Origin of the sequence: Rhodococcus shunpengi (assembly GCF_048381395.1) — a bacterium.
Classification (GTDB): domain Bacteria; phylum Actinomycetota; class Actinomycetes; order Mycobacteriales; family Mycobacteriaceae; genus Rhodococcus.
Map to the genome: position 1 here is coordinate 113,419 of NZ_JBLWIU010000011.1, position 97,967 is coordinate 211,385.

Annotated in this window: 86 protein-coding genes, 1 pseudogene and 1 riboswitch; of the genes and pseudogenes, 43 read left to right on the top strand and 44 right to left on the bottom strand. The window is 68.7% G+C overall.

The window, feature by feature from the left end; genetic code table 11:
* Positions 1-15 precede the first annotated feature (15 nt).
* The 4 genes from ACNJ7K_RS04835 to aceA form a co-directional block, all read right to left on the bottom strand.
* Entirely contained in the window at positions 16-1,074 is a 1,059-nt protein-coding gene (locus ACNJ7K_RS04835) for an NAD(P)-dependent alcohol dehydrogenase (protein ID WP_487041291.1), read from the bottom strand.
* Between the two features lie 79 nt (positions 1,075-1,153).
* Complete coding sequence (gene metE / locus ACNJ7K_RS04840) at positions 1,154-3,454, bottom strand: 5-methyltetrahydropteroyltriglutamate--homocysteine S-methyltransferase (protein ID WP_268654333.1); 2,301 nt, start codon at positions 3,452-3,454, stop codon at positions 1,154-1,156.
* Between the two features lie 105 nt (positions 3,455-3,559).
* The gene (locus ACNJ7K_RS04845) at positions 3,560-4,456 is read right to left on the bottom strand and encodes a 3-hydroxybutyryl-CoA dehydrogenase (protein WP_120280111.1); all 897 of its coding nucleotides are present in this window, start codon (positions 4,454-4,456) and stop codon (positions 3,560-3,562) included.
* A 168-nt stretch (positions 4,457-4,624) separates the two neighbouring features.
* A complete protein-coding gene (gene aceA / locus ACNJ7K_RS04850; protein WP_006553580.1) occupies positions 4,625-5,914 on the bottom strand; it encodes an isocitrate lyase in 1,290 nt (429 codons plus the stop codon).
* A gap of 532 nt (positions 5,915-6,446) precedes the next feature.
* On the opposite strand from aceA, the gene ACNJ7K_RS04855 reads away from it, so the two are divergent.
* From ACNJ7K_RS04855 to ACNJ7K_RS04865, 3 genes are read left to right on the top strand one after another with little or no spacing between them, the layout of a single operon-like run.
* Positions 6,447-7,592: a globin domain-containing protein gene (locus ACNJ7K_RS04855; RefSeq protein WP_455409377.1), complete on the top strand. Its 1,146-nt coding sequence runs from the start codon at positions 6,447-6,449 to the stop codon at positions 7,590-7,592.
* Between the two features lie 53 nt (positions 7,593-7,645).
* Positions 7,646-9,058 (top strand): acetate metabolism transcriptional regulator RamB, encoded by a 1,413-nt coding sequence (gene ramB, locus ACNJ7K_RS04860; RefSeq protein ID WP_120280112.1) that lies wholly within the window; start codon positions 7,646-7,648, stop codon positions 9,056-9,058.
* Between the two features lie 19 nt (positions 9,059-9,077).
* Positions 9,078-9,479 (top strand): PPOX class F420-dependent oxidoreductase, encoded by a 402-nt coding sequence (locus ACNJ7K_RS04865; protein ID WP_120280113.1) that lies wholly within the window; start codon positions 9,078-9,080, stop codon positions 9,477-9,479.
* A 68-nt stretch (positions 9,480-9,547) separates the two neighbouring features.
* Here the strand turns inward: ACNJ7K_RS04865 and ACNJ7K_RS04870 are convergent, their stop codons facing one another.
* Positions 9,548-10,441 carry a type IV toxin-antitoxin system AbiEi family antitoxin domain-containing protein gene (locus ACNJ7K_RS04870; protein WP_261379468.1) on the bottom strand — a complete coding sequence of 298 codons (894 nt, stop codon included), beginning with the start codon at positions 10,439-10,441 and terminating at the stop codon, positions 9,548-9,550.
* 333 nt (positions 10,442-10,774) lie between these two features.
* Here ACNJ7K_RS04870 and urtA point away from each other — a divergent pair, with 333 nt between their 5' ends.
* The 9 genes from urtA (at position 10,775) to atzF (ending at position 22,335) form a co-directional block, all read left to right on the top strand.
* Complete coding sequence (gene urtA, locus ACNJ7K_RS04875) at positions 10,775-12,049, top strand: urea ABC transporter substrate-binding protein (protein ID WP_455409378.1); 1,275 nt, start codon at positions 10,775-10,777, stop codon at positions 12,047-12,049.
* A gap of 26 nt (positions 12,050-12,075) precedes the next feature.
* Complete coding sequence (urtB, locus tag ACNJ7K_RS04880) at positions 12,076-12,960, top strand: urea ABC transporter permease subunit UrtB (RefSeq protein WP_016693074.1); 885 nt, start codon at positions 12,076-12,078, stop codon at positions 12,958-12,960.
* Positions 12,960-14,096, top strand: a complete 1,137-nt coding sequence (urtC, locus tag ACNJ7K_RS04885) for an urea ABC transporter permease subunit UrtC (RefSeq protein ID WP_159417708.1) — start codon at positions 12,960-12,962, stop codon at positions 14,094-14,096. Before urtB ends, urtC begins: the two co-directional genes overlap by 1 nt.
* Positions 14,093-14,875, top strand: a complete 783-nt coding sequence (urtD, locus tag ACNJ7K_RS04890; RefSeq protein ID WP_159417707.1) for an urea ABC transporter ATP-binding protein UrtD — start codon at positions 14,093-14,095, stop codon at positions 14,873-14,875. Before urtC ends, urtD begins: the two co-directional genes overlap by 4 nt.
* Positions 14,875-15,567 carry an urea ABC transporter ATP-binding subunit UrtE gene (urtE, locus tag ACNJ7K_RS04895; protein ID WP_487041312.1) on the top strand — a complete coding sequence of 231 codons (693 nt, stop codon included), beginning with the start codon at positions 14,875-14,877 and terminating at the stop codon, positions 15,565-15,567. Before urtD ends, urtE begins: the two co-directional genes overlap by 1 nt.
* Positions 15,567-16,253 carry a GntR family transcriptional regulator gene (locus ACNJ7K_RS04900; RefSeq protein WP_268654337.1) on the top strand — a complete coding sequence of 229 codons (687 nt, stop codon included), beginning with the start codon at positions 15,567-15,569 and terminating at the stop codon, positions 16,251-16,253. Before urtE ends, ACNJ7K_RS04900 begins: the two co-directional genes overlap by 1 nt.
* Positions 16,254-16,307: 54 nt before the next feature.
* Positions 16,308-16,838, top strand: a complete 531-nt coding sequence (locus ACNJ7K_RS04905; protein ID WP_120283599.1) for a carboxymuconolactone decarboxylase family protein — start codon at positions 16,308-16,310, stop codon at positions 16,836-16,838.
* A 101-nt stretch (positions 16,839-16,939) separates the two neighbouring features.
* On the top strand, positions 16,940-20,581 hold the full coding sequence (gene uca, locus ACNJ7K_RS04910) for an urea carboxylase (RefSeq protein WP_487041292.1): 3,642 nt from the start codon (positions 16,940-16,942) through the stop codon (positions 20,579-20,581).
* Positions 20,581-22,335, top strand: coding sequence for an allophanate hydrolase (gene atzF, locus ACNJ7K_RS04915; RefSeq protein WP_487041293.1), 1,755 nt, complete (start codon positions 20,581-20,583; stop codon positions 22,333-22,335). Before uca ends, atzF begins: the two co-directional genes overlap by 1 nt.
* Before the next feature lie 19 nt (positions 22,336-22,354).
* On the opposite strand, the gene ACNJ7K_RS04920 is transcribed toward atzF, so the two are convergent.
* From ACNJ7K_RS04920 to ACNJ7K_RS04935, 4 genes are all read right to left on the bottom strand, one after another.
* On the bottom strand, positions 22,355-23,791 hold the full coding sequence (locus ACNJ7K_RS04920) for a fatty acid desaturase family protein (RefSeq protein WP_487041294.1): 1,437 nt from the start codon (positions 23,789-23,791) through the stop codon (positions 22,355-22,357).
* 28 nt (positions 23,792-23,819) lie between these two features.
* Positions 23,820-24,917 carry a ferredoxin reductase gene (locus ACNJ7K_RS04925; RefSeq protein WP_159417703.1) on the bottom strand — a complete coding sequence of 366 codons (1,098 nt, stop codon included), beginning with the start codon at positions 24,915-24,917 and terminating at the stop codon, positions 23,820-23,822.
* Positions 24,918-24,985: 68 nt separating this feature from the next.
* Positions 24,986-25,318, bottom strand: coding sequence for a cupin domain-containing protein (locus tag ACNJ7K_RS04930; RefSeq protein ID WP_487041295.1), 333 nt, complete (start codon positions 25,316-25,318; stop codon positions 24,986-24,988).
* Complete coding sequence (locus tag ACNJ7K_RS04935) at positions 25,318-26,130, bottom strand: class I SAM-dependent methyltransferase (protein ID WP_183070551.1); 813 nt, start codon at positions 26,128-26,130, stop codon at positions 25,318-25,320. Before ACNJ7K_RS04935 ends, ACNJ7K_RS04930 begins: the two co-directional genes overlap by 1 nt.
* A gap of 180 nt (positions 26,131-26,310) precedes the next feature.
* Here ACNJ7K_RS04935 and ACNJ7K_RS04940 point away from each other — a divergent pair, with 180 nt between their 5' ends.
* Complete coding sequence (locus ACNJ7K_RS04940; RefSeq protein WP_487041296.1) at positions 26,311-26,988, top strand: helix-turn-helix transcriptional regulator; 678 nt, start codon at positions 26,311-26,313, stop codon at positions 26,986-26,988.
* Positions 26,989-27,062: 74 nt separating this feature from the next.
* Here ACNJ7K_RS04940 and lpdA read toward each other — a convergent pair whose 3' ends face one another.
* The 5 genes from lpdA to ACNJ7K_RS04965 form a co-directional block, all read right to left on the bottom strand.
* Positions 27,063-28,466, bottom strand: coding sequence for a dihydrolipoyl dehydrogenase (gene lpdA / locus ACNJ7K_RS04945; protein WP_059384716.1), 1,404 nt, complete (start codon positions 28,464-28,466; stop codon positions 27,063-27,065).
* Positions 28,467-28,574: 108 nt separating this feature from the next.
* Positions 28,575-29,213, bottom strand: a complete 639-nt coding sequence (locus tag ACNJ7K_RS04950) for a response regulator (protein ID WP_192378512.1) — start codon at positions 29,211-29,213, stop codon at positions 28,575-28,577.
* Complete coding sequence (locus tag ACNJ7K_RS04955) at positions 29,210-30,445, bottom strand: sensor histidine kinase (RefSeq protein ID WP_258258904.1); 1,236 nt, start codon at positions 30,443-30,445, stop codon at positions 29,210-29,212. Before ACNJ7K_RS04955 ends, ACNJ7K_RS04950 begins: the two co-directional genes overlap by 4 nt.
* 26 nt (positions 30,446-30,471) lie before the next feature.
* Positions 30,472-31,272 (bottom strand): ABC transporter permease, encoded by an 801-nt coding sequence (locus tag ACNJ7K_RS04960; protein ID WP_363886693.1) that lies wholly within the window; start codon positions 31,270-31,272, stop codon positions 30,472-30,474.
* Positions 31,269-32,177, bottom strand: coding sequence for an ABC transporter ATP-binding protein (locus ACNJ7K_RS04965; protein WP_174246997.1), 909 nt, complete (start codon positions 32,175-32,177; stop codon positions 31,269-31,271). The genes ACNJ7K_RS04960 and ACNJ7K_RS04965 overlap by 4 nt, the downstream gene beginning before the upstream one ends.
* A gap of 181 nt (positions 32,178-32,358) precedes the next feature.
* On the opposite strand from ACNJ7K_RS04965, the gene ACNJ7K_RS04970 reads away from it, so the two are divergent.
* The gene (locus tag ACNJ7K_RS04970) at positions 32,359-32,649 is read left to right on the top strand and encodes a hypothetical protein (protein WP_455409385.1); all 291 of its coding nucleotides are present in this window, start codon (positions 32,359-32,361) and stop codon (positions 32,647-32,649) included.
* Positions 32,650-32,686: 37 nt separating this feature from the next.
* Here ACNJ7K_RS04970 and ACNJ7K_RS04975 read toward each other — a convergent pair whose 3' ends face one another.
* Together ACNJ7K_RS04975 and ACNJ7K_RS04980 are read right to left on the bottom strand one after the other, a co-directional pair.
* Positions 32,687-33,532, bottom strand: coding sequence for an SDR family oxidoreductase (locus ACNJ7K_RS04975; RefSeq protein ID WP_487041297.1), 846 nt, complete (start codon positions 33,530-33,532; stop codon positions 32,687-32,689).
* Positions 33,533-33,562: 30 nt separating this feature from the next.
* Positions 33,563-34,897, bottom strand: a complete 1,335-nt coding sequence (locus tag ACNJ7K_RS04980) for a condensation/DUF1298 domains-containing protein (RefSeq protein WP_487041298.1) — start codon at positions 34,895-34,897, stop codon at positions 33,563-33,565.
* On the opposite strand from ACNJ7K_RS04980, the gene ACNJ7K_RS04985 reads away from it, so the two are divergent.
* Positions 34,896-36,914: a prolyl oligopeptidase family serine peptidase gene (locus tag ACNJ7K_RS04985; protein ID WP_455409387.1), complete on the top strand. Its 2,019-nt coding sequence runs from the start codon at positions 34,896-34,898 to the stop codon at positions 36,912-36,914. The genes ACNJ7K_RS04980 and ACNJ7K_RS04985 overlap by 2 nt on opposite strands.
* Positions 36,915-36,966: 52 nt before the next feature.
* On the opposite strand, the gene ACNJ7K_RS04990 is transcribed toward ACNJ7K_RS04985, so the two are convergent.
* Complete coding sequence (locus ACNJ7K_RS04990; protein WP_120280132.1) at positions 36,967-37,971, bottom strand: LacI family DNA-binding transcriptional regulator; 1,005 nt, start codon at positions 37,969-37,971, stop codon at positions 36,967-36,969.
* 100 nt (positions 37,972-38,071) lie between these two features.
* On the opposite strand from ACNJ7K_RS04990, the gene ACNJ7K_RS04995 reads away from it, so the two are divergent.
* The 4 genes from ACNJ7K_RS04995 to ACNJ7K_RS05010 are packed head-to-tail and all read left to right on the top strand — an operon-like array spanning position 38,072 to position 42,589.
* On the top strand, positions 38,072-39,430 hold the full coding sequence (locus tag ACNJ7K_RS04995; protein WP_159417694.1) for an MFS transporter: 1,359 nt from the start codon (positions 38,072-38,074) through the stop codon (positions 39,428-39,430).
* Complete coding sequence (aroQ, locus tag ACNJ7K_RS05000) at positions 39,427-39,897, top strand: type II 3-dehydroquinate dehydratase (RefSeq protein WP_159417693.1); 471 nt, start codon at positions 39,427-39,429, stop codon at positions 39,895-39,897. Before ACNJ7K_RS04995 ends, aroQ begins: the two co-directional genes overlap by 4 nt.
* Positions 39,894-40,760 (top strand): shikimate dehydrogenase, encoded by an 867-nt coding sequence (locus ACNJ7K_RS05005; protein WP_019291127.1) that lies wholly within the window; start codon positions 39,894-39,896, stop codon positions 40,758-40,760. The genes aroQ and ACNJ7K_RS05005 overlap by 4 nt, the downstream gene beginning before the upstream one ends.
* Entirely contained in the window at positions 40,760-42,589 is a 1,830-nt protein-coding gene (locus ACNJ7K_RS05010; protein WP_487041299.1) for a bifunctional sugar phosphate isomerase/epimerase/4-hydroxyphenylpyruvate dioxygenase family protein, read from the top strand. Before ACNJ7K_RS05005 ends, ACNJ7K_RS05010 begins: the two co-directional genes overlap by 1 nt.
* Here ACNJ7K_RS05010 and ACNJ7K_RS05015 read toward each other — a convergent pair.
* Entirely contained in the window at positions 42,575-43,432 is an 858-nt protein-coding gene (locus ACNJ7K_RS05015; protein WP_487041300.1) for an alpha/beta hydrolase family protein, read from the bottom strand. The genes ACNJ7K_RS05010 and ACNJ7K_RS05015 overlap by 15 nt on opposite strands.
* A gap of 168 nt (positions 43,433-43,600) precedes the next feature.
* On the opposite strand from ACNJ7K_RS05015, the gene ACNJ7K_RS05020 reads away from it, so the two are divergent.
* The gene (locus ACNJ7K_RS05020; protein ID WP_120280138.1) at positions 43,601-43,942 is read left to right on the top strand and encodes a hypothetical protein; all 342 of its coding nucleotides are present in this window, start codon (positions 43,601-43,603) and stop codon (positions 43,940-43,942) included.
* A gap of 13 nt (positions 43,943-43,955) precedes the next feature.
* Here ACNJ7K_RS05020 and ACNJ7K_RS05025 read toward each other — a convergent pair whose 3' ends face one another.
* Positions 43,956-44,804: an NADPH-dependent oxidoreductase gene (locus ACNJ7K_RS05025; RefSeq protein WP_268654359.1), complete on the bottom strand. Its 849-nt coding sequence runs from the start codon at positions 44,802-44,804 to the stop codon at positions 43,956-43,958.
* A gap of 197 nt (positions 44,805-45,001) precedes the next feature.
* Between ACNJ7K_RS05025 and ACNJ7K_RS05030 the strand changes: the two genes are divergently transcribed.
* Complete coding sequence (locus ACNJ7K_RS05030) at positions 45,002-45,205, top strand: PspC domain-containing protein (RefSeq protein WP_006553621.1); 204 nt, start codon at positions 45,002-45,004, stop codon at positions 45,203-45,205.
* A gap of 617 nt (positions 45,206-45,822) precedes the next feature.
* Here ACNJ7K_RS05030 and ACNJ7K_RS05035 read toward each other — a convergent pair.
* The 5 genes from ACNJ7K_RS05035 to htpG all read right to left on the bottom strand — a co-directional run bounded on the left by ACNJ7K_RS05035 (position 45,823) and on the right by htpG (position 52,450).
* Positions 45,823-46,842, bottom strand: coding sequence for an alpha/beta hydrolase (locus tag ACNJ7K_RS05035; RefSeq protein ID WP_487041301.1), 1,020 nt, complete (start codon positions 46,840-46,842; stop codon positions 45,823-45,825).
* A 289-nt stretch (positions 46,843-47,131) separates the two neighbouring features.
* Positions 47,132-48,757, bottom strand: a complete 1,626-nt coding sequence (gene groL, locus ACNJ7K_RS05040; protein ID WP_016932760.1) for a chaperonin GroEL — start codon at positions 48,755-48,757, stop codon at positions 47,132-47,134.
* 280 nt (positions 48,758-49,037) lie between these two features.
* Positions 49,038-49,562, bottom strand: a complete 525-nt coding sequence (locus ACNJ7K_RS05045; protein ID WP_016691625.1) for a DUF6764 family protein — start codon at positions 49,560-49,562, stop codon at positions 49,038-49,040.
* Positions 49,563-49,703: 141 nt separating this feature from the next.
* Entirely contained in the window at positions 49,704-50,480 is a 777-nt protein-coding gene (locus ACNJ7K_RS05050) for an HAD-IIA family hydrolase (RefSeq protein WP_487041302.1), read from the bottom strand.
* Positions 50,481-50,524: 44 nt separating this feature from the next.
* Positions 50,525-52,450 (bottom strand): molecular chaperone HtpG, encoded by a 1,926-nt coding sequence (gene htpG / locus ACNJ7K_RS05055; protein ID WP_120280141.1) that lies wholly within the window; start codon positions 52,448-52,450, stop codon positions 50,525-50,527.
* A gap of 123 nt (positions 52,451-52,573) precedes the next feature.
* Here htpG and ACNJ7K_RS05060 point away from each other — a divergent pair, with 123 nt between their 5' ends.
* The gene (locus ACNJ7K_RS05060) at positions 52,574-53,824 is read left to right on the top strand and encodes an NAD(P)/FAD-dependent oxidoreductase (protein ID WP_159417688.1); all 1,251 of its coding nucleotides are present in this window, start codon (positions 52,574-52,576) and stop codon (positions 53,822-53,824) included.
* On the opposite strand, the gene ACNJ7K_RS05065 is transcribed toward ACNJ7K_RS05060, so the two are convergent.
* Positions 53,799-54,347: a PadR family transcriptional regulator gene (locus tag ACNJ7K_RS05065; protein ID WP_487041303.1), complete on the bottom strand. Its 549-nt coding sequence runs from the start codon at positions 54,345-54,347 to the stop codon at positions 53,799-53,801. The two genes, ACNJ7K_RS05060 and ACNJ7K_RS05065, sit on opposite strands and share 26 nt — an antisense overlap.
* 108 nt (positions 54,348-54,455) lie before the next feature.
* On the opposite strand from ACNJ7K_RS05065, the gene ACNJ7K_RS05070 reads away from it, so the two are divergent.
* A complete protein-coding gene (locus ACNJ7K_RS05070) occupies positions 54,456-55,049 on the top strand; it encodes a DUF1707 SHOCT-like domain-containing protein (protein WP_487041304.1) in 594 nt (197 codons plus the stop codon).
* On the opposite strand, the gene ACNJ7K_RS05075 is transcribed toward ACNJ7K_RS05070, so the two are convergent.
* Both ACNJ7K_RS05075 and ACNJ7K_RS05080 read right to left on the bottom strand, forming a co-directional pair.
* Positions 54,991-55,791 carry an SDR family oxidoreductase gene (locus ACNJ7K_RS05075; RefSeq protein ID WP_487041305.1) on the bottom strand — a complete coding sequence of 267 codons (801 nt, stop codon included), beginning with the start codon at positions 55,789-55,791 and terminating at the stop codon, positions 54,991-54,993. The two genes, ACNJ7K_RS05070 and ACNJ7K_RS05075, sit on opposite strands and share 59 nt — an antisense overlap.
* A 37-nt stretch (positions 55,792-55,828) precedes the next feature.
* Entirely contained in the window at positions 55,829-56,332 is a 504-nt protein-coding gene (locus ACNJ7K_RS05080) for a pyridoxamine 5'-phosphate oxidase family protein (RefSeq protein ID WP_159417685.1), read from the bottom strand.
* A 172-nt stretch (positions 56,333-56,504) separates the two neighbouring features.
* Between ACNJ7K_RS05080 and ACNJ7K_RS05085 the strand changes: the two genes are divergently transcribed.
* The 12 genes and pseudogenes from ACNJ7K_RS05085 to mnhG all read left to right on the top strand — a co-directional run bounded on the left by ACNJ7K_RS05085 (position 56,505) and on the right by mnhG (position 72,274).
* The gene (locus ACNJ7K_RS05085) at positions 56,505-59,999 is read left to right on the top strand and encodes a TM0106 family RecB-like putative nuclease (RefSeq protein WP_487041306.1); all 3,495 of its coding nucleotides are present in this window, start codon (positions 56,505-56,507) and stop codon (positions 59,997-59,999) included.
* 109 nt (positions 60,000-60,108) lie between these two features.
* Positions 60,109-60,573 carry an SRPBCC family protein gene (locus tag ACNJ7K_RS05090; protein ID WP_085469694.1) on the top strand — a complete coding sequence of 155 codons (465 nt, stop codon included), beginning with the start codon at positions 60,109-60,111 and terminating at the stop codon, positions 60,571-60,573.
* 116 nt (positions 60,574-60,689) lie between these two features.
* Complete coding sequence (locus ACNJ7K_RS05095) at positions 60,690-61,412, top strand: phosphatidylserine decarboxylase (RefSeq protein ID WP_024101805.1); 723 nt, start codon at positions 60,690-60,692, stop codon at positions 61,410-61,412.
* Complete coding sequence (locus ACNJ7K_RS05100) at positions 61,409-62,326, top strand: CDP-alcohol phosphatidyltransferase family protein (protein ID WP_060650589.1); 918 nt, start codon at positions 61,409-61,411, stop codon at positions 62,324-62,326. The genes ACNJ7K_RS05095 and ACNJ7K_RS05100 overlap by 4 nt, the downstream gene beginning before the upstream one ends.
* 46 nt (positions 62,327-62,372) lie before the next feature.
* On the top strand, positions 62,373-64,589 hold the full coding sequence (locus ACNJ7K_RS05105; protein ID WP_455409398.1) for an AAA family ATPase: 2,217 nt from the start codon (positions 62,373-62,375) through the stop codon (positions 64,587-64,589).
* A gap of 1 nt (position 64,590) precedes the next feature.
* On the top strand, positions 64,591-65,784 hold the full coding sequence (locus tag ACNJ7K_RS05110) for a hypothetical protein (RefSeq protein WP_159417682.1): 1,194 nt from the start codon (positions 64,591-64,593) through the stop codon (positions 65,782-65,784).
* A 201-nt stretch (positions 65,785-65,985) separates the two neighbouring features.
* On the top strand, positions 65,986-68,823 hold the full coding sequence (locus ACNJ7K_RS05115; protein ID WP_159417681.1) for a Na+/H+ antiporter subunit A: 2,838 nt from the start codon (positions 65,986-65,988) through the stop codon (positions 68,821-68,823).
* Positions 68,820-69,362 (top strand): annotated as a pseudogene (locus ACNJ7K_RS05120) (Na(+)/H(+) antiporter subunit C); the annotation flags it as partial. The gene ACNJ7K_RS05115 and the pseudogene ACNJ7K_RS05120, both read left to right, overlap by 4 nt.
* Positions 69,363-69,553: 191 nt before the next feature.
* Entirely contained in the window at positions 69,554-71,143 is a 1,590-nt protein-coding gene (locus ACNJ7K_RS05125; RefSeq protein ID WP_120280151.1) for a Na+/H+ antiporter subunit D, read from the top strand.
* Positions 71,143-71,691 (top strand): Na+/H+ antiporter subunit E, encoded by a 549-nt coding sequence (locus tag ACNJ7K_RS05130; RefSeq protein WP_120280152.1) that lies wholly within the window; start codon positions 71,143-71,145, stop codon positions 71,689-71,691. The genes ACNJ7K_RS05125 and ACNJ7K_RS05130 overlap by 1 nt, the downstream gene beginning before the upstream one ends.
* Entirely contained in the window at positions 71,688-71,948 is a 261-nt protein-coding gene (locus tag ACNJ7K_RS05135) for a monovalent cation/H+ antiporter complex subunit F (protein WP_060650582.1), read from the top strand. Before ACNJ7K_RS05130 ends, ACNJ7K_RS05135 begins: the two co-directional genes overlap by 4 nt.
* Entirely contained in the window at positions 71,945-72,274 is a 330-nt protein-coding gene (gene mnhG / locus ACNJ7K_RS05140; protein WP_120280153.1) for a monovalent cation/H(+) antiporter subunit G, read from the top strand. Before ACNJ7K_RS05135 ends, mnhG begins: the two co-directional genes overlap by 4 nt.
* 40 nt (positions 72,275-72,314) lie before the next feature.
* On the opposite strand, the gene ACNJ7K_RS05145 is transcribed toward mnhG, so the two are convergent.
* The 4 genes from ACNJ7K_RS05145 to napA form a co-directional block, all read right to left on the bottom strand.
* Positions 72,315-73,436, bottom strand: a complete 1,122-nt coding sequence (locus ACNJ7K_RS05145) for a glutamate--cysteine ligase (RefSeq protein ID WP_120280154.1) — start codon at positions 73,434-73,436, stop codon at positions 72,315-72,317.
* Between the two features lie 101 nt (positions 73,437-73,537).
* Entirely contained in the window at positions 73,538-74,179 is a 642-nt protein-coding gene (locus ACNJ7K_RS05150; protein ID WP_120280155.1) for a superoxide dismutase family protein, read from the bottom strand.
* 91 nt (positions 74,180-74,270) lie between these two features.
* On the bottom strand, positions 74,271-74,915 hold the full coding sequence (locus ACNJ7K_RS05155; protein WP_120280156.1) for a LytR C-terminal domain-containing protein: 645 nt from the start codon (positions 74,913-74,915) through the stop codon (positions 74,271-74,273).
* 77 nt (positions 74,916-74,992) lie between these two features.
* Positions 74,993-75,343 carry a nucleoid-associated protein NapA gene (napA, locus tag ACNJ7K_RS05160; RefSeq protein WP_016691601.1) on the bottom strand — a complete coding sequence of 117 codons (351 nt, stop codon included), beginning with the start codon at positions 75,341-75,343 and terminating at the stop codon, positions 74,993-74,995.
* A gap of 132 nt (positions 75,344-75,475) precedes the next feature.
* Between napA and ACNJ7K_RS05165 the strand changes: the two genes are divergently transcribed.
* Genes ACNJ7K_RS05165 through ACNJ7K_RS05175 form a run of 3 tightly spaced genes read left to right on the top strand, consistent with a single transcriptional unit; the run spans position 75,476 to position 77,885 of the window.
* Entirely contained in the window at positions 75,476-76,075 is a 600-nt protein-coding gene (locus tag ACNJ7K_RS05165) for a peptide deformylase (protein WP_120280157.1), read from the top strand.
* Positions 76,076-76,097: 22 nt separating this feature from the next.
* A complete protein-coding gene (locus ACNJ7K_RS05170; RefSeq protein ID WP_159417678.1) occupies positions 76,098-77,063 on the top strand; it encodes an N-acetylglutamate synthase, CG3035 family in 966 nt (321 codons plus the stop codon).
* Between the two features lie 18 nt (positions 77,064-77,081).
* Entirely contained in the window at positions 77,082-77,885 is an 804-nt protein-coding gene (locus tag ACNJ7K_RS05175) for an exodeoxyribonuclease III (protein ID WP_120280159.1), read from the top strand.
* 53 nt (positions 77,886-77,938) lie between these two features.
* On the opposite strand, the gene ACNJ7K_RS05180 is transcribed toward ACNJ7K_RS05175, so the two are convergent.
* On the bottom strand, positions 77,939-78,367 hold the full coding sequence (locus tag ACNJ7K_RS05180) for a GNAT family N-acetyltransferase (RefSeq protein ID WP_120280160.1): 429 nt from the start codon (positions 78,365-78,367) through the stop codon (positions 77,939-77,941).
* 158 nt (positions 78,368-78,525) lie between these two features.
* On the opposite strand from ACNJ7K_RS05180, the gene thiD reads away from it, so the two are divergent.
* Positions 78,526-79,371 (top strand): bifunctional hydroxymethylpyrimidine kinase/phosphomethylpyrimidine kinase, encoded by an 846-nt coding sequence (thiD, locus tag ACNJ7K_RS05185; RefSeq protein ID WP_120280161.1) that lies wholly within the window; start codon positions 78,526-78,528, stop codon positions 79,369-79,371.
* Between the two features lie 12 nt (positions 79,372-79,383).
* Here thiD and ACNJ7K_RS05190 read toward each other — a convergent pair whose 3' ends face one another.
* The 7 genes from ACNJ7K_RS05190 to thiO all read right to left on the bottom strand — a co-directional run bounded on the left by ACNJ7K_RS05190 (position 79,384) and on the right by thiO (position 85,411).
* Positions 79,384-80,856 (bottom strand): M20/M25/M40 family metallo-hydrolase, encoded by a 1,473-nt coding sequence (locus ACNJ7K_RS05190; protein WP_487041307.1) that lies wholly within the window; start codon positions 80,854-80,856, stop codon positions 79,384-79,386.
* A 92-nt stretch (positions 80,857-80,948) separates the two neighbouring features.
* Positions 80,949-81,728, bottom strand: coding sequence for an ABC transporter permease (locus ACNJ7K_RS05195; RefSeq protein WP_120280162.1), 780 nt, complete (start codon positions 81,726-81,728; stop codon positions 80,949-80,951).
* Positions 81,728-82,657, bottom strand: a complete 930-nt coding sequence (locus tag ACNJ7K_RS05200; RefSeq protein ID WP_159417677.1) for an ABC transporter ATP-binding protein — start codon at positions 82,655-82,657, stop codon at positions 81,728-81,730. Before ACNJ7K_RS05200 ends, ACNJ7K_RS05195 begins: the two co-directional genes overlap by 1 nt.
* A 68-nt stretch (positions 82,658-82,725) precedes the next feature.
* Positions 82,726-83,268 carry a hypothetical protein gene (locus tag ACNJ7K_RS05205; RefSeq protein WP_225623609.1) on the bottom strand — a complete coding sequence of 181 codons (543 nt, stop codon included), beginning with the start codon at positions 83,266-83,268 and terminating at the stop codon, positions 82,726-82,728.
* Between the two features lie 91 nt (positions 83,269-83,359).
* Entirely contained in the window at positions 83,360-84,145 is a 786-nt protein-coding gene (gene thiG / locus ACNJ7K_RS05210; RefSeq protein ID WP_159417676.1) for a thiazole synthase, read from the bottom strand.
* Positions 84,138-84,350 carry a sulfur carrier protein ThiS gene (gene thiS, locus ACNJ7K_RS05215; protein WP_006553656.1) on the bottom strand — a complete coding sequence of 71 codons (213 nt, stop codon included), beginning with the start codon at positions 84,348-84,350 and terminating at the stop codon, positions 84,138-84,140. The genes thiG and thiS overlap by 8 nt, the downstream gene beginning before the upstream one ends.
* On the bottom strand, positions 84,347-85,411 hold the full coding sequence (gene thiO, locus ACNJ7K_RS05220) for a glycine oxidase ThiO (RefSeq protein WP_174246996.1): 1,065 nt from the start codon (positions 85,409-85,411) through the stop codon (positions 84,347-84,349). Before thiO ends, thiS begins: the two co-directional genes overlap by 4 nt.
* A riboswitch (TPP riboswitch) is annotated at positions 85,408-85,520 on the bottom strand. Its footprint overlaps the gene before it by 4 nt.
* A gap of 28 nt (positions 85,521-85,548) precedes the next feature.
* Between thiO and thiE the strand changes: the two genes are divergently transcribed.
* Complete coding sequence (thiE, locus tag ACNJ7K_RS05225; RefSeq protein WP_159417675.1) at positions 85,549-86,238, top strand: thiamine phosphate synthase; 690 nt, start codon at positions 85,549-85,551, stop codon at positions 86,236-86,238.
* 65 nt (positions 86,239-86,303) lie between these two features.
* On the opposite strand, the gene ACNJ7K_RS05230 is transcribed toward thiE, so the two are convergent.
* Positions 86,304-87,158 (bottom strand): NUDIX hydrolase, encoded by an 855-nt coding sequence (locus ACNJ7K_RS05230; protein WP_159417674.1) that lies wholly within the window; start codon positions 87,156-87,158, stop codon positions 86,304-86,306.
* A 137-nt stretch (positions 87,159-87,295) separates the two neighbouring features.
* Here ACNJ7K_RS05230 and ACNJ7K_RS05235 point away from each other — a divergent pair, with 137 nt between their 5' ends.
* Genes ACNJ7K_RS05235 through ACNJ7K_RS05245 form a run of 3 tightly spaced genes read left to right on the top strand, consistent with a single transcriptional unit; the run spans position 87,296 to position 92,018 of the window.
* Positions 87,296-88,648, top strand: a complete 1,353-nt coding sequence (locus ACNJ7K_RS05235) for a hypothetical protein (RefSeq protein WP_120280165.1) — start codon at positions 87,296-87,298, stop codon at positions 88,646-88,648.
* Positions 88,645-89,607 carry a glutamate ABC transporter substrate-binding protein gene (locus tag ACNJ7K_RS05240; RefSeq protein WP_159417673.1) on the top strand — a complete coding sequence of 321 codons (963 nt, stop codon included), beginning with the start codon at positions 88,645-88,647 and terminating at the stop codon, positions 89,605-89,607. Before ACNJ7K_RS05235 ends, ACNJ7K_RS05240 begins: the two co-directional genes overlap by 4 nt.
* A 5-nt stretch (positions 89,608-89,612) precedes the next feature.
* Complete coding sequence (locus tag ACNJ7K_RS05245; RefSeq protein ID WP_487041308.1) at positions 89,613-92,018, top strand: serine/threonine-protein kinase; 2,406 nt, start codon at positions 89,613-89,615, stop codon at positions 92,016-92,018.
* Between the two features lie 7 nt (positions 92,019-92,025).
* Here the strand turns inward: ACNJ7K_RS05245 and ACNJ7K_RS05250 are convergent, their stop codons facing one another.
* The 4 genes from ACNJ7K_RS05250 to fgd form a co-directional block, all read right to left on the bottom strand.
* A complete protein-coding gene (locus ACNJ7K_RS05250) occupies positions 92,026-93,240 on the bottom strand; it encodes an acetate/propionate family kinase (RefSeq protein ID WP_487041309.1) in 1,215 nt (404 codons plus the stop codon).
* The gene (gene pta, locus ACNJ7K_RS05255; protein WP_159417671.1) at positions 93,237-95,321 is read right to left on the bottom strand and encodes a phosphate acetyltransferase; all 2,085 of its coding nucleotides are present in this window, start codon (positions 95,319-95,321) and stop codon (positions 93,237-93,239) included. The genes ACNJ7K_RS05250 and pta overlap by 4 nt, the downstream gene beginning before the upstream one ends.
* A 96-nt stretch (positions 95,322-95,417) precedes the next feature.
* Positions 95,418-96,791, bottom strand: a complete 1,374-nt coding sequence (locus ACNJ7K_RS05260; protein ID WP_455409406.1) for an MFS transporter — start codon at positions 96,789-96,791, stop codon at positions 95,418-95,420.
* 258 nt (positions 96,792-97,049) lie between these two features.
* The coding region (gene fgd, locus ACNJ7K_RS05265; RefSeq protein WP_487041310.1) for a glucose-6-phosphate dehydrogenase (coenzyme-F420) at positions 97,050-97,967 on the bottom strand (918 nt) is incomplete at its 5' end.

The window sequence follows — 97,967 nt, forward strand, 5'->3', positions numbered from 1 at the left end:
GGGACGTCGACACGCTCAGAACGTCGAGGCGTCGATCACGAACCGGTAGCGCACGTCACTGGCGACCACACGGTCGTATGCCTCATTGATACGGTCCGCGGAGATCAGCTCGATCTCCGCTCCGATGCCGTGCTCTGCGCAGAAGTCGAGCATCTCCTGCGTGTGGGGGATGCCGCCGACATTCGATCCGGCCATCGCACGATCGTTCATCGCGAGCGAGAACGCCCGCACCGACAGCGGCTTCTCGGGCAGGCCGAGGCCGACGAGGGTGCCGTGCAGCCGCAGCAACGACAGGTAGCGGTCGAGGTCGAGGTTGACCGAGACGGTGTTGAGGATCAGGTCGAACTTCCCGCGCAGCTCCTTGAACGTCGACTCGTCCTCGGTCGATCGGTAGTCGACCGCCCCGAAACGCAGGCCGTCGTCCCGCTTCGACAGCGAGTGGCCCAGCACGGTCACCTCCGCGCCCATCGCTGCAGCGATCTTCACACCGACGTGCCCGAGACCGCCCATGCCGATGATCGCGACCTTGCTGCCCGGTCCCGCATTCCACCGCTTCAGCGGCGAGTACAGGGTGATTCCCGCGCACAGCAGAGGTGCCGCGGCGGCCGGGTCGAGTCCGTCGGGAATCCTCAGGACGAAGTGTTCTGTGACGACGATGTGCGTGGAGTAGCCGCCCTGGGTGACGGTGCCGTCGCGGTCGACGGAGTTGTAGGTCCCCGTCACCCGATTGGTGCAGTGCTGTTCGAATCCTGTTCGGCAGGAATCACATTCGCCACAGGAGTTCACGAAGCAGCCCACGCCGACCCGGTCTCCGACGGCGTGTTCCGTGACATCGGAACCGACGGCGGCGACGGTGCCGACGATCTCGTGACCCGGCACGATCGGGTACTTGGTCCCGCCCCATTCGTTCCGGGCGGTGTGGATGTCGGAATGGCAGATGCCGGCGAACTCGATGGCGATGAGTACGTCGAGCGGACCGAGCGCACGTCGTTCGACGGTGGTCTTCGACAGGGGCGCGTCGGGCGCGGTGGCGGCGTAGGCGGCGACGGTGGTCGTACCGGTGGTGGACGTCATTCCTCCACAACTACTCCGCCTCACGACGACGTGCACCCGCGGGGGACTCCCGCGGGGGCACGTCGTCGATACGGTTCGGCTATCCGGCCTGATCGGACTGCTGGGCCGCCCGGCGGCGCAAGCGCCGCGCCGCAGCGACGAGATTGCGCAGCGACGGCTCGAGCTGCCAGTGGTGACGGGTCTTGAGACCGCCGTCCGGATTGGCCCACAACCGGTCGAGTTCCACCGATTCCGCCGCTTCGGTGAGCAACTCGTCGAGCTCGTCGATGTCCGGGATCCGGGCCGACCGCGACTCGTAGACACCGGGGCCGACACCGTGGGACAGCGCGCGGTCCTTGATCGCTTCGAGCACCCAGCGGATCGAGCGCGTCGCCACGATCGCCGTGACGTCGGCGTCGAGCCGCTCGATCGCGTCGACCACCGAGGCCTGACCCGAATAGGTCAGGTGCGTGTGGATCTGCGTCTCCGGCTTCGCACCACCGGTGGCGAGACGGAAGGCGTCGACGGCCCAGTCGAGGTATTCGGCACGCCCGTCCTGGCGCAGCGGCAGCAGTTCGCGGATGGCCGGTTCGTCGACCTGGATGATCGCGATGCCCGCCCGCTCGAGATCGGCGATCTCGTCGCGGATGGCCAGTGCGAGCTGGTCGGCCGTCTCGTGGAGCGGCTGATCCTGACGCACGTAGGAACGCGCCAGCATCGTCACCGGACCGGTGAGCATGCCCTTGACCGGCTTGTCGGTCAGCGACTGTGCGAACGAGATCCACTCGACCGTCATCGGCTTCGGACGCACGATGTCGCCGTAGAGGATCGGCGGTCGCGTGCAACGTGAACCGTAGGCCTGCACCCAGCCGAAGTGCGTGGTGGCGAAGCCCTCCATCAGCTCGGCGAAGTACTGCACCATGTCGTTGCGTTCGTGTTCACCGTGGACGAGGACGTCGAGACCGATGTCCTCCTGCAGACGGATGGTGGACTCGATCTCCTCCTGGATCCGCTTGACGTACTCGTCGTACGACATCCGGCCACGACCGAGTTCTGCTCGTGCCCTGCGGATCTCCGCGGTCTGCGGGAACGACCCCAGCGTCGCCGTCGGCACCGGCGGCAGATCCAGGCGCTTCTGCTGCGCGACGCGGCGCTCCTCGTACGGCGCGCGCACCCGATGAGCGGGAGTGACCGCGTTCAGACGTGCACGGACGGTGTGCTTCTGCTTGAAGTGCACCGACACGGGCGGCTTGCGCCACCGCTCCTCGGCTCCGGTGGTGAGCGCCTTGGCGAGGGAGACCACCTCCCCCACCTTCTGCTTCGCGAACGCGAGACGATCGGCGACGTCGCCGGGGATGTCGTACTCGACGAGCACGTCGTAGGGCACGTGCAACAGCGAGGACGAGGTCGACACGACGAGATCCGGTGCGACCGCGGCGATGGACTTCAGGTACTCGAGCGTGCGGTGGCGGTCGACCTTCCACACATTGCGGCCGTCGACGACACCGGCGTAGATGCGCTTGCGCTTCAGTCCGGGCACGGCGGCCAGTTCGTCCGCGCTGATGCGGCCGTCGACCAGGTCCAGGCCGATCGCCTCGATCTTCGTCGTGGCCAGGATCGGCAGCGCCTCACCGAGATGCCCGTACGGGCCGGTCACGAGCAGACGCGGCCGCAGCGGAGCGTGGGAGAGCACGTCGTAGGCACGCGCGAGGGCTGCGAGCTCCTCCTCGCTGCGGTCCTCGGTGAAGGACGGCTCGTCGAGCTGCACACAGGTCGCGCCGGCGCGGGCGAGCTGCTCGAAGAGCTTCTCGTACTCGGGGAGCAGCGCGTCGAGCAGGTCGAGGGTGCGGAAACCCTCCTTCGTCGACGTCGGCGCGACCTTCGACAGCAGCAGCAGCGAGACCGGGCCGAGCACCACCGGACGCAGCTCGACGCCCTCGGCCTTCGCACGCTCGAACTCGTCGAGCACGGCCGCCGAGTTCAACTCGAAGACGGTGTTCTCGTCGAGTTCGGGCTGGCGGTAGTGGTAGTTGCTGCCGAACCAGCGCACCAGCTCGAGCGGCGGGAAGTCCTCGCGTCCACGGCACAGCGTGAAATACAGATCGAGCGGGTCGAGCTCGTCGACCAGCGGACGGAACCGGTCGGGCAGCGCTCCGAACAACAGGGCGTTGTCCAGGACGTGATCGTAGTAGGAGAACGTGTTGCCGGGTACCTGGGTCAGACCCGTGGCTGCGAGCTCGCGCCAGGTGTTCTCCTGGAGCTCGCGAGCGACCGCGACGAGTTCGTCGCGCGTGCCCTCACCGTGCCAGTAGGCCTCGAGGGCGAACTTGAGCTCGCGGCGGGGTCCGATGCGCGGGTACCCGAGGATGCTCGATCCGTATCCGTCGGCGAGAGTTGCCATGTCGGCGTCGACCTTTCCCTCATGCACACCGCGCCCGTGCACCGGTGACCAGTGCTTGGAACACTGTCGCCGGGCACGGGCGCCGTGTGCGGTGGTGCTACCTGGCTAGCCGGCCTTCTTGACCGTGCGGCCGTTGTCGGCGTACTCGTAGAAGCCGGCGCCCGACTTCTTGCCGACGAGTCCCGCCTCGACCATGCGCTGCAGCAGCGGCGGGGCCGAGTACAGGGGCTCCTTGAACTCCTCGTACATGGAGTCGGCGATCGACTTGACGGTGTCCAGACCGACGAGGTCGGTCAGGGCGAGCGGACCCATCGGGTGGGCGCAGCCCAGGACCATCGTCTTGTCGATGTCCTCCTTGGTGGCGAAGCCGGACTCGACCATCCGGATCGCCGAGAGCAGGTACGGCACCAGCAGTGCGTTGGCAATGAAACCTGCGCGATCGGAGGACCGCACGACCTGCTTGCCCAGTACGTCGGCGGCGAAGGCCTCGGCGCGCTCGGAGACGGTGGGGCTGGTCTTCAGAGTGGTGACGAGCTCGACGAGCGGGAGCACCGGCACGGGGTTGAAGAAGTGCATGCCGATGACACGTTCGGGGGCACCGGTCGCGATACCGAGCTTCATGATCGGGATCGACGAGGTGTTCGAGGCGAGCACCGCGTTGGGATCGGTGACGATCTTGTCGAGCTCGGCGAAGATCTCGCTCTTGAGCTTCTCGTCCTCGACGACGGCCTCCACGACGAGCTGCCGATCGGCGAAGTCACCGAGATCGGAGGTGAAGCGCAGACGCCATGCGGCCTGCTCACGCTCACGCTCGGTGATCTTTCCGCTGCTCACACCCCGGTCCAGCGACCGGAGGATGCGGGCGCGTCCGGCGGCCGCGAGTTCGCGGGTCTGCTCGAACACCAGTACGTCGACATGAGCGCGTGCGCACACCTCGGCGATACCTGCGCCCATGATGCCGGCGCCGATCACGCCGACGCGCTGAATCTTTTCGCTGGTCACGTCAGCTCCTTCTCGTTGTGGGGGTCGTGGCCGAGGCCGGAAGTACAGGTGCGGACCCATCGGGTACGCGCGTTTCGAACTGCTCCGGATACGCACGCACCCCGCGGCAGGACATGGGGACCTGTGGATCCCGCCGCGGGGTGGTGGACCTCGGGGTGGCGCTTGTTCCTAGTGGAACTGGCCTTCCTCGGTGGAGCCCTTCAGGGCAGCCGTGGAGGTGTTGGGATCGACGGTGGTGGCGATGGTGTCGAAGTAGCCGGCACCGACCTCACGCTGGTGCTTGATAGCGGTGAAGCCGCGCTCCTTGGCCGCCTTGAACTCGCGCTCCTGCAGGTCGACGAAGGCCGTCATGCCCTCGCGGGCGTAGCCGTGGGCCAGGTCGAACATGCCGTAGTTGAGCGAGTGGAAGCCGGCGAGGGTGATGAACTGGAACTTGAAGCCCATCGCGCCGAGCTCCTTCTGGAACTTCGCGATGGTCGCGTCGTCCAGGTGAGCCTTCCAGTTGAAGGACGGCGAGCAGTTGTAGGCCAGCAGCTGGTCCGGGAACTCGCTGCGGACGCCCTCGGCGAACTTCTTGGCGACCTCGAGGTCCGGAACACCGGTCTCCATCCAGATGAGGTCGGAGTACGGAGCGTAGGCCTTCGCACGGGCGATGCAGGGCTCGATGCCGTTCTTGACGTGGTAGAAGCCCTCGGCGGTGCGCTCACCGGTGATGAACGGGCGGTCGCGCTCGTCGACATCGGAGGTGATGAGGGTCGCGGCCTCGGCGTCGGTGCGGGCGATGACCACGGTCGGAACGTCCGCGACGTCGGCCGCGAGGCGAGCCGAGGTCAGGGTGCGGATGTGCTGCTGCGTGGGGATGAGCACCTTGCCACCGAGGTGGCCGCACTTCTTCTCCGACGCGAGCTGGTCCTCCCAGTGCGAACCGGCGACGCCGGCCGCGATCATGGCCTTCTGCAGCTCGTAGACGTTGAGGGCACCACCGAAGCCGGCCTCACCGTCGGCGACGATCGGAGCGAGCCAGTTGTCGACGGAGGTGTCGCCCTCGACCTTGGCGATCTCGTCGGCGCGCAGCAGCGCGTTGTTGATGCGGCGGACGACCTGCGGAACCGAGTTCGCCGGGTACAGCGACTGGTCCGGGTAGGTGTGGCCGGACAGGTTGGCGTCGCCTGCGACCTGCCAACCGGAGAGGTAGATGGCCTTCAGGCCGGCGCGGACCTGCTGGACCGCCTGGTTACCGGTGAGGGCGCCCAGCGAGTTGATGTAGTCCTCGTTGTTGACGAGGTCCCACAGGATCTCGGAACCGCGGCGGGCGAGGGTGGCCTCCTCGACGACATTGCCCTGCAGCTTGGCGACCTGCTCGGCGGTGTAGTTGCGGGTGATCCCCTTCCAGCGCGGATTGGTGTCCCAATCCTTCTGGATCTCTTCTGCAGTCCTCGGGGTGCCGGTGGTCGACATCAAATCTCCACTCTCTAGATCTGCCCCGCTCGGGATGAAGCAGTACGCGTGTACGACTTCACATCCTTTGCGTGCCGTTCGGATGTACAAGAACGACAATGACACAGACCAAAAAGCCCGTCTACCTGTTGCTAATGCCAATCTCGGCTATTTTCGTTGCAGGCATTGCGAAGATTGCTAATCGATGGTCGGTCCAACTACCCGAATCGGACACAGGTTTATTACCCGCGAGTAGCAACTACCTCGGCTTTTGCCGCTACCACCCGGCCCCCGCGCCGAAACACCCCACCCCGCCGAATCACCCAGTGCGGGACGGATCGGACACCTGCCTGTGACTGCCTTCACAGGAGCCGACCGCCCGCTGTGATCCCCATTGACCTCTCGAATCCCACCCGTAACATGTCTCGGGCCGGATCGGGGCCGGCGCGTCGTAGTGCCTTCGTGTGTCGGGCCCCGCCGAACAGCCCCCCGAACACGAGGAGTCGACATTCTCTCGAGTACGTCGCGGTCGATCGTCGAAGCGACCCTGCCGGTGGTCGGCGCCGAGATCGGCACGATCTCACGTGTCTTCTACAACCGGCTCTTCCGGGCCGTCCCGTCACTGCGGGACACCTTCAACCGCACCAACCAGGCGAACGGAACCCAGCAACGGGCACTCGCCGACTCGGTCGCCGCCTTCGCATCACTGCTGGTCACCCATGCACCAACCGACATCGACCCCATCATGGAGCGGATCGCCGCCAAGCACGCGTCCCTCGGTGTGCAGGCAGCGCACTACGGGATCGTGCGGACGCACCTGTTCGCCGCGATCGCCGAGGTGCTCGGTGACGCCGTCACACCGCAGGTCGCCGTGGCCTGGCACGAGGTGTACACGCTGATGGCGAACTCGCTCGTCGAGCAGGAGACGGAGCTGTACCGGCGGGCCGGTGTGGCGCCCGGCGACATCTGGCGTCGTGTGGTCGTCACCGAGCACGAGTACGACGGCGCGCACGCGGCCACCCTCCACCTCCGTTCCGTCGACGGTGAACCGCTGCCGGCCTTCCTTCCCGGCCAGTACATCTCGGTGCGGGTCGCGCTGTCCGACGGCTCCGAGCAGATCCGCCAGTACACCGTGTTCCCCGGCAGGGTGAGCGGCGAGTGGGCCGTCACCGTCAAGCGCGTGCCGGACGGACTCGTCTCCCCCGTGCTCTGCGACGGCCTGCGCGTCGACGATCACCTCCTCGTGTCGCCGCCCTTCGGCAGCGTCGTGGTCGATCGGGGCAGCGAACCGCTGCTGCTCGTCTCGGCGGGCGTGGGCGTGACGATGACCGTCGCGGCGCTGCGCGACATGCAGTCCCGAGGCGACGGCCGGAGCGTCGACGTCGTCCACATCGACCGCACCCCTTACGAGCAACCGCACCGGACCGAGATCGGCATCCTGGTCGACTCGTTGCCGGACGCCCGGCTGCACGTGCGCTACACCGAGTACGACGAGATCCGCAGCGACGGGCGAACTCCCCTGTCCGGGCTGACGATTCCGGGCGACGCCCGCACCTACGTGTGCGGTCCGATCCCGTTCATGCGTGCGATCCGCTCCGATCTCGTCGCGTCGGGCCTGTCCCCGGGGTCGATCCACTTCGAAGCGTTCGCGCCGGGCTCGTGGTTCGGTCTCGAGGCTCCACCGGTGCCCGTCGATTAACACGCTGCGAACGCCACCTTGCGAAGGCTGCGAGGCAGTTCTACCCTGGGCGAATGGCCAAGACCTATGTAGGCGCCCGGTTGCGGCAGCTACGCACCGAGCGAGGACTCAGCCAGGCTGCGCTCGCCAAGACCCTCGAGATCTCGGCAAGTTATCTCAACCAGATCGAGCACGACGTCCGGCCCCTGACCGTGCCCGTCCTGCTGCGCATCAGCGAGGTCTTCGGGGTGGACGCCACCTTCTTCTCCTCGCAGGACGACACCCGTCTGATCGCGGAGATGCGGGAGGTCGCGCTCGACCAGGAGATGGGCATCGAGGCCGACGCGCAGGAGATCGCCGAGATGGTTGCAGCCCATCCCACTCTGGCGCGCGCAATGGTCAATCTCCACCGGCGCTTCCGCAACACCACCGCGCAGCTCGCCGTCGCGACCGAGGAGAGGTACAGCGACGGCAGCGGCAGCGGGGCGATCACCATGCCGCACGAAGAGGTGCGCGACTACTTCTACCAGCGGCAGAACTACCTGCACGATCTCGACACCGCGGCAGAGGAACTGGCCGATCGCATCCGGTTCCACCGCGGCGACGTCGGCGGCGAGATCGCCCGCCGCATGGCGACGGTCCACGACGTGCAGATCGTCAAGCGCATCGATCTGGGCGAGAACATCCTGCACCGCTACGACCCCGAGACCCGTGTCCTCGAAGTCGCGCCGCAGCTGTCCGGTGGGCAGCAGGTCTTCAAGCTGGCCATCGAACTCGCGTACCTGGAGTGCGGGGAGCTCATCGACCGCCTCGTTGCGGAGGGTTCGTTCACGAGCGACGCCTCGCGGGCGTTGGCCCGGCTCGGGCTCGCCAACTACTGGGCGGCCGCACTGATCCTGCCGTACACACAGTTCCACGAGATCGCCGAGGACTTCCGCTACGACGTCGAGCGTCTGTCGGCCTTCTACGGCGTCAGCTACGAGACGATCGCGCACCGTTTGTCGACTCTGCAACGTCCGAAGCTGCGGGGCGTCCCGTTCTCGTTCGTGCGCGTCGACCGCGCGGGGAACATGTCGAAGCGACAGTCCGCCACCGGTTTCCACTTCTCCACCAGTGGCGGCACGTGCCCGCTGTGGAACGTCTACGAGACCTTCGCCTATCCCGGCAAGATCATGACGCAGATCGCACAGATGCCCGACGGTCGTCGCTATCTGTGGGTCGCGCGCACGGTCGAGCGTCGCGCCGCACGCTACGGTCAGCCGTCGAAGACCTTCGCGATCGGTCTCGGCTGCGAACTGCGGCACGCGCATCGCCTCGTCTACGCCGACGGTCTCGACCTCGACGAGTCCAACCCCGGCACGCCGATCGGCTCGGGTTGCCGCGTGTGCGAGCGCATGAACTGCCCGCAGCGTGCCTTCCCGCCCCTGGGCAAGGAGATCGACATCAACGAGCACCGCTCGTCGGTCTCGCCGTATCTGGTGCGTTGAGCGTCGGTAGGCTCGTCGCATGGCACGCACCCCCGACGCGATAGGCGCGAAGGCACTCGAGTTCCTGTCCGAGTACCACCTCGCGACGCTCACGACCCTTCGCAAGGACGGCTCGCCGCACGTCGTCGCCGTCGGGTTCACGTGGGACGGCGAGGCCGGCCTCGCCCGCGTCATCACCTTCGAGGGCTCCCAGAAGACCCTCAACGTCGAACGCGGGGGTTACGCCGTCGTCAGCCAGGTCGACGGCGGTCGCTGGCTCACCCTCGAGGGCCCGGCCCGCGTGACCCGCGAGCCGGCCGACGTCCGCGAGGGCGAGCGTCGCTACGCCGCCCGCTACCGCGAACCCCGCCCCAACCCCCGCCGCGTCGTCATCGAGATCGCAGTCGAGCGCGTGATGGGCTCGGTCCTCGACCCCGCCTGACGCATCAGCTACAGGTTTTGCCATCAGCTACCGCGATTCGCTGTAGCGGATGGCCGAGAAGGTAGCGGTTACCGCCGCGCACGGGCGACGGCACGGTCGAAGCGAGCGCGGACGACGTCGAACCGGAACAGTTCGGGCCACGTCCACCTGACCACTTCGAAGCCGAGGTCGCGCAAGGCGTCCTCCCGTCGCTTCTCGTTCCGCAGGGCCTCGACACCTCCCTCGTCGTACTTGCCCATCCCGTCGAACTCACCGACGACTCCTTCGTCCTCCCAGAGGAAGTCGACCCGGGCGACGAACTGCCCGTCGGGTGTTCGTATCTCCTTCTGGAGCGTCGGTGCGGGCATGCCGGCCTGATGCATCCGGATGCGACTCAACGACTCCCCCGGACTCTCGCTGCGACCGTCGAGAAATGCAGCCACGCGTCGCGCGGCAGCGATACCTCGACGCGGCCCGGACTCGTCGAGACAGCACAGCAGCGCGGAGCCGAACTCCGCATCGAGAGCCGCAGCGCAATCACCGGCGATCACTGCTTCGTCGAAGTCGAGTGTGCAGGCGAGGTCCACGACGGTCCGGGCGAGCGAGGTGCACGGTATGCCCGCGACCTCCGACAGATCGTGAGGACGAAGAGGGGCGACGTGCAGGTGACGGTTCGCGTCCCTCCGACCGCCACCCGATCTGTCGCGAGTGACGTGGACCCGCGTGAGATCGGGCTTCCACAGGGCGAGCCCGTACAGGACTGCGGCAGACTCGTGGCTGACCACTGTGCCGGGCGCGAGCACTGCCCCGACGGATCGCACGCGCACGCGATAGCGATCGAGTTCGTCGAGGGAGTCGTCGCTGTGGAGGTAGATGCCGGGTTCGAGTCGCTCGAGTTCGCCGGCGCGTACTGCACGACGGATTTCGGAGTCGGTCATCCCGGAGGCGAGAGCGGTGGTCCGCAGGAAAGGCGTCGGTCGCATGCGGACCACCGTGCCCGATCGTCGTGACGCAGATCCGGTGCGAACACCGGTATTCGCGTCGCCTGTGGATGATCCCGGCCCCTGTGGACAAACAGTTCGCTACACCTTCAGCTATCCGCTACCGCAAATTGCCGTAGCGGATGGCGAAGTCCGTAGCTGCTGCTTGTGCGCACTTTGTAACACCCGCGAAATCTGTGTCACGAGACCGTGACCGGAAGATATTCCCGCGCAACAACTCCCTTCTACTGTGTGGCCTCACGGATACAGCGCTGTATACGCCTCCCGGATACACCGGGGTCCTCTCCGGCCACACCTTCGAAGGAAGGGCTCTACATGTCTGTTGTCAGGTCCAGGCTCGCCACCCGCGCCATCGCGGCCCCCGCAGCACTCGTCGCAGTCGGACTCGTGCTGTCCGCCTGCGGAAGCCGCGCGGGTGACGAGGGCAGCACGACCGCCTCCGGTGCTGCGTCGTGCGTCGACACCTCGGGCGACACCATCAAGGTCGGCTCGCTCAACTCCCTGTCGGGCACGATGGCCATCTCCGAGGTCACCGTCCGCGACTCGATCGCGCTGGCCGTCGAGGAGATCAACGCCGACGGCGGTGTGCTCGGCAAACAGATCGAGATCGTCTCCGAGGACGGCGCATCCGAGCCGACGGTGTTCGCGGAGAAGGCCGAGAAGCTCATCGGATCCGACTGCGTCGCAGCGGTGTTCGGCGGCTGGACGTCGTCGAGCCGCAAGGCGATGCTGCCGGTCTTCGAGGACCGCAACGCGCTGCTGTACTACCCCGTCCAGTACGAGGGCCTCGAGTCGTCGTCGAACATCTTCTACACCGGCGCGACCACCAACCAGCAGATCGTGCCCGCCCTGGACTACCTGAAGGAACAGGGCGTGAAGTCGCTCTACCTCGTCGGTAGCGACTACGTCTTCCCGCAGACCGCCAACCGCATCATCAGGGCGTACGCGGAGGCCAACGGCATCGAGATCAAGGGCGAGGACTACACCCCGCTCGGCTCCACCGACTTCTCCACCATCGTCAACAAGGTGCGCACCGCCGACGCCGACGCGGTGTTCAACACCCTCAACGGCGACTCCAACGTCGCATTCTTCCGCGAGTACACCAACGCCGGCCTCAACGCGAAGGATATGCCGGTCGTGTCGGTGTCCATCGCCGAGGAGGAAGTGGGTGGCATCGGTGCACAGAACATCGAGGGCCAGCTCACCGCGTGGAACTACTACCAGACCGTCGACTCCCCCGAGAACACCTCCTTCGTCGAGGCGTACAAGGCGAAGTACGGCGCGAACAAGCCGACCTCCGATCCCATGGAAGCCGCCTACACCTCGGTCTACCTGTGGAAGAACACCGTCGAGAAGGCCGAGTCCTTCGAGGTCGACGACGTCATCGAAGCCGCCGACGGCGTGACCTTCGACGCCCCCGAGGGCACCGTGACCATCGACGGCGACAACCACCACATCACCAAGACCGCCCGCATCGGTGAGATCCGTGGCGACGGCCTGATCTACACCGTCTGGGAGTCCGACGGCGCCATCGAGCCCGACCCGTACCTCGAGTCCTACGACTGGGCGTCGGGCCTGTCCGGTAACTGAGCGCGGAAGCCGAAGAGGGAGACGACATGGATGTCCTTGTAGGACAGCTCTTCACAGGATTGAGTATCGGATCGATCCTGTTGCTGGCAGCGCTGGGGCTGTCGCTGACGTTCGGCCAGATGGGCGTGATCAACATGGCCCACGGCGAATTCATCATGGCCGGCAGCTACACGGCGTTCGTCGTACAGCAGGTGATCTCGTCGGCCGGGGTGTCCCTGTTCGTCTCCCTCCTCGTCGGTTTCCTGGTGGGCGGCGTGATGGGCGTGATCCTCGAGGTCACCCTCATCCGCCGCATGTACCACCGCCCGCTCGACACCCTGCTGGTCACCTTCGGTGTGGGCCTGCTGCTCCAGCAGGCCGCCCGCGACATCTTCGGCGCTCCCGCCGTCAACGTCGTCGCACCGTCCTGGCTCTCCGGCGGCGTGGAGATCTTCGGGGCCGTCGTCCCGAAGACCCGCCTGTTCATCCTCGCCCTCGCCGTGGTCTGCGTGGTCGCCCTGATCGCGTCGATGAAGTACACGCCGATGGGACGACGGATCCGCGCCGTCGTGCAGAACCGCGATCTCGCCGAGACGGTGGGCATCTCGTCGCGCCGCACCGACATCACGACCTTCTTCCTCGGCTCCGGTCTCGCCGGCCTCGCCGGTGTGGCCCTGACACTCATCGGCTCGACCAGCCCGACGATCGGCCAGTCCTACCTCATCGACGCCTTCCTCGTGGTCGTCATCGGCGGTCTCGGCCGCATCGAAGGCGCGGTGCTCGCGGCCGTCGCACTGGGCCTGCTCAATTCGTTCATCGAGTACTCCACGACCGCGTCGATCGCGAAGGTCATCGTGTTCGTGCTCATCGTGATCTTCCTGCAGGTCCGTCCGCAGGGCCTGTTCGCCGTCAAGACGAGGAGCCTGGTCTGATGTCGTCGACATTCCCGGTCCGCAACTTCACGAAACCCGGACCCGTACGCACAGCAAGCGGATTCGCGATCGCCGCGATCGTCCTGTTCGGTCTCGCCCCCGCCGTCCTCTCCGATTTCCGTCTCGGCCTGCTCGGCAAGTTCCTGTGCTTCGCGATCGTCGCCGTCGGCATCGGCCTGGCCTGGGGTCGCGGTGGCATGCTCACCCTCGGCCAGGGTGTCTTCTTCGGCCTCGGCGCCTACATCATGGCGATGCACCTGAAGATCTCCGACGCCGAACTCCGCGGCGACACGGTCCCCGACTTCATGCAGATCGCGGGCATCCGCGAACTACCCGCCTATTGGGTGCCGTTCGCCTCCCCCGCCGTCACGCTGCTGGCGATCCTGATCGTGCCGGCCCTGATCGCCGCCCTGCTCGGCTTCGGTGTGTTCGCCCGCCGCGTCAAGGGCGCCTACTTCGCCATCCTCTCCCAGGCACTGGCCGCGGCCTTCGCGATCCTCCTCGTCGGCCAGCAGTCCACCGGAGGGTCCAACGGTCTCAACCGTTTCCGCACCTTCTTCGGCTACGACCTGTCCGATCCGGTCAACAAGCGGATGCTGTTCTTCATCGTCGCCGCGATCCTGCTGCTCGTCGTCGCCGCGACCCGCCAGCTCATGCAGTCCCGCTACGGCGAACTGCTCGTCGCGGTCCGCGACCAGGAGGAGCGGGTCCGCTTCCTGGGCTACGACCCCGCCCTGATCAAGGTGGCCGCCTACACCGTCGCCGCCTTCTTCGCCGGCATCGCCGGTGCGATGTTCGTGCCCATCGTCGGCATCATCTCCCCCGCCGACGTCGGCATCGTCCCGTCCATCGCGTTCCTCATCGGTGTCGCCATCGGCGGACGCACCACGCTGCTCGGCCCGGTCCTCGGCGCGGTGGGCGTGGCGTGGGCACAGACCACCCTGTCGGAGAACTTCCCCTCTGCCTGGACCTACGCGCAGGGCCTGCTGTTCATCGTCGTCGTCGGCTTCTTCCCCGCCGGCCTCGCCGGGGTGATCACCCTGCTCCGCCGGCGCCGCCGCGCCACCCCGGCGGAACCCACACCGCCGGCCGAACCCGAGCCCGCCGACCTTCCCGAGATGGAGCCCGTGCGATGAGCAAACCCGTCTACGGCGGCAACGCCGGAATGAGCAGCGACTACCTCGAGATCCGCGACCTGCGTGTCACCTTCGACGGCTTCACCGCCGTCGACGGCGTCGACCTCACCCTCCTCCAGGGCGACCTGCGGTTCCTCATCGGCCCCAACGGCGCCGGCAAGACGACCCTCGTCGACGCCGTCACCGGCCTGGTCCCGGCAACCGGCTCGATCACCAAGTCGGGCGTCGAACTGCTCGGCAAGAAGACCCACAAGATCGCGCGCCTCGGCGTGGGCCGTACCTTCCAGACCGCCTCGGTCTTCGAGGAGCTGTCGGTCCTGCAGAACCTCGACATCGCCGCCGGGGCGGGCCGCTCCCCGTGGCAGTTGTTGCGTCGCCGCAGGGACGTGCTGCCCGAGATCGAGGAAGCGCTCGAGACGATCGGCCTGACCACCCACCGCGACACCCCCGCGGGCATCCTCGCCCACGGGCAGAAGCAGTGGCTCGAGATCGGCATGCTGCTCGTGCAGAACGCCGACGTGCTGCTCCTCGACGAACCCGTCGCCGGCATGAGCCACGACGAACGCGAGGAGACCGGGCAGCTGCTGCGCCGCATCGGTGCGCAGCGCACGGTGGTCGTCGTGGAGCACGACATGGACTTCATGCGCGCCTTCGCCACCTCTGTCACCGTCCTCGCCCGCGGCAAGGTCATCGCCGACGGCACCGTCGACCAGGTCCAGAACGACCCGCAGGTCCAGGAGGTCTACCTCGGGACCGCCACCGCTCCCCAGGAGGCATGATGCTCGAACTCGTCGACGTCCGCGCCGGTTACGGTCGCACCGAGATCCTGCACGGCATCTCCCTCACCGTCCCGACCGGGAAGACCGTCGCGGTCATGGGCCACAACGGTGCCGGCAAGACCACGCTACTGCGCGCCGCCGTCGGCCTGCTGCCCGCCACGAAGGGGAAGATCCTCTTCGACGGTGAGGACATCACGTCGCTGCGACCGTCCGCGCGGGTCACCCGCGGTCTGGCCTACGTCCCCCAGGGGCAGCAGTCCTTCGGGCAGCTCACCTGCCGTGAGAACCTGCAGGTCGTCGCCGACACGCGGCGCAACGGCCGACAGTTGGTCGCCGACATGCTCGATCTGTTCCCCGCCCTCGTCCCGCTGCTGGACCGGCGGGCCGGCCTGCTCTCCGGTGGTCAGCGCCAGCAGCTCGCCATCGCCCGCGCCCTGATCACCGAGCCGCGCATGCTCATCCTCGACGAGCCCACCGAGGGCATCCAGCCGTCGGTGGTCGCCGAGATCGAGAACACCATCGTCGAACTCGGCCGCAGCGGCGACCTCGGGGTGCTGCTCGTCGAACAGCACATCGGTTTCGCCCTCGACAACGCCCTGCACTACTACGTCCTCGAATCCGGGCGCATCACCTCGACGGGTGACGGTGGTGTCGACGCCGCCTCCACCGTCCGTGCGGCGATGGCGATCTGATGGCCGCCGACACACGGCGCGAGAGGGTCTACAAGGCCCTGCGCGATCGTCTGATGTCCGGGACCCCCTCCCCCGACGAACGACTCAGTGAAGAACGCCTCGCCGAGCAGTACGGGGTGTCGCGCACACCGGTGCGCGAAGCCCTCGCCCGATTGGTCTCCGACGGACTCGTCGAACGCCGCGACCAGGGGCTGTACCCCTACCGTCCGCGCTTCGACGACCTCGCCGACCTGTACGAGCTGCGGACCACGCTGGAGCTGCGCGGGATCCGCCGCGCGCTCGACGGCGAGTCGGTGCGGCACGATGCCGACGTCCTCGGTCCCGAACTCGACCGCTGGTACGAGATCCGCGAGGAGCCGCCCGAGCCCGACGCCGGGTTCGTCACGCTCGACGAGCGCTTCCACATGACGCTGCTCGCCGCTTCCGGCAACCGTGCGCTGTGCGACGCGCTGGCCTCGGTGAACGCGAAGGTACGCCCGGTGCGGATGTTCGACTATCTGACCCCCGACCGCATCGTCGCGACCGTCGACGAGCACATCGAGGTCGCCGAGCTGGTCCTCGCCGACAAGCTCGACGACGCCCACGACCTGCTGCTCGCTCACATCGACACTTCGCGATCGGTGGTCGTGCGCCGGGCCGAGGAGGCACGCGCCTTCGCCCGGATGGCCCGCGCCGTCCGAGACTGACACTTCCGGTCGTGTCACGTGACCGGACGGGTCCGGTGCGGCACACTGGCGCTCATGACACCCCGCATCCCGCCCGGACGTTTCAAGGAACTCGGCCCGATCAACTGGGTGACATGGAAGGCCCTGTCCGCCGCCGGCGGCACCTCTGATGCCCACCTGTTCAGCACCCTCGGCCGCACCGGACGACTGTTCCGCGGGTGGTTGCACTACGCCGGCATGCTCATGCCGTTCGGCCGACTCGGCCGGTTCGAATCGGAGATGGTCATCCTGCGCGTCGCGCATCTGCGCGAGTGCGGTTACGAATTCGACCACCACACCCGCCTGGGTCGTCGTGCCGGCATCACCGACGAGGTGCGCGAGCGTATCGTCGCCGGACCTGATGCTCCCGGCTGGCAGGCGAGGCATCGCGCACTTCTCCTCGCCGTCGACGAACTCATGGCGACGAAGAATCTGTCCGACGAGACGTGGGCGTCGCTCACGCAGTTCTACGACGACCGCAGGCTCATCGAGTTCTGCCTGCTGGTCACGCAGTACGACGCTCTCGCCACGACCATCGGGGTGCTGCGGATCGAACGCGACTTCTGATCCGTCCGCACCGGCCGGCATCCGGCCGGCGGCGCGATCCCTAACAAGGCTGTTACACAACGTCACAGCGGCGTCATTGCTGGTCCATAGCGTATACAGCCATGTCCACAAAGACGTATACAGAAGCGTCGGTCCCCTCGACCTTCGCCTTCGACACCCTGCTGGTCGCCAACCGCGGTGAGATCGCGTGCCGCATCATGCGGTCCGCGCACAAGCTGGGTCTGAAGACTGTTGCGGTCTACTCGGACGCCGACGCAGCGGCCGCACATGTCGAACTCGCCGACCTCGCGGTCCGGCTCGGCCCGGCTCCCGCAGCCGAGTCCTACCTGCGGGCCGATCTCGTCGTCGAGGCGGCCCTGGCCACCGGTGCGGGAGCGATCCATCCCGGTTACGGATTCCTCTCGGAGAACGCCGAATTCGCCGCTGCCTGCGAAGGTGCGGGAATCGCCTTCGTCGGGCCGACCCCCGACCAGTTGCGCGTCTTCGGCGACAAGCACACCGCCCGTGAGGCCGCCCGCGCGGTGGGCGCGCCCCTCGTCCCCGGTAGCGGCCTGCTCGATTCGCTCGACGACGCGCTCGCCGCGGCCGAGGACATCGGCTATCCCGTGATGCTCAAGGCCGTCGGCGGGGGCGGCGGTATCGGGATGCAGGCCTGCCACAGCGCCGACGACCTGCGTGGGGCGTACGAACGCGTCATCCGGCTCGCCACGGCGAACTTCTCGTCCTCCGGTGTCTTCCTCGAACGGTTCGTCCCCCGCGCCCGGCACGTGGAGGTGCAGGTCTTCGGCGACGGGCACGGCCGGACGATCAGCCTCGGCACCCGCGACTGCTCGTTGCAGCGCCGGAACCAGAAGGTCGTCGAGGAAGCGCCCGCGCCGAACCTCCCCGACCACATCGTCGAGCAGATGCTCTCGTGCTCACGCGCTCTCGCGTCGTCGGTGCGGTACCGATCGGCGGGCACGGTCGAATTCGTCTACGACGTCGACCGCGGCGAGGTGTCCTTCCTCGAGATGAACACCCGACTGCAGGTCGAGCATCCGGTCACCGAGGAGGTCACGGGCGTCGACCTCGTCGAGTGGATGCTGCGTCTCGCGCGCGGCGACGACAGCATGCTCGACGGCGTGCCCGATTCCGGACCCGAGATCACCGCGCACGCCGTGGAAGCCCGTGTGTACGCGGAGGATCCGGGACGCGACCACCGGCCGAGCGCGGGTCTGCTCACCCACGTCGAGTTCCCCGCCCACACCCGTGTCGAGACGTGGGTGGACACGGGCACCGAGGTCGGCACCTTCTATGACCCGATGCTCGCGAAGGTGATCGTGCGCGGCGAGTCGCGGCGCACGGCGTTCGCCGGGTTGGCGGAGGCACTCGACGACACCCGGATCCACGGCGTGCAGACGAACCTGTCACAGTTGCGCAGGATCTGCTCCGAGGCAACGGTTCTCGACGCGGAGCATGTCACCACGACGCTGGCGGACATCCACCCTGCCGGACGTCGCATCGACGTGCTGCGCGCCGGCACGATGACGACCGTCCAGGACTTCCCGGGGCGGATCGGACTGTGGGAGGTCGGGATTCCGCCGTCCGGCCCGATGGACGATCTCTCCTTCCGCGCCGCGAACGTCGCCGTCGGCAACCCCGCGGGCGCACCCGGTCTCGAATGCACCCTGCTCGGCCCGCGCCTCGAGTTCTCCGATCCGACGATCGTGTGTGTCACGGGCGCCCCCGCCGAGGTCACCGTCGACGGTGTGCCGGTGCCGATGTGGGAGCCCGTCGAGGTCCCGGCCGGCTCCGTTCTCGAGGTCGCCGCCCCCGTCGACGCCGGTCTGCGCACCTATGTCGCGGTCCGCGGCGGACTCGACGTGCCGCTCTATCACGGCAGCGCATCGACGTTCACGCTCGGCGGCTTCGGTGGGCCGACCGGCAGGGCGCTCGCGACCGGCGACGTGCTCGGTCTCGCGTCCGGCGAGACACTCACCGATCCGGCGGCGGTCCCCACCGGGATCCGCCCCGCCTTCGGACACACCTGGCATCTCGCGGTGACCGAGGGCCCGCAGCCGGCCCCGGCCTACTTCACCGCCGACGACCTGCAGCAGTTCTACGACGCGACGTGGACGGTGCAGACGCACGCCAACCGCACCGGCATCCGGCTCGACGGCCCGAAGCCCACCTGGTCGCGCACCGACGGTGGCGACGCCGGTCTGCACCCGTCGAACCTGCACGACAATCCGTACAGCGTCGGCGCGCTCAACGTCTCCGGCGACACCCCGATCCTGCTCGGCCCGGACGGTCCGAGTCTCGGTGGTTTCGCGTGCCCGCTCACCGTGGTCTCCGGCCACCGCTGGAAGCTCGGCCAGATCCGCCCCGGCGACTCGCTGCGGTTCGTGCCGGTCACCGACGAGGGGGCCGTCGAACTGCGCAACAGTGCAGCCCGCGGCGCCGACCTCCCGCCGGTCGCCCGGCAGAGCGCACCCGATGGTGGGCGCCTCGGTCGCATCGAGCCGTTCCTGGACCATCCCGAGGTCGTGTACCTGCGCGGCGGCGACGACAACATCCTCGTCGAATACGGCGAGATGGTGCTCGATCTCGGTCTGCGTATGCGGGTGCACGCACTGTCGGAGGCGCTGGCCGCCACGCGTCTGCCCGGCATCGTCGACGTCACACCCGGGGTGCGTTCGCTGCACATCCACTTCGATCCCGACGTGCTGCCGCAGTACCGCCTGCTCGGGGTGTTGCAGGATCTCGAGACGGAACTGCCCGCGACGCGCGATCTGGTGGTGCCGAGCCGCACCGTCCGCTTGCCGCTGTCGTTCGACGACCCGTCCATCGCCGAGGCCATCTCGCGCTACCGCAGCGGGGTGCGCGACGAGGCGCCCTGGCTCCCGTCGAACACCGAGTTCATCCGGCGCATCAACGGTCTCGACTCGGTCGAGCAGGTCCGCGACACCGTCTTCGACGCCGAATATCTGGTCCTCGGTCTCGGCGACGTCTATCTCGGTGCGCCCCTGGCCGTTCCGCTCGATCCGCGGCACCGGCTGGTCACGACGAAGTACAACCCGGCCCGCACGTGGACGCCGTCCGATGCGGTGGGCATCGGCGGCAAGTACCTGTGCGTCTACGGCATGGAATCGCCCGGTGGATACCAGATGGTCGGACGGACGATCCCCATCTGGTCGGGCTACCGGCAGACGGGGCCGTTCGAGGAGGACAAGCCGTGGTTGTTCCGGTTCTTCGACCGCATCGTCTGGGAGGCGGTGACGCCCGAGCAGTTGCTCGAGCACCGGGCCGCGGCGAAGGCGGGCCGGTTCGACGCCGACATCTCCGACGGCACCTTCGCTCTCGCCGACCACCTGCGTTTCCTCGAGGACAACGCCGACTCCATCGACGCCTTCCATGCCGCGCAGTCCCGCGCGTTCGACGCGGAGAAGCAGGCCTGGCTCGAGGCCGGAGAGTTCGACCGCGTCGACAGCGAACCGATCGAGATGTCCACCGTCGGTGACCCCCTCGACGGGATGCCGCCCGGCGCCGTCGTCGTCGAGGCGCCGATGGTCGGCAACGTGTGGCGCGTGGAGGTCGCCGAGGGCGACACCGTCGCCGCCGGGGACACCGCGGTGATCCTCGAGGCGATGAAGCTCGAGATGCCCGTGCCGTCGGAGACCACCGGCACGGTCCTGAAAGTTCTCGTGAGCCCGGGCACGAAGGTTGCACCCGGGACCCCCCTTCTCGTGATCGGAGCAGTCTGATGAGCATCGGCAGTACCCTCGACAACCCGGGTGTCGGATTCACGGCGCCCGCCCCCTCGGTGAGGGTGTCCGCCACCGATCGCGTTCGTGCCGCACTGGGCCGCATCGACGAGGTGGACCGACCCGAGGTGTGGATCACGCTGCGCAGCGCCGACGATCTCCTCGCCGACGCCGCCGCCGTGGACGCGCGGGTCGCCGCCGGTGAGTCGCTTCCTCTCGCCGGTCTGGTCGTGGCGGTCAAGGACAACGTGGACGTCGCAGGAATCCCCACCACCGCGGCATGTCCCGAGTTCGCGTACGTCCCGGAGGAAACCGCTTCGGGTGTCGAGCGTCTGGTCGCCGCCGGCGCCGTCGTGCTGGGCAAGACCAATCTCGACCAGTTCGCCACCGGCCTCGTCGGCACCCGCAGCCCCTACGGGGCGGTGCGGTGCGCGTGGAATCCCGAGAAGGTCTCGGGCGGTTCGAGTTCCGGTTCGGCAGCCGCGGTGGCGCTCGGCATCGCCGACATCGGACTGGGCACCGACACGGCCGGTTCGGGACGCGTCCCCGCCGCGCTACACGGAATCGTCGGCATCAAGGCCACTCTCGGCGTGATCCCGGCGCACGGTGTGGTCCCGGCCTGCGTCGACTACGACTGCCTCACGGTCTTCGCCACGTCGCTGGACCTGGCGGCGACCGCCGTCCGAATCATGGCCGGACCCGAACCCCGCGACCCGCGCAGCCGGACCTGGCCCGCGGATGTGCGACTCGCCGCGCCGAACACCCTGCGCGTCGCGGTGCCGCGCGCCGAGGACCTCGAGGCGCTGTGCGAGGAATACCGCGACGCCTTCACCCGCACGGTGGCCGCGGCACGCGAGTCCGGCATCGAGATCGCGGCAGTGGATGTCTCACCGCTGCTCGACGCGGCCCTGCTCCTGTATGACGGTGCCGTCGTGGCCCAGCGTTACACGGCTGTCGGCGAGTTCCTGTCGACGGCACCGGCGGGCGCAGATCCCACCGTCGCCGCGATCGTCGCCGGGGCGAAGAAGCCCGCCGCCTACGAACTCGTCGAGGACCTCGACACCCTCACCCACGTGAAGGCGTTCGCGAGTGAACTGTTCGCCGGGTTCGACGGGTTGCTGCTCCCGACGACGACGGAACATCCGACGATCGCCGCGGTGCAGGCCGATCCGATCGCCATCAATCGTCGGATGGGCACCTACACGAACTTCTGCAACCTGCTGGACATGGCGGCGGTGGCCGTTCCGGGCGCGCCCACGGCGGCCGGCGAGCCGTTCGGGGTCATGGTCGTGGTCCCGGCCTTCGGCGACCAGGTAGCCGTGGACGTCGCGGCCGTGCTGAACGGTGTGGATGCGCCGCGCGTCGTCGAGTCCGGCGTCGAACTCGCGGTCTTCGGAGCACACCTGAGCGGTCAGCCGCTGCACTTCCAGCTCGAGGAACTCGGGGCTCGTTTCGTCGAGGAGGTGTACACCTCCGACGCGTACCGCCTCGCCGCGTTGAACACGACGCCGCCGAAGCCGGGACTGGTGCGTCACGCACCGGGCGAAGGCGCCGCGATCGTCGGTGAACTGTTCCGGTTGTCGGAGGCCGGTCTGGGCCGGTTCCTCGCTGCGCTGCCCGCCCCGATGACGTTGACGAGTGTCGAACTGGCGGACGGACGGTGGGTCGTCGGCTTCGGGTGCACGCAGGACGCAGCCGCCGACGCGGTGGACATCACCGAGTTCGGCGGCTGGAAGGCCTACCGGGCGTCCTGACTCCGAGGCTCCGGAGTGATCAGCGGGGTGGCGGATCGACCTTCACGCCGCCGCCCTCGTGTTCCGGTCCGGCGTCGGGGTGGTCCGCCGGCAGGCGGTCGCGGAACCGTGCGGCCTCACTGGGGACGGGACCGCCGGTGGGGTCCTGCGAACGACGATACGGTCCGGGCTTCGGACGGGGCTTGCCGCCCGGGAACGCGAGCCGGGCGATGGTGCGGTGCACCATGAACCATTGCTTGCGCAGTCTGCCCGAGTTGTAGGGCAGTTCGTAGCGCTCGCAGATGTCCTTGACCTTCGGCGCGACCTCCGCGTAACGGGTGCTCGGCATGTCGGGGAACAGGTGGTGCTCCACCTGGTATCCGAGATTGCCGCTGAGGATGTGGAACAGCGGGGTGCCTTCGATGTTCGCGGCGCCGACGAGCTGCCGCACGTACCATCCTCCGCGCGACTCGTTCTCGACCTCCTTCTTCGAGAAGGTGTAGGTCTGGTCGGGGAAGTGCCCGCAGAAGATGATCGCGTGCGCCCACACGTTGCGGATGATATTGGCCGTGATGTCGGCGAGAACCGTCGCGAGGAAGGTCCTCTCGACGCCGGGCAGATACCGGTCGGCGAGATGGGCTGCGGTCCGGAACTTTCCGGACCGGCCCTTGCCCATCGGCCCCTTGCTCATCGATCGCAGTCGTCGACCCAGACGCGAGGTCTTCGGCTGGGGCAACCGGCCCTGCAGCGCGACCTGCGCGAGACCGAACAGCGCGGCGCTCACCAGCGGCCAGCCGACGTAGTCCTTGACGAACTGCGCGCGGGCCTTGCCGAAGATGCCCTTCAGCTCCTCGATCACCTGACCGGTCGACTTCTCACCGGCCCACAACGCCTCGAGATCGAGGTCGTGCAGCGCCACACCCCATTCGAAGAGCACGGTGAGCAGCGCGTTGTAGAGAGGTTGCGCCAGATAGACGGGGTGCCACTTCTGGTGCGGGTCGATCCGCATGATCTCGTAGCCGAGGTCCTTGTCGAGACCGCGGATGTTCGTGAACGTGTGGTGGATGTAGTTGTGCGAGTGCTTCCACGCCTCCGCGGTGGAGGCGGTGTCCCAGTCCCACACCGACGAGTGGATGTCCGGATCGTTCATCCAGTCCCACTGGCCGTGCATGACGTTGTGGCCGATCTCCATGTTCTCGAGGATCTTCGCCACTCCGAGACAGGCCGTCCCGGCCACCCATGCAGGCTTGTACGACGACGCGAAGAGCAATACCCGCCCCGCGACGACCAGCTGACGCTGCGCGGCGATGACGTTCTTGATGTACTGCCGGTCCTTGTCGCCGAGACTCGAGTACACCTCGTCGTGGATGGCGTCGAATTCCTTGGCGATCTGCTCGAGATCGTCGTCGCTCAGATGCGCGAGCGGGCTCTGTGGTTCCCGCGTCCCGGTATCGGTCCTGTCGATGCTTCTCGTCACGACGCCCCCTGCTTCGAAGCCGGTTGCTTCACAGTTCTATTTCGATGTCGCCCTCCGCGGTGTGGATGCAGGTACGCACCGCAGCCCCGGTGGGCTCGCTCACCTCGTCGGTCCGCAGGTCCCGGAGTTGCCCGGATTTCAGCGTTCCGACACACGTGTGGCAGATGCCGATACGGCAGCCGTACGGCAACTTCAGGCCGGCGTTCTCGCCTGCGACCAGGATGGGTGTTCCCCCGTCGCACTCCACCTCTTTCTCGCTGTCGAGGAAGTGGATGGTGCCGCCCTCGCCGCTCCCGGCATTCCCACCGATGATCGGCTGGAAACGTTCGAGGTGGAATCTTTCGGGATCACCGTGTTCGTCCCAGTGTTCTTCGAGGGCGTCGAGCAGGTCGCGCGGACCCGAGCAGAAGGCGTCGCGTTCGCGCCAGTCGGGGCACAGATCGTCCAGGTCGGCGGGGGTGATGCGGCCGCGGTCGCCGCTGAGCCACAGCTCGAGACGCAGTCCGGGATGCCGATCGTCGAGGTCGCGCAGGGTCGAGCCGAAGATCACCTCGTCCTCGGTGTGGGCGGAATGCACGACGACGACGTCGTCGATGCGGTCGCGGTGGTCGAGGCTGCGCAGCATGCTCATGATCGGCGTGATCCCGCTGCCCGCGCTGATGAACAGCATTTTCGCGGGCAGCGGGTCGGGCAGGGTGAACACGCCCTCGACCTCACCGAGGCGGACGATGTCGCCGGGCTCGAGTTTGCGGACCAGGTACGGCGAGACCACGCCGTTCTCGACGAGTTTGGGTGTGACGCTGATGAGCCCGTCGACCGGATCGGGATCGGAGGTGAGCGAGTACGCCCGCCAGTGGTAGACCCCGTCGATGATCACCCCGAGCCGCACGTACTGGCCCGGCTCGTGTCCGCGCCACTCGTAGGCCGGACGGATGAGCACCGATGCGGCGTCGCCACCCTCGGGGACGACCCGCTCCACACGGCCGCGCAGTTCGCGGGTCGTCCAGAGCGGGTTGATCATCTCGAGATAGTCGTCGGGCCGCAGAGGTGTGAACAGGTGCCGCACCGTGCGCAGCAACCATCTCCGAACCGGGTGCACGTGTGGGCGAGCGCCGCGTTCCGCCATGGCGCAACACTACGCGGGCGCGCACACCTCACGTGCACATTCGTCGCCGATGTGGGATCGGTGACAGCTCAGCGCAGGATCGTCAGCTGCACCACGGAATCGGCGTTCGCGACGAGACGGTGCACGATGCCGGCATCGACGTGGACGGCGGTACCCGGCACGAGCGACACGGTCTCGTCGGCGGTGCTGAACGAGATGTCCCCGGTGACGGCCTGCACGAGGATCGGAGCGCCGGCCTTGTGGTCGTCCATCGTCTGCCCGGAGAGGAAGGACAGACGTACCACGGTGGCACCGGTGACCGCCGCGAGCTTCTCGATGCGCGGCCCGCTCCCCTCACCCGCGTTGAGCTCCGCGAGCCCCTCGATACGGGTGAGCTTGCCCTCGACCTGCTGTGTACTCATCACGCTTCCTTCTTCGTGGCGACGATTTCGATCGCGACCAGATGCTTCTTGTACTTCGTGAACGTCGACCGCATCCGGAGCACCCGGCTGCGGGCGTCGGAGTCGCGAAGGACGTTGCGGACGAACTTCAACGTGCCGGGCAGGCCCTCGTCGGCGAGGATGCGCTTGGGTTCGAGCAGCGCCATGGGGGCGAAACCGATCTTCTCGACCTCGAATCCGTTCTTCTCGAACAGGCTCCGCCATTCCGCCACGGTGAGCGGGCGGGCGTTGACCTTGATCGAGCGCGCGAGTGACTTGCGGATCTCGGTCTCGACCTCGTCGTCGACCTCGTCGGGTTCGATCGCGAGTTCGTGGATGGCGTACCGGCCGCCTGCCCGGAGCACCCGGCGGGCCTCCTGCACGATCTCCACCTTGTGTCTGTCGGTCTGCATGGTGAGCATCGCCTCGCCGACCACGACGTCGGCGACCTCGTCGTCGAGTCCGGTCTTCGACGCCTCGCCGCTGACCACCCTGCCGCCACCGGCGATGGCCTTGCGCGTCAGTTCGGCTGCCGTCTCGTCGGATTCGACGCCGATGTAGCTGCCGGGCGAGTACGCGAGGATCTCCTGCGCCGTCCGGCCGAGGCCGGGCGCGAACTCGACGACGTCCGCGCCGTGCAATCGCGCGTCGGCGAGCACGCGTGCCGTCAGTTCCTTGCCGCCGGGCCGCAGCACACGCTTGCCCAGGCGGGCGAGCAGCCAGTGTCCCGGCAGGTGGGCGGTGTCCCTATCCGAAAGGGGCAGAGCGTCTTCCGACGCATGCTTGTCCGCCATGTTCTGCACTCCTTCTCGCGAGGGCAAGGGTGGCCACGGTTCCGAGGCTCTTCCGTGACGGCCGTAACGTGGACGGTGAGTCGGTCGTCGCCTCCATGGCGCCGACTATAGAGGATTTTCCTCCTTTTAATAAGGTGACCCTCACCTGAGAGTCACCGCGGGCGCGACGGGAGAGCGGACTTGGCACGGCAGGTGAAGCAACGCGAGCGGATTCTCGGACTGTTGCGGGAGTCCTCGGGCCCGGTCGACGCCCATCACCTCGCCGCCACGCTCGACCTGCACGTCACGACCGTCCGCTTCCATCTCGCAGGCCTCGAGGAAGAAGGTCTCGTCCGCACCCGGCAACTTCCGGCCGAGCGGGTCGGGCGCCCGCGCCTCGGCTACGTCGCGGTGAAGGAACCGTCCTACACCGATCTCGTCGCGCTGCTCGCCGCGCGGATCGGGGGCACCCCGAGCGAGCGCGAGGACAAGGCGTTCGAGGTGGGCTCGGACTGGGCGGGCATGCTCGCCTTGGCACCCGCACCGACCGTCGACGCCGGCACGCTCGTCATCGGCGCTCTGCAGCAGTTGGGTTTCGAGACGCAGAGCGCGACGAACGCCTTCGGCACCCACAGCCTCACGCTGTGCACGTGCCCGCTCGCGGAGATCGCCCGCACGAATCCCGAAGTGGTGCGCGGCATCCAGCGCGGATTGATCCAGCGCGTCCTCGACGACCACGCCGACCTGCTGCGCAGCCGCTACGCCGTCGACGTCCGGCCCGACCCGCAGGACGGTAACTGTCTCGTGCAGCTGGTGCTGCGCCCGGAGAAGGGCGGAACGACGTCAGCCCGCGACGACGGTCGGGTCGTCACGGGCTGAGCCGGTACATCCGAGCGGGGATCCGCCCACACGGAAGAAGGGTGAACGCGGGGCCTCGGGTCGGCCCCGCATCCTCAGAAGTTGATCATGTGTCCTGCGAGACCGTGGATGGCCTCCTGCAGCGCCTCGCTGAGAGTGGGGTGCGTGTGGACGTTGCGCGCGAGCTCGTTGACCGTGAGGTCCCACTTCTGGGCCAGGGTCAGCTCGGGCAGCAGCTCCGAGACGTCGGGGCCGATGAGGTGGCCGCCGATGAGCTCGCCGTGGGTCTTGTCGGCGATGAGCTTGACGAAGCCGTTGGGATCGCCCAGACCGTGCGCCTTGCCGTTGGCGGTGAACGGGAAGGTCGCGACCTTCACGTCGTAGCCCTCGGCCTTCGCCTGCTCCTCGGTGAGGCCGAAGGAGGCGACCTGCGGCTGGCAGAAGGTCGCGCGCGGCATCATGCGGTAGTCGCCGAGTTCGAGGGTCTCGGCACCGCCGATGGTCTCGGCCGCGACCACGGCCTGCGCCTCCGCGACGTGCGCGAGCTGCAGCTTCGCGGTGACATCGCCGATGGCGTAGATGCCCTTGACGTTGGTGCGCATGCGCTCGTCGATCGCGATGGCACCGCGGTCGGTGAGCTCGACGCCGGTGTTCTCGAGGCCGTAGCCCTCGACGCGCGGCGCGAAGCCGACCGACTGCAGCACCTTGTCGACCGTGACGGTCTCGACGTTGCCGGACTTGTTGTCCTTGATCTCGACGGTCACCTTCGAGCCGTCGTCCGAGATCTTCTGCACAGCGGCACCGGTCTTGATGGTGATGCCGAGCTTCTTGTACGCCTTGGCGATCTCCTTGGAGACGTCGGCGTCCTCGTTGGGCAGTGCGCGGTCGAGGAACTCGACGATGGTGACGTCGACCCCGTAGTTCTTCAGGACGTAGCCGAACTCCATGCCGATGGCACCGGCACCGACGATGACGATGGATTCGGGAAGATCGCGGGTGAGGATCTGCTCCTCGTAGGTGACGACGTTGTCGCTGAGCTCGGTGCCCGGCAGCAGCTTGGTGACGGAACCGGTGGCGATGATGACGTTGTCGAAGGTCACCTGTTCGGTGCCGCCCTTGGTGAGGGCCACCTCGATGGTCTTGGCGTCGACGAACGAGCCCTTACCGTCGTATTCGGTGATCTTGTTCTTCTTCATGAGGAAGTGCACGCCCTTGGTGCGCCCGTCCGCGACCTTGCGGCTGCGGTCGTAGGCGGCACCGAAGTCGAAGGACACGTCTCCCGAGATGCCGAAGGTCTTGGCCTCTTTGTTGAAGAGATGTGCCAGCTCGGCGTTGCGGAGAAGCGCCTTCGAGGGGATGCAGCCGACGTTCAGGCAGACACCACCCCAGTACTTCTGCTCGATGATGGCGGTGCTCAGTCCCAGCTGTGCCGCGCGGATAGCAGCGACGTACCCACCGGGACCGGCTCCGAGGACAACGACGTCATAGTGTGAGGTCACGGATATACAGGGTAGTCCCGCCCGATTCCGGTGTCTGCCGATGGTCCGGTTACCGGCCGGTAGCTACCGGATCCGGTAATCGGCCGTGTATCGGCGCACGGCGTTCGGCTAACCCAGGATCCCCCGGTCGTAGGCGGCTGCGACCGCCGCTGCCCTGTCCTTCACCTCGAGCTTCGCGAAGACGTGGGCCAGGTGGGTCTTCACGGTCGCCTCGCTGACGAACAGTTCCTGGGCGATGGCCCGGTTCGAGGTGCCCTTCGCGACGAGCGCCAGCACCTCACGCTCCCGGGCGCTGAGCGTCTGCGGGACGGTGGGTGTCCGCATGCGGTTCATCAACCGCGACGCGACCACCGGCGACAACACCGCCCGCCCCTCCGCCGCGGCCCGCACCCCGGCGAACAGGTCGTCGCGCAGAGCGTCCTTGAGCAGGTAGCCGGTCGCGCCGGCCTCGATCGCGGGAACGGTGTCGGCATCCGTGTCGTAGGTCGTCAGCACCAGGACGTGGCTGCGCGCACCTCGTGTGACGAGCTCGGTGATCGCCTGCACTCCCCCGCCTCCCGGCATCCGCAGGTCCATGAGCACCACATCGGGATCGAGTTCGAGCGTGAGCGCCACGGCCTCCGGACCGGAGGCGGCCTCCCCGACCACGTCGAATTCCGGGGAGGCCGAGAACATCCCGCGCAGGCCGTCCCGCACGACGGGGTGATCGTCGACGATCAGCACGGTGATCTCGCCCCCTCCCCTCACGACACCCTCCCCGCCCTGATCAGCGGCACCCGCACCGAGACTGCGGTCCCCACTCCCGGTTCGGACTCGACGTCCACGACACCGGCGATCCGGTCGGCACGGGATTGCATGCCCCGCAACCCGAATCCGTCGCCCGCGTTCACGGTCGGGTCGAATCCGCACCCGTCGTCCCGGATGTCCACACTCACCTCGTCGTCCATGTACGACACCGTGACACCCGCGCGGCACGCCGAGGAATGCTTCGCGACGTTCGCGAGCGCCTCCTGGGTGATCCGGAACAACGTCACCCCGATGTCGTCGTGCAGCGGTTCCGAGGAACCCGTGACCGTGAGATCGGCTCGGATTCCGTGTTCGGTGGACCATTTCGCCACCTCGTGGGCGAGCGCGTCGTCGAGCGTGCGGTGTTCGAGTACCTCGGGAGCGAGATTGCGCACCGAACGACGGGCGTCGCCGAGGCTGCGTCGGGCGAGGTCCGTCGCCCTCTCGACGTGGCGCCGCGCCGCCTCCGGGTCGGTGGTGTCCTGCGCGGCCTGCAGCTGCGTGACGATCCCGGCCAGGCCTTGGGCGAGGGTGTCGTGGATCTCCGCGGCGAGTCGGCGACGCTCGTCGTCGATCCCCGCTTCCCGAGCGTGGACCAGCAGCTGCGCGTGCAGAGCCTCGTTCTCGGACAGCGCGTTCTCGAGTTGCACGTTGGTGCGTTCGAGTTCGGCGATCGCAGCCAGCCGTTCGAGACTGCGTTGCTCGTCGCGTTCGGCGAGCCTCATCATCAGCATGGAGATCGACGCGTTGAGCACGACGAGGAGCCCGAACGCGATCCACATGGTCGTGTCCTCCGGCGGCAGACCGCCCGCCTGCGAACCCGCCACCGTCACGGCGGTGACGAGCAGCCCGAACCGGATCCAACGGTCCGGCAGCATCGCGTGGGCATCGAAGTAACCGGAGGCCGCGTAGATCGCAAAGAACGGGTTGAGCCAGCTCAGGACGAACGCCAGGGCGGACCGGAGGAGGTAGTAGACCGCGTCGCCCTCCGGCATCGACCGACGGCGACGGCCCCGCCACAGTTCCAGACCCACCGCCACCGCGGTGAGCACCGCTGCCGTGTACCGCTCGGCGGGACTCATCAACAACGTCGCGGTGCCGACGGACAGGACGGTGCCGGTGGCGAGCATCCCCACCGGCGCCCATCTGTAGGTCCGTTGCCACGGATCGTCGGTGGTCGTCGAATCCGTCATGGCTTCCAGGATGACGGTCGACGCGGTCACTGCCAACGGAACCACCGGATCGCCACGCCGGTCAGGACGACGGTCCAGCACACCACGACCGCGAGCCCACCGAGATTCGGCCAGTCGCCCGCGGCGGTCTCGTCGAGCAGTTGCGCTGCGGCACCGAAGGGTGTCAGCTCCACGATCCTCCGCAGCAGCTCGGGCATCGCCTGCACCGGAAGCCACACGCCCGCACTGAACATCAGCGGGAAGAACACGATCGTGCCCAGCGTCTGGGCGATCCGCACCGACGGTGCCACCGCAGCCAGTGTCGCTCCCGCGCTCAGTGCCGCAGCGAGAGTGACGAGTACCGCGAATGCGTATCCCCAGGGCTGGGCGGGGAAGGCGACTCCGAAGGCCGCCCGACCGACGATCAGCGCGAGGACCACCGACGCCAGGACCGCGATCGCGTGCACCACGATCTGTGCGGTCAGCAGGTGCGACGGATTCGCCGGGGTCACGGCGAGCCTGCGGAGGATGCCCCGTTCGCGATACGACGACAACACCGCAGGCATCGTCTGGACACCGGCCACGATCATCGCCACAAGGATCGCCACGGGGACGTACAGATCGATCACCCGCAGACCACCGAGCTCCGGATCCGGTTCCCGGAAACCGGGAATCATCCCGAGGATCACGAGCAACAGCGTGGGGAAGACGAGGATCCAGAAGAGCGCCCCGGGTTCCCGTGTGAACAGTCGTGCCTCGGTACGCAGAACGGCGGTCGAGGCGGACAGCGCCGGGGCGCTCGTCGTCGATGTCTCGACGAGCCGGGTGCGGACGGTCGGGTCGGTCATGACGTGCTCCTGCTGTCGGTGAGATCGAGGTAGGCATCGTCGAGGGTCGCTTCGGCGATGCGGAGGCGTTCGGCCGTGACGCCGAGGCGTCCCAACAGGGCGAGTACCGCGTGGATCGACTCCTCGCTGCCTTCGACGGCCACCCGTTCCCGGGTGGTGTGCACGGAGACGACGCCGGGCAGGGCCTCGAGGAGTGCCTGGTCGAGCGGACCGGACGGGTGGAACGAGACGACGATCGCTGCGGACGATTGCCCGATCAGCTGGGCCGGGGTCCCCAGCGCACGGATGCGCCCGGAATCGAAGACCGCGACACGGTCGCAGAGGCGCTGCGCCTCTTCCATGAAATGGGTGACGAGCAGGACGGTGACGCCGGAATCGCGCACTTCCTCGATCAGTTCCCAGGTATCACGGCGTCCACGCGGGTCGAGTCCGGTGGTGAGCTCGTCGAGGACGACGACGCGCGGTGAACCGATGAGTGCCAGTGCGATGAACAACCGCTGTTTCTGGCCCCCGGACAGTTTCGTGAACCGGGTGTCGAGCATGCGGCCCAGGCCGAGGCGTTCGGCAAGCGCATCACCGTCCGCGGGCCGGGCGTAGAAGGCCGCGTACAGCCGGAGCGCCTCGCGCACGGTCAGTTTCGGTTGCAGCTCGCTCTGCTGCAGCTGCGTGCCGAGCAGTTCGGTGACGGCCCGGTGGTCGCGGACCGGGTCGAGGCCGGCGACGCGGACGGTGCCCTCGTCGGGTTTTCGAAGACCCGAGATGTGTTCGACGGAGGTCGTCTTCCCGGCCCCGTTCGGGCCGAGGATCCCGAATATCTCACCTTCGTGGACTTCGAAGCTCACGCCGTCCACGACGGCGCGACCTCCGTAGGACTTGTGCAGATTGTTCACTTCGACGATCGGCATGCATCGAGCGTCGCGCGGAGTACCGGTCGCGCACATCCTCCGACCGTCGCTATCGGATGTCCCCCGATCGGATGATGGCGAGGGTCGTCCGGGTCGGGCATGATGTCGCCGTGCGTGTTTCCCGTCGAGGCCTACCCGCGCGGCGCGAGGCCGCTCGGGTGTTCGACACGGGAGAACACACATGGAATACAACGCGATGATCGAACTCGACGCCGACCTCGATCGCCTGACCGACGACGAGACCGTCGACCTCATCGAACCGATCGTCCCGCACCACGGGGCGGTGGGCCGCAGCGACAACGGCCGTGCCCAGCTCACGATCACCGTCGACGCCGTCGACGCGATCCATGCCCTGCGGTTCGTGCGCGACCTGATGCAGAACTCGTACCCGTCCTACCGCGTGAACGCAGTGGATGTATTGCCCACCAGCGCGTTCGACGCGATCTACGGATTCGGCGACTACTTCGCCTGATACGGGAGCCCGGTGAGGGTCCGCACTGCGCGGACCCTCACTTGCGGCGCCCGAACCTGCGCATACCGAGCAGGTAACGCGGGATCGACCGGAACGGGACCCGCACCGGCCAGTCGTCGGGACGGAAGTACGCCTCGGTCCCGCCGTCGACCACCACGACGCTGCCCGTCATGAAGTCCGCTGCCGGCGACAGCATGAATTCGACCCACTGCGCGATCTCCTCGGGCTTCCCGAAGCCCCCGAGCGGAACGGGGAAGCTCTCCACTGCCTTCTTGAGCGGGCTCTCGAGTTGCGCGTCGAGCAGCGGGGTGGAGATCGCTCCGGGCGCGAGGATGTTGAGGCGGATGCCGGTACCCGCCCACTGGGGGGTGACCGCGGCGCGTCGCGCCCATCGCGTCACGGCGATCTTCGACGCCGCGTAGGTGAACGGCGGACCCGCCTGCGGGATGCGCGTGGTGCGCGCGACGCCCTTGTCCATGTCGCCGGCGAGGAAGGCCTTCACCGCCGAGTTCGGCACGCCGGGAGTCGTGGTCGTCGAATTGGACCCGAACACCACCACCTTGCTGTTCGCGGAGGCGGCCAGAGCCGCTCGCCAGCCGACGAGCAGGTCGATCACGCCGCGCACGTTGACCTGCGCGATGATCTTCTCCTTGCCGGGGGTGGGGCCCAGGCCCGCGGCGAGCACGGCACCGTCGAGACGGCTGCCTGCCAGCTCGAGCGTGGCCCGGACAGCGTGGGAACGGCCCTCCGGGGTGGACAGGTCCGCCGTGACCTCGGTGTCCTTCAGGTCGATGCCGATCACCGTGTGCCCGGCGGCCCGCAACCGCTCCGCGCTCGCCCGGCCCATTCCCGACGCGGCACCCGTCACCGCATATACCGCCATGTGCCCCTCCATCGTTGGATTCGGGGCACGTTACAGCGAGGCGACCGCCTCGTGCAGCAGGGCGACGTACCGAGCGAGACCTGCCGCGTCGAGGACGTCCGGGGAGGTCGTCACCGACAGGGTCACGGTGTCGCCGATCCCGTGCACGCCGTGGGTGAGTGCCTGCACGGGCGACAGGCCGGGGAAGCCGGAGGTGAACCGCACCCGTCCACCGCCGAGTTCGAGGTCTGCCGGCCCGCGGTCGACGCTCGACACGACGGTGTTGCCCGTGACGGTGGGTGGGACGGCGGACAGGTCGAGGCGGTCGGTACCGAATCGCAGCAGCGGCGCCGGGACGTGGTCGTCGGTGCGGGCCCGGATCGCCATGGCGGGGTGCCGCGCGCGGATCCGCTGCAACGCCAGGTCGGCGGCGATCGCCGCGGCACGTTCGTGCGGGTCGCGGATCGCGCAGTGCAGGTCGACGCCGACATTGCGGTAGCTGTTGCGGGCCGTGCCCGGCGCCACCGCGACCGGCACCTCTGCGGACAGTTCGTCGACGCCGAGGAACTGCGACAGGGCGGCGCCGATCGCGGTGAGCGCGCCGACGGTGACCGTGCCGACGCGGCGCAGATCGACGGCGTCGAACACGAGTGTGCGCACCGTTCGGCGCGGTCCGGGCGCGGTGTTCACGGCGACCAGCGGCCTCCCCGGTGTGGGCTGCGGAATCGACGGGTCGGCGAGCCGACGCTGCGCCTCCACCGCCCGTCGTCCGTCGGCGATCACCCGCGGGATCGAGAAGGACAGCCGCAGGACGGCACGCGCGAGCATCCCGACGGGCGACGGGGCACGCGGCGGTGTCGTGAGTCTCGCGGTGCCCGCCAGCAGGTCGCGGGCGAGCGCCGAGGTGCGCACCCCGTCGGCGAAGGCGTGCGACATCTGCAGGACGACGACGAGGGCGGGACCGTCCCCACGCGGAGCGCCCGTGACCTGCGGGAAGACGTGTAGTCGCCACGGCGAGACGGTGACGTCGACGCGGGTCGCGACGAGACCGGACAGCGCGTCGAGCATCTGTTCGTAGCTGCCGGATTCGTGGACGACGAACCGGTCTTCTGCAGGGGTGCGCGCTGCCCAGTAGGGATAGTCGAGACCCGCGGGTACCTCGACCATCCGTACCTGCAGCTCCCCCATCACCGCGGCCCGCGACCACAGCTCGTCGAGCACGTCGGCGAGCGGAGTCGCGGGGGCGTCGAAACAGTAGAGGGCGAACAGGTCGCCCGGGATACGGTCGCCGAGCCATTCCCGGCGCGCGTCCGACGGATGCATCTGCACGAGGTCACAGTCTGCCTGCCGCCCGAGGCACGTGCGGGGCGGGTATGAATGGATCATGAGCGACGACACGACCGATCCGTACCTGTGGCTCGAGGACGTCACCGGCGAGGAACAACTCGACTGGGTGCGTGCCCGGAACGACCGAACGGTCGAGGAGTACACCCGCACCGAGAGCTTCACCGACCTCGAGTCCCGCATCCGCGAGATCCTCGACACCGACGCCCGTATCCCCTATGCGCGTCGGCGGGGCGAGTACCTCTACAACTACTGGCGGGATGCCGAGCACGTACGCGGCCTGTGGCGTCGCACGACGATGGAGCAGTACCTGCGCGACGAACCCGAATGGGACGTCCTCGTCGACCTCGACGCCGTCGCCGAGGAGGAGGGCGAGAACTGGGTGTGGTCGGGTGCCCAGGTGCTGCGGCCCGATCAGACCCGCGCGCTCATCAGCCTGTCGCGCGGCGGTGCCGATGCGAGCGTGATCCGCGAGTTCGACCTCGTCGAGCGACGATTCGTCTCGGGACCGGACAGTTTCGAACTGCCCGAGGCGAAGACGGACATCGGCTGGATCGACGCCGACACCGTCTACGTGGGGAGCGATTTCGGCGACGGGTCGCTCACCGACTCGGGTTATCCGCGACTCGCGAAGAAATGGCGGCGCGGCACTCCGATCGAGGCGGCCGAGACGGTCTTCGAAGGTGAGCGCACCGATGTCGCCGTCTCCGCCTGGTACGACAACACTCCCGGTTACGAGCGCAGTTTCGTCGACCGCGCGATCGACTTCTACCGGGCGCAGCGTTTCGAACTCACCGAGGACGGCGAACTCGTCGAACTGGATGTTCCCGACGATGCGCGGGTCAGCGTGTACCGCGATCACCTGCTCGTGCGCACCCGCTCCGAATGGCTCGGCCATCCCGCCGGCACGCTGCTCGCCGCGAACTATCCGGCCTTCCTCGCCGGGTCGCGCGAGGTGACGGTGCTGTTCGCCCCAGACGAGCACACCTCGCTCGAGCAGTACGCGTGGACGCAGAACCACCTGCTCGTCGTCACATTGCGCGACGTGCAGACCCGCGTGCGGGTGCTCACCCCGGGTGAGGACGGTTGGTCGGACGAGGAGCTGCCCGGCATCCCCGATGCCACGTCGACCTCGATCATCGACGTCGATCCGCTCGACAGCGACGACTTCTTCCTCAACTCCAGCGGTTTCACGATCCCCGCGACCCTGCTGTCGGGGACGGTCGGCGGCCCGGTGGAGGCGATCAAGCAGGCCCCGTCGTTCTTCGACGCCGAGGGCATCACCGTCGAGCAGTTCTTCGCGACGTCCGACGACGGCACGCAGGTGCCCTATTTCGTGGTCGGCAGCAACACCGGAACCCCGTCGCCCACACTGCTGTACGGATACGGCGGGTTCGAGAACTCGATGGTGCCGGCCTACAGCGGCGGCGTCGGACGGGCGTGGCTCGAGAAGGGCTACACCTACGTCATCGCGAACATCCGTGGTGGCGGCGAGTACGGACCCACCTGGCACACGCAGGCCCTGAAGGAGAACCGGCACAAGGTCTTCGAGGACTTCGCCGCGGTCGCGAAGGATCTCGTCGCCCGTGGGATCACCACGGCCGAGCAGCTCGGCACCCAGGGCGGCAGCAACGGCGGTCTGCTCATGGGCGTGATGCTCACCCGCTATCCCGAACTGTTCGGGGCGATCGTGTGCCAGGTGCCGCTGCTCGACATGAAGCGCTACCACCTGCTGCTCGCCGGTGCGTCGTGGATGGCCGAGTACGGCGACCCCGACAACCCCGCGGAGTGGGAGTTCCTGTCGAAGTACTCGCCGTACCAGAACACCGACCCGGACGCCGACTATCCGCCGATCCTCGTCACCACGTCGACGCGCGACGACCGGGTGCATCCCGGCCATGCGCGGAAGATGGTGGCGCGGCTCGAGGAGCAGGGTCACGAGGTCCGGTACTACGAGAACATCGAGGGCGGCCACGGTGGCGCGGCGGACAACGCCCAGGCGGCGTTCAAGTCGGCGCTGACGTTCACCTTCCTGGCCGACAAGCTCGCGAACCGGTGAACTTCGGGGAGGTCGTGTGCGTTTTCGTCGAGAAACACGCACACAACCTCCCTCATCTCGCCGGTCCGGTGGACTCGCGGACGACGAGCTGCGTCGGGAGTACGAGTTCGTCGGCCACCGCGACCCGCTCGTAGGCCTGCCGGGCGAGCATCTCGATGGCGCGCGCCCCGGCGTCCTCGGTGCGTTCGGCGAGCGTGGTGAGCGACGGCTGGCACAGGTCGGAGCCGAAGATGTTGTCGAAGCCGACCACACTCACGTGCTCCGGCACGGACACCCCGCGTTCCCGCATCCGGCGCAGCACGCCGATGGCGAGCATGTCGTTGTGGCACACCACCGCGGTGGCACCGGCCGCCACGGCGGCGTCGGCCGCGGCGGCACCGCCACCGAGCGTCGGCGAGTAGGGGCCGAAGCGACGCACCGCGATGCCGTGGGCCTGCGCCGCGGCCTGCAGACCGGCCCAGCGTCGCGCTCCCGACCACGACTCGGGCGGACCGCCGAGGAACAGCAACGAGCGGTGCCCGAGCGACGCGAGGTGGTCGACGATCTGCCGCGTTCCCGTCTCGTAATCGGCGACGACGCAGGAGATTCCGCGGATCGCGCGATTCACCAGGGTCACGGCGTCGAGTTCGGCGACGCGCCGCAGTTCGTCGTCGGGCATGCGGGCGGCCGCCAGGACGAAACCGTCGACGGCCGGCCCCAGCCGCCGGATGATGTGCGCTTCGGTGGTCGCGCTCTCCTGGGTGTCGGCGAGGACGAGGGTCCGGCCGGAGGCGACGGCGGCACGTTCGGCCCCTTTGATCACGCCCGAGAAGAAGGGGTTGGTGATGTCGGGGACGAGCAGCGCCAACGTGTTGGTGCGTCCCGATTCGAGGGCGCGGGCGGCGGGGTTGGGTGCATAGCCGAGCCGGTCGGCGACTTCGAGGATGTGGTCGCGGGTGGCGACGTTGACACGACCGGGGTTGGTGAAGGTCCGCGAGACCGTCGACGCCGCGACCCCTGCCTCGCGGGCCACATCGGTGATGGTGGCGCGTTTCCGGGAACGCGGGGAGGCCGACATACGGACAGTATGGCAAAAAATGGCAAACGATTGCCGTGGGCTGCGCCACACCCCTACCGTCCCTGTATCCGATACTGAAGACCCACCCCCGAGGCATCCGATGACTGAAAACACCACCGTGCAGCGCACGCCCCGCAAGGCGGCCCTCGCCGCGTGGAGCGGCAGCGCACTGGAGTACTACGACCTGGCGATCTACGGCACCGCCGCCGCGCTCGTCTTCCCGAAGATCTTCTTCCCGGAGGGCAACCAGGCGGTCGCGACCGTCGCATCGCTCGCAACCTTCGGCGTCGCCTACGTCGCCCGCCCCTTCGGTTCCATCCTGATGGGGCACATCGGCGACCGTTTCGGCCGCAAGCTGATCCTCGTGGGCACGCTGCTGCTCATGGGTGTCTCGACCTTCCTCATCGGCTGCCTGCCGACCTACGGACAGGTCGGCATGCTCGCGCCGATCCTGCTGGTCACTCTGCGACTGCTCCAGGGCCTGTCGGCCGCGGGTGAGCAGGCCGGCGCGAATTCCATGTCGTTCGAACACGCCCCCGACGACAGACGCGGCTTCTTCACCAGCTGGACGCTGAGCGGCACGCAGGGCGGGCAGGTGCTCGCACCGCTGATGTTCCTGCCCGTGATCGCTCTCCTGTCCGAGGAGCAGCTGCAGTCGTGGGGCTGGCGTGTGCCCTTCTGGATCAGCGCCGTGATCGTGCTGGTCGGTTTCCTCATCCGCCGCAGCCTCGACGAGACCCCCGAGTTCCACGCCGAGAAGGCGCACGACGAGGCACCCAAGGCACCGCTCGCCGTGCTCTTCCGCCACCACTGGACCGGCGTCCTGCGCGTCTTCTTCGCAGCCTTCATCGCCATGGTCAACACGGCCTTCCAGGTGTTCGCCCTCAACTTCGCCACGGCCGACGAGTACGGCATCGGCATCAGCGACACCACGATGCTGTGGCTGGCGATCGTCGCCAACATCATCGCCGTGGGCACCATCCCCATGTGGGCCCTGCTGTCCGACCGCATCGGCCGCAAGCCGGTCTTCGTCACCGGCCTGATCGGCAGCGCCGTCATGGTGACGGCCTTCCTGTGGTCGATCTCCCGGGGCGACGTGCCGCTCGTGCTCGTCACCGGCATCCTGCTCGCCGGCGTGATCTACAGCATGCCGAACGCGGTGTGGCCCGCCACCTACGCCGAGTACTTCCCCACCAGCGTCCGCCTGTCGGGCATGGCGATCGGCACCCAGTTCGGCTTCGCGCTCGCCGGCTTCACCCCGGCCATCGCCGGGTCGCTCATGGACGGCAACGCCGACAACTGGTACCGCGTGGCCCTGTTCTGCGTCGGCGCCGTCGCCATCTCGCTGATCGCGGTGGCCACCGGACCGTCCGGAACCCACAAGATCCCCACCCGTGAGATCGGCCTGCTCCCCCACGATCGGAACACCGCGCCGGTCCCCGCCGGAGCGGCATCGTGAGTGTTCGTCCGACGATCGCCGTCCTCAACGGACCCAATCTCAACCTGCTCGGCACGCGTGAACCTCATCTCTACGGCACCGCGACGCTGGCGGACATCGAGAAGTCGTGCCGCCGCACCGCCGACGACCTGGGCTTCGACATCGACTTCCGGCAGAGCAACCACGAGGGCGCCCTCATCGACGCCGTCCACGAACTCCGCGAATCGGCGGCCGGTTTCGTGGTCAACGCCGCGGCCTACACGCACACCTCGGTCGCACTGCACGACGCGCTGGTGACCGTCGCGGCACCGATCGTGGAAGTGCACCTGACCAACGTCCACGCCCGCGAGGAGTTCCGGCACCACTCGTTCGTCGCTCCCGTCGCGAAGGCCGTGATCGCCGGATGCGGCCCTGACGGATACGACTTCGCCGTCCGTCACCTGGCCGCGCTCGCACTCGATACCGAGAAGAAGGAAAGCTCCCGATGACCACCGCAGCGCCCGCACGTACGTCCTTCCTGCTGGGCCTGTTCGGCGCCGGGATCGGCGGTTCGCTCACCCCGGCCATGCAGGAACGGGAAGGCTTCGCCTCGGGACTGAACCTGACCTACCGCCTCGTCGACGCCGAACGTCTCGGCTACGGCGCCGAGAACCTGGCCGAGATGCTCGACTGGGCACAGCGTTTCGGCTTCGACGGGCTCAACATCACGCACCCCTTCAAGCAGGTCGTCATCCCCCTGCTCGACGAGTTGTCCGACGACGCCCACGATCTCGGCGCGGTCAACACCGTGGTGTTCCGCGACGGTCGCGCACTCGGCCGCAATACCGACTGGTCCGGCTGGGGACGTGCGTTCCGCCGCCGGCTGCCCGAGGCCGTCTCCGACCGCGCCGTGCTGGTCGGGGCCGGCGGTGCCGGTTCGGCCGTCGGGTACGCGCTGCTCGAACAGGGCTCCGCGCACGTGTCCATCGTCGACGTCGACGTCGAGAAGGCGCAGGCCTGCGCGACCCGCCTGGCCAAGCGCTTCGGCGACGACCGGGTCCGCGCGACCACCGATCTCGCCGGGGCGCTGGCCTCGGCGCAGGGTCTGGTCAACGCGACCCCCACAGGCATGACCGGCCACCCCGGGCTGCCCGTCCCCGCCGAGCTCGTCCGCGAGGACCTGTGGGTCTCCGACGTCGTGTACTTCCCGCTCGAGACCGAACTGATCCACCTCGCCCGCTCCCGCGGATGCCGCGTGGTACCCGGTGGCGGCATGGCCGTCTTCCAGGCCGTGGGTGCCTTCGAGTACTTCACGGGCGTCGAACCCGACGCCGAACGAATGGTCCGACACTTCGAGGAGCTGACCAGCTGATGCGCCGCGGAATCGCCACCGTCTCGCTCTCCGGTGTTCTCGCCGACAAACTCGACGCGATCGCCGCTGCAGGATTCGACGGGATCGAGATCTTCGACAACGACCTGATCGCGTCGCCGCTGTCACCCGCCGAGGTGGCGCGGCGCTGCGCCGATCTCGGTCTGTCGATCGACCTGTTCCAGCCGATCCGCGACATCGAGGGCGTCGACCCGCGGCGGTTCCCCGACGTCCTGCACCGTGTCCACCGCAAGCTCGAGGTGATGAACGAGCTCGGCGCGACGACCTTCCTGGCGTGCTCGAACGCGCTGCCGACCGCGATCGACGATCCGGGACTGTCCGCCGAACAGTTGCGCGCCGTCGGTGATCTCGCCGCCTCGCACGGGGTCACCTTCGCCTACGAGGCCCTCGCCTGGGGACGTCACGTCAACCGGGTCGGGCAGGCGTGGAATCTCGTCGAACGCGCCGACCACCCGGCCGTGACGCTGGCCGTGGACACCTTCCACATGCTCGCACGCGGCGATGACGGACGCGCCCTGGCCGGTATCCCCGGCGAACGCATCGGCTTCCTGCAGGTCGCCGACGCCCCGGTGCTCGACATGAACGTCCTCGAATGGAGCCGCCACTTCCGGTGCTTCCCGGGGCAGGGCATGCTCGACGTCTCCGGGGTGGTCGCGGCCGTGCTCGACGCCGGTTACGACGGGCCGCTCTCGCTCGAGGTCTTCAGCGACGTGGTGCGCGAAGCGGATCCGCATGTGACCGCGCGCGACGCGATGCGGTCGCTGCTGTTCCTCGAGGACCGGCTCGGTACGCGGGTCACCGGACCCGCACGCGAGAAGGTGACGGTCGCACCGCCGCTTCCGGCGCGGACCGACGCGGCGTTCGTCGAATTCGCCGACCCCGACCGCTCCGATTACCCGGCACTGCTCACCGGACTCGGATTCCACGTCGCCGGTCGGCACCGCAGCAAGCCCGTCGTGTGGTGGCGCAACGGCGGCGCGAACATCGTCCTCAACGAGGAGCCCGCGCCGGGCCCCGCCGCGACCGCGCTGGGTCTCGTCGCCCCCGACGTCGCCGCGGTGGCCGAACGCGCCGCGAGCCTGCTGTGGCCCGCGGTCGACCGCACCCGAGGGGAGGGCGAAGCAGGCCTGCCGGGCATCACCTCCCCCTCCGGACTGCACGTCTTCGTCAGCGCCGAGCCGGGGCAGCCCGACGACTGGCACAACGACTTCGTGTCCGACGATGCCGCGGGCACTTCCGTGGCCGACGAGGGGTGGCTCGGTCTCGACCACGTCGACGTGACGGTCGCGGCGGACGATCTGAACCAGGAGCTGTCGTTCTTCCGCACTCTGTTCGGACTGCGGCCGGAGGACCCCGAGGAGTACATCCAGCCGCAGGGCCGCCTGCGCATCCGCGCACTGCGCGCGGAGAAGGGTGACCTGCGGGTCGCGCTGAACGTCTCCGAGACCGGTGCTGCGCCACAGCCGCACGGCGTGACCCAGCTGGCCTTCGCCACGGCCGACGTCGTCGACGCGGTACGGCACGCACGTGCGCGCGGCGTGGAGTTCCTCCGGCCGCCTGCGAACTACTACGCCGATCTCGACGCGCGGTTCGTGCTCGACCCCGACCTGCTCACCGTCCTGCAGGACAACGGACTGCTCTACGACCGCAACGACGACGGCGGCGAATTCCTGCACGCCTACACACTCCCGGTGCAGGGCGGTTTCCAGGTCGAACTCCTCGAACGGCGCGGCGGCTACACCGGATACGGCTCCCCCAACGCGCACGTCCGGCTCGCCGCTGCTGCCCGCGCAGGATCAGCGGTCGCGTAGCCAGGCCACGATCGTCGCTACGGTGTCGTCGTTGTCGCGGATCCATCCGTTGTGGCCCAGTGCCCGCGGGTTGTGCCACCGGGCGACGTCGGCGGAGGGCAGCTTCTCGAGCAGGTGCTGCGCCGACGCGACCGGGGTGAGGTCGTCGTCTTCGATCGTGATCGACAGGACGGGCAGCGTGAGACGCCCGACCCGTTCCTCGTAGTCGATGTCCGCACCGGCCGGTTCGAACCGGCCGGTGCGGGCCAGTCGCGCCCAGTCGGAGATCAGCACGCGCGACTGCCGGCCGAAACCGGCGACGTCGATGCGGTCGCCGGGCCAGAAACCGGCCACCGCGGCGGTCAGCGACATCGCCGTCGACCCGAGCCACAGTCCCGGTCCGCGGATGCCCGCGTGGTGGCGGTAGTAGGGCGTGCCCGAGGCGACGAGGATCAGTCCGCCGAGTCGGCCGCGGATGCGTGCGGCGTAGAGCACCCCGAGTTGGCCGCCCATGGAGTGGCCGAGCAGGTACGGCGTCGAGTCGAGGAAGCGCTCCCGCACCACCTCGAAGACAGCGGGGAAGTGCGTCGCGACGATCTCGTGGTAGCCGTAGGTGCTGTCGGGTCCGGGCCTCGGACGGCTGTCGCCCTGGCCGGCCAGTTCACAGATCGCCGCGTCGAATCCGTGCTCGGTGATCGCCTGCGCGAACGGCTCGTAGTAACCGGCCGGGATGCCGAGCCCCGGCACGATCACCACGACGACGCGGGAGGCGTCGCGACGTGTCTCGTGCTCGTGGTCGGGTCCCGCGAAGAGGCGCACCGGGGCCGTGGTGCCCCCGGGAAGCTGGATCGGTACGGTCTCCACCGGCCCAGACTAGGCCGATCCGGACGCGGCGGGTGCCGGTTTCCCCAGTGTCCCTGCCACCCCGAGTCCGGAATTCAGGGTCGGGATGGGGGTCGTGCCCGGATGTGCTCGGGCCGGGTCGCGGCGGACGATCGAAATGTCCGGTCCAGCACCCCTTCGGAGGAACCCATGCGTACTCTTGCCACCCGCTCCCGTCTCGCGACCGCAGCCGTCCTGTCGCTCGGCACCACCGCAGTACTGCTCGGAACAGGAACTGCCGCAGCACAACCCGCGCCCGGTGTGGTCGGCATGAGCGAGCAGGCCGCGGTCGCCGTGCTCGCCGCGGAGGGTGTGCCGTACTCGATCGTCAACCGGTCCGGTTCCGCCGGCGGCGACTGCACCGTGACCGCTCAGCGCGACCGGGGATACCGGACCGAGGTCGAGTACGAATACGACAGTGACGACAACGACTTCGATCGTGTCGAACGTCAGGTGTGGCGCGGGGTCGGCCTGACGGTCGTGTGCCGCTGACGACTCCCTGCGGTCAGTCCAGACCGAAACCGCGCTCCCGCAGAGCTTCTCGCATCTGTTCCCTGCTCCCGAGCGCGCCGGGCGACGCGAAGCGCCCGAGTACACGTTCGACCCAGCTCTCCGCCAGACCCTGATCGCGGTAGAAGCCGGAGATCTCCTCCTCGTATGCGGCGAGGCCGGCATCCCGCTCCTCGGTCGAGTACTGCTCGCGATGCAGCACCACATCCTGACCCAAGCGCGGCTTGACCTCCGACTCCACCTCGGGATCGGGACGGCCCACCACCAGCCCGACCACAGCGAAACTGTGGTCGGGCAGAGCCAGTTCTGCGGCCACGTCACGCGGATGGTTGCGGATGGCCCCGATGTAGACGGTGCCGAGACCGAGCGATTCCGCGGCGAGCACCGCATTCTGTGCGGCGAGCGCGGCATCGACCACCCCGAGCAGCGCGGACTCCACGTAGTCGACGTTGACGAGGTCCTTGTCGTGCTGCTCGGCGACCCGCGCCGCGCGGGCGAGGTCGGCCACCCACACGAGCAGCAGTGGAGCGTCACGCACCGCCGGCTGGTTGCCGGCGAGAGTCGCGATCCGGGCGAGCCGGTCGCGGTCGGTGACGGCCACGACGCTCCACAACTGCAGGTTGCTCGAGCTCGCGGCGGAGGAGGCCGCGGCCACGATCGCGCGCAGATCGTCCTCGGAGACGGCCTCGGGAAGGAACTTCCGCACGGAGCGATGCGCCAGTTGGAGAGCGATGACGTCGTTCCACGCGCCGGAACCACCGCGGCCGGCCGCCTGCTCGGCGGCCCGGGTGCCGTACCTGCGGCGCAGTGCGGCGAGCTGTTCGTCCAGGACGACGTCGGTCATGGTGGGAGATCTCCTTCCGATCGGCAGTACCGACGGTCGAGTCTGCCTCCTCGCGTCCCGGCCGCCGAGCATTGCCCTCAGCATGATTTCAGCGTTATCCGGGCCGGCTCGTCCGACCCACCCCGAGACGAAGATCAGGGTGAAGATCCGGGCCGTTCCCGGATGTGCCGAGACCGTTACGGCGACAGGATGGATACATGAACTTCGAGAACCAGGCCCCTCGTCCCTTCACCCGCTCCTCGTCCCAGCGCATGCTCGGTGGTGTGTGCGCCGGACTGGCCGAGTACTTCAACGTCGACCTCAACCTCGTGCGTGCAGGCGCAGTCCTCGCAGCCTTCGTCACGGGCGGCACCGCCGTGTTGCTCTACCTCGCCCTGTGGATGCTGATCCCCGAGAACTGATCCGGGTCACGGGGTCGGCCGAGACGACGACACCCCCGGCGGAGATCCGCCGGGGGTGTCGTATTCCGCTGCGAGGCAGCGGCACAGCTGTTCAGCTCAGCAGGAACTACTGGCCGAGGCCGAGAACGGCACTGCCGGTCTCGAGCAGGGTGCCGAGCAGTTCGGTGCCGCCGAGCAGTTCGAGGGCAGAGCCGATGAGTTCGATGACGTCCATGTGAATCTCCTTCGTCCGATCACATACCGGACGGGTCTCGTCCGATTGCTTTTCGCCTACCCGGAATTCCGATCGGAATTCCGTCGGGCTCGCCTCAATTCTCAACACATTCGACGTGCCTGCGCGACCCGAGAATACGCAAATCGGATGTGATGACATTCACACTTGCAGACAAGCCGGGAAGAGCTCACATACGCCCAGCTCACAGCGTCAAGGAAAGAAAACGGAACGTCCGTACCCAATTATTTCTGTTTGAATTCGACATTTCCGTTCGACCCGATTCATCCCGTTCGCCGACCGATTACGGCGAATCGACCGATCCATCGGTCGAATAACGACCGAAAGAAGATGCCCGATTCGACCGGGATCGAATCGGGCATTTCCGGTGGATCGTCCGGGACCCCTACAGTCCGACCGCCTGCGACAGAAGCGGCCACGAGTTGCGCAGATCGTCCTCCCAGTAGTCCCAGGAGTGCGTACCCGCCGGACGCAGGTCGATCCGGGCGGGGATGTCCAACTCCTCGAGTCGCTGGGCCATCCGCCGGGTGCAGTGGTGGACCGCCGCCTCGATGCTGCCGCCGACGACCACCTGCCCGACGAGCCCGATCGGGTCGTTGTTCACCGACCGCGATCCGAGCCGCTCGTACTGCCCGGGCAGACCCGAACCCGACGAGATGTACAGGTCGATACCGCGGAGCTTCTCGGCCTGGAGGTAGGGATCGTTCTCGATCCAGGCCGGATCACCGACCGGGCCCCACATGTTCTCGGGGTCGCCACCCTTGACGCGTACGACGGCCTGCACGTAGGACTGCCCCAGCGGCGTGCTCGTCTCGGCGCATCCGCTGTACGCCCCGACCGCCTCGTACAGCTCGGGGGCCGTCGTGGCGAGGCCGAGCACCGACGTCCCCGACATCGACAGACCCGCAATCGCGTTGCGTCCCGACGTCCCGAACTCCGTGTCGATGACCGGCGGGAGTTCGTGCGTCAGGAAGGTCGTCCACATGTTACGGCCGAGCGCGGGATCGTCGTTGCGCCAATCGGTGTAGTAGCTGTAGCCGCCGAGGAGCGGCGTGACGACGTTGATGTTCTTGTCCGAGAAGAAGTTCTCGACGTCGGTCTGCTTCTCCCAGGTGGCGATTCCCTGCCCGCCTCCCGAGCCGTTGAGCAGGTAGAGGGTGGGGCGCGGTTCGCTCGCGTCGGCGGGCGTCCGGACCCGGAGGGGGATCACCTTGTCCATCGACGGCGAGTAGACGTTCGCGATGACGGTGCGGTCGCTCTCGCGCTCGACAGAGGTCAGCTCCCCCACCGGTCGCTGATCGTCGGCTTCCACCGGCTGCGCGAGAGCACCACCGGGAGCCGCGAGGACCATCGACGTTCCCATCGCCACCGTGAGCAGTACCCGCCGTAACCAGGACGACCGCATATTCTCTTCCCCTCGTCGATCCGTCTGTCTGCGCACCTCGGACCGGTTGCGGATCGGTACGAACCTCCGGAACCGGATGAAGTGACACTTTCGTGACATTCATCGTCCGCGGAGCGCGTTTCGTAACGAATATGTGATCGTTCGGTACGGGAGGCCGGAACGATCGGGGAAGAGCACGAGGCCCGACCCCACCGGAGTGGGATCGGGCCTCGTGTGGCTCAGGGGCGGATCAGAAGTCCTCTCCGCCCGCAGGGGCGGATCAGAAGTCCTCTCCGCCCGCAGGGGCGGATCAGAAGTCCATGCCGCCCATGCCGCCGGTCGGGTCGCCCGCGGGAGCGGCGGCCTTCTCCGGCTTGTCGGCGACGACGGCCTCGGTCGTCAGGAACAGAGCCGCGATCGACGCAGCGTTCTGCAGCGCCGAGCGGGTGACCTTGACCGGGTCGTTGATGCCCGCTTCGAGCAGGTCCTCGTAGTCGCCGGTCGCAGCGTTGAGGCCGTGGCCGGCCTCGAGGTTGCGGACCTTCTCGGCGACGACGCCGGGCTCGAGGCCGGCGTTGAAGGCGATCTGCTTCAGCGGCGCCTCGAGAGCGACCTTGACGATGTTGGCACCCGTGGCCTCGTCGCCCTCGAGCTTGAGGTCGTCGAGAACCGGAGCGGCCTGCAGCAGGGCCACGCCACCACCGGCGACGATGCCCTCTTCGACGGCAGCCTTCGCGTTGCGGACGGCGTCCTCGATGCGGTGCTTGCGCTCCTTGAGCTCGACCTCGGTCGCGGCACCGGCCTTGATGACGGCGACGCCGCCGGCCAGCTTCGCGAGGCGCTCCTGCAGCTTCTCGCGGTCGTAGTCCGAATCCGACGCCTCGATCTCGGCGCGGATCTGGTTGACGCGACCGGCGATGGCGTCGGGATCGCCCGCGCCCTCGACGATGGTGGTCTCGTCCTTGGTGACGACGACCTTGCGGGCCTGGCCGAGCAGCTCGATGCCGGCGGTCTCGAGGGAGAGGCCGACCTCTTCGCTGACGACCTCGCCACCGGTGAGGATGGCGATGTCGGCGAGCTGGGCCTTGCGGCGGTCACCGAAGCCCGGAGCCTTGACGGCAACCGACTTGAAGGTGCCGCGGATCTTGTTGAGGACCAGGGTGGACAGAGCCTCACCCTCGACGTCCTCGGCGATGATCAGCAGCGGCTTGCCCGACTGGATGACCTTCTCGAGCAGCGGCAGCAGGTCCTTGACCGTGGAGATCTTGGAGCTGACGAGCAGGATGTAGGGATCCTCGAGCACGGCCTCCTGACGCTCTGCGTCGGTGGCGAAGTAGAGGGAGATGTAGCCCTTGTCGAAGCGCATGCCCTCGGTCAGCTCGAGCTGGAGGCCGAAGGTGTTGGACTCCTCGACGGTGATGACGCCTTCCTTGCCCACCTTGTCGATGGCCTCGGCGATGAGCTCACCGATCGCGGGGTCGCCGGCGGAGATGCCTGCGGTGGCGGCGATCTGCTCCTTGGTCTCGACCTCCTTGGCGGTGTCGAGCAGCTTGGCGGTGACGGCCTCGACGGCCTTCTCGATGCCGCGCTTCAGGCCGAGGGGGTTGGCGCCCGCAGCAACGTTGCGCAGACCCTCGCGGACGAGCGCCTGGGCGAGCACGGTAGCGGTGGTGGTGCCGTCACCCGCGACGTCGTCGGTCTTCTTGGCAACTTCCTTGACCAGCTCGGCGCCGATCTTCTCGTACGGATCCTCGAGCTCGATCTCCTTGGCGATGGACACACCATCGTTGGTGATCGTGGGGGCGCCCCACTTCTTCTCGAGAACGACGTTGCGACCCTTGGGGCCCAACGTCACCTTGACTGCGTCGGCGAGGCTGTTGAGGCCCCGCTCGAGGCCGCGACGGGCCTCTTCGTCGAACGCGATGATCTTGGCCATTGCGAAGTGATCCTCCGGGTATGGGGGTGACACCGGAGCGATCGCTCGTCGGATCGCTCCATGTACGCCTTCGGCCGGAAGCAGTGCCCGCGACGGACGACCAGGGGTGTCGAAAACCCGGTCTCACCCTACCGACCTGGCACTCACGTGTTGCGAGTGCTAAGTGCATTCTTAGCACTCGGGGGTGGCGAGTGCAAGATTACCGGCACCTGCCACCCCCGTCACGAAATCCGCGAAAGACCGACTACCCGGTCGTCCGGATCATCGGTGCGGCGCTCGCTCAGCGCGGCGTCGAACCGACCCCCACGGCGCACCACTGCCCCGTCGCGGTGTTGACCGCGAACGACTGGGCTCCGACGCACGTGACGCCGGTGGTGTCGGCCGTGGCGCCCGACCCGTAGCCGGCCACCGACAGGGTCGTCGCCGGACCCTGCGCCCACGAGTGGCTCAGTCCGCCGCCGAGCGCGTAGGCGAACGAACGGCCGCCGTCACGGGCTGCACTGAGCGCCGTGCCGAAGCCCGTCGCGTGGGCTTCGGCGGCACCGGCCGACTCGGCGACCGACACCGCGGTGCCGCTGTCGGCCGCATACGCGCGAGCGAAGGCGTCCTCGGCGGTGGCGCCGCAGCTGGCGGTATCGGACACCAGGATGTCGTTGGCAGAAGGAGGCGACACACAGGTCACCGGCGCCGCTGCGGCGGTACCCCCACCGAACAGCGCAGCCGAGGCCACACCGACGGCGACGAGTACACCGGCCCGGAACGAACGGCGCGCGGTGAGAACGGATCGGAAGGAACGAATGGACAAGAACGGGCTCCTCTGCACTGGAGTGCCTCTTCGCGAAAGGCTGCGTCTGCGCGAACTGGGGAACGAGCGCCCCGCGCGAACGGGGGGCCGGCGCCCCGGCGGTAGGGTACCGATCACATGCGTCTCACGCGAGACCACGTGTCACAGACTGTCGAGGAGCCCCGGGAGATCGGCGACGGAGTCGATGACGTGGTCGGGACGATCGACCGCCAGGTCCAGGACGGATTGCCGAAACTTTCCGGTACGCACCAGGATTCCCGTCATACCGAGGCGTTGCCCCGGGACGACCTCGCCAGCGATGTCGTCGCCGACGACCACCATCCGATCCGGTTCGACACCCATCCGCTCCGACGCGACGAGGAAGCCGCGCAGCGACGGCTTGCCCACCGCCACCACCGACCGGCCGGTGAGCTCCTCGAGTCCGGCCAGGTAGACCCCGGTGTCGATGCGCAACCCGTCGGCGGCCTGCCACGCGAGAGCCCGGTGCATCGCGACCACCGGGACGTCCTCGAGTATCAGTTCGGCGACGCGACTCATCGCCCGGTGTGTGAAGGCATCCCCCGCGCCACCGAGGATCACCACTTCCGGATCGTCCTCGTCCAGCACGAGACCGTCGAGATCGGCGGCGATGTCACCCTCGTTGAGGACCCAGCAGCGCAGACCCGGATAGGTCTGCCGAACGTGGTCGACGGTGAGGGACACCGCGGTGACGATCTCGTCCGGCGAGACCTCCATCCCGAGATCGGTGAGCCGCTGCGCGATCTCGGCGCACGTCCGGGAGGTGGTGTTGGTGAGGAAGGCGCGGCGGACGCCGTCGGCACGCAGTCGTGCCAGGACGTCCGCCGCGCCCGGGACGGGCTGCCACTCGGTGACGAGCACGCCCTCGATATCGAACAACACCCCGTCCACACGCGTCATGCATCGAGCCTATCCGCGGGCGTGCCCACGGCGACAGGCTCGGCTCACACGCTTCCGGCGAGACGCTCGGCGAGCAGGCGGGTGAACCGCGCCGGATCCTCCACCTCGCCACCCTCGGCGATCAGCGCCATGCCGTGGAGCAGCTCGGCGACGTCGGCGAGCGAGGCATCGTCCGGACGCTGTTCCCGGGCCGTGCGCAGACCCGACACGAGCGGGTGATCGGGGTTGAGTTCGAGGATCCTCTTGACCCGCGGCACCGGCTGACCGGACGCCTTGTACATCCGCTCGAGCGCGGGCGACATGCTGAAGGTGTCGCCGACGATGCACGCCGGGGAGGACGTCAGGCGCGACGAGAGCCGCACGTCCTTGACCTGCTCGTCGAGGGTCTCCTTCATCCACGACAGCAGGTCGCCGAACTCCTTCTCCTTCTCCTCGCGTTCGGCTTCGGCGGCCTTCTTCTCGTCCTCGGTACCGAGGTCGACGTCGCCCTTGGCGATCGACTGGAAGCGCTTGCCCTCGAACTCCGGAACGGAGGTCACCCACATCTCGTCGACGGGATCGGTCAGGAGCAGCACCTCGATGCCCTTGTCGCGGAAGGCCTCCATGTGCGGGGAGCTCTCGAGCAGCTGCCGCGACTCGCCGGTCAGGTAGTAGATCGCGTCCTGGCCGTCCTTCATGCGCTCGACGTAACCGGCGAGCGTGGTCTGCTCCTCCTCGCTCGCCGTCGAGTCGAACGACGAGATCGCCAGCAGCGTGTCGCGGTTGTCGGTGTCGGAGATCAGGCCTTCCTTGACGACCCGGCCGAACTCGCGCCAGAACTTCGTGTACTTCTCGGGTTCCTTCGCGGCCATGTCCTTGACGGTCGCGAGGACCTTCTTCGTCAGGCGGCGGCGGATGGCCCGGATCTGCCGGTCCTGCTGCAGGATCTCACGAGAGACGTTGAGCGACAGGTCCTGTGCGTCGACCACACCCTTGACGAAACGCAGGTACTCGGGGACGAGATCCTCGCAGTCGTCCATGATGAACACGCGCTTGACGTACAACTGCACGCCGGTGCGCCGTTCGCGGGCGAACAGGTCGAAGGGCGCGTGCTCCGGGATGAACAGCAGCGCCTGGTATTCGAAGGTGCCTTCGGCCTTGAGCGGGATGATCTCGAGCGGCTCGTCCCAGGCATGGGCGATGTGCTTGTAGAAGTCCTTGTACTCGTCCTCGGAGACCTCGTCCTTCGAGCGCGCCCACAACGCCTTCTGCGAGTTGAGGGTCTTGGTCTCGAAGGTCACCTCGTCGGTGCCGTCCTCCGACTTCGTGGTGCGCGAGACCTCCATGCGGATCGGCCACGCGATGAAATCCGAGTACTTCTTGACGATCTCCTCGAGCTTCCACTGCGAGGTGTAGTCGAACAGGTGGTCCTCGGCATCCTCGGGCTTGAGATGCAGGATCACCGAGGTGCCCTGGGGCGCGTCGTCGACCTCGGCGATCGTGTAGGTGGATTCGCCGCTGGACTCCCAGCGCGTACCGGTCTTCTCCCCGGCCTTGCGGGTGACGAGCGTGACCTTGTCGGCGACCATGAACGACGAGTAGAAGCCGATACCGAACTGGCCGATCAACTCCTCGGAAGCGGCGGCGTCCTTGGCCTCGCGCAGCTTCTGCCGGAGTTCGCCGGTGCCGGACTTCGCGAGGGTGCCGATGAGATCGACGACCTCGTCGCGGTTCATGCCGATGCCGTTGTCGCGCACGGTCAGGGTGCGCGCATCCTTGTCCACCTCGAGCTCGACGTGCAGGTCGGAGGTGTCGACGTCGAGATCCTTGTTTCGGAACGACTCCAGCCGGAGCTTGTCCAGGGCGTCCGACGCGTTGGAGATCAACTCGCGCAGGAAGGTGTCCTTGTTCGAGTAGATCGAGTGGATCATCAGATCCAGCAACTGCCGCGTCTCGGCCTGGAATTCACGCTGTTCGACGTTCGTACTCATTCCGGGTTCCCTTTCCACAAGCAGAACTTCCCCGGAAATAGTAAGCCGTCCGCGAGTCCGGCCCGCTTGCGCTTCCAGGTCCATGATGGAAGGTGCAGGCTTCGTCGTTCACAGGAGGTTGCGATGACGGTTCGTCGGACGGTGGTCGTCGGTGCGGGCATCGTGGGTCTGTCCACCGCGTGGTTTCTGCAGGATCGAGGCATCGAGGTCACGGTGCTCGATCGGGTCGGCGTGGCGGGTGACGCCTCGTGGGGCAACGCCGGATGGCTCGCGCCGGCACTGACCCTGCCGCTACCCGAGCCGGGGGTGCTGCGTTACGGCGTGCGCTCGATGTTCCGGCCGTCGTCGCCGGTGTACGTGCCGCCCACGACGGATCTGCGGTTGCTGCGCTTCCTCGCCGACTTCGCCCGGCACTGCACGAGACGGCAGTGGACGTCGTCGATGGAGGTCTTCGCGCGCGCCAACCGCCTCGCCCTCGATGCCTACGACGATCTCGCCCGCGGGTCGGGCGACACGATCGTCACCGAGCCGACGCGGGTCGCCGATCCGTTCCTCGCGGCGTTCACCTCGGACGACGACCGTCGGCTGCTGGTGGAGGAGTTCGAGCACGCGCGTGCCGCCGGCAGCGAGATCGACTTCGACCTGCTCGACACCGACACGCTGCATTCGCTCGAACCGCTGCTGGGGGACTCGGTGCGGGTGGGTCTCCGGATCCGGGGGCAGCGGTTCATCGATCCGCCGCGGTTCGTCGCCGCGCTGGCGCACGCGGTCCGCGCCCGGGGTGCGGAGATCGTCACCGACGTCGACGTCGAGGAGGTGCGCGACACCGGTCGCGGGGTGGATGTCGTCGTGGCCGGTGGGGACTCGCGGTCGGCGGATGCGGTGGTGCTCGCGAACGGAGCGTGGCTCGGGTCGCTCGCCCGGCCGTTCGGTGTGCGCACGCAGGTCCAGGCCGGTCGCGGCTACAGCTTCAGCGTGCGACCGCCGAGCCTGCCGAAGAACCCGGTCTACTTCCCTGCCCAGCGGGTGGCGTGCACACCCCTCCAGGACCGTTTCCGGGTCGCGGGAATGATGGAGTTCCGCAGCCCCGACGCCCCGCTCGACCCGCGACGCATCCGGGCGATCGTCGACGCGACCCGTCCGCTGTTGCGCGATGTCGACTGGGACGGGCGCAGCGAGGAGTGGGTGGGCTCGCGGCCGTGCACGGCGGACGGGCTCCCGCTGATCGGCCGCACCCGTTCGGAGCGGGTCCACGTCGCCGGCGGGCACGGGATGTGGGGTGTGGCGCTCGGTCCCCTCACCGGACGGCTGCTCGCCGGGTCGATGACCGGCGAGCCGGATCCGTTGCTCAGGTCGTTCGATCCGCTGCGCTGACCGGCCCGGGTTCGAGACGGTCGCGCACGCGGTCGAACCATTCGAGGACGGCCCGTTCGTAGAGGATGCCGAAATCGAGGGTCGCCGCGGCGTGCGGCGGAAGGATGTCGGCCGCCGCCTGCTGTTCGTAGGCGGCGAGCTGCTCCTCGTGTCTGCGGCGATGGTCGGTAAGCATCTCGGTGAGGCGCTCGGGCGGGAGGTGATCGCCGAAGGCGACGGTCAGCAGCAGGGGGTGGCGGATGTTCTCGTCGCCCGGTTCGCGGTCGATCCATTCGGCGAAGGCCGTGCGTCCGGCCTCGGTCAGCACGTAGGGCTTGCGGTCGCGCGGGCCCTTCTCCCCTGCCTCGATCAGTCCCCGCCGTTCCATCGCGGCCAGTTCCCGGTAGACCTGGCTCGTCGTCAGCGACCAGAACTTGCCGATGCGCGTCTGTGCGGTGGACACCAGGTCCCAGCCCGTTTTGGGGCCTTCGTGGAGGAATCCGAGCAGTGACGCGGCGGTGGCGTTGAGCGGTCGTCCGGTCATTGCCGGTTCCTTTCGCGATTCGGGTACGGAAAAGACTTGACATTCCACTGTGGCATATCCACCCTGGAATCAGGTGACATTCCATTGTGGAAGATCCCGGAGGGCACCATGGAACACACATCCACCACCGGCCCCGGTACTGCGACATCGCCGCTGCGCATCTCCGATGCCGAGCGTGAAACGATCGTGGAGGAGCTCGGGCGCCATCTCACCGCCGGACGGTTGACGATCGGCGAGTTCGACGAGCGTGTGGCCCGGGTCTACCGCGCCGTGACGCAGGACGACGCCGGCGCCGTTCTCACCGACCTGCCGTCGACACCCGTTCCCACCCCGTCCCCGCCGGCCGGCAAACCGTTCCCACGTCTGCGCCTGCCGCTCCACCAGCGCATCGAGTGGGGAGCCTGGGCCACCGTGGGATCGATCAATCTCGCGGTGTGGGCCCTGGTCTCGCTCGGAACGGCCTCACTGATCTACTTCTGGCCGATCTGGGTCATCGTTCCCTGGGGTCTCGTCCTGGCGGGACGCACCGCACTCGGACTCGAAGGCGGTCCGGACCGCCGCGGGGCCGACGACCACATCCGTAACGCCCCGCGACTGCACCGCGAACACATGCGCCGCGCGGCCGTCGTCCACCGGCGTGCCGTCATGCACCGGCGTGGACTGAATCCGCACTGCGAGCGATCGAGTCGTACCTGGTACTGATGTTCCCGAGATAGTGCGGGTGCGTGAGGATGTAGGGGGCGTCGATCGAGATGCCGCGGACGACGATCTCCCCCGCCGTCCCCGGTGCCATACCGGCGTTCCCGCCCTTGATGTGGTCCACGCGCCGGACCTCGCCGCCGAGCCGGGCGGTGCTGTCGTCGAGTCCCGAACGCACCAGCCCCGGGCACAGGACCGACACCCCGACACCGTGCGGGGCGAGTTCGGCGCGTAGCGCTTCGGACATCGCGACGACGGCGGCCTTCGCTGCGCTGTACACCCCGCGGCCCGGCACACCCGCGGTCAGTCCCATGACCGAGGCGGTGTTGACGATGTGCCCACGCCCGCGTGCCCGCAGGTCACCCGCGAAGGTCGAGACGCCATTGAACACCCCGGTGACGTCGATGTCGATGACCGTGTCGAAGACGTGAGGATCGAGGTCGGCGAAGTCTGTTCCGTTGAAACCGATCCCGGCGTTGTTGACGAGGATGTCGACCGGGCCGAAGGCGTCCTCCGCCTCCTGCTTGACGCTGCGCCAGCCCTCCCGGTCGCGTACGTCGAGGACGGCTCCGCGGAAGAGCCGGAAGACTCCCGTCCGGCCGGCGAGCGTGGATTCGATTGCCGCATCGTCGATGTCCGCGATCGTCACGGCCACTCCGCGGCGGGCCAGGGCGTCGGCGATACCGCGGCCGATGCCGCTCGCACCTCCGGTGACGAGCGCGTGGCGCGCCGAGACGATGTTCATGGGAGCTCCGTTCGTCGAGGTCGGTGGTTCGTCGAAATCAGCGCGACCGGCGGATCTTCCCGAAGTCCCAGCTGCGCACGCTGCGCGGAGTGACCCGCAGCCACGCGTGACGGCCGTCCGTCGTGAACTCGTCGCGACCGGCGTACTTGCGGGCGAAGGACAGTTCGACGCCGCGCAGCAGTTCGTCCTCGACGGTGCGCGCCACGACCTCGGGGCGGGAACCGCGCGGCACGTCACCGACGCTCACCGCGGTTCCGCGCACCTCCACGCCGCGCAGATCCGTGAACTGCTCCCCACCATCGACGACGACCGCGATGCGCGGATCCTTCTGCAGGTCGGTCCAGCGGCGGCTGCGGACGACGGAGTTGAGCCACAGGAAGGCGCCGTCCCAGACGAACCACAACGGAGCGACGTGCGGGCTTCCGTCACCGCCGATCGTGGCGACGCGGCACGTCCGCTCGGCGGAGAGGAAGAGATCGATCTCCTCCTTCGTCATCGAGATCCCGGCGCCGCGCGTGCGCAGCGTGCCGTTTCCAGTCATCAGGCCTCCTACCTGCACGAATCCTCGTCAAGAATTTTATTCTCTTTGATGAGAGAGATGTTCTCACCCGCCGAGTGCGAACACAACAGTCCGATGGGTCCGACCGGTCTGCGATAGTCGGGACCAGCCGTGCCCAGCCCGGGCATCCCGCACGCCGGAGACGGAGCTGCCGATGTTTCTTCTCGACGACAGGCTGGTCTTCGGCGCCGGAGATCTCACCCGCGCCGCCTCGTGCGAGTTCGCACTGCTCCGCAACCTCGACTCGACGCTCGGTCGCCTCCCGCGCCCCGACACCGAACCCGATGCGATGCTCGACCGCGTCGCGGCGCTCGGCGGTCGTCACGAGCAGCGCGTCCTCGACCGGTTCCGCGCGCAGGTGGGTGCCGAGAAGGTCGTCGAGATCGCCCGGCCCGAGTACACCGCGCAGGCGCTCACCGAGGCGGCGCAGGCCACCCTCGACGCCGTCCGGGCCGGCGCGCCCGTCGTCTATCAGGGCGCTTTCTTCGACACCGGCTCCTCGGACGCCGCCCCCGATCCGCTCGGCATGATCGGCTTCTCCGATTTCCTCGTCCTCGAAGATGACGGCTACGCCGTCTACGACAGCAAACTCTCCCGGCACGCGAAGGTCGAGGCCCTGCTGCAGCTCGCCGCCTACGCAGACGCACTCGCGCGCACCGGGACGGCAGTCTCTTCGCACGCGCATCTCGTCCTCGGGGACGGCTCGATCGCCTCCTACCCACTGGCGGAGATCCTGCCGGTCTACCGGCACCGACGCGCCTGTCTCGAAACCCTTCTGGCGTCGCACCGCGCTGCCCCCGAGCCGGTGCGGTGGGGAGCGGGTGGGCACACCGCCTGCGGTCGCTGCGACGACTGCACCCCGGAACTGGAACGTCACCGCGACCTGCTGCTGGTCGCGGGGATGCGCAGTACCCAGCGGCTGCGGCTGATCGAGGCGGGCGTGTCGACCATCGACGACCTCGCCGCATGCGCGGCACCCGTCGACGGGATGGCCCGCCGCACCTTCGAGGTCCTGCGCGCGCAGGCACGGGCGCAGCTCGAGGAGGAGAGACGGGGCAGTCCCTACGCGGAGGTCTACGACGCCACCCCGCTCGGCATCCTGCCCGCGCCCGACGAGGGCGACATCTTCTTCGACTTCGAAGGCGACCCGCTGTGGTCCGAGGGCGGCAGTTCCGAGTGGGGACTCGAGTACCTGTTCGGCGTCGTGGAGGGACCGGCCGACGCACCGGTCTTCCGGCCCTTCTGGGCACACGACCGCGAACAGGAACGGCAGGCGCTGCTGGACTTCCTCGACTACGTCACCGACCGCCGGCGTCGCCACCCGAGGATGCACGTCTACCACTACGCCCCGTACGAGAAGACGGCGCTGCTGCGGTTGGCCGGCCGCTACGGCGTCGGCGAGGAGATCGTCGACGACCTGCTGCGCGAGGGTGTGCTCGTCGACCTGTATCCCGTGGTGCGCAACTCGATCCGGGTGGGCGCCCGGGCGTACGGGCTGAAGAAGCTCGAACCGCTCTACACCGACGTCGACGAGGCGCGCGACGGCGATGTCGTGGACGCGGGCGCCTCGATCGTCGCGTACGCCGACTACTGCGCACTGCGCGACGCCGGGCACCTCGAGGAGGCGGACCGCGAACTCGCGTCGATCGCCTCCTACAACGAGGCCGACTGCATCTCCACCCTGCGTCTGCGCGACTGGCTGCTCACCCACGCCCGCGATCACGGCATCTCCCCCACCGAGACGACCCACGACGAGGCCGCTCCCGACGCGGAGGCGCACCCCGTCGAGACGAAACTCCTCGACTACGTCGGCGGTGCGCTGGCGGGCGACCGCACCCCGGAACAGCAGGCGGCCGCACTCGTCGCCGCGGCCATGGGCTATCACCGGCGCGAGCGGAAACCATTCTGGTGGGGGCACTTCGACCGTCTGTCCACGCCGCCGGACGAGTGGGCGGACGCCCGCGACACGCTGGTCGCGGCGACGTGCACGCTCGAGACCGACTGGCACAAGGCCACGCCCCGCCAGCGACTGCTCCGGCGCCGGCTGCGCCTCGCGGGCGAGTTCGAGCCGGGCAGTACGTTGCGCGCCGGGCAGGACGTCTTCCTGTTGTACGACGCTCCGGGACCGGACGGACTGCCCGACGGCGGCACCGGGACGCGCGCGTGGTCGCGCGGCGTGGTCGTCGAACGCACCACGGGGACGGACCATCCCGACGTGCTCGTCGTGGACGAATCGCTGCGGACGGACGAGGAGTACTCCGTGCTGCCGATCGCCGTCACACCCGGCGCGCCGATCTCGTCGAAGAACATCGAAGCGGCCATCGCCTCCGCCGCCGAGGCGATGTGCGACGAGTTGCCGGCTCTGCCGTCGACCGCGGCCGTGGACGTGCTGCGCCGCGTCCCGCCCCGACTGCGCTCCGGTGCCGCGCTGCCGGCGCTCGGCGACGACGCGGCCGGCACGATCGTCACGGCCGTTCTCACCCTGGAGAATTCGTACCTGGCGGTGCAGGGACCACCCGGCACCGGCAAGACGTACACCGGGGCCCGGGTGGTGGCGGCGCTCGTGAACGAGCACGGTTGGCGGGTCGGCGTGGTCGCGCAGTCGCATTCGGTGGTCGAGAACATGTTGGCCGGCACCGTCGCCGCGGGAGTGTCGCCGGAACGGGTCGCCAAGGCGAAATGCCAGAGCCCCGAACCGACGTGGACCGCCTTCCCGGACGCGAAGACCCTTGCGGCCCATATCGGTACCTCCACCACCGGTTACGTGGTGGGTGGAACGGCCTGGGACTTCACGAATCCGAACTGCATCGAGCCCGGCAGCCTCGACCTGCTGGTGGTCGACGAGGCCGGTCAGTTCTGCCTCGCCAACACCATCGCCGTGGCCACGGCGGCGTCGAATCTGCTGCTGCTCGGCGATCCCCGCCAACTGCCGCAAGTCTCGCAGGGCACCCACCCCGAGCCCGTGGACGAGTCCGCCCTCGGATGGCTCGCCGAAGGGCACGGGGCGTTGCCCGCCGATCGTGGCTACTTCCTTCCGGTGACCTGGCGGATGCACCCGGATCTGTGCGCGCGGGTGTCCGAGCTGTCCTACGAGGGACGCCTGCGGTCGAAGTCCGAGATCACTACGCGTCGCGCGCTCGACGGCGTCCCGCCCGGCGTCCGGCTCGTGGAGGTCGCGCACGAGGGCAACGCGACCTGCTCGCCCGAGGAGAGCGCCGAGATCGTGCGCGCCGTCGCGGCCGTGCTCGGCTCGGCGTGGACGGACGACGCCGGCTCCCCGTCGCGGCCCCTCGGCGAGGAGGACGTCCTGGTGGTCGCGCCGTACAACGCTCAGGTCACCCGCCTGCGGCAGGATCTCGCCGCCGCAGGTCTGCACCGCGTCCAGGTGGGCACCGTCGACAAGTTCCAAGGCCGCCAGGCGGCGATGGTGTTCGTGTCGATGACGGCCTCCGCCGTCGAGGACGTGCCGCGGGGCATGTCGTTCCTGTTGTCCCGCAACCGGTCGAACGTGGCCCTCTCACGCGGCAAGTGGTCGGCGGTGATCGTCCGGTCCGGCGCCCTGACCGATCACCTCCCGTGGACCCCGGACGGCCTGATCGAACTCGGGGCGTTCATGCGGCTGACCGGAGCCGACCCGACCAGGACGTGACCGCACTCACAGCGTCCGTTAGGATCGACGACGATCCTGTTACCTCAGGTATCAGATACACGGGACCCGGCCCCCGAGAAGACCCGGTCCCCCGAGCACAGGAGTACACGTGTCGAAGACCCTCGAGGCCACGATCGAGATCACCGCCTCCCCCGAGCAGGTGTGGCGCGTGGTGTCCGATCTGAAGCGGATGGGCGAGTGGAGCCCGCAGTGCCGTCGGATGATCGTGCGCGGTGGGCCGGTGTCTGCCGGCACCACCACGATCAACATCAACAAGAAGGGCCTGCTGGTGTGGCCCACGACGTCGAAGGTGATCGACTTCGAACCCGGCCGTCGCCTGAGCTTCCGGATCAACGAGAACCGGTCCATCTGGTCGTTCACCCTCGAACCCACCGCCACCGGCACGCGGGTCACCCAGCGGCGCGAGGCGCCCACCGGGACGAGCAAGGTATCGCAGACCCTGGTCAAGTATGTTCTCGGCGGCACCGAGGCGTTCGACGACGAACTGACGATGGGGATGAACGCGACTCTCGCCCGTCTCAAGAACGAGATCGAGGCGGGCGCGCGGGTCTGACCTTCCCTCCTCCGCTCACGTACGCTGGAGTGCCTGTGGACCGACAGGACCCGCCCGCGCGACGGGCGGGTCCACTGCGGTCCCGGATCACCGATCGCCAGCGATAAGAGGAGCCCGTGGCACGTAAGCCGACGCCCGCCGGAACACCCCCCACCAGCGGGGTAGCCCACATGGTCGACCTGGTCAGGCATGTCGTACCGCCCATGCATCCGGGCGGCATCCCCTTCGTCGCAGCTCCGCTCGCCGTGGCCACCCTCGGCCGCCGCAAGCCCTGGCTGCGCCGCGCCGGTCTCGCATCGGCACTGGCGTGCGCCACCTTCTTCCGGCACCCGCACCGCGTGCCGCCGAACCGCGCCGGGGTGGTCGTCGCTCCCGCCGACGGTGAGATCGCTCTCGTCGACCACGCCGTGCCGCCCGCCGAACTCGGGCTCGGCAGCGAGGAGCGCCCTCGGGTCAGCATCTTCCTGTCCGTCCTCGACGTGCACGTGCAGCGCAGCCCCGTCGGCGGCACCGTCCGCTCGGTGGTCCACACCCCGGGCAAGTTCCTCTCCGCCGATCTCGCCGACGCGAGCGAGGTCAACGAGCGCACCAGCATGCTGATCGAGACGCGCGACGGCGCCGAGGTCGCCGTCGTCCAGATCGCCGGGCTGCTGGCACGGCGCATCGTCAACGACGCGCAGATCGGCGACACCCTGCCGATCGGCGACACCTACGGCCTGATCCGCTTCGGATCCCGGGTCGACACCTACCTGCCGGTCGGGAGCACCCTGCTGGTCGAACGCGGTCAGCGCACCATCGGTGCCGAGACCGTCCTCGCTCAGCTGCCCACGGTGTCGTGAGTCCGCACACGCAGGGTTCGCGTGCGGTCGCGACCGGGCGGTCCCGCAATCGGCCCAACGTCGTCCGCCTGCTGCCGAGCGTCATCACGATCCTGGCGTTCTCCGCCGGACTGTCGGCGGTGAAGTTCGCGCTCGACGGACAACTCGGCACCGCGCTCGGCATGATCGGCGCCGCGGCCGTCCTCGACTCGCTCGACGGCCGCATCGCCCGCATGCTCGACGCGACCAGCAAGATCGGCGCCGAACTCGACTCGCTGTCGGACGCCGTCGCGTTCGGTGTCGCCCCCGCGCTCGTGCTGTACGTGACGTTGCTCGACGGCAGCCCCTTCGGCTGGATCGTCGCCCTGCTCTACGCGGTGAGCCTCGTGCTGCGACTCGCGCGCTTCAACACCCTGCTCGAGGACGACAGCGTCCCCGCCTACGCACGCGAGTACTTCGTCGGTGTGCCCGCACCGGCGGCCGCCCTCATCGCGCTCGCACCCGTCGCCGCCCACATCCAGTGGGGCGACGGCTGGTGGACCGCCTACGGGCTGGTCGCGGTGTGGATCCTCGGGACGGCCGGGCTCGCGATCAGCCGCATCCCGACCTTCGCGATGAAGTCGGCGTCCGTGCCCGCGCGACTCGCCGTGGTGCTGCTCGTGCTGGTCGCGGTGGCGGCGGCCGCGCTGGTCACCTATCCGTTCATCCTCATGCTCGTGCTGGTCGCGGTCTACCTCGCGCACATCCCCTTCGCGGTGCGTTCGCGGCGCTGGGTCGCGGCCCGGCCCGAGACCTGGGACATCAAGCCCTCGGAGCGACGCGCCCTGCGCGCCCGCAACCGCGCGCAGCGTCCACGTCGTGTCGCGGCCCGGCGTGTCGCCACGTCGGCGAGATCTCAGGCGCGACTCGGGCTGCGCCGTCCGCGAGGGCGATGACGTGCACGACCCGCGAGGACGCTAGTCACGTTCTAGGCTCGGCGGGGTGACGACCCCACAACTCTCACTGACCGTCCGGCTCAACACCTCCGCCGCCGACTCGCGGCGCGGTGTCGTGCGTCTGCACCCCGAGGCGCTGGCCGCGCTGGGCCTACGGGAATGGGACGCGATCGCGCTGGTGGGAGCGCGTCGCACGGCGGTCGTGGCGGGTCTCGCCCCGGCCGGCACCCCGACCGGCACGATCCTGCTCGACGACGTGGTGCTGTCGAACACGGGCCTGAAGGAGGACGCGACGGTCGTCGTCGCGCCCGTGACGGTCTACGGCGCGCGCACGGTAACGGTCACCGGCTCCACGCTCGCGCGGCAGTCGATCCCGGAGACCACCCTGCGTCAGGCGCTGCTCGGGAAGGTCCTCACCGTCGGCGACGCGGTGTCCCTGCTCCCCCGCGATCTCGGACCGGGCACGAGCAACGCCGAGACGACGCGGGCGCTGTCGCGGACGTTCGCGATCGCGTGGACCACCGAACTGCTCACCGTCTCGTCGGTCGATCCGGCCGGACCGGTGAGCGTGCAGCCGAACACCGCCGTCGTGTGGGGTGGTGGCCCGGGTGCGCTGCCGTCTTCCGTGCCGTCCGCGTCCGGATTCGTCTCGTCGGGCTTCGTCGCCTCCTCCCCCGCGACCGCCCGGCCCGAATCGGCCCCCGCCATGCCTCCGGCACCACCGGTCGAGGATCTCGTGGGTGTGCAGCCCCAGGTCGCGAAGCTCTCCGAATGGCTCACCCTCTCGCTCGACGAACCCGAACTGCTGCGCACCCTCGGCGCGTCGCCGCATCTCGGGGTGCTCGTCACCGGCCCCGCGGGCGTCGGTAAGGCGACCTTCGTGCGCTCGGTGGTTGCGGACCGGCGTCTGGTGGAGGTCGACGGGCCGGGCGTGGGTGCACTCGCCGCCGACGAGCGGTTGCGCCGGATCTCCGCGGCGGCAGAAGCGGTGCGCGGCGGTGGCGTTCTGCTGCTCACCGACGTCGATGCCGTGCTGCCCGCCGACACCGAACCCGTCGCGACGTTGATCCTCGACGAGCTGCGACGGGTGGTCGACACCGAGGGCGCGGTGCTGATCGCGACCACCGCGCATCCCGACGACGTCGACTCCCGGTTGCGCGCCCCGGAGATCTGCGACCGCGAACTGTCCCTGCCGCTGCCCGACGGCGCGACCCGCCGGGCCCTGCTCGACGTGCTGCTGCGCTCGGTGCCGTCCACCGGTCTCGACCTCGCCGCCGTCGCGGGTCGCACCCCCGGTTTCGTCGTCGCCGACCTCGCGGCGCTGTGTCGCGAAGCGGCACTGCGCGCGGCGTCGCGGGCGAACCGCGACGACGACGAACCCTCGCTCGTCCAGGACGACCTGGTCGGCGCGCTCGAGGTGATCCGTCCGCTGTCGCGGTCGGGCTCCGAGGAGCTGGCGATCGGCAGCGTGAGCCTCGACGACGTCGGCGACATGGTCGAGACGAAGCAGGCCCTCACCGAAGCCGTCCTGTGGCCGCTGCAGCATCCCGATTCGTTCGAGCGTCTCGGCGTCGACCCGCCGCGCGGTGTGCTGCTGTACGGCCCGCCCGGTTGCGGCAAGACCTATCTCGTCCGCGCTCTCGCCGGCACGGGGCGCCTGAGCGTCCACGCCGTCAAGGGCGCCGAGCTGATGGACAAGTGGGTCGGTGCGTCGGAGAAGGCGGTGCGCGAGTTGTTCGAGCGTGCCCGCAACTCGGCACCGGCGCTGGTGTTCCTCGACGAGATCGATGCGCTCGCACCGCGCCGCGGGCAGAGCTCCGATTCCGGGGTGTCCGACCGGGTGGTCGCGTCGCTGCTCACCGAACTCGACGGTGTCGAGCCGCTGCGCGACGTCGTGGTGGTGGGAGCGACGAACCGGCCCGACCTCATCGATCCGGCACTGCTGCGTCCCGGGCGGCTCGAACGTCTCGTGTTCGTGCCGCCGCCGGACGCCGAGGCCCGGGCCGCGATCCTGAAGACCGCGGGTCGATCGGTACCGCTCGACGACGACGTCGACCTCGACGAGCTGGCCGCCGGACTCGACGGCTACTCGGCCGCGGACTGCTCGGCGCTGCTGCGCGAGGCCGCGCTCGCGGCGATGCGGCGCAACGTCGACGCCGCCGTGGTGACCGCGGAGGACGTCGCGGTGGCCCGGGAGAAGGTGCGGCCCTCGCTCGATCCCGCGCAGGTCGCTCATCTGCAGGCCTACGCGGAGGGCCGTTGAGATGGCCGTGACCACCGCGGTCCGCGTCGCCGGACCGGCAGCCGTCCTCGCGGCCTTCCTCGCCGCCGGGGTCGCGATCCTCGTCCCGGCCGCGGGCGAATCCGTCCTTCCCGAGGGTGCGCGCAGCGAATGGGCGCCTGTGGTCACCGCCGCGCTCGCCGTTCTCTCGGCGGCCGGACTGCAGCGGACCGGCTCCCGACGTACCGCCTGGATGCTGGCCGCCGCCTCTATCGTGGTCCTCGGTTCGATCCGCTATCTCGTTCCCGCCGGCATCTCGGCCGACAGCCTGACGGTCGTCGGATGGATGATCGCCGCGATCACCGGTGTGCTGCTCGGGGCGGCGACCGCGGGCTCGTGGGGTTCGGCGACCGGCCAGTGGGCCCTGATCGCCGGTGGCTGGGCGGCCTTCCTCACCGCCGCGGCCGTCGGTTCCGAGGTCCCCGTCGCGGCCGTGCGCTGGACGGTTCCCCAGTGGGTGCTGGCCTTCGCACTCGTGGCAACGGTCGCCGCCGCGCTGACGGTGCCCGCCGGGATGCGCGTGCAGCGGGCCGATCCGCGGTTGCTCGCGATCATGGTGACCGCCGCGGTGGTGCTCTCGGTGGGCTACCGACTGCTGGGCGAGTTCGTGGGTTCCCGCGCGAGCGACACGGGTGTGCTCCTGTGGCTGGTCGCCGGTGGGGCACTCGCGGTCGCGGTCGTCGGCGCCGAGATCGTCGCGCGCCTCGTCCCGCCCGGCGACGACCGGTTCGTCCTCGCGGTCACCGGAGCCGTGGCCGCGGCGTACCCGGTCCTCGTCGAGTTGTGGTCGGGTATGCAGTCGGCGACCGTGCCGTGGTGGGTGCTGCTCGTCGCGGTGGCCGCCGTGGTCGCCGGGGTGCGGCTCTCTCCCTACATGCCGTACGCGCTTCCCGGGTTGGTGCTCGCCGCGTCGATCTCGGCGGCGACGGTGTGGTGGCCGGCGGAAATCGGCGAGGGCATCCCTCTCGCGGTGCGGGTCGCGCTCGTCGCACTGGGCACCGGTCTCGCGCTCGGGGCATCGTTGCCGGGATCGGCGTCCGTCGCGGCTCTCGGCCTGGCGCTGCCGGTGCCGGCGACGGCCGTCGTCGGGGCGGTGTGGATGCTCCCGGCGGACGCGCAGTGGTCGGCGCTCGCACTGTTCGCCGTCGCCGTGATCTGTGCGTGGCAGGTGCGTTAGCGCTCTCACCTCCCCGATTCGCAAGCGTGCGAAGACAACCGTTAGGATAGGCACAATCCGTTTTGCCCGATGACGGCGAGCGGCGTGCATGTCGGGGCGATCCCCGTTTCGGCGGTGTGCCGTCCGCTGTGACGACAGCGAGTCCCACGGCCCGCAGTCAGTTTCACCCCGCCGACAGGCCCGACCCCGACGGAGTGCCTTTTGATCGCCATACTCGTTGCCCATGCGGTCGCTGCTCTTCTGGCGCCGTTTCTGGTCAGAGTCATGGGGAGAAATGCATTCCTGCCGCTCGCGCTGGTGCCCCTCACAAGTCTCGGCTGGGTCGTCACCAACTGGGGAACCGATCAGAAACTACAGATCGCGTGGGCCTCGACGCTGTCGATGAATTTCGACCTGCGCTTCGACACGCTTGCGGCGATCATGTGCGTGCTCGTCCTGGGCATCGGCTCGTTGATCCTGCTCTACTGTTCGCGCTATTTCGAGGACGACGAGCCCCGCCTGGGCGTGTTCGCCGCCGAGATGGTCGCCTTCGCGGGCGCCATGTTCGGTCTGGTGGTCAGCGACAACATGTTGCTGCTCTACATCTTCTGGGAACTGACGACCGTCCTGTCGTTCCTGCTCGTCGGGCATTACGCCGAACGCGCCTCGAGTCGGCGTGCCGCCACCCAGGCCCTGCTCGTCACCACGGCCGGTGGTCTGGCGATGCTGGTCGGCATCATCATCCTCGGCGAGATGGTCGGCAGCTACAACCTGTCCGACGTCGTCGCGGCGGCACCTCACGGCTGGCTCGCCGGTGTCGCCGTGGTGCTCGTACTCGTCGGCGCACTGTCGAAGTCCGCCGTGGTCCCGCTGCACTTCTGGCTGCCCGGTGCGATGGCCGCCCCCACCCCGGTGTCCGGATATCTCCACGCCGCGGCGATGGTCAAGGCCGGCATCTACCTCGTGGCCCGGCTCGCCCCCGGCTTCGCGGACAGCGCCGCGTGGCGGCCGATCGTCATCGGTCTCGGTCTCGCGTCGATGATCCTCGCCGGCTGGCGAGCGTTCCGCGCCTTCGACCTCAAACTCATCCTGGCCTTCGGCACCGTCAGTCAGCTCGGTTTCCTCACAGCGCTGGTGGGCACGGGCAGCCGGGAAGCAGCCCTGGCGGGCCTGGCGATGGTGATCGCCCACGCCCTGTTCAAGGCATGCCTGTTCATGGTGGTCGGCATCATCGACCACTCCACGGGCACCCGCGACATTCGCAAGCTCGCGCACCTCGGCTCCGCCGCGCCCTATCTGATGGTGATCGCGATACTCGCGGCGGCGAGCATGGCCGGTCTGCCGCCGTTCATCGGGTTCGTCGCGAAGGAAGCAGCACTCGAGTCGTCGCTGGTGGCCGAGGTGCTGCCCGAGTGGGCGCGGATCGCCACGACCGCGGGCATCGTGGTGGGGTCGATCCTCACCCTCGCGTACAGCATCCGGTTCATCTGGGGTGCGTTCGGTCGCAAGCAGCTCAAACGTCCGAGCCCCGCGGTGCAGAACCTGCACGCGCCCGGCCCGCTGCTGCTCACCGCCCCGAGCGTTCTCGCGTTCGCCGGTCTCGCCGCGGGCTTCGCGAGCTCGTGGATCGACCACCTGATCGCCCCCTACGCCGACGAGCTGCCCACCGAACTCGACAAGCCCTACCACCTGGCGTTGTGGCACGGATTCACTCTGCCGCTCGCTCTGACCGGCGTGGTGATCGTGGGCGGCACGGCCCTGTTCCTCGCGCACCGCACCATCGCGCGCCTGCGCTTCGAGCACCCGCCGCTCGGCAACGCCGACCGGATGTACGACGCGACCCTCCAGGGCATGGACACCCTGTCCCTGCGCCTGACCGGTTTTCTGCAGCGCGGTTCGCTCCCCCTGACCCAGGCGACGATCCTCATCACCCTGGTGGCGCTCCCGACGGTGCTGATGTTCTTCTTCGGGCTGAGCACGATGCCGTCGACGCGCGCATGGGACTCGATCTGGCAGCTCGGGGTGGGGCTGATCATGATGGCCGCCGCGGTCACCGCGACGGTCCTGCGCAATCGCCTCGGCGGTGTGCTGGTCGTGGGCGTGACGGGTTACGGGCTCGGTGTGCTGTTCGCCCTCCAGGGAGCTCCCGACCTCGCGCTCACCCAGTTCCTCGTCGAGACCGTCACCCTCGTGATGTTCGTGCTGGTCCTGCGCAAGCTGCCCGCCGAGACCGACCCGGCCGCGGTGATGGGCAGCAAGTTCGCCCGCGCGATGCTCGGCATCGCCGTGGGCGCGGTGGTCGTCGGGATCGGCGCCTACGCCGTCGCGGCACGCACCACCGATCCGATCTCGCTGCTGCTGCCCGACGCCGCCTACTACGGCGGTGACGGCAAGAACATCGTCAACGTCCTGCTCGTCGACATCCGCGCCTGGGACACGATGGGCGAGATCTCGGTACTGCTGGTCGCTGCGACCGGCGTGGCCAGCCTGGTCTTCCGCACCCGCCGCTTCGGCACCGCCCCACGTGTGGCGGACGCACCCGCGGCGCAGCTCGACGCGGTCTCCGCCAGCAACGAGACGACCTGGCTGCTCGGCGGCGATCTCATCGATCCGCGCTACCGATCGCTGGTCCTCGAGGTCACCACCCGGCTGGTCTTCCCCACCATGATGATCCTGTCGGTGTACTTCTTCTTCTCCGGGCACAACGCGCCCGGTGGCGGTTTCGCGGGCGGTCTCGTCGCCGGTCTCGCGCTGGTGTTGAGGTACCTGGCCGGCGGACGCTACGAGCTCGGAGAGGCGGTTCCCATCGACGCCGGCAAGATCCTCGGCCTCGGACTCACCTTCGCCGCGGGCACCGCACTGGTGTCGATGTTCCTCGGCGCCCCGGCCCTGTCGTCGGCGACCCTCGAGCTCACGCTGCCGCTGCTCGGCGACATCAAGCTCGTGACCGCACTGTTCTTCGACCTCGGTGTGTACCTCATCGTGGTCGGCCTGATCCTGGACGTGCTGCGCAGCCTCGGTGCTCGCCTCGACGCCGAGACCGTGGGTGAGGGCCGATGACCGCGAACATCACGCTCCTCGCCGTCGTCGGCGTGCTCGTCGCGGCCGGTGTGTACCTGTTGCTCGAACGCAGCATCATCAAGATGCTGCTGGGGCTGCTGCTGGCCGGCAACGGCATCAACCTGTTGCTGCTGACCCTCGGCGGTCCCGCAGGTCATGCACCCATCGTCGGTGTGGAGAGCGACATCGAGCCGGACATGGCCGATCCCCTCGCGCAGGCGATGATCCTCACCGCGATCGTCATCACGATGGGTGTGGCGGCGTTCGTGCTGGCACTGACCTACCGCTCCTACACCTACCGCGCACGGGACGAGATCGAGAACGACCCCGAGGACACCCTCGTGTCGCAGCGGCGCAGTCTCGCCGACCTGCCGTCACGAGACCGCTCCGACGACCCGCTCACCGGTATCCCCAGCAAGAGCGGCGATGCCTTCGACGCCGCGGGCAACCCGATCCCGCTCGACCAGCTCAAGAACATCGAGGACCTCGAGGCGTACGAGGATCTGCACGACGGCGACTTCGACGACCCGACCGACTCGGCCTACACGCAGAACCAGGGCGGGACGGACGAGCCCGGTAGCGCCGACGCTGCCGAGGACGCCGACGAAGCCGTCCGTGCCGGTGAGGTCGACGAGGCCGTCCGTGCGGACGATCCCGACCCCGAGGCCCCCGACCCTGCCGAGGGCGAGCGGACCGGAGACGACGAGAAGAACGGGAAGGAGGATCGCCGATGAACCTGAGCGTCGCGAACCTCGTTCCCCTCCCCGTCCTCATCCCGTTGCTCGCCGCAGCCGCGACCCTGATCGTCGGCCGCCGTCCGCGCGTTCAGCGGTGGATCACCGTCTTCGCGCTGGTCGCCTCGCTCGTCGTGTGTGTGGCGCTGCTGTACTACGCAGACGCCGACGGCATCGCGGTACTGCAGATCGGTGGGTGGGAGGCGCCGATCGGCATCTCGCTGGTCGTCGACCGATTGTCGGCGTTGATGCTGGTCGTCTCGGCGATCGTGCTGCTGTCGGTGATGCTGTACGCGGTCGGTCAGGGTATCCACGACGGCAACGAGCAGCAGCCCGTCTCGATCTTCCTGCCGACCTATCTCGCGCTCACCGCGGGCGTCAACATCGCCTTCCTCGCAGGCGACCTGTTCAACCTCTTCGTCGGCTTCGAGGTGCTCCTCGCCGCCTCGTTCGTCCTGCTGACCCTGGGCGCGAGCGCCGACCGCGTCCGCGCGGGCGTCTCGTACGTCATGGTCTCGATGGTGTCCTCGCTGGTCTTCCTCGTGGGCATCGCCTTCGCCTACGCCGCCACGGGCACCTTGAACCTCGCCCAGATGGCACTGCGGATGGACGAGATCTCACCGGGCACCCGGGCCGCGATCTTCGGTGTGCTGCTCGTGGCCTTCGGTATCAAGGCCGCGGTCTTCCCGCTGTCGTCGTGGCTTCCCGACTCCTACCCCACCGCGCCCGCGCCGGTCACGGCCGTCTTCGCCGGCCTGCTGACCAAGGTCGGTGTGTACGCGATCATCCGGGCGCACACCCTGCTGTTCCCGGGCGGCGAACTCGACGACGTCCTGCTCGTCGCAGGTCTGCTCACGATGATCATCGGCATCCTCGGCGCGATCGCGCAGAACGACATCAAGCGTCTGCTGTCGTTCACGCTCGTCAGCCACATCGGCTACATGATCTTCGGCGTCGCGCTGTCGTCGCAGACCGGTCTCGCGGGCGCCGTCTACTACGTCGGCCACCACATCCTCGTGCAGACCACCCTCTTCCTCGTGGTGGGTCTCATCGAACGCCAGGCCGGGTCGGCCTCGCTGCGACGCCTCGGCAGCCTCGCGCTCATGTCCCCGCTGCTGGCGGTCCTGTTCCTCATCCCGGCGCTCAACCTGGGCGGTATCCCGCCGTTCTCCGGGTTCATCGGCAAGGTCGCCCTGCTGCAGGCCGGCGCGGAGGACGGTTCGGTCCTCGCCTGGGTCCTCGTCGCCGGTGGTGTCCTGACCAGCCTCCTGACGCTGTACGTCGTGGCGCGTATCTGGACGAAGGCATTCTGGCGGGCACGCGCCGACGCCCCCGAAGGCGACCTCGCCGACATCGGCCCCTCGGCGCTGATCGACGAATCCGCCACCGACATCTCCTTCGAGGAACGCCCGGACGTCGGCCGGATGCCGGCGGCGATGCTCGTCCCCACGGTCTGGCTCGTCGCGATCGGTGTGTCGTTGACGGTCTTCGCCGGTCCCCTGCTCGACATCAGCAACCGTGCCGCGGAGAACCTGCGCGACCGCACGGTGTACATCGAGGCCGTGCTGGGGGGTGAGCAGGAATGATGAAACGTGCCAATGTCCTGCGATTGTTCGTTCTGGGATGGACGACCCTGGTGTGGGTGCTGCTGTGGGGCACCTTCAGCATCGCCAACATTCTCGGCGGCATGGCCGTCTCGCTCGTCGTCATGTTCGTGCTGCCGCTGCCGCGTGTGCCCGTCGAAGGTCGCCTGCACGTGTGGTCTGCGATGCGACTCGGCGCGGTGATCTTCGGCGAGACCATCCGCTCGACGATCAACGTGGCGTGGCTCGCGATCCGGCCGTCCCCGCCGCCGGTCACCGGCGTGCTGCGCTGCCGGCTCACCATCAAGTCCGACCTGGTGCTGACACTGTGGACGGACATCATGAACAACATCCCGGGCACCATGGTGCTCGAGATCGACCAGGTGCGGCGGATCATGTACGTGCACGTCCTCGACGTGAGTACCGACAAGGCCGTGGCCGACTTCTACCGTTCCGCCCGCCTCATCGAGCGCCTTCTCATCCGGACGTTCGAACGCGAGTCGGAATGGCAGGCCAGCCCCTGGCGCAGCGGAACGGAGGAACTGACGTGACCGTGACACTGGCGATCGCGGGGGCACTGTTGTTCGTCTCCGCGGTCCTGATCACCTACCGCGTGATCGCGGGTCCCAACTCCCTCGACCGGCTCGTCGGCGTGGATGCCCTGCTCGCGCTCGGCATCTGCGGCATCGCGATCTGGGCGGTGTACACACGCGACACATCGGTGCTGCCCGCCACCGTGGCGCTGGCCCTGGTCGGCTTCATCGGATCGGTGTCCGTGGCTCGATTCCGGGTGCGTGACGAAGGATGACGACGATCATCGACACCTTCGCCCACATCCTGATCCTCATCGGGGCGGTCATCTCGCTGACCGCCGCGATCGGCGTGGTGCGTTTCCGCGACACCCTGTCGCGCATGCACCCTGCCACGAAGCCCCAGGTGGTGGGTCTGTTGTTCGTGCTGGGCGGTTCCATGATCATCCTGCGTAGTTCGGTCGACATCTGGATGATGGCCCTGGCGGGCATGTTCATGGTGCTCACCGCCCCCGTGATCGCCCACCGGGTCGGCCGCGTCGCCTACCGGGAGCAGCTCGGTCGCGACGGTCTGCTCGACGAGGACGCTCCCGGCGGTGCCTGACAACCGATGAGGGCCTGACGGCCGGGACGTCCTCGGCCGATCACTCCTTCAGTTCCTGCACGAGCGAGTCCACTACCGCGACGAGATCGCCGTCCGTCCGTTCCGCGAGCCGCCGCTGACGCTGATAGGACGCTCCCCGCACCGGGATGTCCGCGACCCGCGCGAGTTCGTCGGCGCAGCCGAGCCGCACCGCGGTGGGCATGATCTGCTCGAGCAGATCGTTCAGGTCGTCGGTGACCAGCCGCTCGGTGCACACCGGGTCGAGGATGACCTCCGCGTCGAGTCCGTAGCGCGCCGCACGCCACTTGTTCTCCTTGACGTGCCACGGCTGCAGCACGGGCAGTTCCTCGCCCCGTTCGAGACATTCGTCGAAGTAGACGACGAGCGAATGCACGAACGCGACGAGGGCGGCCAGTTCTGCGCGGTTGGTGATGCCGTCGAAGACCCGGACCTCGAGGGTGCCCCATTTCGGCGCCGGCCGGATGTCCCAGTGCATGCCCCCGGGGTGGCTGATGACTCCGGACTTGAGCTGGTCGGCGATGAACTCCGCGTACTGCGGCCAGTCGGCGAAGTGATAGGGCAGACCGGCGGTCGGCAACTGCTGGAACATCAGCGCGCGGTTGCTCGCGTAGCCCGTGTCGTAGCCCGCCCAGATCGGCGACGAGGCCGACAACGCGAGCATGTGGGGATACTTCACGAGCATGGCGTTGAGGATCGGGATGACCTTCTCCGCCGAAGAGATCCCCACATGGACGTGCACTCCCCAGATGAGCATCTGCCGTCCCCACCAGCGGGTGCGGTTGATCATCTCGTCGTAGTCCGGGGAAGGCGTGACGGTCTGGTCGGTCCACTGCGCGAACGGGTGGGTACCGGCGCACATCAGGTCCACGCCGTTCGGGTCGGCGGCACGTCGCAGCAGCGACAGCGACTCGGACAGGTCGTCGACCGCCTCGGCGACCGTGTCGTGGACGCCGGTGACGAGTTCGACGGTGTTGCGCAGGAACTCCTTGGTCAACCGCGGGGTCTCCCCCGCGATCTCCTTCACCCTGTCGAAGACGACCGCCGCGCTGTTCGAGAGATCGCGGGTGGTCTTGTCCACCAGAGCGATCTCCCATTCCACGCCGATCGTGGGACGGGGTGATCCCGGAAACGCGACTGCCACGTCTCGATCCAACCACAGGGCCCCGCCGACGGATGTCCGTCTGCGGGGCCCTGTGTCGGGAATTACCTGCGAGATCGAGTCTCAGGAGATTCGGACTCCGGTCACTCGATGACGCCGCACGCGAGGCGTGCGCCGAGGTTGTCCTGGTGCACGACCACCGAAGTGCCGTCCTCACCCTCGAGGTCCTCGAGGCCGAAGGCCGAGGTGGTGACGGTGGCGGTGGCGGTACCGTCCTCACGGACGACGAGCGAAACCAGGTCGCCGCTCTCCGGGACGGAGGTGTTGCCGCCGGCCTGCAGGTGGGCGCCGGCGGACAGGAACGCTCCGGGCTCGCCACCGTCAGGAGCGGTGGACTCGGCCTCGCAACGGCCGAACTCGTGGATGTGGACACCGTGGTAGCCGGGCTCGAGACCCTCGACGTCGACGGTCACCTCGACGTTGCCACCGTTCTCGGCAAACGACACGGTGCCGGCCGACTCGCCGTCGACCGTGGTGAGCTCGGCGGTGAGCGCAGCAGCGGTGGCGGAGCCACCGGCGTGCGACTCGCTGCCGCCCTCGGTGCCGTGGTCGTCGCCGTGGGCCTCGGAAGCGGGTGCGGCGGATCCCGTCCACACCGGCGGCGTCGTCCCCGGCTCGGTGCTCGCCTCCTCGCTGTTCGAGCACGCAGTCAGGCCCACCGCGGCGATCGCGACGATCGGGGCCAGAGCACGCCAGGACATGCGACGGGTGGAACTGGAGACCATCAAACCGCTCCTTCGAAGTGCCGAAAAGTCACCCGATCATAACCGGGCGTCTCCGGCACCCACCCGGTGGCGGACCGACACGGTTCCGGCGCTACGGCGAAGTGACGATGACGATCACTCCGGGGGCGGCATTGCGGATGCCCTCGAAGCGCGGTTGCGCGGTGACCCCGAGCGACTCCGCGACGGCCGTCGCGGTCTGCTGCTCGCCGGGCGACGTCCCGTAGAACACCGAGGTCTGCGGCAGTAGGCCCTCGCTGTAGTTGCCGGTTTCGGTGATGGTGAAGCCCTCGTCCTCGAGGTAGGTGGCGGTCTGCGCGGCCAGGCCCGCGATCTCGGAGTTGTTGAACACGCGGACCGGTGCCGTCGCGGCGGCCGAGGTGTCGGAGGCGAAGGAGGTTCCGCTCGCCACGGGCAGGGAGGGAACCGAGGACGCGGCCGCGGTGGTGGTCGCGCCGGTTCCGGCGGCGGACGTGCCCCCGTTCGCGGCAGCGGGCGCGGGCACGTTGGGCACCGCGGCCGAGCGCGGCGACGGTGCGCTCGGCGCTGCGGCGGTCGTCGTGGTGGGTGCCGCCGTGGGAGCGGGTTCGTCGTCGGAATCACCGAGCGAAGCGAAACCCAGACCTGCGAACAGGATGCCCAGGGAGATCAGGACCATCGCGAACGCACGCAGAGGCGGTCCCGAGGGTGCGGGCGCGCGGCTGGGGATCTCGGGGGTTCTGCTCACGACCTCGACCATAGTTGCCCGAGCACACGCAGCGCTGCCGACCGGCCGCGCGTGTCGACATTGCAGTATCCGGCCCGGAAGCCGCCCGTCTAGCGGGTGTCGAAACCGAGCCGGCGGGCCGCGCGGGCCTTCTGACGGCTCGCACGCAACCGCCGCAGCCGCTTGACCAGCATCGGATCGGCGGCGAGCGCCTCGGGACGATCCACCAGAGCATTGAGCACCTGGTAGTAGCGGGTGGCGGAGAGACCGAAGAGTTCCTTGATGGCGTCCTCCTTGGCACCGGCGTACTTCCACCACTGCCGTTCGAACGCCAGGATGTCGAGATCGCGACGGCTCAGGCCGTTCGCCTCGTCGCCGGTGGGCTCCTGCGCGGATGCGCCGTCGCCCTGCGGGGACACGAGATCGGACCGGTCGTTGCCGTGCGCTGCTGCGCCGTCCATTTCCCTCCTCGACTGGCTGGATCACACCGTGACGAAGAGTCCTTGCGTCTCGGCGGAAGTCATTCAATCACGGGGTGGGGACACATACCGGTTCGAGAACGCCGCGAGTCGATCCCATTATCCTGTGTCACCATGGCCATTCTTCCCATCGTCATCGTCGGCGACCCCGTCCTGCACAACCCGACCCGGCCGGTGACCGAGTCACCCGCCGAACTCGCTCAGCTGATCGCCGACATGTTCGAGACGATGGACGCGGCCAACGGCGTCGGCCTCGCCGCCAACCAGGTCGGTGTCGACAAGCGGCTGTTCGTCTACGACTGCCCCGACCGCGACGAGTCCGGCAAGGTCGCGCGCCGGCGTGGCGTCGTCGTCAACCCGATCCTCGAGACCTCGGAAATCCCCGAGACGATGCCCGACCCCGAGGACGATCTCGAGGGCTGCCTGTCCGTGCCCGGCGAGAACTTCCCCACCGGTCGCGCCGACTGGGCGAAGGTCACCGGTACCGACGAGAACGGTGAGCCCGTCGAGATCGAGGGCCACGGATTCTTCGCTCGCATGCTGCAGCACGAGGTCGGGCACCTCGACGGCTTCCTGTACGTCGACGTCCTGATCGGGCGCAACGCCCGCGCCGCGAAGAAGACCATCAAGCGTGCCGGCTGGGGTGTCCCGGGTCTGACCTGGCTCCCCGGTTCGGTGGAGGACCCGTTCGGCCACGACGACGAGGACGACTGACGAGGCGACCGGCGAACCGTCGATGACGACCGACCGTCCGGCCCCCTCCGTACCCCTCGGCACCCGGGTGGTGCTGCGGTACCGCCTGCCCGCCGGCTACAGCCACCCGATGACCGACGTCATCGGTGAACTCGTCTCCGTCGAACCGGTGGTCTCGGTGCGCACCGCCGACGGTCGTGTCGTCCAGGTGTCCCCCACCTCGGTCGTCGCGCTCAAGCCGATCGCGGCGCGGCCGATCCGCGTCTCGGAGATCCGCGCGCTCGAGCACGCCGCCGCCGCGGGGTGGCCCGGTCTCGAATCGGCCTGGGTGGATGGCTGGCTCGTGCGCGCCGGGCACGGTTTCACCCGGCGCGCCAATTCGGCGACGCCGCTGGGTGAACGCGGCACCGTGGCCGACCCCGCCGATCCGGCCGTCCGCGCCCGGCTCCGCGAATGGTTCGCGGCGCGCGGACTGCCGCTGCGACTGCTGGTACCCGATCGCCTCGCCCGGGTCCCCGAGGGGTGGCCGACCTCGGAGCCGGTACTCGTGATGGGCGCCGACCTCGCGAACGTCCCCTTGCCGCCGGAGCCCACCCCCGTCACGATCACCGACCGGCCGGACGCCGACTGGATGTCGCTCCACCGCGCCGACGCCGACCCGCTGCTCGCGCAGGACGTGCTCGGCTCGGTGGCCGCGGGGATCCTCGGGTTCGGCCGCATCGGAGCACCCGGGCAGCCGCCCCTCGCGATCTGCCGCGCGGCGATCACCGACGCGCCGGACGGACGCCGCTGGGTGGGTCTGTCGACCGTCGAGGTCGCTCCCGAACACCGGCGTCGCGGACTCGGCACACTCGTGTGCGGCGCCCTGCTGCGCTGGGCACGCGAGCAAGGCGCGACCCACGCATATCTGCAGGTCGAGGAGTCGAACACCGCGGCGCGCGCCCTGTATCGCGAACTCGGCTTCGTCGACCACCACCGCTACCGGTACGCCTCCGAACCCGTCGGATAGGTCGCCTACAGTGGGCGTGTGCGCCTTGCTACCTGGAATGTGAACTCCGTCCGTGCCCGTACCGACCGCATCCTCGACTGGTTGCAGCGAACCGACACGGATGTGCTCGCGATGCAGGAAACCAAGTGCAAGGACGAGCAGTTCCCGTACGAACGCTTCGAGGAACTCGGCTACCGCGTCGCGCACGTCGGACTGAGCCAGTGGAACGGTGTGGCCATCGCGTCGCGCGTGGGCCTCGACGACGTGCAGATCGGCTTCGAGGACCAGCCCGGTTTCTCCAAGGACCCGGAGGTCGATCCGGCGCTCGAAGCGCGGGCGATCGGCGCGACGTGCGCGGGTGTGCGCGTGTGGAGCCTGTACGTCCCCAACGGCCGCGATCTGAACGACCCGCACTACACCTACAAGCTCGACTGGCTCGCCAAGTTGCGCGCCGACGCGCACGCGTGGGCCACCGCAGCGCCCGAGCAGCCCATCGCGCTGGTCGGCGACTGGAACGTCGCCCCCACCGACGACGACGTGTGGGATCCGGCCTTCTTCGAGGGCAAGACGCACACTTCGCAGCCCGAGCGCGACGCCTTCCACGCGTTCGCCGAGGTCGGCTACACCGACGTCGTCCGTCCGTACGCGCCCGGCCCCGGGGTGTACACCTACTGGGACTACACCCAGCTGCGCTTCCCCAAGAAGCAGGGCATGCGGATCGACTTCGTCCTCGGATCACCGGCCTTCGCGGCACGGGTGACGGGCGCCGAGATCGACCGCAACGAACGCAAGGGCAAGGGCGCGAGCGACCACGCACCGGTCATCGTCGACCTCGACCTCTGAGCGGATTCGATCGCTGAGCGGATTCCTGGCCGGGTGAACCGCCCGCGCAGGCATCAGGCCTTGCGGGCGGGCACCTTGCGCTGCGGTTGCCTGCGCCGATTCTCCTTGCGCTGGGGTTCCGTGCGCTGAGCTTCCGTGCGCTTGGGTTCCGTGCGCGGCGGCTCGAGAGCCACGACGACGTCGCGGTAGTTCTCGTGCGACGACAGGAACCGCTGCACATAGGTGCACACCGGCCGCACCCGCCAACCTCGGCTGCGCGCGAGATCGAGCGAACCACCGACGAGGACGGCCGCGAGACCCCGATGGCCGAAATCCTCGACGATCACGGTGTGCATGAAGTCGACGACCGGCGGGTTCGGCGCCGGAGCGCGTTCGAAGTCGTAGTACCCCAGGATGCCGACGAGATCGCCGTTGAGGCGCAGTTCGAACCGGTTCTGGTCGGCGTTGTCCGACACGGCGAGGTCCGGCGAACTCGTGTTCATGAGCGCCTCCAATGGGGGTGTTGCGTGATCGAACTGTGACCTATGCCACTATAGAGCAACGAGGCGGCCACCGGCGGCAACGCTGTCGTGTTTCGCAAAGTGCACCCGCCTCAGCGCCGCCCGGCCGTGATCGAACACACCCTCGGTAGGGTGTCCGCGTGGACCTTCTGCCCCTGTCGCCTCGAGGCGAGACCCCGGTTCGAGCCCTCACCATCGCCGGCACCGACTCCGGAGGCGGAGCCGGCATCCAGGCCGACTCCCGCACGATGGCGATGTGCGGTGTGCACGCATGCGTCGCGGTGGCCGCCGTGACCGTCCAGAACTCCGTCGGCGTCCGCGGGTTCCACGAGATCCCCGCCGAGACCGTGGCCGACCAGGTGCGGTGCGTGGTCGAGGACATCGGGGTGTCCGCAGCGAAGACGGGCATGCTCGCCTCCACGCAGATCATCGAGGCCGTCGCGCAGGTGTGCTCCGAGGTGGGCATCGGCCGCGACATGGAGGTGCCGCTCGTCGTCGACCCGGTCTGCGCCTCGATGCACGGCGACCCGCTGTTGCACTCCGACGCCCTCGACGCCATCCGCGGGGTGCTCATCCCCCTCGCCACCGTCGTCACCCCGAATCTCGACGAGGTACGGCTGATCACGAGCATCGACGTCGTCGACGACGCGTCGGCACGGCGCGCCGCCGAAGCGCTCCATGCGCTCGGCGCCCAGTGGGTGATCGTCAAGGGCGGTCACCTGCGCAGCTCGGAGAAGAGCACCGACCTGCTGTTCGACGGCGACCGTTTCCTCGAGTTCAGCACGCCGCGCATCGAGACCGGTAACGACCACGGCGGCGGCGACACGCTCGCGGCCGCGATCGCGTCGGCTCTCGCGCACGGCCGGTCGGTGCCCGAGGCCGTCGAGTTCGCGAAGGAATGGATCACGAAGTGCCTCGAGTGGTCCTACGACCTCGGTCACGGCCACGGCCCGGTCAACCCGTTGTGGCGCCTGCACGAGCGCTGACCGCGCCCGCTCTCACTCGGTGAACTCGGCGCGCACCTCGGCCCGCTGGTCGCCGGTGGGCACCCCGTCGGGTCCGTCGATCGAATTCGCGTAGACGGCCGTGCCGTAGGCGACGGCGGCGGCCGCCGCGGCGAACGCGTCTCGGTCGATGCCGGCCAGGGTGTCCTCGGGGGTGTGGTAGTTCGGGTCGAAGGGCTGGTCGGCGGTGCCACCCCACAGGTCGGCCTGTTCGGGGGTCTTGACGTCGTCGGCGCCGGTGAACACCCCGCCCGCGGGGATGCCGAAGGCGACGAACGGACCGTAATCGGAGCGGCCGTCGAAATCCGTTCCGCCGACCTCGATTCCGCGTTCGTCGAAGAACTTCGCGAAGGTCCGTTCGATACCCGCCGAGCCCTCCGGTCCGGGTCCTTCACCGACGGCGTCGGAGTCGTCGCCGTCGAACACCAGATATCCGGCGTTGGGCGAGCCGAGCATGTCGAAGTTCAGATACAGGGCGATGTCGAGTCGTTCCTCGTCGGACAGCGACTCGACGTACCTCGTGGAGCCGACCAGTCCGACCTCCTCGGCGCCCCAGAACGCGAACCGCACGGCGTTGGTCACGCCCGGCTCGCTGCCGAGTTGCAGCGCGGTCTCGAGGACGGCGGCGACGCCGGTTCCGTTGTCGTTGATCCCCGGTCCTTCGGGGACGCTGTCGAGGTGCGCGCCGACGACGACCACGTCGTCGGTCGAACCGGTGCGCGTCTGCGCGATCACGTTGCGCGACTTCCGGTCCTCGGTGCGAGTCTGGAGCGTCACCGTCACGGTGGTCGCGGCGGACAGACGCTCGGCGTCGGCCCCGGCCACCCCACCGACCGGGATGCGGGGGTTCGATTCCGCCCCGAGACCGGCGGCCGCGAGCGGGCCGTCCTCGTTGTTGGCGACGAGCAGCGCGGCCGCTCCCCGTTCGGCGGCGACCTGCTCCTTGACGGCGAAGGTGCACACGCCGCGATCGACGATCACCACCGCGCCGGTCGCGTCGATGCCGTCGTAGTCGGTGGCCTCGCAACCGGGGGTGTCGTCGGGGGCGATGCGCACGACACGCGCGGTGAGCCCCTCCGGTCCCGTCGACGGCGACATGCCGAGTGCGCTCACGCCCATCGGCTCCCCGTCGACGGTGAGCTGCTCGTTCTCGACGGTGAACAGGGTCGTGTCGAACTCCGGTGTCTGCACGTCGAATCCGGCGTCGCGCAGGGCTCCGGCGACGTAGTCGACGCTCGCGTCGTAGCCGGGGGTCCCGAGCGAACGGTTTCCGTCGTTCTCACCGGCGATCCGTTCGAGTTCCGTCAGGTGCGTCATGACGGCATCGAGCTGCACGGCGTCGGCGAGCGCCGTCGGGTCGACGGGCGGCGCCTCCACCTCCGCCTCCGAGCATCCCGCCGTCAGCAGTACACCGGCGGCGATCAGCGCCGCTCCCCGCATGCCGTATCTCGTCTGCGCCCGCGCCATCGACCGAGCGTACAAAAAAGCACTGCGCCGCACGGGGAAACCGTGCGGCACAGTGCGTCGAAGCAGTACCTCGGGCGTGCCGAGGCGGAACCTCAGGCGTCGCGGCGGTTGACCACCACGAGCGAGGCCGCGAACACCAGGAACGAGAAGGCCGCGAAGTACACGAGCGAACCCCATGGACCCCAATGGAATTCGATGCCCTGCCCGATGCCCAGGAAATTGTTCGCGTTCGCGAACGGCAGGAACGGCTGGATCTCGCGCCCCACCGAACCGAACAACGCGAACAACGACTCGAGCAGCAGCGGCCACAGCATCAGCAGCGCGATCGTGCCGGCCGACTGCCGCAGCAGCGTGCCCACACCGATCGCGAGGAAGACGCACAGGAACGCGTAGATCGCGGTGCCGTAGACCGCGCGCCACGCCGTGTCGCCGCTGAGGACGAGTTCGCGACCCGCGTCGGGCCCGGCCAGCGCCTTCGCGAGGTAGAAGGCACCGAACGAGACCGCGAGTGTCAGCACCGCGCCCAGCACGCCGATGAGCAGCGCCTTCATCGTCAGGAGCAGGGTGCGGTTCGGGGTGGCCTGGAAGGTCGTGCGGATGACCCCGAAGCGGTACTCGCTGGTGACCGACAGGGCCGCGAGGATCATGAGCACCAGCACGCCGAAGCCGGTGACGCCGCTGACCGCGACGTCCACGGTCGGATAGAACCGTCCCAGTTCGTCGTCCATCCCGGCCGATGCGCGGGAGACCGACCCGAGGATCGCGGCCAGACCCAGGCCGAGGGCGACGATGACGACGGTGCACCACAGCGGAGACTGCACCGACGTGAGCTTGATCCGTTCGGCCCGCAGTGTGTCGAGCGCCGTACTCATCACAGTCCACCCTTCATGACGTCGTCGACTCCGGATCCGTGGTATTCGACCTCGCCACCGGTGAGTTTCATGAACGCTTCCTCGAGTGACGCGTTGCGTCCCGCGAGTTCGTGCAGCACGATCGACCGGGTCGCGGCGAGTTCGCCGATCTCCGCGGCCGGAGCGCCCGAGACGTGCAGGGCACCGTCGTCCTCCCGCACGGTGTGTCCGCGCTCGGTGAGCGCGATGCGCAGCTCGTCGAGCTGCGGGCTGCGCACGACGACGAACGAGTCGGAGGCGCGGTCGACGAACGCCTTCACCGAGGTGTCGGCGATGAGCCGTCCACGGCCGATGACGATGAGATGTTCGGCAGTCTGCGCCATCTCCGAGAGCAGGTGGCTGGACACGAGCACCGTGCGGCCTTCCGCGGCGAGCGCCTGCATGAACCGCCGGATCCACACGATGCCCTCGGGGTCGAGGCCGTTGACCGGTTCGTCGAACAGCAGCACGCGCGGGTTGCCGAGCAGTGCGGCGGCGAGACCGAGTCGCTGCGACATGCCGAGCGAGAAGCCGCCGGCGCGCTTGCCCGCAACCTCCGTCAGACCCACCTGGCGCAGCACTTCGTCGACGCGCGAGGCGGGCAGACCGTTCGACGCGGCCAGCCACGCGAGATGCGACCGCGCCGACCGGTTGGGATGCACCCACTTCGCGTCGAGCAACGCCCCGACAGTGGTGAGCGGCCGTGTCAGCTCGCTGTACGGCTTCCCTTCGATCAGTGCGGTTCCCGAGGTCGGCCGGTCCAGCCCCAGGATCATGCGCATCGTGGTGGACTTCCCCGCGCCGTTGGGGCCGAGAAAGCCGGTGACGATGCCGGGACGGACCGTGAACGTCAGGTCGTCGACCGCGGTCGTGGACCCGAAGGTCTTGGTCAAGCCGGTCACTTCGATCATGCGCACCACCCTACGTGCGGCTCCGGCGAGCGCATCCGATCACACACCCCGGAGCCGCACGCGGTGCGTCAGGGGACGAAGACCTCCGTGGTGACCGGGATGCTCGGTCGCTCGGTACGCATCGTCAGGGCGACGCGGCCCGGTCCGGGGAACACGTGCATGAACAACGGCCGGGTGCTCGTGTGGAAGGCCGGCACGAAGCGGGTCTCCGTACCGCGGGCACCGGTGTCGAGATTGTGCCAGTCGAAAGCGACGGTGACGTCGCAGTTCAGGATGCTCGGCGTCCACTCGCCGAGAAGCGAGTAGCCCTGCGTGATCCGCAGTTCGATCCCGTGGGTGGCGCCCGCCACCGAGTAGATCGCGTAGGACTCGTCGAGCGGGCCGTCGAAGGCGGTTCCACCCGCGCGCACGATGCCGGCGCAGATGCCGTCGCCCAGTGTCAGCACGGGAGGCGTGGCCAGCTGCGTCATCTCGCACGTCCTCGGTCCGGTGTTCGACCGGCTCAGCTGGCACGGCTCCTGGGCGCCTGCCACGCCCGGTGCCGTGACGGCGACGGCGACACCCATGAGCCCGGCAGCCGCGGCGGAAAGGATTCGGTGTGCAATTGTCATGCCCGGGGATCGTACATACCGATCGGTATCCCGTCGCGCGATAATCGGAAAACCCCTGAACACGAAGGTGCTCAGGGGTTTCCCGTAGCGGTCACGGCTCCATCGGCGAAGATGCCTGGGCCCAGAAGCGTTTCGGGATCCGGCCGGCGTGCCGGGCACGGAATCCTGCTTCGACCGCGTGCTGCATGGCCGACGCCATCAGCGCCGGATCCTTCGCGCGGGTGACGGCGGTCGCGAGCAGCACGGCGTCGCAACCGAGTTCCATCGCGAGCGCCGCGTCGGAGGCGGTTCCGATTCCCGCGTCGAGGATCACCGGCACACCCGCAGCCTCGACGATCATCTCGATGTGGTGCGGGTTCGAGATACCGAGGCCGGTCCCGATCGGCGAGCCGAGCGGCATCACCGCAGCACAACCGACGTCCTCGAGGCGTCGCGCGAGGACGGGATCGTCGGTCGTGTACGGCAGGACGACGAAGCCGTCGTCGACGAGTTGTTCGGCCGCGGAGACGAGTTCGATGGCGTCGGGCAGCAACGTCCGTTCGTCGGCGATGACCTCGAGCTTCACCCAGTCGGTCTCCAGCGCCTCCCGCCCGAGCTGCGCGGTCAGCACGGCCTCCTTCGCGCCGCGGCACCCGGCGGTGTTCGGCAGCGGTTCGATGCCGAGGCGGCGCAACAGGTCGAGGACACCGGTTCCGGAGGCCGCGTCGACGCGGCGCATCGCGACGGTGGTCAGCTCGGTGCCCGACGCGACGAGCGCCTCCTCGAGCACGGCCAGGTTCGCCGCGCCACCGGTGCCGGTGATCAGCCGCGACCCGAAGGTGCGGCCGGCGATGGTCAGCTGCGGCAGGTCGGCGCCGGGATCGTGTGTGTCAGCCACCCTGGACCGCCGTGAGGATCTCGATGCTCGCTCCGCGCGTGACCGGCTCCGACCAGCGGCCGCGCGGGCACACCACACCGTCGACGGCGACCGCGATGCCCTTCTCGGGCAGACCGAGCTCGTTCAGCAGCTGCGACACGGTCGGGGCCGCGTCGTAGTACTTGTCCTCACCGTTGACGGTGATGCCCACGGACACGTTCGTCATCCCACACTCGCTTCCGTAATTCGTCCAGGACAGGCGTATTGCGCGTCGGCCAGCGACCGCCCACCGAGTTCGGCGAGCACCGCGTCGACGGTGAGCGGCGTGAGCAGCACACCGTTGCGGCCGTGGCCGGTCGCGGCGACGACACGATCGGAGAGCCGGCCGATCAGCGGCAGGTTGTCGGGGGTCATCGGACGCAGGCCCGCACTCGCCTCGAACAGTTCGTACTCGCCGAGCGCCGGGAAGATCCGCTCGGCGTCGGCGATCAGATCGCGCACCCCGGCCACCGTGACCTGCGTGTCGGACGCCTCGTACTGCGTCGCGCCCACGACGAGACCGTCGTGGCGGGGCACCAGATAGGCGGGGCGGCCGTGGACACTCGCGCGCACGGTGCGCTGCGGCGGCGGGGTCGCGCCCGGCCGCACCCGCAGGCGCAGGATCTCGCCCTTGACCGGACGGACCGGAAGCCCCGGCCACAGTCGCGCCGACGCCGAGCCGGCGGCGAGCACCACCTGATCGTCGGGCAGGTCGGCGAGGTCGTGGACGGCGGCGTCGGAGAAACGCACCCCGGCCCCGGTGGCCGCGACGCGCAGGGCGTCGACGAGCGCGCGGTTGTCGACCGACGACTCGGTGGGCGCGAGCAGTCCGAGACGCACCTTCGGGCCGAGCGACGGCTCGAACTCCCGGATCTCCGCACGGGAGAGCAGACGCATCTCGTGCCCCCGCTCCCCGACCCACTCGGCGACGGTCCGCAGGTCGGCGGCGTCCGCCGCGTCGAGCGCGACGGTCAGCGATGCCTCGGCGGTGAACACGTCGACGCCGGTCTCCGCGCGCAGTGCCTCCGCGAATCCGGGCCAGCGGTCGAGCGAGGCCGCACCCAGGGACAGCACGTGATCCTCACCGGGCCAACCCTCGGACAGCGGGGCCAGCATCCCGCCGGCCACCCACGAGGCGCCGCTACCGGGATTCGGGTCGTGCACGGTCACGATGTGCCCCGAGCGGGCTGCGCGCCATGCGATCGACAGCCCGATCACTCCGCCACCCACGACGGCCACAGTTGCCATTGGTCCACCTCACTCCCTGCGCCGGCATGATCCGGGTCAGGTCATAACGGTCGGGGCCGGCAGGCCCCCTCTCAGCCCCGCGAACCTCGGGACTCCCGTGTCGTCACACTTTCTGCCTAGAGGCTACCGTCTTGGTCGTGACCACCTATCGCGGCAACCATCCCGACCCGCGCGGCCGCCTCGCGACCGCCCGGTTGTACCTGTGCACCGACGCTCGCCGGGACACCGGCGACCTCGCACGGTTCGTCGAGGAGGCCCTCGCCGGTGGGGTCGACATCGTCCAGTTGCGCGACAAGGACTCGGCCGGCGAGAAGAAGTTCGGACGCCTCGAGGCACGCGAGGAACTCGCCGCCCTCGAGATCATCGGCGAGGCGTGTGCACGCCACGGTGCGCTCCTCGCCGTGAACGACCGCGCCGACATCGCGCTCGCGTCGGGCGCCGACATCCTGCATCTCGGTCAGGGCGATCTACCGGTGCGGCACGCGCGGCAGATCCTCGGCGACGAGATCGTCATCGGCCGCTCGACGTCGAGTCGGGCGCAGGCCGCGCTCGCCGACATCGAGGAGGGCGTCGACTACTTCGCGTCCGGGCCGGTGTGGGACACCCCGACCAAGCCGGGACGGACCGCGGCGGGGCTGGAGGTGACGCGCGAGGTCGCGCAGTCGCAGCCGGCACGACCGTGGTTCGCGATCGGCGGCATCGATCTCGAGCGGCTCCCCGAGGTGCTCGACGCCGGGGCCACGCGGGTCGCGGTGGTCCGGGCGATCACGAAGGCCTCCGATCCGCGCGCAGCCGCGGCAGCACTGAAGGCCGCACTGCCGGCCTGAAAGGCGGCGGAAGACCGCACGCCGGCCTGAAAGGCGGGTAAGACCGCACTTGCCGGCTTGAGGCGTTACAGCCAGCCCAGCACGGCCGAGGGCGACATCGCGATCGTGCCCTCGGGCAACCGTGCGCGCAGGCCGCGATCCGCGGTGACCACGACCGTCACCCCCGGATCCACCACGGCCGTCGCGGTGGAGGCCAGCCGGGCCAGTTCGTCGTCGCCGCTGCCGTCCGCGCTGTGCACCGGGATCCGGACGTCGTCGATCGTCGCGTCGCGGGCATGCCCTTCGAGGACCGCTTCGACGCGGGGGACCCAACCGAACGTCCCGTCGGGAAATTCGACCGTGCGGGGCAGGACCGCGGCGAGGTCGGCGAGCAGGGCGCTCGTGGCGCCGGGGCGGTCGCGCCACCATCCGGTGGGGCCGCTCGCACCGAGCACGTTCGCGGTGTCGAGCAGCATGCGTACCGGTGAGGTGCGCAGCGACGGCCACGCCTCGGCGAAGCCGCTGTGCAGCGCCATCGCCTCAACCTCCGGTTCGGGCACCCAGCGCAGTTCGGTGCTCTCCTGGTTGAGGCTGGTCACGAGCGTTTCGGTGGCGTCGGCGACGACGGTGGTGTAGGTCCATCCGCCCGCGAGACCGGAGGTGACACGTTCGGCGCGCACCGTCACGGCCGCGACATCGATGCCGGCCTCCTCGTGGGCCTCCCGCACGGCGGCGTCGACGGTGCTCTCGTGCGAGTCGCGGGCTCCGCCGGGAAGTGCCCAGGTGCCACCCTGGTGCGACCATGCCGCCCGATGCTGCAGGAGAACCGCGGGGCGACCGTCCGCGAGCGGAGCGCGCAGCAGCAGACCTGCGGCACCGTGTCGTCCCCAGCGCTTCTCACCGTCCGGTCCGACCGCCCAGCCGTCACCGTCTCCACGCATTGCGTCCGCCTCTCCGACCCGCCCTCGTCCGGGCCTGTGCCCGGTACCGGATCCCCGCCGTCCGTGGACGGCAACAATACCGCCGGGCTGCTTATATGCTCCCCTCAGACCGCTCGACACGAGGAAGGGAGTGCCCGGTGGACGTACGGATCACCCCTCCCTTCGCTCCTGTCGAGAGCCACATCCGCGACGACGCCGATACGGACACTCCGGACGCCCGGTTCGACGACGCCCGTGCCCTGCTGCGATCCACGCCGGTCCGGTTGGTGGTCCTGGGGGTGGTGCTCACCGTGCTGCTCGTCGCCTCGGCAGCGGTCTCCGCAACGATGGTGTCCGGCAGGCAGGCCACCCACGATCGTCTCCTCGCGTCCATCGAGCCGCTGGCCAGCGCGGCCCAGAATCTCTACAGCGCGCTGTCGGTGGCCGACGCCGCCGCCGTGACGGGCTTCATCTCGGGCGGACTCGAACCGGAGGCGGTGCGCAGTCGCTACATCCAGGCGACCGACGAAGCCGCGGAATATCTCGTCATCGCAGCGACCGGACTGACCGACGCCGACCGCGAGACCGCACACAATCTGACGGAGATCGGGCGACTGCTGCCCGTCTACACGGGCCTCATCGAGACGGCTCGCACCAACAACCGCACCGGGCATCCGGTCGGCGCCGCATATCTCGGCGAGGCGTCGCACCTGATGCAGACCGAACTGCTCCCCGCTGCGCAGGAACTGCACACGCGCGGCGTCGCCGCCGTCGAGGACACCCAGCGCGACGCGGTGCGACCACCCTGGCTCGCGATCGGGTTGCTCCTCGTCACGGTCGCCGCCCTGTGCGTGGCGCACGTCGTCGTGAGCCGCCGCTCTCGTCGCACCCTCAATCCCGGAATCCTCGTCGCGATCGGCGCGACCGGTGCGCTGCTGTGCTGGTTGCTCGTCGCCGGCCTGGCCTCGTCGAGTGCCACCGAACGCGCCATCGAGCGCGGTGCGGCACCGCTCGCCGATCTCACCGAGGGACGGATCCTCGCCCAGCAGTCGCGTACCGCCGAGACCCTGCTGATCGCCCGGCGCGACACGACCGGCGCGTACGACGACACCTTCGGGACCAACATGTCGCGACTCGGCGACATCCTCGACGAGTACGCTCGCGATTCCGCCCTCGAGGCCGGCGCCGAGGCGGTGGAGACCGCCCGGTCGGCGCACGAGGCCTGGATCAACTCGCATGCACGCATGGTCGACGCCCTCGTCCGCGGCGACTACGCAGCGGCCTCGGTCCTCGCGGTCGGCGCAGGTCCCGGTGAGTCCACCGCGCGGTTCGTCGCTCTCGATGCCGCTCTGACGGAAGGAATCGACGACACCCGCACCGAACTGCGCGACAACGAGTTCCGCGCCTCCCGCACCCTCGCCGGCCTCGCACCGATGTCCGTGGTGCTGCTGACGGTGGCGCTGGTCGGCGTGTGGGTCGGCCTCCGGCCCCGGTTGAAGGAGTACCAGTGAGAAAGCGCGTTCTCGTTGCGAGCCTGTGCGTCGTCGCCGCACTCGCCGGCGGGTGCGCGACCGATCCCCCACCGCGCGCCCCCGGCCTCCAGGGGACGACGACCTCCCTCCCGCTCCCTGAGAACGCGCGGATGCTCGAGTCCTCGGTGGCCACACCGCCCGCCCCCGACTGCGGCGATCCCACCGCATCCCTCCCCCCGGACCCGGATGCCACCGGGCCTGCGATCGATCGGATCCGCACGCGCGGCCGGCTGATCGTCGGTCTCGACACCGGCAGCAACCTCATGAGCTACCGCGACACCGCGACCGGGCGCATCACCGGTTTCGACGTCGACATCGCGCGCGAGATCGCCCGCGACCTCCTGGGCGATCCCGCTCTCGTCGACTACCGCATCCTGTCGTCGGCCGAGCGTGAGAAGGCGCTGCAGGACTCCACCGTCGACATCGTCGCGAAGACCATGAGCATCACGTGCGCCCGTCGCGAGAAGGTCGACTTCTCCACCGAGTACTTCCGGGCCCAGCAGCGTGTGCTCGTCGTCCGGGGATCCGACATCCGCTCCGCCGCCGATCTCGCCGGCCGGCGCGTGTGCATCGTCGAGGGCACGACCTCGCTGCTCCGGATGCGGGAGGTGCAGCCGTCGGCGTCGATCCTCACCGTGCCGTCGTGGGCCGACTGCCTCGTCGTTCTCCAGCAACAGCAGGTCGACGCCGTGAGCACCGACGACACGATCCTCGCCGGACTCGCCTCGCAGGACCCCTATCTCGAACTCGTCGGCCCCTCCCTGGGATCGGAGCCGTACGGAATCGGAATCCGGCTGGGCAGCGACGAGCTCGTACGGTTCGTCAACGCCACCCTCGAAAGGATCCGTTCCGACGGGACGTGGACGGCGCTGTACGAGAAGTACCTGCGGGTGCTCGGTCCCACTCCGTCACCCCCGACACCGAACTACCGGGAGTGACGGCCATGTCCGACGAACCCGAACCGGCCGACACCCCGTCGGTCGATTCCGGCCCTGCCACGGAACGGGCAGTGAACTCCGGGCCCGCCACCAGGCGTGCGGCGGATTCCGGACCCGCGACCGAGCCGTCGACGAGCGACTCGGGACCGGCTACCGCGCGGGCGGCCTGGGATGCCGGACCTGCCACCGAACGCGGCCCCGTCCCCACCACGCGGCCCGAATCCACCCAGCGCTCGTCGATCTGGTCCGGCTCGTCCTCCCAGCGCTCGTCGAGCCGTCGCGTCCGGCCGCGCGGCACCCAGCGTCGCCGCATCGCCGGCCTCGTCGACGTGCCGGTCCCCACCACGAAGGATCCGGTCGACGCCGTCCTCCGCGATCCCCACGTCTCCGAGGGCAAGAGGTTCTGCTCGAAGTGCGGACAACCGGTGGGACGCAGCACTCCGTCGGGGCCGGGCCCCACCGAAGGCGATTGTCCCCAGTGCGGAACACATTTCCAGTTCACTCCGGCCTTGCACCGCGGGGATCTCGTCGCCGGGCAGTACGAGGTGCAGGGTTGTCTCGCACACGGCGGACTCGGGTGGATCTATCTCGCGATCGACCGCAACGTGAGCGACCGCTGGGTGGTGTTGAAGGGCCTGCTGCAGGGTGGCGACGCCGAGGCGCAGGCGGTCGCGGTGGCCGAACGCCAGTTCCTGGCCGAGGTCAGCCATCCGAGCATCGTGCAGATCTACAACTTCGTCGAGCACCCCTCACCCGACGGCACCCCGATGGGGTACATCGTCATGGAGTACCTGGGTGGTCACACCCTGCGTACCGTGCTCGACAACTATCCTCCACCGAACCGCATCCCGGTCGAGCAGGCCATCGGGTACATGCTCGAAGTGCTTCCGGCACTGCAGTATCTGCACGACATCGGACTGGTCTACAACGACCTCAAGCCCGAGAACATCATGGTCACCGACGAGCAGATCGAACTCATCGACCTCGGTGCCGTCTCCGCGATCGAGGGATACGGCTATCTGTACGGGACGCCGGGATATCAGGCACCCGAGATCGTCCGGACCGGGCCGACGGTCGCGAGCGACATCTATACGGTCGGACGCACACTCGCGGTCCTCACCCTCGACATGCCGTCGGACAAGGGCCGGTACCGCGACGGTCTGCCCACCCCCGAGCAGGCTCCCCTGCTCGACGAGTTCGACTCCTTCCACCGCCTGCTCCTGCGGGCCACGAACCCCGATCCGCAGCAGCGCTTCTCGTCCGCCGACGAACTGCAGGGACAGCTCACCGGTGTGCTGCGCGAGATCCTGTCGAAGAAACTCGGCACCGAACATCCCGGACTGTCCCGGCTGTTCAGCCCGCCCCGCACGACCTTCGGCACCGACGAGGCGCTCGTCCCCACCGACGTGTACGCCGACGGGATCGAGCGCGACCCCAAACTGCGGGGTCAGGATGTCGCGGCGGCGCTACCCGTCCCGCTGCTCGACCCCAACGATCCGAGTGCCGCGCTCCTCGCCGCGGCGGTGCACAGCGAACCGCAGCAGACCCTCGACTCGCTCCGGCACGCGCGCGAGAACGGGGTCGGCCGGGTCGTCGGGGCATCCGATGTGTCGTTCTCCAAGGAGATCACCCTCGCCGAGGTCCGCGCCCATCTCGATCTCGGGCAGGTCGACAGCGCGGTGGAGATCCTCACCCGCCTCGAGCGCGAGTTCGGCGACGACTGGCGCATGGACTGGTACGCCGGCATCGCCGAACTGCTGCAGGACGACTACGAGGCAGCGTTCGCCCGATTCGACAAGGTGCTGCAGGCTCTTCCGGGCGAGATCGCCCCGAAGATCGCACTCGGGGCCACCGCCGAACTGACGCTGCAGCATTGGGAGAGCGACGACCCCGACGCGTGGCGACGCTTCTGCGAGCAGTCCTACCGGGTCGTGTGGCGCACCGATCATGCCGTCGTCAGCGCGGCCTTCGGGTTGGCACGCCAGCTCACCGCCCGTGACGAGATCCGTGCCGCCGTCGACGTGCTCGACGAGGTCCCCACGACCTCCCGGCACCACAGTGCAGCGACCATGACCGCCGCCCTGGTCCTGTTACGAGGCGGCCGCGTCGAGGAAATCTCCGAGGCGGACCTTCGGGAGGCCGCGCACCGGATCGCGTCGCTGCCTCCCGACGAGGGTCGCGCCCTGCAGATGCGCGCACTGGTCCTCGGGACCGCGCTCGAATGGGTGCGCAGCGGCCGGGCGTCGAGTCGCGAGTACGACCGCATCCTCGACGTACCGTTCACCGAGAAGGGACTACGTCTGGGCACCGAGGCGGCGCTGCGGCAATTGGCGCGCAACGCCCCCTCCCGCACCCACCGTTACACCCTCGTCGACCTCGCGAACGCGATCCGGCCGCGTAGTTTGACCTGATCAGAAGTCAGCGCCGGGCGAACTGCACGGCCGCGCGGGCGATGGCGAGTTCCTCGTTCGTGGGGATCACGAGCACCTCCACCTGCGACGAGTCGGCCGAGATCCGGCGTTCCCCGTCGTCGTCGGCGGTGTTGCGCGCGTCGTCGACGACGATGCCGAGCCGGTCGAGGCCGGAGAGGCTGTCGCGCCGGACGTCGACGTTGTTCTCCCCCACCCCACCGGTGAACACGATCGCGTCGACGCCGCCGAGTTCGAAGGTGTAGGCGCCCACGTACTTCCGGATGCGATGCACGTAGACCTCGTACGCGAGTCGCGCGTCCTCGTCGCCCTCGCCGACGAGCTTCAGCAGGGCCCGGAAGTCGTTGACACCCGACAACCCCTTCAGGCCCGAATGCCGGTTGAGCAGGTCGTCGATGGCGTCGACCTTCAACCCGGCCGCCCGGCTGAGGTGCATGACGACACCCGGATCGATGTCTCCGCTGCGCGTGCCCATGACGAGACCCTCGAGCGGAGTCAGTCCCATCGAGGTGTCGATCGGGCTCCCACCTGCGACCGCCGACGCCGACGCACCGTTACCCAGATGGAGCACAACCAGATTCAGGTCCGCGATGTCGCGTCCGAGGAACTCCGCGGCACGCCCCGACACGTATTCGTGTGAAGTACCGTGGAATCCGTACCGCCGGATGTCGTGCTTGTGCGCGATGTCGCGGTCGATCGCATAGGTCGCCGCGTGCGGCGGAAGACCGTGGAAGAAGGCGGTGTCGAAGACACCCACGTGGGGGATGTCGGGAAGTTCCTCCCGCGCGACCTCCATTCCCACGACGTTCGCCGGATTGTGGAGGGGCGCAAGGATCGACAGTTCGTCGACAGCGCGGACCACATCGTCGTCGATCAGGGTGGGTTCGTAGAAGACCTTGCCGCCGTGCACGAGTCGGTGTCCGACGGCGACGATGCCCACCTCGTGCAGCGGACGGCCCAGCCCTTCGAGCATCTCGAGCACCGCACGCAGACCCGTCCGGTGGTCGGCGATGGCGTCGTTGCGTTCGTCCACACCCGTCGTGTGGTGGAAGACGATCCGGCCCTCCGGCTCCCCGATCCGCTCGATCAGTCCGTGCGCCAGCGACTTTCCACTCTCCGGCTCGATCAGCTGGAACTTGATCGACGACGATCCGGAGTTGAGGACCAGTACGGTGCCTGCGGTGGCCGGGTTCGGGCTGCTCACGCGTCTTCCTCCTGCGCCTGGATCGCGGTGATGGCGATGGTGTTGACGATGTCCTGGATCAGGGCGCCTCGCGAGAGGTCGTTGACCGGCTTGTTCAGGCCCTGCAGGACCGGCCCGACGGCGACGGCACCGGCGCTGCGCTGCACGGCCTTGTAGGTGTTGTTGCCGGTGTTCAGGTCCGGGAAGATGAACACCGTGGCGCGACCGGCGACGTCGGAGTCGGGGAGCTTCGCGCTCGCGACCGTCGGTTCGATCGCCGCGTCGTACTGGATCGGCCCCTCCACGAGCAGGTCGGCTCGCCGCTCCCGCACGAACGTCGTGGCCGAGCGCACCTTGTCGACGTCGGCGCCCGAACCGGATTCGCCGGTGGAGTACGACAGCATCGCGACCCGGGGGTCGATGCCGAACCGGGCGGCGGTCGCGGCGGACGAGATCGCGATGTCGGCGAGCTGGTCGGCGGTCGGGTCGGGGACGACGGCACAGTCACCGTACGCGAGCACGCGGTCGGCGAGGCACATCAGGAAGATGCTCGACACCGTGGACACACCCGGTTCGGTCTTGATGATCTCGAGGGCGGGACGGATCGTGTGGGCGGTGGTGTGCGCCGCGCCCGATACCATGCCGTCGGCCAGGCCCAGATGCACCATCATCGTGCCGAAATACGAGATGTCGCGCATGATCTCGCGTGCACGATCGACGGTCATGCCCTTGTGGGCACGCAGCCGCGCGTACTCCTCCGCGAACCGGTCGGCGTGCTCGGAGGTGCGCGGGTCGAGGATCTGCGCTTCCGACAGGTCCACCCCGAGTTCCGACGCCCGCTGGCGGACGGCCGCCTCGTCGCCGAGGATCGTGAGCTTCGCGATGCCGCGCTGGAGCACACGCCCGGCAGCTCTGAGGACGCGATCGTCCTCGCCCTCGGGCAGCACGATGTGGCGTTGCTGGGCCCGCGCCCGGTCGATGAGCTGGTATTCGAACATCTGCGGGGTGGTCACGGACGGTCGCGGCAGTCGCAGTCGGTCGAGCAGGGAGTGCGCGTCGACGTGCCGTTCCATGAGCGCGAGAGCGGTGTCGATCTTGCGCTGCGCGCCGAGGGCCATGCGGCCGCGGGTGCGGTCGGCGGCCGAGGCGGTATCGAAGGTTCCGAGGTCGGTGGTGAGGATCGGCAGCGACGGCTTCAGAGCCGCGACGAGCTCCGCGATCATCGGATGCGGCAGCAGACCGCCGTTCATGATGATGCCGGCGAGCGTCGGGAAGCCTTCGGCGGCATTGGCATTGACCAGCGCGAGGATGACGTCGGAGCGGTCGGCGGGAGCGATCACGACGATACCGTCGGTGAGGCGCTCCAGAATCCGCTCGGCGGTCATGCCACCGACCATGATGCGCAGCGCTTCCCGCTGCAGCAGGTCGGGGTCGCCGCTGTAGAGCTCGCCTCCGATCGCGGTCTGCAGCTCGGCCATCGTCGGCGCGACCAGCGCGGGCACCTCCGGGAGGGTCCACACCGGTTCGGTGCGGTCACCGAGTGCCTGTGCGATCTCGTCGAGTGCGTCGGGGTCGCAGCGGTTCACCACGACCGCACCGAGATGCGCGTGCTGACCCGCGAGCTCGTTCGCACACACCCCGGCGAGCTGGGCGATCTCGGCGGGTGTGCGGCGGGAACCGCGCAGGACGAGCAGCACCGGGGCGTCGAGGTTCGCGGCGATGCGAGCGTTGTACGACAGCTCGCTGGGGTTGGCGATCTCGGTGTAGTCGCTGCCGACGATGACGACGGCGTCGCAGCGGTCGGCCACCGCGTGGTACTTGCCGACGATGTCGCTGAGCGCGGTGTCCGGGTCGTCGTGGACGTCGTCGTAGGTGACGCCGATGCAGTCCTCGTAGGCGAGGTCGACGGTGGTGTGTTCGAGCAACAGTTCGAGGATGTAGTCGATGTCGCTGTCGGAGCGTGCGATGGGCCGGAAGACACCGACGCGGGCGGTGGACGCGCACAGTGTCTGCAGCACCCCCAGGGCGACGGTCGATTTCCCGGTGTCCCCTTCCGGAGCTGCGATGTAGATGCTCGAGACGGACCCTGCAGCAGCACTCATGGATTCCACCCTAACTGCAAACTTTGCTCCGCCCGGTGTACCCGCGCACATGCCCGGCCGGAGGTGTCCGGCCGGGCATGTGGGAGTCGCGGGAACTCAGGACTGGGTCTGCAGCACGCGCGGGGTGTCGGGGTGCTCGGCGTCCGCCACGACCTCCACCGGTTCGGCGTCGGCCGACAGCCCGAGCAGGTCGGTCGGGGTCTTCGCCGTCTCGCGCAGCCCGAGGACCGCGACACCGGCGATGCAGCACGCGACCGCACCGAAGACCGCGACCGGGAGCCAGCCCGTCGCGCCGGGGAGCAGGATCAGCGCGGCGACCATCGGCGAGAAGCCGGCCAGCAGGTTGCCGAGCTGGTTGCTCACGGCCATCCCCGTGAAGCGGACGGTCGCCGGGAACTGTTCGGCGAAGAAGGACGTCCACACGCCGTTGTAACAGCTGAAGAACAGCGACATGTTCACGAACGCGGCGACGGAGATCAGCAGGATGTTCGTCGTCGAGATCGCCCACAGATATCCGGCGAGGCTCACGGCGCAGCCGACGGAGGCGATCAACATGGTCGGCTTGCGGCCGATGATGTCGGAGAGGTAGCCGGCCGCGGGGATCGTGAACATCGACAGTACGATGGAGACGGAGATGACGGTGAGCATCACGCTGTGCTCGACACCCATCGAGGTGGCGTACGACAGGCTGAACACGGCGAAGAGGGTCTGGACCGACGCCATCAGGGACGCGCCGGCCACGCGGATCACCGAGCGCCAGTGGAACTTGAACACGTCGCCGAGGGGGAGTTTGCGGACGACGCTCTCTTCCTTCACCTCGGTGAAGGTCGGCGTCTCGTCCAGGTGGTTGCGAACGTAGTAGGTCACGACGACGACAACTGCGCTGAGCCAGAACGGGATCCGCCAGCCCCAGCTGTAGAGCGCGTCGTCGGGCAGGAGCGAGACGGGCACGAAGACGACGGTCGCGAGCGAGCAGCCCACGGCGTAGCCGACCATCACGAAGCTGGTGAAGAAACCACGGCGTCCCACCGGCGAGTGCTCGACGGTCAACGTCGACGCCCCGGCCGATTCGGCGCCCGCCGAGAAGCCCTGCAGGACACGCATCGCCACGAGCAGGATCGGTGCGAGGATGCCCACCTGCTCGTAGGTCGGAAGACATCCGATGACGAAGGACGCGACGCCCATCAGGACGACGGTCGCGAGCATGACGCGTTTGCGGCCGAGCCGGTCGCCGAAGTGCCCCATGACGACGGCGCCCACCGGCCGTGCCACGTAACCCACGGCGAAGGTGGCGAAGGATGCGATGAGGGCGACGGTGGGGTTACCGCCCGGGAAGAACAGCACGTTGAAGACGAGCGCGGCGGCAGCGCCGTAGACGAAGAAGTCGTAGTACTCCAGGGCCCCTCCGAGGAGCGCGGCGATCGATGCGCGGCGGGGGTTCATCTCCGGTTTCGCTTCTGACTGCGGCATGGTCGATGCAGATTTGTCGGTGATCACGGTGCCTCGTTGGGTTCGATTCGAATCGGGGTCGGCGTGTGCCTCGTCCGAGCTGTGATGTCCGGCGGTGGCGGGCAATGTGTGTGACGGTTGCCACCGCGTCGGAACAAACGTAGGTAGACACCGGACCCCGTCGCTGTTCCGTTGTGAAACAACATCGACATTCCGCCCCGACACAGAAAAAGGTGCCGCTCCTCCATCGCGGAGAAGCGGCACCTTGTGGGTCGGATGTCAGGCGAGTGCGCGAAGCCTCGGCGCGAGGTCTCGTTCGAACAGTTCCAGGAACCGCTTCTGATCATGACCCGGCGCGTGGAACACCAGATGATTCAACCCCGCATCGACATACGCCTTGACCTGCTCGACCGCCTCGTCCGGATCCGACGCCACGATCCACCGCTTGGCGACCTGCTCGATCGGCAACGCATCCGCCGCCGCCTCCATCTCCATCGGATCGTCGATGGAATGCTTCTGCTCCGGCGTCAGCGACAACGGTGCCCAGAACCGGGTGTTCTCCAACGCCTTGCCCGGATCGGTGTCGTACGAGATCTTGATCTCGATCATCTTGTCGATCTGCGCCACATCCCGCTCCGCCTTCCCGGCGCCCTCCGCCACGGCCGGCAGGAGTTTGTCGGTGTAGAGCTCCATGCCCTTACCCGAGGTGCAGATGAACCCGTCCCCGGCGCGTCCGGCATAGCGGGCCACGACCGGGCCACCGGCGGCGACATAGACCGGAATACCGTCCTCGGGCACGTCGTAGATCGACGCCCCCTTCGTCGAGTAGTACTCGCCCTCGAAATCCACCCGATCCCCGCGCCACAGCTCGCGCATCAACCGCACCGACTCCCGAAGACGGGCGAAGCGTTCCTTGAACTCCGGCCACTCCCCGGCATAGCCGGTGGCGATCTCGTTGAGCGCTTCACCGGTGCCGACGCCGAGGAAGATCCGCCCCGGATACAGACACCCCATCGTCGCGAAGGCCTGCGCGATCACCGCCGGGTTGTACCGGAACGTCGGCGTGAGCACACTCGTGCCGAGCTGCAGGCGTTCGGTGCGCTCGCCGACGGCGGTCATCCACGCCAACGAGAACGGGGCGTGCCCACCGTTGTGCCGCCACGGCTGGAAATGATCCGACACCGTCGCCGAATCCAT

Excerpts from the sequence above, each read along its gene's own strand:
- ACNJ7K_RS05005 (WP_019291127.1), top strand. The coding sequence starts at position 39,894 with ATGACCACCGCAGCGCCCGCACGTACGTCCTTCCTGCTGGGCCTGTTC.
- ACNJ7K_RS05020 (WP_120280138.1), top strand. The coding sequence starts at position 43,601 with ATGCGTACTCTTGCCACCCGCTCCCGTCTCGCGACCGCAGCCGTCCTG.
- urtC (WP_159417708.1), top strand. The coding sequence starts at position 12,960 with ATGTCGTCGACATTCCCGGTCCGCAACTTCACGAAACCCGGACCCGTA.
- urtE (WP_487041312.1), top strand. The coding sequence starts at position 14,875 with ATGCTCGAACTCGTCGACGTCCGCGCCGGTTACGGTCGCACCGAGATC.
- ACNJ7K_RS05065 (WP_487041303.1), bottom strand. The coding sequence starts at position 54,347 with ATGACCGGACGACCGCTCAACGCCACCGCCGCGTCACTGCTCGGATTC.
- ACNJ7K_RS04970 (WP_455409385.1), top strand. The coding sequence starts at position 32,359 with ATGGAATACAACGCGATGATCGAACTCGACGCCGACCTCGATCGCCTG.
- ACNJ7K_RS05260 (WP_455409406.1), bottom strand. The coding sequence starts at position 96,791 with ATGCCGCAGTCAGAAGCGAAACCGGAGATGAACCCCCGCCGCGCATCG.
- ACNJ7K_RS05025 (WP_268654359.1), bottom strand. The coding sequence starts at position 44,804 with ATGACCGACGTCGTCCTGGACGAACAGCTCGCCGCACTGCGCCGCAGG.
- ACNJ7K_RS04965 (WP_174246997.1), bottom strand. The coding sequence starts at position 32,177 with ATGCCGATCGTCGAAGTGAACAATCTGCACAAGTCCTACGGAGGTCGC.
- ACNJ7K_RS04995 (WP_159417694.1), top strand. The coding sequence starts at position 38,072 with ATGACTGAAAACACCACCGTGCAGCGCACGCCCCGCAAGGCGGCCCTC.
- urtA (WP_455409378.1), top strand. The coding sequence starts at position 10,775 with ATGTCTGTTGTCAGGTCCAGGCTCGCCACCCGCGCCATCGCGGCCCCC.
- thiS (WP_006553656.1), bottom strand. The coding sequence starts at position 84,350 with ATGACGAACGTGTCCGTGGGCATCACCGTCAACGGTGAGGACAAGTAC.
- ACNJ7K_RS05190 (WP_487041307.1), bottom strand. The coding sequence starts at position 80,856 with ATGGCGCGGGCGCAGACGAGATACGGCATGCGGGGAGCGGCGCTGATC.
- uca (WP_487041292.1), top strand. The coding sequence starts at position 16,940 with ATGTCCACAAAGACGTATACAGAAGCGTCGGTCCCCTCGACCTTCGCC.
- urtD (WP_159417707.1), top strand. The coding sequence starts at position 14,093 with ATGAGCAAACCCGTCTACGGCGGCAACGCCGGAATGAGCAGCGACTAC.
- ACNJ7K_RS05165 (WP_120280157.1), top strand. The coding sequence starts at position 75,476 with ATGGCCATTCTTCCCATCGTCATCGTCGGCGACCCCGTCCTGCACAAC.
- ACNJ7K_RS05080 (WP_159417685.1), bottom strand. The coding sequence starts at position 56,332 with ATGACTGGAAACGGCACGCTGCGCACGCGCGGCGCCGGGATCTCGATG.
- ACNJ7K_RS05155 (WP_120280156.1), bottom strand. The coding sequence starts at position 74,915 with ATGGTCGAGGTCGTGAGCAGAACCCCCGAGATCCCCAGCCGCGCGCCC.
- atzF (WP_487041293.1), top strand. The coding sequence starts at position 20,581 with ATGAGCATCGGCAGTACCCTCGACAACCCGGGTGTCGGATTCACGGCG.
- aceA (WP_006553580.1), bottom strand. The coding sequence starts at position 5,914 with ATGTCGACCACCGGCACCCCGAGGACTGCAGAAGAGATCCAGAAGGAT.
- ACNJ7K_RS04865 (WP_120280113.1), top strand. The coding sequence starts at position 9,078 with ATGGCACGCACCCCCGACGCGATAGGCGCGAAGGCACTCGAGTTCCTG.
- ACNJ7K_RS04870 (WP_261379468.1), bottom strand. The coding sequence starts at position 10,441 with ATGCGACCGACGCCTTTCCTGCGGACCACCGCTCTCGCCTCCGGGATG.
- ACNJ7K_RS05075 (WP_487041305.1), bottom strand. The coding sequence starts at position 55,791 with ATGAACATCGTCTCGGCGCGCCACGCGCTCGTCACCGGAGGTGCGAGC.
- ACNJ7K_RS05110 (WP_159417682.1), top strand. The coding sequence starts at position 64,591 with ATGGCCGTGACCACCGCGGTCCGCGTCGCCGGACCGGCAGCCGTCCTC.
- ACNJ7K_RS05070 (WP_487041304.1), top strand. The coding sequence starts at position 54,456 with ATGGAACACACATCCACCACCGGCCCCGGTACTGCGACATCGCCGCTG.
- ACNJ7K_RS04975 (WP_487041297.1), bottom strand. The coding sequence starts at position 33,532 with ATGGCGGTATATGCGGTGACGGGTGCCGCGTCGGGAATGGGCCGGGCG.
- ACNJ7K_RS05035 (WP_487041301.1), bottom strand. The coding sequence starts at position 46,842 with ATGCGGTCGTCCTGGTTACGGCGGGTACTGCTCACGGTGGCGATGGGA.
- ACNJ7K_RS04925 (WP_159417703.1), bottom strand. The coding sequence starts at position 24,917 with ATGGCGGAACGCGGCGCTCGCCCACACGTGCACCCGGTTCGGAGATGG.
- ACNJ7K_RS05245 (WP_487041308.1), top strand. The coding sequence starts at position 89,613 with ATGTCCGACGAACCCGAACCGGCCGACACCCCGTCGGTCGATTCCGGC.
- groL (WP_016932760.1), bottom strand. The coding sequence starts at position 48,757 with ATGGCCAAGATCATCGCGTTCGACGAAGAGGCCCGTCGCGGCCTCGAG.
- ACNJ7K_RS04960 (WP_363886693.1), bottom strand. The coding sequence starts at position 31,272 with ATGACCGACCCGACCGTCCGCACCCGGCTCGTCGAGACATCGACGACG.
- ACNJ7K_RS04905 (WP_120283599.1), top strand. The coding sequence starts at position 16,308 with ATGACACCCCGCATCCCGCCCGGACGTTTCAAGGAACTCGGCCCGATC.
- ACNJ7K_RS04835 (WP_487041291.1), bottom strand. The coding sequence starts at position 1,074 with ATGACGTCCACCACCGGTACGACCACCGTCGCCGCCTACGCCGCCACC.
- ACNJ7K_RS05180 (WP_120280160.1), bottom strand. The coding sequence starts at position 78,367 with ATGAACACGAGTTCGCCGGACCTCGCCGTGTCGGACAACGCCGACCAG.
- ACNJ7K_RS04980 (WP_487041298.1), bottom strand. The coding sequence starts at position 34,897 with ATGATCCATTCATACCCGCCCCGCACGTGCCTCGGGCGGCAGGCAGAC.
- ACNJ7K_RS05170 (WP_159417678.1), top strand. The coding sequence starts at position 76,098 with ATGACGACCGACCGTCCGGCCCCCTCCGTACCCCTCGGCACCCGGGTG.
- htpG (WP_120280141.1), bottom strand. The coding sequence starts at position 52,450 with ATGAGTACGAACGTCGAACAGCGTGAATTCCAGGCCGAGACGCGGCAG.
- metE (WP_268654333.1), bottom strand. The coding sequence starts at position 3,454 with ATGGCAACTCTCGCCGACGGATACGGATCGAGCATCCTCGGGTACCCG.
- ACNJ7K_RS05230 (WP_159417674.1), bottom strand. The coding sequence starts at position 87,158 with ATGCGTGGAGACGGTGACGGCTGGGCGGTCGGACCGGACGGTGAGAAG.
- ramB (WP_120280112.1), top strand. The coding sequence starts at position 7,646 with ATGGCCAAGACCTATGTAGGCGCCCGGTTGCGGCAGCTACGCACCGAG.
- ACNJ7K_RS04900 (WP_268654337.1), top strand. The coding sequence starts at position 15,567 with ATGGCCGCCGACACACGGCGCGAGAGGGTCTACAAGGCCCTGCGCGAT.
- ACNJ7K_RS05010 (WP_487041299.1), top strand. The coding sequence starts at position 40,760 with ATGCGCCGCGGAATCGCCACCGTCTCGCTCTCCGGTGTTCTCGCCGAC.
- ACNJ7K_RS04990 (WP_120280132.1), bottom strand. The coding sequence starts at position 37,971 with ATGTCGGCCTCCCCGCGTTCCCGGAAACGCGCCACCATCACCGATGTG.
- ACNJ7K_RS04935 (WP_183070551.1), bottom strand. The coding sequence starts at position 26,130 with ATGGCGGACAAGCATGCGTCGGAAGACGCTCTGCCCCTTTCGGATAGG.
- ACNJ7K_RS05030 (WP_006553621.1), top strand. The coding sequence starts at position 45,002 with ATGAACTTCGAGAACCAGGCCCCTCGTCCCTTCACCCGCTCCTCGTCC.
- ACNJ7K_RS05085 (WP_487041306.1), top strand. The coding sequence starts at position 56,505 with ATGTTTCTTCTCGACGACAGGCTGGTCTTCGGCGCCGGAGATCTCACC.
- mnhG (WP_120280153.1), top strand. The coding sequence starts at position 71,945 with ATGACGACGATCATCGACACCTTCGCCCACATCCTGATCCTCATCGGG.
- ACNJ7K_RS05125 (WP_120280151.1), top strand. The coding sequence starts at position 69,554 with ATGAACCTGAGCGTCGCGAACCTCGTTCCCCTCCCCGTCCTCATCCCG.
- ACNJ7K_RS05060 (WP_159417688.1), top strand. The coding sequence starts at position 52,574 with ATGACGGTTCGTCGGACGGTGGTCGTCGGTGCGGGCATCGTGGGTCTG.
- ACNJ7K_RS05050 (WP_487041302.1), bottom strand. The coding sequence starts at position 50,480 with ATGACGCGTGTGGACGGGGTGTTGTTCGATATCGAGGGCGTGCTCGTC.
- ACNJ7K_RS04985 (WP_455409387.1), top strand. The coding sequence starts at position 34,896 with ATGAGCGACGACACGACCGATCCGTACCTGTGGCTCGAGGACGTCACC.
- ACNJ7K_RS04955 (WP_258258904.1), bottom strand. The coding sequence starts at position 30,445 with ATGACGGATTCGACGACCACCGACGATCCGTGGCAACGGACCTACAGA.
- urtB (WP_016693074.1), top strand. The coding sequence starts at position 12,076 with ATGGATGTCCTTGTAGGACAGCTCTTCACAGGATTGAGTATCGGATCG.
- pta (WP_159417671.1), bottom strand. The coding sequence starts at position 95,321 with ATGAGTGCTGCTGCAGGGTCCGTCTCGAGCATCTACATCGCAGCTCCG.
- ACNJ7K_RS05205 (WP_225623609.1), bottom strand. The coding sequence starts at position 83,268 with ATGACAATTGCACACCGAATCCTTTCCGCCGCGGCTGCCGGGCTCATG.
- napA (WP_016691601.1), bottom strand. The coding sequence starts at position 75,343 with ATGGACGGCGCAGCAGCGCACGGCAACGACCGGTCCGATCTCGTGTCC.
- ACNJ7K_RS04930 (WP_487041295.1), bottom strand. The coding sequence starts at position 25,318 with ATGAGTACACAGCAGGTCGAGGGCAAGCTCACCCGTATCGAGGGGCTC.
- ACNJ7K_RS05195 (WP_120280162.1), bottom strand. The coding sequence starts at position 81,728 with ATGAGTACGGCGCTCGACACACTGCGGGCCGAACGGATCAAGCTCACG.
- ACNJ7K_RS05130 (WP_120280152.1), top strand. The coding sequence starts at position 71,143 with ATGAAACGTGCCAATGTCCTGCGATTGTTCGTTCTGGGATGGACGACC.
- ACNJ7K_RS05150 (WP_120280155.1), bottom strand. The coding sequence starts at position 74,179 with ATGGTCTCCAGTTCCACCCGTCGCATGTCCTGGCGTGCTCTGGCCCCG.
- thiO (WP_174246996.1), bottom strand. The coding sequence starts at position 85,411 with ATGGCAACTGTGGCCGTCGTGGGTGGCGGAGTGATCGGGCTGTCGATC.
- ACNJ7K_RS05200 (WP_159417677.1), bottom strand. The coding sequence starts at position 82,657 with ATGATCGAAGTGACCGGCTTGACCAAGACCTTCGGGTCCACGACCGCG.